Source organism: Achromobacter seleniivolatilans, assembly GCF_030864005.1.
GTDB lineage: Bacteria > Pseudomonadota > Gammaproteobacteria > Burkholderiales > Burkholderiaceae_B > Achromobacter > Achromobacter seleniivolatilans.
Genome location: NZ_CP132976.1, coordinates 2295073 through 2410415, shown reverse-complemented (window position 1 = coordinate 2410415; position 115343 = coordinate 2295073). Strand labels below are relative to the sequence as shown.

Sequence of the window (115343 nt, the reverse complement as noted above, 5' to 3'; positions counted from 1 at the left end):
GTATTCGTCGGCCTGGCCGTGCTGTTCTGCGCGGCATGGTGGTGGGGCCGGATGGGATGGGTGCGCGTGCTGGGCGTGGCCTTGGCCGTGTCGGCCATGTCGATTCTTGTCTATACCGGCGCCGAAGTGATGGTGCTGCGTTCGCGGCCCCTGTGGCACACGGTGTTTCTGCCGGTGAACTTTGCGCTGACCGCCTGGCTCGGCGCGTTGGGCGCAATGTTTCTGGTGGGACGCTGGCTGCCCGGCGGTTTGAAGGCGCTGCCGGTGGATGTGCTGCGCCGCTTGAGCCTGGCTGCGGTAGTGATGATGGCGCTGGGCGCGGGCGCCTGGGCGGCGCTGGGCCTGATGGGCGTGGACCCGTCCTTTAACGCCGCGCTTCGGTTGTTCGCGGAATTTCCGATCTGGCGCATCAGTCTGGCTGGCGCTGTCATCACCGCCTTTTGCATGATCGCGTTGTTGCAGCGTCCCGCCCGCTGGCTGGCCGCGCCGCTGCCTTCTGCCACGTTGGCGCTGACCATGCTGGCGGCCGCATGGATTTTCCGTTGGGTGGTTTTCATGAGCGTGCAAGGCGTGCCCAAGTATGGCGCCGGCCTGTATTTGTATGAGATGCCCTGGGGCAGCGACGGCCTGCTCGGCATGGTCGGGGTGCTGGGTCTGTGCGTGGCGCTGATTGCCGCCGTGACCTATGCGCTTGAACTGTTCCCCGCGCGCACGCGTGGCATGGCGGCCTGAGTCCGGCCGCAAGACGAAAGAACTGGGAAGACAAAGCAATGGATAAGCAACACGACAAGGACCAAAGCGGCACCGGCGACGCGCCAGACACGCTGCGCGACGAGGCCCGGCGCAAGCTGATGGTGCGTGGCGGCGTGGTCGCGGGCGGGATGGCCGCGTTTGCAGCGGGTTATGGGGAAACTGTTGCCCGCGCCGTCAAGGGATTGGCGCAAGGCACCGCTGGCGTGCCTACTGCGCACGCCGTGCGCGGTAATTCGCTGACGCCGGAATTCCGCCTTGATCCGCTGACCGGCATTCTGAGCGCGCAGCCGGGTCAGACCGTCAGCCCCTCAAGCTGCCTGGGATGCTGGACGCAGTGCGGCGTGCGCTTGCGCGTGGACACGAAGGAAAACCGCATTCTGCGGGTGGCGGGTAACCCGTATCACCCCTTGGCCACCACGCGGCCGGCGCCCATGGAAGCCCCGGTGCGCGAGGTCTATGCGCAACTGGGCGGCGACAACGGCCTGGAAGGGCGCGCTACATCCTGTGCGCGTGGGTCTGCCATGCTGGAACAGATGAATAGCCCCTATCGGGTGTTGCAACCGCTCAAGCGGGTGGGCGGACGCGGCGAAGGCAAGTGGCAGACCATTTCGTTCGAACAACTGGTGCAGGAAGTCTGCGAAGGCGGCGACCTGTTCGGCGAGGGCCATGTGGAAGGGCTGCGCGCCGTGTTCGACCGCGACACCCTGCTGGATCCAGACAACCCCGAGTACGGCGCCAAGGTCAACCAGTTTCTGTTTACGGACGCGTCCAACGAGGGCCGCACGCCGCTGATTCAGCGCTTTGCCGCGCAATCCTTTGGCACCGTCAACTTCAGCAATCACGGGTCTTATTGCGGACAGAGTTTCCGCGTGGGCGCGGGCGCCGCTTTGGGCGATCTGAAGGGCATGCCGCATGGCAAACCCGATTGGGACGGCGCGCGTTTCGGCCTCTTCATCGGTGCGGCCCCGGCGCAGGCAGGCAACCCGTTTCAGCGTCAGGCCCGCCAGTTGGCGGAAGCGCGGGTGCGGCCGGAAGAGAACAGCTTTACCTATGTGGTGGTGTCGCCCATGTTGCCCGCGTCTTCCAGCTTGTCGGCGGGATCGGGCAATGAGTGGCTGCCCGTGAATCCGGCCGGTGATCTGGCGCTGGCCATGGGCCTGATCCGCTGGATTCTGGATCACGAACGTTTTGATGCGCACATGCTGTCGCAACCGGGCCCCAATGCGATGAAGGCGGCGGGCGAAGCGGCATGGGCCAATGCCACCCATCTGGTGGTGGCCGAGGCCGGCCATCCGCGTCTGGGCAGTTTTTTGCGCGGGGCCGATATGGGCTGGGCGCGACCGGCGGACGCGGACGACAAGTGGGAAGATGTGTACGTGGTGCGTCTGGCGGACGGGTCGCTTGCGCCGCATACCATCGCATCGCCCGCAACCCTGTTCGTGGATGAGCGAATTGCCGCGCCAGGCATGGCAGGCGCGCCCGACGCGCTGCGCGTGACGTCATCGCTGCATTTGTTGCGTGACGAATCGCATCGCAAGACGCTGGACGAGTACGCGGCGTTGAGCGGGGTGCCTGCGGCCAAGATCTCGTCATTGGCCGAACGCTTCACCAGCTATGGCAAGCGCGCGGTAGCGGATGCGCATGGGGGCACCATGAGCGGCGCGGGGTTCTATACCGCCTACGCGATTGCCATGTTGAATACGCTGGTGGGCAATCTGAACGTGGAAGGCGGTCTGGTGCTGGACGCCGGACCGTTCCCGCCCTACGGACCCGGCCCGCGCTATAACATCGCCGGTTTTGCCAACCGCGCCACGCCCAAAGGCGTGGCCCTGTCCCGCAACCGTTTTCCGTACGAGAAGTCCAGCGAGTTCAAACGCAAGAAGGCGGCGGGCCAACCGGTCTACCCGGCGGACGCGCCCTGGTATCCCGCCACGGGCGGCCTGAGTTCCGAGATGCTGGCGTCCGCATTGGCGGGTTACCCGTATCGCGCCAAGGTCTGGTTCAACCACATGAGCAATCCGATCTACGGCATTGCGGGCCTGAAGTCCGTCATCATCGACAAGATGAAAGACCCGCGCATCCTGCCCTTGTCGGTGTCGATCAACCCCTTCATCAATGAAACCAATGCGCTGGCCGACTACATCGTGCCGGACACGGTGACTTATGAAAGCTGGGGCGTGTCGGCGCCGTGGGCCGACGTGGTGGCGAAAGCGTCCACCGTTCGCTGGCCTGCCGTTGAGCCGCGTGTGGCGCGCACGGCGACGAACGAACCGGTTTGTGTCGAGACCTTTCTGATCGCCTGTGCCAAACGCCTGGGTATGCCCGGTTTTGGCGCGAACGCAATCTCCGACAAGGACGGCGGCAAGTACGCGCTGGATACGCCGGAAGACTTCTTCCTGCGCGGCATGGCGAACATTGCGTTCTCGGCTGGCCGCGCCGTTCCGGAGGCCAGTGACGACGACATGGCGTTGACGGGCGTCGAGCGCTACCGGACGCTGCTCCAGCAAAAGCTCAAGCCAGGCGAGTGGCGGCAGGTGGCCATGCTGATGAGCCGTGGCGGCCGCTTCGACAAGATGGAAGATGCCTGGGTGCAGAACGGCCAGGCGCGCCAGACGCGGCAGGGTTATGCCAAGCCTTTGCAGATCTGGAGCGAAGAGCTGGCGGGCTTTCGCCATGCCTTGACGGGCGAGCGCTATAGCGGCTGCCCCACTTGGTATCCGTCCCGTCTGGCCGATGGCCGTGACGTGCGGGCCGAATACCCGCAGCAGCAGTGGCCATTCCTGCTCAGCTCTTTCAAGTCAAACCTGATGAGCTCGATGTCCATCGGCGTGAACCGGTTGCGTCAGGTGCATCCGCACAATCCGGTGTCGATCAACCGGCAGGATGGCGAGCGGCTGGGCTTGCGCAATGGCGACGCGATCCGCATCGTGACGCCGGGCGGCTCAGTGACGGGGCTGGCCCTGTTGCGCGACGGCATACAGCCGGGCGCGGTTGGCATCGAGCACGGCTACGGGCATACAGAACTGGGCGCGCGAGCGCATCTGGTGGATGGCAAACCGATGCCGCATGATCCGGCGCTGGCCGCAGGCGTCAACCTGAACGACCTGGGGTTTGGCGACGCCACGCGGGGCGGTCACGCCAACGTCTGGATCGACTGGGTGTCGGGCGCAGCGGTGCGCCAGGGACTGCCGGCGCGGATTGAACGCGTCTAGGGAGTGCCGGTCAGCGCACGACAGTGTCGGCCACCAATTCCAACCCCTCGGCGCGGATGCCGACGTCAGGCAGCACGCCGCTCAGGTCTCCGGGCCGGGCGGCGGCGTTGCCTGAGCGGCTGACGCGGATCTCCACCTGAACCTTGGTGGCCCGGGACAGCGTGGCATCCGGTGACATGGCCTTGCTGTCGTCCAGCACAAAGGCGCGTGGCAGGTCGGACACGCGCAGCTGCATGATGGCCAGCGGCATGCGGGAACCCTCGATGGGCCGCGCCAAAATGAACACGGTGTCTGTCGGCTGGACTTGATCGCGCAGCGCCGGGGCAATGCGTGCCTGCCCGGCAATGCGCGCGGGGGACGCGGTTGCGGCGGTGCCGGTGCTCGCGTTGGCGCTGCCCGTCGCCGATTGGGCTGCTGGCGTGGCGGTGACGGCCGCGGCCAGTGGAGCAGCGCCTGAGGCCATGGCGCGGGCTTGCGCGATGTTCGTTTGTATCTGGCGGGCCGCTTCCGAGTCCGGCGGCAGCAGGGTTTGCAAGCGTTCCCAATGGATCAGCGCTTCGGCGGCGTCGCCGCGGCGCAGCGCCATCATGCCAGCCAGCGCCAAGGCTTTGGGTTGATCCGGTTGCGCGGCCAGCGCTTGGGCGACGGCCGCAATGGCGTTGGCATCCGGCGTGCCTTGATTCGCCGAAAGCAACGCATCGGCCATGTCGGCCAGCACGGCAGGCTGGCCGGGAACCAAGCGCAGCACCTGCTGGTAGGCGGCAACCGCATCGGTATAGCGGCCCAGCGTTTCGTACGAACGCGCCAGCGTGTACCAGCCATCCGCATCGTCAGGCGTGGTGCGCAAGCGCTGGGCCAGTGTGTTGATAGCCAGCGCCATATCGTCGCCCGCGTCATTGGCGTGCGGTTCTGCGCCGGGCTTCATGATCACGTCCACGGCGGCGCGCGGATTGCCCAACTGGCCGTACAGCAGGACCGCCGCCACGGGAATGATGACGCTCAACAGGCACGCGGCCGCCACGCCAGCGCGTTGGCCCGTCATCGGTGTGGCGCGGGGCTGCCGCAACTCCAGGTCTTGCAGCAGGTCGCGTTGCAGTTCTTCTTCGGCGCGTGCCTGCGCCTCGGGGCTCAGGCTGCCGTTGTTCAAGTCGCGGCGCAATTGCTCGCGCTGTGCCAGATAGAAGGCGCGCACGCCGGCCTCGGGCGGTTGCGTTGCCGTGGGCGGGGCGCGCCGAAGCAGAGGTGGAATCAAGCACAGCAAAGTCGCCAGCAACAGCGCGACGACGATGAGCCAAAGCGTGGTCATGATCCGGTATCCAGGTATCGCGCGGCGCGGGCGCGCTCGTCCGCAGTCAAAGGCGCGCGCGTGACATTGCGGCGCTTGAGCGTGCGCATCAGCACCCAGAAGCCCAGCGCCAGCAGCGCAAATGGCCCCAGCCACAAGAGCCAGGTGATGGGTTTGAAGGGCGGGTCGTACCGCACGAAGTCGCCGTAGCGGTCTTCAAAAAAGCGCATGATCTGGGCGTCTGTCCGCCCATCGGCCAACTGCGCGTGGATCAGCTTGCGCATATCGTGGGCCAGCGGCGCATTGGAGTCCGCCAAGCTCTGATTCTGGCAGACCAGACAGCGCAGGGCGTGCGCCAGGTGGTCGGCGCGTTGCTGCTCGGCCGGGGTCAATTTGGGCTCCGCTGGTGTTTGCGCCAAGGCTGAAAACGGCGTCAGATTCAGGCTGGCTGCCAACAACAATGCCGTCAGAACGCGAGTCAGCAGGTTCATCGCAGCGCCTCGATCATCGGTTCGATCCGGGTGCGCCAGATGTCCGGCGTGATGAGGCCGAGCTGCTTGTAGCGGATGCGTCCCGCGCCGTCGATCACAAAGGTCTCCGGCACGCCGTAGACGCCGTATTCGATGCCGACGCGGCCGTCCGTATCGCTGGCGGACGCAATATACGGATTGCCGTTACGAGCGAGCCACGCCACGGCATCTTCCGGTTTGTCCTTGTAATTCAGACCATATAGCGGAATGCCGTGACGCTGGGCGGCGTCGCGCAGTACTGGCAATTCGTCGCGGCAGGGGCCGCACCAGGACGCCCATACGTTTAGCAACCACACCTGTCCGCGCAGCGATTGCACGTCCAACGTCTGGCCGGGCGCATGCAGCAACGGCAAGCTGATGGGCGGAGCGGCCTTGTCGAGCATGGCGGACGGCACGGCACGCGGGTCGCGCGACAGGCCCAGCGCCAAAAACACGGCCATGGCCATGAAAGCGCCCAGCGGCAGCAGGTAGCGCAGCATCAATAGTCCTCCCGCGGGGTCCGGTTGGCGCGCGGTGCAGCAACCGTCGGAAGGGGGGCGTGCGCCGGCGTCGAGCGGCGCTGCAAAACGGGGTTAAGGCCGGAGCCGGGCAGATCAGCGAGCTTCTCTTGAGGCTGGCGGTAGCGCTTGTCGCCCGCCGCCAGCAAGCCGCCCAGCGCCATCAACAGGCAGCCGGTCCAGATCCAGGTCATGAAGGGTTTGACCTGAATGCGCACGGTCCAGGCTGTGTCGCTGACCGGTTCGCCCAAGGCCACGAACAGGTCGCGGGTAAAGCTGCTATCGATGTCCGCCTGACTCAGCGCCATGTCTTGTACGGTGTACAAGCGTTTTTCCGGGTACAGGGTCACGACCGGCTTGCCATCGCGTGTTACCGGAAACACCGCTCGTTGTGCGGTGTAATTTGGGCCTTGCGCTGGGCCGATGCTGGCGAACGTGAATTGATAGCCGCCTGCGTTCTGGGTCGCGCCCAGTTCCACGCGCAGTTCCTGTTTGACCTCGTAACCATTGGCCAAGGTGACACCGGCAATGAAAATGCCCACGCCCGCGTGCGCCAGCAGCATGCCGTACCAGGACCTGGGCTGCCGGGTCAGGCGGCGCAGCGGCTGGCCGCCACCATCGGTCAGCCGCTGCCATGCGTGTACGGCCGCGCTGGCAACGGACCACGCCGCCAGCCACAGGCCCAGGATGATCATGGGAGAACCCAGGCGCAGCGGCCCCGGCATGGCCAGCGGCGCCAGTACGGCAGTAGCCACGCTGACCCCAAACGCGACGCGCAGACGCCGGGCCAGCTCGGGCACTTCGGCCTGCTTCCAGCGGGCCATGGGCCCGACTCCCATCAGGAAGATCGCAGGCGTCATCAACGGCACAAAGACGGCTTCAAAGTAGGGCGGGCCGATGGATATCTTGCCCCAGTCCAGCACGTCCAGCACGACCGGATACAGCGTGCCCAGCAGGACGGACCCGGCCGCCACGGTCAGCACCACGTTGTTCGATAGCAGCAGCGATTCGCGCGACAGCAGCGAGAAACCTCCGCCCAGGCCTACGGTGGGCGCGCGCCACGCATACAGCAGCAAGGAGCCGCCAACGATTACCGTCATGAAGGCCAATATGTACAGGCCGCGCCCGGGGTCCACCGCAAAAGCGTGTACCGATGTCAGCACGCCGGACCGGACCAGGAAGGTGCCCAGGATGCTGAGCGAAAACGTGCAGATAGCCAGCAGCACCGTCCAACTGCGGAAGGCTCCGCGCCGCTCAGTCACGATCAGCGAATGGATCAGCGCGGTGCCCGCCAGCCACGGCATGAACGACGCGTTTTCCACCGGGTCCCAGAACCACCAGCCGCCCCAGCCCAGCACGTAATACGCCCAGGCGCTGCCCAGCAAGATGCCGATGGTCAAAAACGTCCAGGCAGCCAGCGTCCAAGGCCGCACCCAGCGCGCCCACAAAGCATCCAGCTCGCCCGATAGCAAGGCGGCAATCGCAAACGCGAAGGCCACGGAAAATCCCACATAGCCCATGTACAACATAGGCGGATGCACGATCATGCCGGGGTCTTGCAGCAGCGGGTTCAGGTCGCGGCCCGCCATCGCTGGCGGCATCAGGCGTTCAAAGGGGTTCGACAGGAACAGCAGAAAAAGCAGAAAGCCGACGCTGATCCAGCCCATTACCGCCAGCACCCGTCCGGCAAACGGCAGGGGCAGCCGGCGGCTGAACACGGCGACGGCCAGGGTCCACGCGGTCAATAGATACAGCCAAAGCACCAGCGAGCCTTCGTGCCCGCCCCAAACCGCCGCGAAACGATAGGCAGCGGGCAGGTCCGCGTGGGAATTGCCGGCCACGTACAGCACCGAAAAATCGTTGTTCACAAAAGACCAGGCCAGGCAGCCAAAGGCCAGCGTGGTCAGGCAAAACTGGCCGACAGCGGCGGGCCGGGCCACGCGCAGCCCCGCTTGCCAGCCGGTGGCCGCTCCGATCAGCGGCAGAATGGCTTGCGCCAGCGCCGTCAGCAGCGCCAGGATCAGGCTGAACAGTCCGATCTCGGGAATCATCGGGCCTCCGGCCGCAGGTTGAGGGCGGACGCGCCCGGGGTGGCGTCGGCGGAGGCATTGCGGCCCGCGCGTTTGATAGCGTCTGCGGCTTCGGGCGGCATGTAGTTTTCGTCGTGCTTGGCCAGCACCTCGGTGGCGCGGAACACGCCGTCCGGCCCCAGCTTGCCCGCAACCACCACGCCTTTGCCTTCGCGGAACAGATCGGGCAGCAAACCCTGGTAGGCGACGGGTACGGTATGCGCGGTGTCCGTCACAATAAATCTCAGCGTGATGCCGTCGGCCTCGCGGCGCAACGAGCCTTGTTCCACCAGCCCGCCTACGCGGAAACTGCCGCTGTGCGGCGCTTCCTTCGCCACGACCTGGCTGGGGCTGAAGAAAAACACCAGATTGGATTGCAGCGCATTGAGCACCAGCGCCGTGGCCAGGACCAGCAGACCCAGCCCGCCCGCGATGGCTAGCGCGCGGCGCTTGCGCGGACTCATGGGCGGTCTCCGTTGCCAGTTGTGCCGTCATGGACCTGTTCAGCCATGCGCCGGGCGCGCGCGCGGCGCCAGAGCGCAAAGACCTCCGCGCCCATCAGCGCCAGCGTCACGCCGTAAGCCCCCAGAATGTATGGACCGTGGCCCTGCAAGGAGAACAGCGTGTCCCAGCTCATCGCGCCTCCGGGGTATGGCGCCTGGCACGCACCGCGCCGGGTTCGCGTTCGGCGATGATGCCTCGCACCCGCGCCAATGCCGTCGCCGCGCTGTAGAGCCAGAAAGCGGCAACCATCAACAGCATCGCGGCAACCATGATGCGCGCCATGCTGGGCGCGGTTGTCAAGTTGATGGATGCGCCCTGGTGCAGCGTGCTCCACCAGCGCACCGAGAAATAAATGATGGGTACGTTGACCACGCCCGCCAACAGCAGGATCGCGCCGCCGCGGTCTGCCCGTTGCGTATCGTCAGCCGCCGCCTGCAAGGCCATGAAACCCAGGTACAGGAACAGCAAAATCAGTTCGGAAGTCAGCCGCGCATCCCACACCCACCAGGTGCCCCAGGTGGGCTTGCCCCACAGCGCGCCGGTCCATAGCGTCAGGAAGGTGAAGAGCGCGCCGGTGGGGGCGAGCGCCCGCATCATCATGAACGACAGCCGCGTGTTGTAGATCAGGCCCAGCGCCGCATAGAGCGCCATCACCAGATACAGGAACATGGACATCCATGCCGCTGCCACATGAATGAACAGAATGCGGTAGACCTCGCCCTGCTGGCTGTCCGTGGGCGCCATCACCAAGCCCACGTAGAGCCCCGCGCAGGCGAACAGCGCGGCCGCCAGCGCCAGTACCGGAATCAGCCGGCCGGCCAGCGGGTAGAACAGGGCGGGCGACGCATACCGCATCCATCCCGCACCAGCTGAACGGGAATAAGAGGCGTCGAAAGCGGGGTGTTTGTGCATGGGGCCTCTCAGTCCAGCGCCACGCGCAGCGCGGCGGACGCGCTCCAAGGGCACAGCAGAATCGCCAGGCACAGGCAGGCGCCCAATAGCGACAGCTGGGGGCCTGCGCCCAAGCCCGAGTGGCTGGCCGACACGGCGCCCGAGCCAAAGATCAGCACAGGCACATAGAGCGGCAGTACCAGCAGCGGCAGCAGCGCGCCGCCTCGCAGGCCCAAGGTCAGCGCCGCGCCCAGTCCGCCGACCAGGGCCAGCGTGGGGGTGCCCAGCAGCAATGACAGGACCAGAATGCCGATGGCTTCGACCGGCAGGCCGAACTGCAACGCCAGCACCGGGCTGGCAATGATCAGTGGCAAGCAACTGCTGAACCAATGCGCCGCCAGCTTCACGCCTACCAGCAGCGGCAGGGGATGCGGCGACACCAGCAATTGCTCCAGCGCGCCGTTGTCATAGTCCTGGGCAAATGGACGGTGCAGGCTCAGCAGAATGCCCAGCAGCGCGCATACCCACAGCACGCCCGGCCCGATAGCTAGCAACAGCGCGGGATCGGGGCCAACCGCCAGCGGGAACAAGCTGCCCGCAACGATAAAAAACAGAGTGGCGCCTAGAGTGTCCGCTGGCCGCCTCCAGGCGAGCCGGATGTCACGCAACACCAACTGAGACAGCGTAGCCAGCATCCGCGTAGTCATCCATATTCAGAGTTTGGGTGCACGCGGCGGCAGTGCCAGGTGTGCGATGCGACGCGACCACGGCTGCGCCGCCGTTGGCCAGATGGGCGTCAAGTGTCATGCGTAATTGGTCCAGGCTGTTGGCGTCCAGGCCAGCATCGGGTTCGTCTAGCAGCCACAATGGCTTGGCGCCCAGCACGACGGAGGCCAGCGCCAGCCGGCGTCCTTGGCCTTGCGACAGGCGGGCGGCGGGCGTATTCAGACATGCGCCCAGACGCCAGGCGCGCAGCGTGGCTGCGATGGCGTCATCGTCCTGTGGTGTGCCCGACACGTGCAGGGCGTAGCGCAAGTTTTCAAGCGCGCTTAATTCAGCGCAAAGGCCGTTGGCGTGTCCCAGGAAGGCCGAGCGCGAAAAATAAGCAGAAGGGTCGCGGCGAATGTCGCGGCCTTGCCATTGCACCATGCCGCCCAGCGGCCGCAGCAGGCCGGCCAACATGCGCAACAGGCTGGTCTTGCCGCTGCCATTGGCGCCCTGAACATGCAGCAGTTGCCCCGCGTGCAAATCGAAATCGACCGGCCCCAGGCCTTCAGGCCCGCCGCGCCGGCTGCGCAGCTCGCGGGCGCAGAGCATGGGGGGCGGCGCGTCAGCGGGCCGCATTCGCGACCTCTTTGGACGCTCCGGCTGGCGGCGCCGCGTTCGAAGTCTGACCAGGCGGAATGTGGGGCAGGGTGTGCGCGATGCCCTTGTGGCAATCGATACAGGTCTTGGTCTTGTCCGCCAGATAGGTGGAATGCATGTTCTGCGCGCGGATGCTTTGGCGCGTGAAGTCCATGTATTCGTAGTTGTGGCAGTTGCGGCATTCCAGCGAATCATTGGCTTTGAAGCGCGCCCATTCGTGCTGGGCCAGCTCCAGCCGCTTGTCCACGAACTTCTCACGGGTGTCGATAGTGCCGAAAATCTTGCCCCAGACTTCCTTGGAAGCCTGCATCTTGCGGGCGATCTTGTCCGTCCAGTTGTGGGGCACGTGGCAGTCCGAGCACAGCGCGCGCACGCCGGACCGGTTGGTGAAGTGGATGGTGCCCTTTAATTCCGCGTAGACGTTGTCGCGCATTTCGTGGCAACCGGTGCAGAATTTTTCCGTGTTGGTCAGTTCCATTGCGGTGTTAAAGGCGCCCCAGAACAGGATGCCGCCGATGAAACCGCCTATCGTCAGAAAGCCCAGGCTGAAATGCACGCTGGGGCGGCGGATGATGTTCCAGTAGCGCTTGAGGAGCTTGAACATGGCGGCCTCTTGTCCCTTACTTCTTGCCGGTGGCCGGCGCCGTCAGGCGCTTGAGGATCACGTCAATGTCCTCATAGGTGTTCGATACCAGCGGCTTGGCTTCGGCCTGCGGCACGTGACATTGCACACAGAAATACCGCCGTGGTGATACCTCGGCCAGCACGTTGCTGTCGCGGTCCATGTAGTGCGTGACGCTCAGGGGGGGCGCCTGAGTCTCTTCCGTTTTCACCCGTGCATGACAGGCCAGGCAGCGGTTGTAGTTTTTGTCGATCTGATAGCCGTCGATCTTGTGGGGAATGGTGGGCGGCTGCATGGAATAGGTGCGCATCCGCTTGATGTCCTTGTTTTCAATCGGGCTGATCAGCGGCGGGTTGGTCTCTTCGGCGATCGGCGTGGGGCCGCGCATGGGGTCTTCGACCTCCAGCGGCGGGGCCGCCCAGGCGGCCGAACTCAGCAGAATGCCCATCGCGATAACGGTGACGCGTAGCTTCATGGCTGTCTCCCAGGCGCCGTTCAGACCTTGACGATCTTGACCGCGCACTTTTTGAAGTCGGTCTGGAACGAGATCGGGTCAGTGGCATCCAGCGTGACTTTGTTGATGAGCTGGCCGGCGTCGAACCAAGGCACAAAAACCAGGCCTCGCGGCGGCTTGTCGCGCCCGCGTGTTTCCAGCCGGGTCCGCATCTTGCCTCGGCGCGAGATGATTTCCACCTCGACGCCACGGCGCAGCCCCATCGACTGCGCATCATCGGGATGCATGAAACAGACGGCATTGGGAAACGCGCGGTACAGCTCGGGCACGCGGCGCGTCATTGACCCCGAATGCCAATGTTCCAGCACGCGGCCCGTCGACAGCCAGAACGGGTATTCCTTGTCGGGCGACTCTGGAGGCGGCTCGTAGGGCAGGGCGTAAATGATGGCGCGGCCGTCTGGGTTGCCGTAGAAATCAAAACCGCTCCCGGGTTTCACGTAGGGATCGCTGCCTTCGCGATAGCGCCACAATGTTTCTTTGCCATTGACGACGGGCCAGCGCAGTCCGCGTGCCTGGTGATAGGTGTCAAACGGCGCCAGGTCATGACCGTGGCCGCGCCCGAAGGTAGCGTATTCCTCGAACAATCCCTTTTGCGCGTAAAAGCCAAATGCCTTGGCTTCCTGGTTTTCGTATTCCGCATCCAGCTCGCTGTTGGGGAATTTGTTCACCTGGCCATTGGCGAACAGGATGTCGAAGAGCGTCTTGCCGCGGTACTCCGGCTTTTTGGCCAGCAGATCGGCGGGCCAGACTTCTTCCACCTTGAAGCGCTTGGAAAATTCCATCAACTGCCACAGATCGGACCGCGCATCGCCCGGCGCATTCACCAATTGATGCCAGAACTGCGTGCGCCGTTCCGCATTGCCATAAGCGCCTTCTTTTTCTACCCACATCGCCGCGGGCAAGATCAGGTCGGCCGAAATGGTGGTGACCGTCGGGTAGGCGTCCGACACGACAATGAAGTTGGCCGGATTGCGGTAGCCGGGCAAACCTTCATTCATCAGGTTGGCGGCGGCCTGCATATTGTTGTTGACCATGACCCAATACGCATTGATCTGGCCATCTTTCAGCATGCGGTTCTGCAACACCGCGTGCGCGCCCACCTTGTCGGGGATGGTGCCGTCAGGCAGTTGCCAGATCTCTTCCGCATGGGCGCGGTGCTTGGGGTTGGTGACGACCAGATCGGCAGGCAAGCGGTGTGAAAACGTGCCCACTTCGCGGGCGGTGCCACAGGCGGACGGCTGGCCGGTCAACGAGAAGGGGCTGTTGCCCGGAGTCGAAATCTTTCCCGTCAGCAAATGGATGTTGTAGACCATGTTGTTGGCCCACACACCGCGAGTGTGCTGGTTGAAACCCATGGTCCAGAACGAGGTCACGCGTATCTTGGGGTCGGCGTAAAGCTCGGCCAGGTCCTTGAGCTGTTTCTGCGGCACGCCAGTCAGCTTGGACGTGTATTCCAAATCATAGGTCGAGACGAATTTGGCAAACTCGTCGTACGTGATGGGTTTGGAGCCGCCCGCCTTGTCGGCGTTCTTGGCAGCCTTTTGCAAGGGATGGTCGGGGCGCAGGCCATAACCGATGTCGGTATTGCCTTCGTGAAAGATCGTGTGCTTATCGACAAAATCGCGATTCACGCGTTTGGTCTGGATGATGTAGTTGGCAATGTAGTTAAGAATCGCCAGGTCCGTCTGCGGGGTGAAGGTGAGCGTCAGATCGGCCAGTTCGTACGAGCGGTGTTCAAACGTGGACAGCACCGCGACCTTGGTCTTGGGCGCAGACAGACGCCGGTCAGTGACGCGGGTCCACAAGATGGGGTGCATTTCGGCCATGTTCGAACCCCACAGCACGAAGGCGTCGGCGTTCTCAATGTCGTCATAACAGCCCATGGGCTCGTCGGCGCCAAAGGTGCGCATGAAGCCCACGGCCGCAGACGCCATGCAGTGCCGCGCGTTCGGGTCCAGATTATTTGACCGGAAACCCGCCTTCATCAGCTTGAGCGCGGCGTAACCTTCCCAGATGGTCCATTGGCCCGATCCGAACATGCCGACGGCGGTGGGGCCCTTGTCTTTCAGAACGCGCTTGAATTGTTCGGCCATGACGTCAAACGCCTGGTCCCAGGACACCGGCTCGAACTCACCGTCTTTGGCGTATTTGCCGTCTTTCATGCGCAAGAGCGGCGTCGTCAGCCGGTCATTGCCATACATGATCTTGGATAAGAAATAGCCTTTGACGCAGTTCAGGCCCTTGTTGACCTCGGCATTGAAATCGCCGTGCGTGGCCACGACCTGGTTGTCTTTTACCGCGACGTTCACGCCGCAGCCGGTCCCGCAGAACCTACAGGGCGCCTTGGACCATTTCAGCTTGGCGGCCTCGGATTCCGTCACGATGTTCTGCGTGTAGCCCACGATGGGTATGCCGGCCACGGTGGCAGCGGCAGCGGCAGCGGATTGCTTGATGAAGTCTCTACGAGCCATGGCCATCGTCAATCTCCTCGTTCATCGCGGCCAGTGTGTCGGCATGCTGGTAGACCAGTGCAGACGCCAGCACGCCATCCAGGCGCTGGATCTCGGAGATCCGGGCCATCATGTCGTCGGTGGAGGGCGCTTCCAGGGTGACCACCAATTTGCCGGTGTCGGAAGCGCCATGGATTTCCGAGCCCGCGATTGCCAGAATGGCGATGCGGACGTCAGGCAGGCGGCGCGGCAGCGCGTGCACGACCATGCTGGCGATGTGCAGCTCGGGCGCCGCAATGGGCGGCGCGGAAGTGGGGAGCGCGGACATAGAAGGGGTTCCGTCGCGTCGCATCAACTGCCCGGGGGGCCGGCGATCAGTTGATAAGCCCAGACGATGAAACCGTAACCCGCCACGATGACCACCGTGAGGACGGGGGCCATGACAGCCGTCAGGAACAAGAAGCTTCGAAGCTCCTGAGGCTTGCTGTAGCCATCAGACTCGTTTTGCACACACCACCTCACTACGACGGTTGGGGTATTGCTTTAACGTGCGGATGTCGAAGTTTTTAGCAGATGGTTTACAACCGCGTCAATGTTGCGGCACAGCGTAAACGGAGCGGGAAAGCGCTATATATAAAGATGCCAGACGCTTTTCCTGACGGTTGCAGGTAAGTCGTCTGGCATCGGTGCTGCCCACGCGCAGCGAGCTCGCTGCGCGCGTCAGTATCAGGCGATGGCCCCGTAAATACGGCGCGCATCCGCCGCGTTAGCCAACGGCCGGCCCAGCGCCCGTGCGCCCTCCGCTGCTTGCAGCACCAGCGCGGCATTGCCCGGCGCGATGCTGCCGTCGCGCAACTTCAGGTTGTTTTCAAAACCCACGCGCATATGGCCCCCAAAAGCCGCTGCGGTAGTGACGCAAGCGTTCTCCTCGGGACCAAAGGCGCAGATGGCCCAGGGCAAGGAATGATCGTAGGCCGCCAGGAAGGGCAGCAGGTCATAGGCCGACGAGGTCTGGCCCGCGCTGTAGCGGCCCAGCACGAACAGCACCGACCACGCGCCCGGCGGCACCAAGCCGCGTGCGCGCAAAGACAGCCAGCGCCGCACGTCGCCCTCGTCATACAGAATGATCTGCGTCATGATCCGGCGTTCAGCCAGCCAGGCCAGAAAGGCGGCCAGCTCTGCTTCGGGAATGTCGGGCACGGCGATTTCACGCAAACCGATAGACACTGCTTCCGGCTGCAATTCGCGCACCAGGGCGATTTGCTCGGCAGCCGTGTAGACGCCAGCGGCTTCACTTGTCACCTGCACCAGCAGTTCGCGTCCCACGGCGCGGTGCACGGCAGCCAGGGCTTCGCGGTAGGCATGCGCGTCCAGCAAGTGGCTGCCGTCGGGCTTGCGCACATGCATATGCATCATGGCGACGCCAGCATCCAGGCAGGCGCGCGCTTCCTGCGCCAAGGCGTCGGCGGTCAGCGGCACGGCCGGATGGTCGGCCGTCTTTTTATAGGCGCCGTTGGGCGCCACGGTAATGATGACGGGGGAGTCGGCCAGCGCGGCGCGCGGCAGGACGGTAGCGTTCAAGGCTGGATCTCCGGCAGTTCAGGGCTGATCAGATCCAGGCCCGCACGCAGCAAGCGGTCGTAGCGGGCACGCTCGGCGGCGATTGTTTCCGGGGTCCAGGCGTAGAAGCCTTCGCCCGCCTTCATGCCGTAGCGGCCGTCAGCAGCGCGTTCGGTCAGACAACGCGCAGGGGTGTCCGAGTTGCAGAACGTGGGATACATGGTGGCGCCTGCGGCGGCATGGACATCGATGCCCGCATGGTCGCGCTGCATGACCGGTCCCGCCGCCAGAAAGCGAAAGCCAAAACCAAAACGCACCGCCGCGTCCACATCTTCCGGCGACGCGATGCCGCGGTCGATCAGATCGAAAGCTTCGCGCGACAGCGCGTGCTGCAAGCGGTTCGCCAAGAATCCCGGCAGGTCCTGCTTGACCTTCACCGGCACGCTGCCGCAACGGCGCATGAAGGTGATGAGCGAATCTGCGCAAGCGTTGTCGCTGGTTTCGCCCAGCACCACTTCAACCAGCGGCACCAGGTGCGCGGGCATGAAGAAGTGCAGGCCCAGCATGCGGCCGCGCGTCTCCAGGCCTTCGCCGATGGCGCTGATGGGAAAGCTGGAACTGTTGCTGGCCAGAATGGCGTCCGGGCGCGAACGCGCCACCAGGTCCGCGAACAACGCTTGCTTGATGTCCAGGCGTTCGGGAATGCACTCGATCACCAGGTCAACGGTGGACCAGTCCACGTCGTCCAGGCTGGCGGCGGTAGCCAGCAACGAGGCGTTTGCTTCGCGGCCGATGGTCTTCAGGTTTTCCGCCACGCGCGCGGGCAGGCCGGCTGCGCGTTCGGTGTTCGATTCGATGATCGTCGTGCGGCAGGCAGCGCGGGTCAACACCACCGCGACATCGGCGCCCATCGTGCCGCCACCCACCACCACTGCATGCGCCGCACCCGGGTTGGGCAGGACTTTTGCGTCTGTTTGCATGATTTGCTCCTACTCTGGATCTACGTTGGGGGCGAGTGTAGAGAAGCTGCTTTGATTGATGAATCAGATTTTTTGGATAGAATGATCGCTAAAACAGATCAATAATGACGGGCAGCGAGACATGCAGATCAATCTTTCCATGCGCGACATCGACACCACACTGGTGCTGGGCCGTACCCTGAATTTCCGGCAGGCCGCCGGACAGCTGCACCTTTCGCAATCGGCGTTGTCCACGCAGATCCAGCGTATTGAGGAAGCTTTGGGCGTGCGTCTGTTTGATCGCACCACGCGCACCGTGCGGTTGACGGCCGCGGGCGAGGTCTTCATGCAGCAGGCTGCCACCCTGCAAGTAGCTTTTCGCGACGCCATTGCTGCCGTCAGCGGCATTACCAGCGCCGAGCAGGGGCAGGTGTCCGTGGCTGCTTTGCCATCTTTGGCTGCCCGGTTGCTGCCGCGTGTGCTGATGGCCTATCGCCAAGACCATCCGCAGGTTGCCCTGAAGGTGCGCGATACGCTCTCGGGCCCCGCTTTCGATCTGGTGCGCGCGGGCGAGGTGGATTTCGCCCTGACTGCCGCCGATCCGCAGCAGGCCGATCTGCACTATGTGCCCCTGATGTCCGACAGCTTTCTGCTGCTGATCCCAGAGGCCCATCCGCTAGCCAAATCCCAGGGGCCGTTGCGCTGGGCTGACACCGCCAGCGCAGCACACGTGTCGATGGTGCAGCCCAGCAGTGTGCGTCAATACACGGAATGGGCGTTTCTGCAAAACCGCATCCGCTTTACTCCGGCGTTCGAGGCCGAACACCTGACCACGATCGTGGCCATGGTCGAGTGCGGCTTCGGCGTGGCGGCATTACCCGAAATCGCCGCTGGCGCGGTGGCGCAAACCGGCATCGTGCAACGTCCGCTGGTCGGGCCGGTGGCGGAACGGTCGATTGGGCTGGTCACGTCCCGCAACCGCAGCCTGTCGCCTGCGGCTTCGGCGCTGGTGCAGACGTTAAGAGAGTACGTGGCGGCCGAGGCGCGATAAGCCCCGTTGGTTGACGCCCGCGGTTGACAGCAGGGCCGCGATCAGGCGCGCAGGCGCGATTGCTCCGACGCCAGATAGGCGTCGCGCGAGGGCAGCAGATGATCCCGGCACACTGTCATCAGCGCATCGCGGTTGCCGTCGCGCAAGGCGTGGATCATGGCCCAGTGTTCCTGGCGCGCACGTTCGCGGTAGCCCGCAGCGACCAGGGTGCCGAAGCGGATCGGGTGGGTGCGCCGGGCGTATTCCTCAATGGCTTGGCCCAGCACCGCGTTGTCCAGCAAACCGAAAAACTCGCGGTGGAAATGCTGATTGCTGCGGAACACGCGGCGCGCGTCGCCGTCGGTCACGGCGGCATCGTGCTCGCGCTGTACTGCCACCAGGGCCGCCAACCGGGCCTCGGGCACGGGTAGCGGAATCTGGCTGGCGGCGTGGACTTCCAGCACTTCGCGCAACGCATACAGTTCCATGACTTCGCGCGCGGAAAACGTACGGACCACGGCGCCGATGTTGCGCTTTTTCTCCACGACACCCAACAATTCCAGCTCGGCCAGCACCTGGCGCACCGCGTGGCGCTTCATGGAAAAGCGCGCCATCAGCTCGTCTTCGGTCAGGCGTTCACGCGGATGCAGGCGGCCGAAGACGATGTCCTCTTCCAGCGCTGCTACTGCGCTTTGCGTGGCGTCAGGGGCCTGTGCTTGCAGGGCGTCGGGCGTGATGGCGTTCATGGATGGCGGCTGTCGAACGGAGGTTTACTTCTTGGGTACGGTGTCGTGAGTGACGCCAGCACGCAGGAAGTCGAAGTCCACACCCTGATCAGCCTGCGTCACCGTTTGCAGGAACAGCTTGCGGTAACCGCGGTCGGCAGTGGGGCGGGTGATGGGCTGGGCTGCGGCGCGGCGGGCCAGTTCGGCGTCGTCCACCAGCAGCGCGATTTCACGCTGGGCAACCGACAGGCGGATGCGATCGCCGTTTTGCACGTATGCCAGCGGCCCGCCAATAGCGGCCTCGGGCGTCACGTGCAGCACGATGGTGCCCGCTGCCGTGCCGCTCATGCGGCCGTCGGAAATGCGGACCATGTCTTTCACGCCTGCGCGCGCCAGCTTCTTCGGGATCGGCATGTAGCCCGCTTCGGGCATGCCGGGCGCGCCGGTCGGGCCGATGCGCTTGAGCACCAGGATATCGTCGGCGGTCACATCCAGCGCATCGTCGTCGATGCGCAGCGCCATGTCTTCGGCGTCTTCGAACACCACCGCGCGGCCCTCATGCTCCATCAGCTTGGGATTGGCGGCGGATTGCTTGATGATGGCGCCGCCCGGGGCCAGATTGCCGCGCAGCACAGCCAGACCGCCCACCGGGTAGATGGGGGACGCCGCGGTGCGGATCACGTCTTGAGTGAAGGGGGCGGGGGCGTTGTCCAGCTCTTCGCCCAGGGTGCGGCCGGACACCGTCATCACATCCAGGTGCAGGAAGGGGCGCAGTTCACGCAGCAGCGCCAGCATGCCGCCCGCATCGTGGAAGTCTTCCATATAGTGCTGGCCCGAAGGCTTCAGGTCGACCAGCACCGGGGTTTCGCGGCTGATGCGGTCCAGACCCGCCAGATCGATATCGATACCCAGGCGGCCAGCGATGGCGGTCAGGTGGACGATGCCGTTGGTGGAGCCGCCAATGGACAGCAGTACGCGCAAGGCGTTTTCGATGGACTTGCCGTTGATGATCTGGTCGGGCGTCAGGCGTGACGCGGCCATGGCGACGGCGGTGGCGCCGGTGCGTTCTGCGACGCGCACGCGGTCAGCGGTGACGGCCGGGGCGGATGCGCCGCCGGCGACCATCATGCCCAGCGCCTCGGTGATGCAGGCCATGGTGCTGGCGGTGCCCATCACGGAACAGGTGCCCACGCTGGCAACTAACTGATTGTTCACATCGGCGATTTCCGGCGCGTCGATTTCGTCGGCGCGGTAACGGCCCCAGTAGCGGCGGCAGTCAGTGCAGGCGCCCACGCGTTCGCCACGATGCGAACCGGTCAACATCGAACCCGTGACAAGCTGAATGGCGGGCACGCCGGCAGACGCCGCGCCCATCAACTGGGCCGGCACGGTCTTGTCGCAACCGCCGATCAGCACCACGGCGTCCATGGGCTGCGCGCGGATCATTTCCTCGGTGTCCATCGACATGAGGTTGCGCAGGTACATGCTGGTGGGCTGCGAGAAGCTCTCGTGCACCGAGATGGTGGGAAAGTCCATCGGCAGGCCGCCGGCCAGCATGACGCCGCGTTTGACCGCTTCAATCAGTTGCGGGGCGTTGCCGTGGCAGGGGTTGTAGCTGCTGCCGGTGTTGACGATACCAATGATGGGACGAGCCAGCGCGTCGTCGGACAGACCGGCGCCCTTGATAAAGGCCTTGCGCAAAAACAGCGAAAAACCCTTGTCGCCGTAGTTGGTCAACCCGCGGGCGACGCCTTGAGCGGTCGCGCTGTCGCTGTCAAAAGGGCCCTTTGCAGGCTTTCCGCCTTTGGTGTCGTCCGTCATTTTCAGTCCCGATAATATTATTGATAATCCTGGGTTGGCATCATATCCAGCCTTTGAAAGTGTCGGCAAGCCCTTTGTGTGATCTGGCTTATTGATCTGTATTGACGATCAGTCGATAGAAAAATTCTGATTCTTCTATCAAGTTCGCACTCCTACACTGGCGCCGTTGACGAGCCGGGCGTCCGTCCATTCCTATACTCATCCCGGCTGGAGAGACCTACATGTCAGACCTGCGTCTGCGGCCGCGCCGTGCCGTTCTGCTTTCCCTGCTGGCCCTGTGTGCCGGCGTTTCCGCCCCGGCCATGTCTGCCGACGCGTATCCCGACAAGCCCATCCGTCTGATCGTCCCCTATCCCCCCGGAGGCGCGACCGACGTGATCGGCCGCGTGCTGGCGCAGGAATTGACCGGCGCGCTGGGTCAATCGGTGATCGTTGAAAACCGCGCTGGCGCTGCCGGTAATATCGGCGCCGACCAAGTCGCCAAGGCGCAACCGGACGGCTACACCTTGCTGATGGGCGCGCTGACCAGCCATTCCATCAACGCCGCGCTGTACCGTGGCCGCGTGACGTATGACGTGGAAAAGAGCTTTGCTCCGGTCTCCATCGTGGGTACGGTGCCGCTGGTATTCGTTGTGAACCCGACGGTGCAAGCCAAGACGCTGGCTGAATTCATCGCGCTGGCCAAGTCCAAGCCTGGTTATATGACCATGGCCTCGGCTGGCAACGGTTCGCCCCAGCATCTGGCGGGTGAAATGTTCAAGCGCATGGCTGGCGTCGATATTCTGCACGTGCCCTATAAGGGCAGCGGCCCCGCCATGACCGACCTGATGGGCGGCCAAGTGTTGAGCATGATCGAAACCGTGCCGGCCTCGCAAGGCAATATCAAGTCGGGCAAGCTGCGCGCGCTGGCGGTGACTTCGCCCCAGCGTGTGGATGCGCTGCCGGATGTGCCCACGGCAGCCGAAGCGGGTCTGAAGGACTTTGAAGTCAGCTCGATGTTCGGCATTGTGGCGCCTGCCAATACGCCGGCCCCGGTGATTGATCGCCTGAATAGCGAACTGAAAAAGATCATGGCCAAGCCGCAAGTGCAGGCTTCCTTGCTGAACCAGGGCGCCATCGCCACCTGGACGACGCCGGCTGACGCCAGCGCCCGCGTGTCTGCCGAATTGGCGCGCTGGACCAAGGTGATTGACGAAGCAGGCGTAAAGGGCGATTAATCGAACGGATTAATCCCTGCCTGCGCTGTTTATGCGACACGCCGGAGTTTCCTTATTGGAATCTCCGGCGATTTCTTTTGTGCGCTGCCGCGCAATCCGTCGCAACAAGGGATGCGCAAGAACCCCGGTGCACGCATTATTAGTATCGGCAAAGCCTAGGTTTTTGCCGCTAGCCTCATAGCCGTTGCAATAATCTGCAATACACGGAATGTGGCGCTGCACATAGTGGTTGACCCGATTCCTACTAGGCCGTAATGTTGTTTTCGGTCCGGCCTAGGACAGTGGGGGGATACCACAATGACTGAGAATCAGGACGAAAAAGCGATCCTGCACACGCATTTCGGTACACATAGTCCTTATTGGCGTCTGTCAGCCGACAGCGACGCCTTCGAGCTTTCCGCAGTCAAGGGCGCTACCAACGTCGCCACGGCGCTGCGCCCGGATCAGGCGGACACCATCCGATCCCTGACGGGCATTACGTCAAGCGTCCGCATCGATATCGCGCTGCATGGGGATATGCTGCGCCTGCATTTGGTTGGCCGCAAGATTAATCCGAACGAATGGGCTGGCACCGCATCGGCGCATTCCGACACCGAGTCCGTTGCCAAAGACCTGGTTGAAGGCCTGTCGTTTGCCGAGACCGTGGTGTCAGAAGCCAATTCCGTCATCGTCATCGTCGACCAGAACGGCCGCGTTCAGCGCTTTAACAAGCTGAGCGAGGAATACACCGGCAAGCGCGAGCAGGACATCGTGGGCCGCAGCGTGTTCGAGATGTTCATGACGCGCGAAGAGGCCATTGCGTCGCGGCGCAATATTGCCGAGTTCTATAAACGCGGCCAGTCCTACGAAGTTGAGCGCACCATCAACACGGTCAAGGGCCGCCGGCTGTTCTTGTTCCGCAATAAGTTTGTGACGAGCGGCAGCGGTGAGAAACGTGTCTACCTAATCTGCTCGGGTACGGACATCACCGAAGAGCGCCAGGCGCAGGAGCGTTTGCGTGTGCTGGCCAACACCGACACCCTGACCAACCTGCCCAACCGCCACGCCATCACGACGCGGCTGAAAGGGGCGCTGGCGGCGGGGCTTGAAGGTAAGGGTGGCGTGTTGTTCCTGGACCTGGACAACTTCAAGCGCATTAATGATCACTACGGCCATGGTTTTGGCGACCGCCTGCTCAAGGCGGTGTCGGTGGCGATTTCCACCTGCCTGTCCGAAGGCCAGACCCTGGCCCGGCTGGGCGGTGATGAGTTCATCGTCTTGCAGGAACAGGCGCAGGCTTGGGAGCTGGAAGCCACAGCCGAACGCATTATCGAGCGTTTGCGCGAACCCTTCCGCCAAGGGCTGATCGAGGTCTACACCAGTTGCTCGATCGGCATTGCCATGTACCCCGATCACGGCGCGGACCTGGACAGCGTGGTGCGCAGCGCTGATATCGCCATGTATGTGGCCAAAGAAGCAGGGCGCCATACCTACCGCGTGTTCCAGCCCGAAATGGACCGCCGCAACGCGGACTATGTGTGGCTGGATACGAACCTGCGCAAGGCTTTGGCCGAGAACCACCTGATGTTGTACTACCAGCCCAAGCTGGCTGGGCGCACGGGTGAAGTCGATAGCGTTGAAGCCTTGTTGCGCTGGCGCTCACCGGAACGCGGTTTGGTCTGCCCCAGCATATTCATCCCCTACGCCGAGGAATCTGGTCTGATCGCGCCGCTGGGCGTGTGGGTCATGCGTGAGGCGGCGCGTCAGGCGGCAGCGTGGAAACGCGATGGCTTGAATATTCGTATCGCCGTCAATATGTCGGCCCGGCAACTGGACGACAAGGGCGTGGTCAGCGATTTCATGCGCGCCATTGGCGATGCGGGCCTGGACCCTTGCATGCTGGATATCGAATTGACGGAAAGTTGCCTGATCGACGACGAAGGCGCGGCGATCGACCTGATCAAGCAATTCCGCCAGTTGGGCGCGCGCGTTCACCTGGATGACTTCGGCACGGGTTACTCGTCGCTCTCGCAGTTGGCGCGTATTCCGCTGGACGCGATCAAGCTGGACGCCAGCTTCGTGCGTGGCGTGAACGAAAACCCGGTGTCTCAAGCGTTGGCGCGCGCGATTGTTGCCGTGGCTCGCACGCTGGAATTGAAGGTCATTGCTGAAGGGGTGGAAACCGCCGAGGAAACCGCCTTCCTGGACACGCTGGGAGTGGACGCCAAGCAAGGCTATCTGTATGCCAAACCTATGCCCGCGTCCGAGTTCACCACTTGGCTTGCAAATCGGCGCCGGCTGCATCTGATTGCCTGATGCAGCCGGCCCGGGGCCAGGCCGGGTTAGTGCATCGTGGCTTCCTGCACGGCGTCAGGGTTGCCGGCAGTGCGCCGGTTCTGCGCGATCACCAGACGTTCCATATAGGCGCGGTCTTTCGGGTCGATCGAAAATGCGGCTTCGACCCAGTCTTCGGTAATGTCCATCAGTTCGGACCGTGACAGGTTCAGCACGCGCTGGCGCGCCCGCAGCATGGCGCGTATGCCATTGAGCTTGGGCCGCAAGACGTCGATGAAAGTGCGCGTGGCTTTGTAGGCGTCGCCCGGTTCGAACAGCGAGTCCACAAGCCCCTTGCCGTGAAACCATTCGGCCGTGTGCGACTCGCCAGTGCTGATCAATTCCTCGGCCAGCTTCATGCCTGAACGGCGCGCCACCAGCGAATACCCGCCCATGCCCGGGAACAGGTTGAACGCCATTTCCGGGAAACCCATGCGGGCGTTGTTCTGCGCCAGCACAAAATGGTGGGCCAGGGCCGCTTCGAAGCCGCCGCCCAGCGCGGTTCCTTCGATCATGGCCAAAGAAACTGCGCCGGTATCGAATCCGCGTGACGCCGCATGCACGCAATCCACGCATGCCCGGGCATAGGCCCGCAAGGCTTCACGTTTACCTGTGCGGATGGCTTCGGCAAAAAAGTTCAGATCGCCGCCTACGTTATAGATCTGGGGCACAAGAGAACCCGTGACCCAGAAATCGATAGGCAGGCCGGAGTCCTTGGCGGCGCGCGCCAAGGTCATGATTTCGTCGATGAGTTGATGGTTAAAGCAAGGCCGTGGTTGCGCCCGGAGCATCATCCACATGACACGACGTCCCTCCTCATAAAAAGCTGAGATCTGGTTCATGTTGCCGGCTGCGGTAAAGGGGTGGCAGTCTGGATGAATGAGTTGATTCATTTGCTTTCGTCCATTCGATCAAGGTGAGTCGGAGTACTGCCGGGTCAGCCTAATACAGACCTTCCGGCTGTCGTCTCATGCAAACCTCATCCGGCTGGCCAGACTTGTCCGTAACCCAAAGGCGCGATGCATCCCTGCAAAAGTGTTGGCAATCCTGGCAGCCCCTCGTCCCGTCGGCCGATGCGGGCATGGGGAGAATGGATGAGAACGTTCGCAAATTCGCGATGATCCGGGCGGTTCGGGAAAACTCCCGGAAACCGGCAAGACTCATGCGTTGGGATGACGGACGGGAATTAAGCGGGGCGCGTCACGTAATCGGTGACGGAACGAGAGCGATGGAGAAGGGGGCGAATGCGGTGTTGACTTCCGCGCGCAAATGCGAAAACGCCAGGCGGGGCTGGCGTGTCAAAAATAGATGGGGGCGGACGATTGAGCCAGACGCTGGCGGTGTACCTGCGTAAGGATGGCAACCGCCGCGATTGCCTGATGGGCCGGACCGGTTTACTGCGGTTCGATCTTGGCGTCGATGGCGCGCTGGGTCCAGATCTGGCGCTGCGTTTGGGCAAACTCCTTGTGTTCAGCTACAGAGTTTGGCGCCACCTGCATGCCCAGCGCTTCGAATTTGGCAGCACTATCGGGTTCACGCAGAATGCGGGCGATCTCGCTGTTCAGGCGGTCGACCACGGGCGCAGGCGTGCCAGCGGGCGCTGCCACGCCGACCCACACGACCAGATCGAAATTCTTGTAGCCCGCTTCGGCCAAGGTCGGCACGTTGGGAAAATCCTTGGCGCGATTCTGACCGGTGAATGCAATGCCAGTCAGTTTGCCGCTATGCATGAAGGCCGTGACAACCGATTGGTCCGCAAACAGATAGTCCACGTGTCCGCCCAGCAAGTCCGTTACCGCGGGCGGCTGGCTTTTGTACGGCACGCCGTTGGCGGCGGCGCCCGCCACAGTATTGAACGTGGCGCCGGCGATCTGGCTGGTGGGCGAACCATAGGCGTAGTTCAACGGACGGACTTGGGTGGCCTGCACCAGTTTCGCTACCGAGGTGTAGGGCGAATCCGCCCGCACGACCAGCATCATGGGAATCGTGGCGATCCGGATGACATGGATGAAGTCTTCCGTCGGATCGTAGGGCAGTTTGCGAAACAGCGCGGGTGTGGCCGAATGCGTCGAACTGCTGGTCAGCACCAACGTGTAGCCGTCGGCTGGCGCTCGCGCCGCCGTGACCGAACCAATGGTGCCGGACGCTCCTGGCTTGTTCTCGATAACGATGGGCACGCCCAGGCGAGGACCCAATTTTTCCGACAGGATGCGGGCGCTGGTGTCGGTGGCGCTGCCAGGCGAAAAAGGCACCACGATCGTGATGGGCTTGTTGGGATAGGTTTCGGCTGCGTGGACGGCGCTGGCACTTCCCGCCAAGGCCCACGCGGCGCCAACGGCGGCGGCAAGCAAACGTCTGCGGGCGTTGTCCGGAATTCGGGTCATGAAAGTCTCCTGGTTTTTTTGTCGCCCATCTGTCGCAGCGTCTCGCTGGCGGGATCAGAGCCATGGCGCATGATGCGTCTGGCCGGCTTATCTCAACAAGGGACTAATTTTCATAGACCTATTCCGTATCTGGATTAATGGGTCGCGGGTCCTGGAACACGGTTGGGTCGGGCGACGCTTCGCGCGCTTGCAGATAGGTTTCCAGCTCATCCAGAAAGGTCTTGGCGGCCAGCGATAAACGGGTGCTTCGGCGTTGGATCAACCACAGTTCGTGGCGGCGTTCCGGGCCCTCCTGGATGGGCGCAGCGTGCAGCCCCAGCAGCCGCGCAAAGGCGCAGACGTAGCCGGGCACGATGGTGATCCCCAAACCCGCCCGCACCAGGTTCAATACCGATGTCAGCATGCCGGCTTCGATGCCGGACGAGAACGCCAGATCCAGTTCACTGCTGATGCGGTCGACGGCGCGGCGCACACTGTAGACGTTGCGCAGCGTGACGTGGTCATGCGCCGCCAGATCGGCCCAGCGCACGCTTGCGCTCTGGCCCAGAGGGTGGGACGGGGCGCAGACCATATACATGGAATCGCGGTAGATCACGCGTGCATCCAGGCCTTCGCCGTGCGTTTGCGTGGACACGATGCCGAAGTCGGCGTGGCCGTGGCGCACGTGTTCCAGCGTGTCGTCGGTATTCAGCTCATACAGCGCCAGTTTCACGCCTGCGTGCTGGCGGTGATAGCGTGCGATCACGTCACCCAGCAGGCCGACCATCATCATGGGGGAACTTGCCACGCCGACCGCGCCGCGGTCCAGCGAGCGCAGCCCCGACATGCTGCGTTCGGCGGCGCGCACCGTGCCCAGGATCTCTTGGGCATAGGCGTAGAAATCGGCCGCGCCCTCGCACGGCGTCACGCTGCGGGTGGAGCGTTCAAACAGGGGCTGGCCTACTTCGGTTTCTAACTCAGCGCACAGTTTGCTGACGGCGGACTGGGTGACGAAGGCGGCACGGGCAGCCGCGGTGAAACTGCGCAGTTCGTAGAGCGCGCAGAAAACACGCAACTGCTTCAAGGTGATGTTCATGGTCCGGGCCGGCAGGGCGCGTGCGCCCGGAATGGGCTTAGCGGCCGGGTTCCAGCATATCGCGATCCGCATCCTGACGCGGCGCCAGGCGGCGCAGCGATCCGGGGGTGCGCGAAAAGCGAACCGGGATCGATGTCGCCGTCAGTGTGCCTTCTGTCGGATGCTCCACCTGCTGGAAGAAGCCGGTGGCAAGCAGGTGCGGGTCGTCGAACAGCGCCTCGGGCGTGTTCACACGCGAATGCGGAATGTCGGCATCGGCCAGCAGGGCCAGCCAATCGTCTGTGCCGCGCAAGGCCACGATATCGGCCAGGTGCTGATAAAGCGTGTCGAAGTTGCGGGCGCGCGTCTCTGGCGTCAGGTAACGCGGGTCGGCCGCCAGGTCGGCTCTTCCTGCCAGACCGAAGAACCGTTGCCATTGCGCGTCGGTGTAGGGCAAGAGCGCGATATAGCCGTCCAGCGTGCGGTAAGGCTTGCGCTCGGGCGACAGCACGCGGCTGTAGCCCATTTCGCCGCGCGGCGGATCAAACGTTCGGCCGCCCATGTGTTCGATCAGGGTGAACGACACCAGCGTTTCAAACATGGGGACTTCAATCGCTTGCCCAAGCCCCGATTTTTCGCGCTCGTACAGCGCCATGGGAATGGTGTAGGCCAGCGTCAGGCCGGCCACCTTGTCGGCCATGATGGTGTTGATATAGGCGGGCGCGCCGGTGTTGCGGCCTTGCAGATCGGCCAAGCCGCTCATGGCCTGAATGATGTCGTCAAAGGCCGGCTTGGCCGCATACGGGCCATCCTGCCCGAAGCCCACCGCCGAACAGTAGATCAGTCTGGGATTGCGGGCGCACAGCGTCGCGGCGTCCAGCCCGGCTCGCGCCAGTGCGCGGGGACGCACATTGGAGATAAACACGTCGGCGCCATCCACCAGTGACAGCAGCCGTTGCAGATCGTCCGGGTCTTTGGCATTCAGGGTGACGCTGTGCTTGTTACGGTTCAGATTCAAATACACCGCACCCATGCCCGGGTTCGCGGCTGGCGCCGACGCGCGGAACACGTCGCCCTCTGGCGCTTCCACCTTGATGATGTCCGCGCCCATATCGCCCAAAATCTGCGTGGCGTACGGCCCCATCCCGACCGAGGTCATGTCGATGATTCGCACGCCCGCCAGCGGCCCGCTTGCGCGAGTGGAGTTCATTGGCCGTCCCGTTTGTGCTTGCGGGTCAGGAAGGGCGCCATGTATTGGCGCGGCTCTTGCGTCGTGAAGGCGTCGCCAAACGCTTCCACGCTACGGTCCAGGCCCGCTTCTACGCTCGAAGTCTCCCAGTACCGCAGCAATGCCTTTTGCGACACGACAGCGCGGGGGCCGCTGGCTGCAATGGGGCCGACGGTACGTTCCACCAGCGCGTCGAGCTCGCCCGCTTCGGACATGAATTGCAGATAACCCCAGCGCAAGGCCTGATCGGCGTCCACGGTTTCGCCGGTCAGCAACAACCAGTTGGTCGCGCCGGGACCTATCAGCCCGGGCAACAAGACGGCATGGATGACCGAGGGGATGCCTACGCGGACTTCGGGCATGCCGAAGACGCCGTCGCGCGAACCCAGGCGGATGTCGCAGGCCGCTGCCAATTCCATGCCCGCGCCCAGGCAAAAACCCGGGATACGCGCGATGGTGGGCACCGGAACGTTGCGCACCGCTTCGCACAGCTGGCGCAGGTTGGTGATGAATTCGCGGCCGCCGTCGGGGTCCAGCTCGGCCATTTCATAGATGTTGGCGCCGCCAACAAACGCACGTTCGCCCGTGCCGCGGATGACCAGCGCACGCGCGTCGGCTTGCCCGGCGATCCATTGCACTGCCCGGGTCAGGCCCAGCGTGACGGGCGTGGCCAGAATGTTCAGGCTTTTGGCATCGTGAATCTGTAGCGTGTAGACGCCGCGCTCGTCGCGCTCGATGCGGCTGTGGGGGAATTCGGGAATCGGGGCGGTCATGTTTGTCTTGTCTCCGTGGCAGCCAGTTTTCTGAAAGCCATCCTAGAGCCTTCGGTTGATCCCGACAAACAAGGTTTTTTCATGGAATAAGTCCGGCTGGGAATAAATCCGAGCGGCGGATGCGCAAGCTGCCGATGGACAGTCCGCGCGCCCTGGATCAAGCCAAACCGGATTGGCTGCTTACGCCAGACCGCCGTTGGCGCGCAGGATCTGCCCGTTGACCCAGCCGCTGTCCGGACCCGCCAGAAAGGACACCACGCCCGAAATGTCGTCCGGCTGGCCCAGGCGTTCAAGCGGGGGCATTTTGGCAAAGTGCTCGATCAGTTCGGGACTCTTGCCCTTTAAGAACAGTTCGGTCGCCACGGGGCCTGGGGCCACGGCGTTGACGGTAATCCGGCGGCCGCGCAATTCCTTGGCAAACACGTGTGTAAAGCTCTCCACCGCCGCTTTGCTCGCGATGTAAATGGCATAACCCGGCAGGTTCAGCGCGATCGTGGTGCTGGACACATTCACGATGCTGCCGCCATCGGCCAGCCGCGTGGCGGCGGCGCGCAGGGTATTGAAGGTGCCGCGGGTGTTGATGTCGAAGGTCTGTTCGAACTGTTCGTCAGTGGTGTCCGCCAGCGGTTGAACCTTCAGTACACCGGCGCTGTTGACCAGCACGTCGATGCGTCCCAGGTCCGCTTCCACCTGATCGAACAGCGCGGTGACGTCGGCGGCCTTGGACACGTCGGCTTGCACGGCAAGCGCCCGTCCGCCAGCTTGGCGAATCTCGTTGGCCAGCGCGTCGGCCTCGGCTGCGCTGGACGCGTAATTGATGCCGACGGCAAAGCCGTCTTGGGCGAGTCGGCGCACGATAGCGGCGCCTATGCCGCGTGATCCGCCAGTAACAAGCGCGACGCGCGGGGTGGGTTGTGTGCTCATCTAACTCTCCGTTTTGGGTAGGGATGACGCATCATGGACTATTCCAAACCAAAGATAATTACCCTATATTCGCTAACATAATTCCATTTACATTAATAATTGGTGGCACAACGTGGACCGTTTCCAGGAAATGCAGGTGTTTGTCCGCATCGCGGAGCGGCGCAGCTTTTCTCACGCAGCCGAAGACCTGCAAATTCCCCGCGCCACCGTCACCAACCTGATCAAGCGCATGGAAAAGCGGCTTGGCGCAAGGTTGCTGGAACGCACCACGCGCCAAGTGCGGATGACACACGATGGCGAAGCCTATTACCGGCGCTGCGTCAGGCTGCTGGCTGACTTGGAAGAGGCGGACGGTGCCTTTCTGAATACGGCGCCCAAGGGCCTGCTGCGCGTCAATGCGCAGGGCACCCTGGCCAAGTATTTTGTGGTGCCCGGCCTGGCGGGATTTCTGGAACGCTATCCCGATATCGTCCTGCACCTGGGCGAGGATGACCGGCTGGTAGACCTGGTGCGCGAAGGAGTGGACTGCGTGCTGCGCGCAGGAACCTTGCAGGATTCATCGCTGGTGGGGCGGCAGATCGCGCTGATGCCGCAGGTGACGGTGGCCAGTCCGGCCTACCTGGAGCGTTTCGGTACGCCCGCCCGCCTGGAAGATCTGGAAGGCCATCGGGCAGTGGACTATCTATCCAGCTCCACGGGCCGCAGCATAGCGCTGGACTTCACGGTGGACGGGCGCAATGTGCAAGTGCGGCCGGCGTCGGTTATCAGCGTGACGGGCGCAGAGCTTTACACCAGTGCGGCGGTAGCCGGCCTGGGTCTGGCCCAGGTGCCGCGCTACCGGATCGAACAGGAGTTGGCGTCGGGTTTGCTCTGTATTGTGTTGCCCGGCTCGCCGCCCGCGCCCATGCCAGTGTCCGTGCTGTATCCGCAAAGCCGTCAGGTGTCGGCGCGGGTGCGCGTATTTACCCAATGGCTGGCGGACGTGTTCGGCGTGGCTTTTGGTCAGACGATGCCGGTCAGGTAGTACATCGCAATCACCACGAATACCGATAAGGTCGATATCAGCGTAATGGCGAAGATGTCCCCATACGACTGACGGTGCGTCAGGCCCGTCACGGCCAGCAAGGTGATCACCGCGCCGTTGTGCGGCAGCGTGTCCATGCCGCCGCTGGCCATGGCGGCGATCCGGTGCAGCACCTCCATGGGGATGCCGGCCGCATGGGCGCCGTCAATAAATGTCTGCGACATGGCCGCCAGGGCGATGCTCATGCCACCCGAGGCCGACCCGGTAATGCCCGCCAGCGACGTGACGGCTACGGCTTCGCCGACCAGCGGGTCGGGGATGGCCTTGAGCGCATCGGCCACCAGCAAGAAACCCGGCAACGCGGCAATTACGCCACCGAAGCCGTATTCGGCAGCGGTGTTCATCGACGCCAGCAGCGCGCCCGACACGGCGCTTTTGCTGCCTTCCGCAAAGTGCGCCTTGATGGCCTTGAACGAGAACAACAGAATCGTGAAGATGCCGGCGATCAGCGCGCCCATCACCGCCCATAGCGCGACCTGATCGACCGCGTTCACAGGCATGGGCTTGGCAAGACCGGGTAGTGTCACTTCGGACCCTGCGGGGTACCAGCCGGGTATCCAGCGGGTCAGCAGGTAGTTGACGACGCCCACAACCAGCAGGGGCAGCAACGCGATCAGAGGATGGTGGTTGCGCTCGCTGGGCGGTGTCGTCGGTTCGTTGCGCAGTTCGGTGCCATAGGTCTCGCCTGCTGCCGCTGCACGTTTGCGCCGCCATTCCAGATAGGCAATCCCCATGCTCAGCGTGAACGCCGCGCCGATCAGGCCCAGCCAAGGCGCGGCCCAGGTGGTCGTTTCAAAGAACGTGGTCGGAATGATGTTCTGGATCTGCGGCGTGCCGGGCAGCGCCGTCATCGTGAAGGTAAATGCGCCCAGCGCGATGGCGCCCGGCATCAGCCGTTTGGGAATGCCGCCTTGGCGAAACATTTCTGCCGCAAACGGATACACCGCGAACACCACGACAAACAGCGACACGCCGCCGTAGGTCAGCACCGCACATACCAGCACGATGGCCACAATGGCGCGTTCGGCCCCGATCATGCGCAGCACCGCCTGCACGATGGCGCGCGAGAATCCCGACAGCTCGATCAGCTTGCCGAACACCGCGCCCAGCAAAAAGACCGGGAAGTAGAGCTTGGCGAAACCCGCCATGCGCTCCATGAAGATGCCTGAAAACACCGGCGCCAGCGCCGATGGATCGGTCAACAGCACCGCGCCCATGGCTGCGATGGGCGCGCAAAGAATCACGCTATAGCCTCGATACGCCGCCAGCATCAGAAACGCCAGCGCCGCCACCACGATAAACAATCCGGTCATTCATTGCTCCTGGAATGAAGAGATAAGGGGCGAAGGGGCTACACCTTACCGCATCCTTTCAGGAGCCTGAATGACACGCATCAGTTGGCGGGCGAGAACGCTGCGGGGGGCGGCGGGGATTGCCGCCTCGTTTTAGCCTTTGAAATCAAGCGCAGCCATCAGTGCCGCGGCTTTGCGCGCCAGTTCCGCCACCCCGAAACTCATCGCAAGCTCATGCGCTTCCAGACGCTCAAGCGGTACCCAGCGCGCATCCCGCGCATCATCGCCTGCCACGGGTTCGCCAGAGATCCAGCGGCACAGCACGGCGATCAAAATGAAGTGGCGGCGCAGCGCGCCGGAGTCGTCGCGGTCGAATACGTCCACCGCGTCAAACACGTGCAGGGGTTCGGCCAGCACGCCGGTTTCTTCCCGCAGTTCCCGGACCGTGGCGGCCTCGATGCGTTCGCCCGCGTCGATCTTGCCGCCCGGAAAGGCCCAGCAGTTTTCGTCTGGCGGATTGGCGCGGCGCACCAGCAACACGTGGCCGTCGCGGATAACGGCGGCAATCGTGGCTGGGATGGGGCGCGGGGTGGGGGTACTCATGCAGGGCTCCGGCAAAAAGGGATTGCCTGCAAGGGTACCCCCATTGCGGACAGGTGTTGGTGAGCCTGTCCGCAAAAACGCAGCGGCCGGATGCGCAACCGGCCGGCTGGCTGACTCGCTTAATTGCTGGCCGTCTTCTTCACCAGCGGGCACGTGGATTTGGACAGCGGCATAAAGGCTTGATCTCCAGGCAAGGTTGCGACCAGCTTGTAGTAATCCCACGGCCGCTTGGATTCGGACGGCTGTTTGACTTCAAACAAGTACATGTCGTGCACCATGCGGCCATCTTCGCGGATACGGCCATTGGTGGCGAAGAAGTCGTTGATGGGCATGGACTTCATCTGTTTCATCACGGCCGTGGGTTCGTCCGTGCCCGCTGCCTGCACCGCCTTCAGATAGTGCATCACCGAAGAGTACGTGCCCGCCTGACTCATGTTGGGCATCTTCTTCAGTTTGTCGTAGTAGCGCTGGGACCAGGCGCGGGTCTGGTCATTCATGTCCCAGTAAAAGCCTTCCGTCAGGGTCAGGCCAGCCGCCGCTTCCAGGCCGATCGCGTGGATGTCGTTGATATACAAGAGCAATCCGGCCATTTTCTGGCCGCCCTTGGTCAGGCCGAACTCGTTGGCCGCCTTGATGGCGTTGACGGTGTCGCCGCCTGCGTTGGCCAACCCGATGATCTGGGCTTTGCTGGCCTGGGCCTGCAACAGATACGAAGCAAAATCGCTCGACCCCAACGGGTGGCGCGCGGCACCCAGTACCGTGCCTCCGTTAGCCTTCACGACCTCGGTGGCGGAGGCTTGCAGGGTGTGGCCAAAGGCGTAATCGGCCGTCAGGAAATACCAGCTCTTGCCGCCTTTTTCGACGGTGGCGCGCGCCGTGGTGTTGGCGAGCGACCATGTGTCGTAGGTGTAGTGAACGGAATAGGGCGAGCACAGATCATTGGTGATGCGCTCGGTGCCGGGGCCGCTGAAGACGACGATTTTCTTCTTGTCCCGGGCGACCTCAAGCACGGCCAGCGCGGGCGCCGACCCTGCCACGTCCATGATCGCGTCGACCTGTTTCGTGTCATACCATTCGCGCGCTTTTGCGGCGGCGATGTCGGCCTTGTTCTGATGGTCTACGACCAGCAGATCTACCTTCTTGCCCAGCACGGTCCCGCCAAAATCAGCGATGGCCATTTCGGCAGCGGTGGCGCTGCCCTTGCCGGTCACGTCGGCGTAAACGCCGCTCATATCCAGGATCAGGCCCAACCGGACCACATCATCCGAGATGGCCGGGGCCTGCGCGAGTGCGGCGGGTGCCATGGCAGCCAGGGCGGCGGCAACGGCTGAGGTTGCGAAAAATTGGGTAAGCGTGCTGCGGCCCTGCGGTGAATTCCGGGGCGTGTTGGCGTAAACCATGGTTTGTCTCCTTAATGCGGGATCTGTTTGGAACCTGCTGGCGCTTCTACAGCTTGCTGCGGCGCTCTATATGGACTTGCGGTCGTGACGGGTCAGGGCGGGTGTGCTCCTTGAATCAATGCATCTAGCGGCTGGACAGCAGATCAAATTCCATCCGTACCTTGCGGAACGGAAATTCCAATCTAGCGAAATAGACGACGCGGCCATCGATACACGCGTAGCGCCGTAATTCGGCAACCGGTGACGACACAGGGATCTGCAAGGATTCAGCGGATTCCTGACCGGCTTCGATCACGTTCAACACCTGGCGCGCCTCGGTGATGCGTGCACCATAAAACTGGTCCAGCACCGGGGCAATCGTGCTTTTCTGAAAACGAACCCGGTGCTTTTTGAACAGGCCGCTTTCCAGGAAGACCTCGCTATAGCAGAAGGGGCCAGCGTCAGTCGTATGCACGCGTCGCAGGTATTGAAAACTGCCTTCGCGGTCGGCATCGCAGGGCATGCCCAGCGTGTCGGGCAAGGGCGAGTCAGCGCTGGATTCCACCAGCGACACCGTGCCCAGCTGATTGCTCAGTTCCACGGTTTCAGCCCAGGTCTTGGGAATCAGCAGAGTGGGCGTTTCGGGCAGCTCGGCGTTGACAAAGGTGCCCGATCCCCGCGAGCGGCGGATCAAGCCATCTTTTTCCAGCAGGCCAAATGCCTGGCGAATGGTTGCCCGCGAAATGCCATAGGTTTCCATCAGCGATTCCAGCGGCGGGATCTGCTGCCCGGGCCGCCAGGTGCGATTCTGGATATGGCTGCGGAACAGCGCAGCCGCTTGCAGATAAAGCGGCTGGGGGCTGTGCGAAAAGAGCTTGCGGGCGGGCATGGTCAGGGAGACGCCTGGGATGAGGAATCCGAGAGCATAGCGTCTGCCATGTCGCGCAGCCGGTGTTTCTGGATCTTCACGGAGTTGGCGCTTTCCACTGAAGGAAATGCGTCAAGCACGGTAAAGCCCACCGGCGCTTTAAAGCCTGCCATCGCGGCCTTGCATGCGGCGGTCCAGCCAGCGGGATCGGCAGCCGCACCGGGGTGGAGCAGCACGAAGGCATAGGGCACGATCTTGCCGTGCTTGGTGGCGCCCACCACCTGGCAGGCGCGCACGCCGGGCAGGGTTTCGACCACTTGTTCGATTTCGACCGGGTTGACCAGAAAGCCTGACAGGCGCAGGGAATCACCCATGCGGGTCTGGAACACGAATTGGCGCGGGGTCAGCGTATAGCCCAGGTCGCCCGTCTTGAAGTAGCCGTCTTCTGTCACGGCAGCGCGGGTGGCTTCGGGGTTGTCCAGATATCCCTGCATCAAGCTGGGCGACAGGATTTCAATTTCGCCGGACTGTCCGTGAGGCAGCACCTGACCGGTGGCTGGATCGCGGGCCCGCACGCGGGCGTCGGGGTAGACCAGCGTGCCGCCAGGCTGATGAAGGGCCGACACATCGCCTTCGGCGGCAATGCGCGGCTGACCCGCCACCAGGGCGATCAGTTCACTGGACCCATACAGCCCGGTCAGTGTGACGCCGGCATCCCGCGCCAGGTCCAGCATGTGATCCAGAGCCGGCGTAAAACTGGCAAAACCGAACAGCCGCGCCGATGAGAAATCGCCGGGTGCGGCAGCTTGCATCATGCCCACCAGCGCTTCATTGTTGGCGTAGGTGTGAGTCACGGCGTAGCGCCGCAGCACATCGGCGGACTGCGCGGCGTTGAAGACAGGGGCGCACACGACCGGCACGCCTTGGGCCAATCCGCCGGCCAGCGTGGCAAAGCCAAATGCGCCGCAGAACGGCGCGCTGGCCAGAATGCAGCTGTTTGGGCCGTATTCAAATGCTTGCGCGACCGCCGCGCCGTGGCGCAGCAAGGTGCGCTGGTCATGCAGCACAAATTTGGGTTTGGACGTGGTGCCGGACGTGGTGAAGCACAACACGCCCGCGTTGCCATGCGCTACGGGGGCCGCGTCCTGCGTGGCCAGCAAATCAGCGTAGCGATGCACGGGTTTGCCTTGGACGGAGGGAGCTACGGCTTCACCGGCCTCGGCCAGCGCGACCACGCCTTGCAGGCGGGCAAGGTGCTCGGGCGCAACGTCGTCCAGAATGCCCTGAAAATCGATGCCCTTGAAACCGGGCCAGAACACCAGCCAATCCGCCTTGCCGCGGCCCACAATGTCGGCTACTTCCAGCGATCTGAAACGTGTGTTGACGGCAAGTACCAGCGCGCCCAGGTGAGCGCAGGCCAGGAAGGATTCCACCCAGGCCGCGCAATTGGGCAGCCAGACGGCAACGCGGTCGCCGGGCTTTACGCCTATGCGCGCCAGGCCGGCAGCCAGTGCGCGGCTGCGCGCACGCAGTTGCGTCACGCTGATCTGCTGGTCCTGATCGATCAGCGCGATGGCGTCAGGCGCGCGCGAGACCAGCGCGTCCAGATGTTCAGAAAATGTTGAGTACGGCAAGGTCATGGCTTACACCGTGGCAATAGGCGTCACGGGTGAACCCACCGCGCCCGGCATGCGCAAGGGCGGGGCCGTGAGCAGGAAGCGGTTGCGGCCCTGCGCATGTAGCCAGTCCGCCAGATCCTTCAAGTACCAAAGCTCTGCCAACGGCAGCCCCAGCTTGAACAAGCAGTGGTGGTGCAGCGGCAGTATCGAGTGGCCTGGGCCGGACGTGCGGGCAGGATAGGATTCGACCGCGTAGTTGTCTGCGCAAATGGCGGCGATGCCGCTGGCGGTGATCCATTCCAGCAGGGCAGGGTCGGCGCCATCCAGCACGGCGCCTGTCTGTTCCAGCGCGTGCGGGTCAGGCTGGCCGTTCATGGCGACCAGACTTTCCGCGAACCCGGTACGCAGTACCAGCATATCGCCCGCTTCCAGCACCACGTTTTGCTCTTGCATGGCGGCCTGCAATTGGGTGTGGCCGACCAGTGTGCGCCCCGGGCCGAAGGCGCGAGCCAGATCCACCAGCACGCCACGGCCCTGCATGCCTTTTTCCGCATAGCGGCTGACGCTGAGTTTGCGCGCATACGAACCGCCGGGCGGGCAGCAGGCCTCAGCAGACGTGTCCGGGTCCGTGCCGCCAAACACATCAACGCCCGCGGCGTAGCCGTTGTAATAGACGCGGCGCGCTTGCCCGTCGCCTTGAATATCGAACATGGCGCCTACATGGCTCAAGCCGTCCCATTGCGTGGAGTACTGCATGGACAGCGTCACCTGGTCGTCGGACAGCACGTCGACAGCTTCAGGCTGCAACTGCGACATGGCAAAGTTCAGGTACGGCGTGCCTTCGCGGAACGTGGGCTTGAGGGTGGGGGCGTGGCGGCGGGGATTCAGCACGTTGCCGCCCGGCAGATCCAGCGGCAGCGACAGGCAGAACACCTTGCCCGTCCGCACTTCTCGCACGGCTTGCAGCACCTTGGCTTCCGTCAGCAGGTTCAGCCTGCCCAGTTCGTCATCCGGTCCGAAGTCGCCCCAGGTTGAGCCTTCGGGCCGTTGCGTCCAGCGTTTCATCTGCTTGTCTCCTGTCGGTTTTCTATGTTCTTATAACTATAGTACGTATTTACGTACTTTGAATAAGCCTCAAGAAGAAATCCGCAATCAGCGGGTTCACCAGGAGACAAATCCATGAAGCAATTCCTGCACCCGCGTGCCGGGTGGCGCCGCTTGGCCGTCGCCAGTCTGGCCGTGCTGGCTCTGCCCTCGGCGTATGCCGCCGGGTATCCCGACCATCCCGTAACCGTTGTTGTTCCCTACCCGCCGGGCGGGGGCGCCGACATATTTGGCCGCGCCATCGCCAACGCGTTGCAGCCGGGCCTGAAACAGACTGTGGTGGTTGAAAACAAGCCCGGCGCGGGCGGCAACATCGGCATGGCCTATGTGGCCCGCGCCAAGGCCGATGGCTACACCTTGGGCCTGGGCACCATCGGCACGCAGACCATCAACCAGTTCCTCTACAGCAATATGACTTTTGATCCCGAACGGGATCTGGTGCCGATTGCGCTGGTGTCCACCACGCCCAATGTCATCGCGGTCAGCGCCAAGTCGCCGTACAAAACGGTGGCTGACGTGATCCGTGCTGCCAAGCAGTCGCCCGAGAAGAAGCTGACCTATGCGTCACCGGGTATCGGTTCATCCGTGCACCTGACCGGCGCGTATTTCGAAGCCATGGCGGGGGTGACGATGCTGCACGTACCGTTTAAGGGCACCTCCGCATCGCTGCCTGCGGTGGCGGGCGGGCAGGTGGATTTGCTGTTTGACAACCTGCCGGGCGCGTTGGCGCAGATCAAAGACGGCAACTTGGTGCGCGGCGTGGCTGTGACCTCCGGCGAACGCGATCCATCGGTGCCCGCGCTGCCTACGGTCGCCGAGTCCGGGCTGCCCGGTTTTGATGTCACGGCATGGTTCGCGCTGTACGCACCGCGCAATACGCCGGAGCCGGTGATCAAGCAGTTGATCGAAGCGGCGCGCAGCGGTCTGCAAAGCCAGGTCATCGCGACCAACTTCGCCACGATGGGCGCCAAACCCGGTACGCTCTTCGGCGCCGACTTGGCCGCCTTCGAAAGCGCAGAGCGCAAGAAGTGGGGCGGACTCATCAAAGACAAAGGAATCACTGCGCAATGAACACTCCCATCGCTCTGGTCACCGGCGGCAGCCGCGGTATCGGCCGCGCCATCGTGGCGCGTCTGCTCAAAGACGGCTATCAAGTGGTCAACTTCAGCCGGCGGGCGCCTGACGCCGTGCTGCCTGGCGAAACCTTTCGTTCGGTCGATCTGGGCGATGCCGAGGCCACTCGCGCCGCCGCGCGGGAACTGGCCGCCGAGCGGCAAGTGCTGCATCTGGTCAATAACGCGGGGATGATTCAAGTCGCCAATATCGAAGACGTGACCGAGGCTGATCTCTTGCGCACCATGGCCTTGAATGTGACGGCGCCGGTTTTGCTCTTGCAGGCGCTGTTGCCGGGCATGCGTCAGGCGGGGTATGGACGCGTGGTCAATATTGGCAGCCGCGCCGCCTTGGGCAAGGGGGGGCGCTCGGTGTATGGCGCGTCCAAGGCGGGTTTGGCGGGCATGACGCGCACCTGGGCGCTGGAATTGGCAGCGGACGGCGTCACGGTAAACACCGTGGCGCCGGGGCCTATCGCAACCGAGTTGTTCAATCAGTCGAACCCGCCGGGGGAGGCGAAAACCCGCGCGCTGGAAGCCTCCATTCCCGTAGGCAGGGTGGGACAGCCAGAAGAGGTGGCGCACAGCGTCGCCATGTTCCTGGACAAGCAGGCGGGCTTCATCACGGGCCAGCTTTTGTATGTATGCGGAGGCATGTCCGTGGGGCTGGCGGGCTGATCCATTTTTACGCGGGCAATGGCCGCGCCAAGGGCTGGAGGTGATTGGCGCGGTCAGCGGTGCGTCTGGGGTGTGGTCTTTTTGTGCACCGGCCCGACAAGTTTTTCGACTGATTTCTTTGATATCTTGCCAGCGCTTTGCAGCACGCTGGCCCGTTCTTCGCGCAAGCGCCGCAGGACTTCCGTAGGTGCCACGCCAAAGTGCGCCGCAAACTTGCGCTGAAACGTGCGGCGGGACATCTGGCAGGCGTCGGCCATGTCGTCCACCGACCAGCGCGCCGACAAGCGCGCTTCAATTTTCTCGACCAGATCGCGAAAGGGCGCGGCGACGCGATCCTGCATGCGCAGTGTCTGGCTGTATTGGCGCTGGTCGCCGTCGCGGCGCATGAAAACGACCAGCCGGCGCGCAACCTGCTGCGACAGTGCCGAGCCGAAATCACGCTCGATCAGCGCAAGCGCCAGATCTATGCCCGCCGTTACGCCCGCAGATGTCCAATATTTGCCGCTTTCAATAAAGATGCGGTCGTCTTGCACTCGCAAGGCGGGGTAGAGCTGGCGCAGCCGGTCGGCAGAGCGCCAGTGCGTGGTCACGGCGCGCCCGTTAAGCAAGCCGGCAGAAGCCAGCACGAAAGCACCGGTGCACACGCTGCTCGTGCGGCGCGTGGCGGCATCGCGGCGGCGCAGCCAGGCGCGCATTTCCAGGTGGGCGCTGGCGAGGTCGACGCCGGGGCCGCCCGGCACCAGCATCATGTCGATGGGCGCATCGCCATCATGTTCGAAGGTGCCATCCACCTGCATGCGTAAACCTTGCTCCCACGTCGTCACAACTGGTGCGGCTGCAATGGTGCTTAAACGATAGAGCTTGCGCCCCGCCTCTTCATTGGCTGAACTGAACGCCTGCCAGGGACCGGCCAGGTCCAACGGCTGAAAGCCGTCGTACAGCACAAACACGATGTGTTGTGGCGCGTTTTGGCCTGAAAATGGCGCAACGGCCGGGGTGTGTCCGCCTATGCTGGGCGCTGGCGTTTCAAAGGGAGCATCGTCATGCATGTGAATTTTCTCTTGTTTCAGGGACTGACCCAGCTGGATATGACCGGTCCCTACGAAGTGCTGGCGAACGCGCCAGGCTTCACCGTGGATTTTGTCGCAAAAACACTCGATCCGGTGCGTTGTGATCGCGGCTTGCAATTCCTGCCCACGCAGACGCTGGCATCCGCACCGCAGTGCGATCTGCTGGTGGTGCCGGGTGGTCCGGGCACCGATGACGCCATTGTCGATCCGGAGTGGGTGGCCTTCACTCGCAAACAAGGGCTGGCTGCGCAGTATTTGTTTGGAATCTGCACGGGTTCCCTGCTTCTGGGCGCGGCGGGTTTGCTGCGTGGCAAGCGGGCATCCAGCCATTGGCGTGCGCGGGAACTGTTGTCGCGATTCGGTGCGACGCCCAGCGACGAACGCATGTGTGTGGACGGCAATGTCTACACCGCAGGCGGCGTGACCTCAGGTATCGACATGGGGCTGAAAGTGGTGGCCGCGCTGTGCGGTGACGATGTGGCCAAAATGATTCAGCTGCAAATCGAATATGACCCCAAGCCGCCGTTCCCGGGAGGCACTCCGAAAACATCGGAACCCGCCGTGGTGGAGCGTTATATCGCGATGTCGCAGGCGCGTTTTGACCGGCGCGCGGCATTGGTCGACCAAGCCGCTGCCGCCATGCCGTAAGCCGGTTGGTTACTTGCCCAGGTGGTCCAGCGGCAGCGGGCTTTGCGGCTTGACCGTCTGGATGGCGAAATTGCTGCGGATGTCTTTCACGCCCGGCAGCTTCAGCAGCGTGCCCAGCAGAAAGCGCTCGTAACCGCGCAGGTCTGGCACCACGACTTGCAGCAGAAAGTCGGATTCGCCGGACACCAGATGAGCGGCGATCACTTCCGGCAGGGCGCTGACTTCTTTGCGGAACTGGTCGGCGTCGCGTTCGTGATGCCGTTCCACCTTGACGCCCACAAACACGGTCAGGCCCAAGCCGACCTCGTCAGGCGCCAGTCTGGCCTCGTAGCCCTGGATAACGCCAGACTCTTCCAACATGCGCACGCGCCTCAGGCAAGGTGAGGGCGACAGCCCGATCTGCTCGGCCAATTCCACATTGGTCAGGCGGCCGTTCTTCTGCAAAGCCTCCAGAATGCGGCGGTCATAAGCGTCAAGTTCGTGTTTTGGCATGAAATTGGAAAACTGGCATGTTTGATGGTCTGGTATGCCAATAATGGTAACGGAGTTGGCATGAATAGCAAGCACATGCCAGCCCGATTTTCCTAGAATGATCGCCATCAAAGGATGCGTGGGAGCGCGGTGATGGCCGATATGGCGATGTTTCTAGGGGCTTTGCTGGTTGTGTATGTAATCCCTGGCCCGGACATGATTCTGCTGCTGGAAACCGGCGTGCTGCGCGGCCGCGGGCAGGCCCTGGCGGTGGCGGTCGGGTTGGCCATTGCTCGCGCCGCGCACGTGACCCTGGCCGCGCTGGGGCTGGCTGCCTTGTTCAAGACTCACCCCTGGGCGTTTGACGCCGCGCGTACGGTGGGCGGCTGTTATCTGGTGTGGCTGGGGGTGCGCCTGCTGCGAGCGGCGCCGGTGGCCTATGACGCAGCGGGGCAGAATGCGCCGCAAGGCGCAGGGCTGGGCGGGGCGCTGTTAAGCGGCGTGTTGACCAACGTGCTCAACCCCAAGGCCTTGTTGTTCTGCTCGGTGCTGTTGCCGCAATTTGTGTCACCGGCGCAAGGCCCGATCGGACAGCAGTTTGCGATATTGGGTGTGATCCTGGTCAGCCTGGGTTTGGCATTTGACATCGTGTGCGCTCTGGCGGGCGGAGCGGTGGGGCGCTGGATGTCCGCCAGCCCGCGCGCGCAGAGAATTCAGAGCGTTGTCTTTGGCACCGCGTTGATCGGCTTTGGTCTGCGTCTGACGCTGGCGGGACGCCCGGCCTGAAGCAGAAAACGGACGGCTTCCCCAATGAAAGGGGCCTGACGCGATGTGACGTCAGGCCCCTTTTTTGCGCTTGCTTCAGCCTTTACTTACCGAAGGCATAGGATTCCGAATCCACATCTTCCTGCTTGGCGGGGGGCGGGGTCGCGCCGTCCTGCAGCATTTCGGCTTGCGTCAGACCCTTCGTCAGCTCCAGCGCCTGGCGCTCGAACAGGCGCCGGTACAGGCCGCCCTTCAGACGGATCAGCGCGTCGTGGCTGCCTTCCTCGATGATGCGGCCATGATCCATGACCAGCAGGCGGTCCAGCGCGCGAACGGTGGACAGGCGGTGGGCCACCACCAGCGTGGTCCGGCCTTCCATCAGCCGGTCCATCGCCTGCTGAATCAGCACTTCGCTTTCGCTGTCCAGACTGGATGTGGCTTCGTCCAGGATCAGGATGGGCGAGTCGGCCAGGAATGCCCGCGCAATGGCAACGCGCTGGCGTTCTCCGCCTGACAGCTTGACGCCGCGCTCACCCACCAGCGTGTCATAACCCTTGGGCAGCGACACGATGAAATCGTGCGCGCTGGCCAGCTTGGCCGCGTGCTCGATCTCGGCCTGGGTGGCGCCGGGGCGAGCGTAGGCGATGTTCTCAGCCAAGGTGCGGTGAAACAGCACCGGGTCCTGTTGCACGATGGCGATCTGGCTGCGCAACGACGCTTGCTTCACCTGGGCAATGTCTTGCCCGTCGATCGTGATGCGGCCTTCGTTGACGTCATACAGCCGCTGGATCAGCTTGATGAACGTGGTTTTACCCGAACCCGAATGGCCAACCAGACCGACGCGTTCTCCTGGCGCAATGCGTGCAGAGAACTTGTCGTAGAGCGCCGTGTTGTGCGAGCCATACCGGAACGTCACATCTTCAAAGCGGATCTCGCCCGCCGTGATCTGGATCTTGCCGGCGCCGGGACGGTCGGCCACACCCAGCGGCTGGCGTTCCATCGCCACCAGTTCTTCCATGTCGTTGACGGAGCGTTGCAGGTTGCGGATGTGCATGCCCACGTCGCGCAGATACCCTTGCAAGACGAAGAACATGGTCAGCGTGAAGGTGATATCGCCCACGGTCGCCTGATTGCGCGACCACAGCAGCAGAGATACACCCAGAATGGCGGCCTGCATGGCCACCAGCATCGCGCCCTGGATGCCGCCGTTCAGCGTACCGCGGACCCAGGTGCGGCGCGTGCGGTGACGCCACTTGTTGACCACGCGGTCCAGCCGTTGCTCTTCACGCGTTTCCGCGCCAAAGGCTTTGACGACTGCGTTGCAGCTGACGGCATCGGCCAGCGCGCCGCCCATGCGCGTATCCCAGGCGTTGCCCAGCCGTGCAGCTGGCGCGACAAAGCCCAGTGACAGCGCAGCCGTGACAGCGATGTACAGCACGGAACCCAGGCCCACCACCAAGCCCATCAACGGCCAGTGCGCGCCCAGCAGCGCCGTGGCGCCAACCAGCATGACGATCGACGGCAACAATGCCACCAGCAGCGTGTCGTTCAGGATGTCTACGGCCCACATGCCGCGCGTGATTTTGCGCACGGTTGATCCGGCAAAGCTGTTGGCATGCCAGTCGGTAGAGAAACGCTGCACCCGGTAGAAGGCGTGGGACACAATGCCGTTCATCATCTTCAACGTGAAGGTGATGATGTTCTGGAACACAGCCTGACGCAGCAACGTGCCGCCCACGCCTAATGCCACCAGCAGCCAGAAGGCAGTGATGGCGGCGGTCCATGCAACTTGGTCGCCCGCCGTGCCTGAGGCCACGGCATCAACCAGACGGCCTGCATACATCGGCGTCAGAACGTCGGCCACTGCCGACAATAGCGCCAGCAGCGCGATGATTACGATGCGCCAGGGTTGCTGACCCCAGTGCCGGAAGGTAAAGCCCAGGACGTCCTTGAAGGCCTGTCCTCGAAAGTCGATTTTTTTTCTAGCCATAAACAATGGCCTGGCGGCACAAGACACGCCAGGATGTCCTTGTGAGGAAAGAGGGGAAACAAACCGGGCGCCAAAGCGGCACCGGTGACTGCGTTTAAGAGTTTGGGGCGGGCGCGGAGGACCAGTCGCCAGATATCGATCTAGCGATGGGTCCGCGCGGGCGGCGACTTAATGACGTCGCGGAGACACGCGCGGGTAGGCGTTGGGCATGGGGTACATCATGCGGCCTCCCTGTCGGTGAGTAGAGTGGAAAAATGAAATGGGCAAACGCCCGTATTGCTGATTCTATAGAAGTGATGTAGGCGAATCAACGGGTGGCGTGAAGAAGCAGCCGATGGTGTGGGTTTTTTTCAACCTGCCGCGCAATCCCGGCGTGCGGTCAGGCGGACGCCTGCGCATGTCAGTTTTCCTGCCTGGGTTTGAACTGCGCGAAATCGGCCCAGCACTGCTGCGTGAAGGCATAGAGCGCGTCTTGGGCTGTCAACGGCGTGCGCCCGGCCAGCCGTGCCAGCACGTAGTGTCCCTGGCGTTGCCGGTCAGCAGGCAAGGGCACTTCCATCAGCAGACCCGCCTCTTGTTCGCGCCGCGTGACGCAGATGACGCCCAGCAGCAGCGTGTCGGTATGCAAGGCTAGATCTACAAGCGGGTCCAGATTTTCGCAGCGGGTCGTGACCATGTGTTCGGGCGCGCCGCCGGGAACCAGCGTTTCGGCCAGACGCAGCGAGACTTCGGGGCTTAACGTGCTGGATGCGACGGGGTACTGGCGAATCTGCTCGATGCCCGCGCGCTTGTGGGCCAGGATCGGGTGGTCTTTGCGGCACACCATACCGGCGCGCAAGGGATCGAGCGGACGGGTTTCGATATCGGCTGCGTCATAAAGCATGCGAGCGTCGCAAACCAGGGCGTCGATGCGTTCGGCGCGCAACAGATTCAGCAGCGTTGCGGTGCTGCCCAGTTCTACCGCGACACGCACCTGCGGGTGTTCGGCAGCCATATGGGTCAGAAACGGCGTGAGCAGCAGCGCGGCGGGCGTGGGGCTCAGACCAATGGCAAGCGTCCCGGATTCCCCGCTGTGGAGCGTCTTCAATTCGCGTTGCAGTTCTGCTTCTTCGAAGCGCATGCGGCGGGCGCGCTCCACCGCGCAGGCGCCATAGGGCGTCAGGCGCACTTGGCGGGCGCCGCGATCCAACAGGGGCAGGCCCAGTTCGGCTTCCAGCGCCTGGATGCTGCGGCTTAACGCGGGCTGTGAAAGGTTCACCGCGTCGGCCGCGCGCGAAAACGTGCCGTGCTCCACCACCGCGAGCAGATGTTTAAGCTTCTGAAAGTCCATGTTCTTATTGCATAGATCGTATGAAATAAATGCATTGGAATTATAGATCCATGCTTCGTATGATGGTTCGCAGACGGTGCCCGGCAGAGGCGCTGCGCCCCGCGTCCGGTTTACTCGCGACCGGATGCGGCCAATAAATACGGAGACAGATCTACATGAAGCAGCAAATCTTGTTGACCGCCATTTTGGCGGCCTGCTCGTTCGCGGGCGCAAATGGCGCATCCGCTCAAGCGGCCCCGGCCCCCACGGCGGCCGTCGCTGAACGCGCACCCCAGCCCGTGAGCGGGCAAGTGACCATCCGGCGTGATGACTACGGCATGCCCCATGTGTATGCCAGTACGGTGTACGGCATCTTCTACGGCTACGGTTACGCCGTTGCGCAGGACCGCCTGTTCCAGATGGAAATGGCGCGGCGCAGCACCCAGGGCCGCGTTGCCGAAGTGCTGGGCGCGCCCATGCTGGCTTTCGATAAGTCGATACGCGGCAATTTTTCACCCGAGCGCATCCAGCGCCAGCTGGCATCCTTGCCCGCTTCAGAGCGTCAGATTCTGGACGGCTATGCGGCTGGCATGAATGCGTGGATCTCGCAGGTGCGCGCCAAACCGGGCAGCTTGATGCCAAAGGAATTCAACGACCTGCAATTCCAGCCCTCTGACTGGACAGCGTATGACGTCGCGATGGTATTTGTGGGCACCATGGCCAACCGCTTTTCGGATGCCAACAGCGAGATCGACAACCTGGCGCTGTTGACCGCGCTGAAAGACAAGCACGGCGACGCGCGCGCCATGCAGATCTTCAACCAATTGCGTTGGATGACCGATAGCCGCGCGCCGACCACCGTGCCCGAGGAAGAGGGCGTGTATCAGCCTGATGGCGCGCGCCAGCCCGCCAAGCTGTCTTACGCGCTGCCGCGATACAACGGCACGCCGCCCATGCTGGAGCGTGTGGCGCGTGACCCGCAAACGCGCGCTGTGCTGGACGAAGCGCCTGCCGCTGCCTCGGCGCGCGTGTTGGCGCAGTTTGCGGAATCGGGCCAGCCTGGCATTGCAGGTTTTCCAACCACCAGCAATATGTGGATCGTGGGCCGTGATCACGCCAAGGATGCCCGTTCCATTCTGCTGAACGGTCCGCAATTCGGCTGGTGGAATCCCGCCTATACCTATGGCATAGGCTTGCACGGCGCGGGTTATGACGTGGTGGGTAACACGCCATTTGCGTATCCCAGCATTCTGTTCGGCCACAACGCGCACGTGACCTGGGGCTCTACGGCGGGTTTTGGGGATGACGTGGATATCTATGCGGAAAAGCTCGACCCCGCTGACCGCACCCGCTACTTCCACGATGGCGCCTGGAAGACAATGGAAAAGCGCACCGAGCTTATCGCCGTCAAGGGCGCGGAGCCCGTCGTCATGGACGTCTATCGCACGGTGCACGGCATTGTCACCAAGTTCGACGATAAGCAGCATGTGGCTTACGCCAAGGCGCGGGCCTGGGAAGGCTATGAGCTGCAATCGCTGATGGCCTGGACGCACAAGGCGCAGTCGCGCAATTGGGATCAGTGGAAACAGCAGGCCGCCCGCCATGCGTTGACCATCAACTGGTACTACGCCGACGACCGCGGCAATATCGGTTACGCGCACACGGGTTTTTATCCCAAGCGCAAACCCGGCCACGATCCGCGCCTGCCCGTGCCGGGTACCGGCGAAATGGATTGGGACGGCATGCTGCCGTTTTCGACCAATCCGCAGGTCTATAACCCGCGCCAAGGCTTTATCGCCAATTGGAACAACCAGCCTATGCGCGGTTATCCGTCCACCGATCTGTTCGCCATCGTTTGGGGGCAGGCCGACCGTTACGCCGAAATCGAGACCCGGCTGAAAACCATGACCGCCAATGGCGGCAAGGTCAGCGCCCAGCAGATGTGGGACCTGATCCGCACCACCAGCTACGCGGACGTCAACCGCCGTCACTTCCTGCCTTTCCTGCAACGCGCGGTGCAAGGCCTGCCGGCAGATGACGCCCGCGCGCGTCTGGTCGCAGGGCTGGCATCCTGGGACGGCATGGGCACGAGTGACAAGCAGGCGGGTTACTACGACAACGCGGGGCCGGCCGTGATGGATGCGTGGTTGCGCGCCATGTTGCGCGCCACACTGGCCGACGAAATGCCCGCTGACTTCTTCAAGTGGTATAGCGCCACCGGATACCCCACGCAGGCCGCGCCGGCCACGGGTTCCGTGAACCTGACGGTGGGGGTCAAGGTGCTGTTCAATGCGCTGGCCGGCCCGGATGCGGGCGTGCCGCAGCAGTACGACTTCTTCAACGGAAAGCGTCCGGAAGCCGTGTCGCTGGCTGCGTTGGACGAAGCGCTTGCCGCCTTGCAAAAAGCCTATGGCCAAGACCCCGCGACGTGGCGCATTCCCGCTCCGCCGATGGTGTTTGCGCCCAAGAACTTCCTGGGCGTGCCGCAGGCGGATGACAAGGCCGTGCTGACCTACGCCGCAACGCAGAACAGGGGCACCGAGAACAATATGACGGTGTTCGATGCCAAGGGCGTGCGCGCCGTGGATGTGGTGGCGCCAGGGCAGAGCGGTTTTGTGGCGCCGGATGGCACCGCATCTGTCCACACCCGTGATCAGTTCGATCTCTATACCGGCTTTGGCAATAAGCGGGTCTGGTTCACGGATGCGGAAGTGCGGGCCAATACTAAGTCGGTAGAGACGTTGCGCTACTGACCGTGTAGCCGCCCTGATGACTGGCCAGGCGCGCATAGGCCCCAAGCTTACCCAGCAACTGGTCATGCGTGCCGGCCTCTACCAGGGTGCCGCGATCCAGCACCAGAATCAGATCGGCGTCGCGGATGGTGGACAGCCGGTGCGCAATCACAAGGGTGGTGCGATGCTGCATCAAGGCATCCAACGCGCCGCGCACCTGCATTTCAGACAAGGTATCCAGATGCGAGGTGGCTTCGTCCAGGATCAACACCGGCGCATTTTTCAAGAATGCCCGCGCAATCGAAATGCGCTGGCGCTGGCCGCCTGATAGCTGCATGCCGCGTTCACCCACGCGTGTTGCCAACCCATCGGGCAAGGTCCGCACAAACTCTGTCAAAGCGGCCTGTTGCAGCGCGCGCGCCAGTTCGTCCGGCGTGGCTTCGGGACGTGCCAGCCGGATGTTGCCTTCCAGCGTGTCGTTGAATAAATAGGTGTCTTGGGTGACCAGCGCCACGCGCTCGCGCAAGCCATCCAATTGCAGCTGGCGCACATCCACGCCGTCGAGCTTGACCACGCCAGCGCGCGGGTCCCAGAAACGCAGCAGCAAGCTGGCAACCGTGCTCTTGCCCGCGCCGGAGGCGCCAACGACTGCCACGGTTGCGCCGGCCGGCACCTTGAAACTCAAGTCCTTCAACGTGTCTTCCTGTTTGCCGGGGTAGGCGAAACTGACGTGTTCAAAGGCCAGCGACAATCCGTGGGTGGCGACTGGCGGCGCCAGCGGGCCGTCGGTGACGGGTTCGGGTTCATTGCTGACCACGTGCAGGCGGCGCGTGGCGGCAATGGTGTCGGCCAGCTGGCGGCTGACCTGCGAGATCTCGGAAACCGGCAGGAAGGTCGCCAACGCAATCAGCACCAGCAATGGCAGCATGCTGGCCGACAGATTGCCCGCCGACACCTGCAAGGCGCCAACCACGGCCACGGCCAGACCGCCCAGGCCCATTGCCACTTCAAACCATGCCGTCTGCCGGGACAAGTCGCGCAGGATGTCCAGCCGCCGTGTGCGGTACTGATCCGCCACCTTCAGGAATTGCTCGCGGCGGCGGCCGGTGGCCTGGAAAGCGGTCAGGTCGGCCAGACCCTGAATCGTGTCGGTGGTGTGCGCGCTCATTTCGCCCAGCGCCTGCCGCGCCTTGTCGCCCAACGCGTCGACATGACGGCGGCCACGCACCGGCGACACCAGCGCATAGGCCAGGAATGGCAACAGCGCCAGCGCCACGGGCCAGCTGTAGACCCCCAGAAAGCCCAGTACCGACAACGGCACCAGTACGGAGACAATGGCGGGAGCGATGGTGTGGGCGTAGAAGTACTCGACCATTTCCACATCCTGCGTGGCCAGCGCCACCAGGTCGCCCGAACGGCGCTGCAACAGGTAGGCGGGTGCCAGACGTTCCAGCTTGTCGTAGAGCTTGACCCGCATATCGGCCAGCAACTGATACGCCATGGCGTGCGCCAGCCAAGATTCCAGCCAGTGGAACAACGCGGCAAGCGGCGCGGCGACAAGCAGGCCCACGATCAGCGCGGATATGTCGCGGCCGTCGCGGATAGCAGCGACGATCAGCGCGCTGAACACGCCGACGCCGATAAAAGCGGCTACGCGCGCCACGCCCAGCAGAATGGTGGCCGTCAGGGTGCCGCGCCACGGGCGCACGACGGACAGCAGCGTGCCCAGCGTGGCGCGCCAGCCGACCTGCTCGGCGTCCGCGTCCAGCGAACGCAGGGCAGGGCCTTGCTTATCGGTTCCCGCTGCGGGGGCGGTGTCGGCCCGTGTGGTGGCGGCTGCGGCAGGCGGCGGCGCCAGCAACGATTCCGACGACGGGTTTTGATGCGCAGCAGCTTGCTCGTGCATTAGCCGGTAGTACAAGCCGTGCTGCTGCATCAGTTCCGCATGCGGGCCGGCTTCCACAACGCGTCCTTGGTCCAGCACCAGGCAGCGGTCCGCGCCGATCACGCTGGCCAGACGGTGCGCCAGGATCAGCGTCGTGCGGCCCGCCATCAAGCGGTCCAATGCCTGTTGGATCAGCGCTTCGTTTTCGGTATCTACCGACGACAGCGCTTCGTCCAGGATCAGGATGGGGGCGTCGCGCAGCAGGGCGCGGGCAATGGCCACGCGCTGGCGCTGGCCGCCAGACAACTGCAGACCGCGTTCACCGATGCGGGTGGCGTAGCCGTCAGGCAGCGCCATGATGAAGTCATCGATATTGGCAGCGCGGGCCGCAGCGCGCACTTGTTCGTGCGTGGCCTGGGGCCGGCCCAGCCGCAGGTTGTCATCGATGGTGCCATGAAACAGCGTGATGTCCTGGCTGACCAACGCAATGTGGGACAGCAGGGTCTGGGTGTCCAGCGTATTGACGTCGTGGCCGCCGACCCGGATGCTGCCCGCCTGCGGTACGCATTCGCGCAACAACAGCCGCACGATGGTGGACTTGCCCGCGCCGCTGGGGCCGACAATACCCACACGCTCGCCCGCCGCAATCTGGAAGGCCAGCCCCTGGTGGGCGCGGCGCTCGGGCGTGTAGGAAAACGCGACGTTATCGAATTGAATGGTGGGCGCCAGACTGGCGGGGGCAATGCTTGCCGCCCGTGTGTCGGGCGCGGGCGTCAATGCTTGCGCGTCCATCAAGGCATGAATGCTGACGGCGGCGGATTGGCCCAGCATGCCGCGATGCAAGACCGAGCGCAGGTCGCGCAACGGGCGGAAGATCTCGGTGCCGGCCATCAGCACGATCAGCAGCGCTTCCACGCTCATGTCGCCCGCCGCCACGCGCCAAGCGCCCAGCGTCAATGCCAGGGCTGCGCCCAGCGCCACGCCCAGGTCGCTGATGCCGCGCGTCAGCAGGCTGACGGACAGCACCCAGAAGGTGTTGTCCGACAGGCTGCGCGCTTTTGCGGCCAGCCTCTGGCCCCACGCCTTGCCCTGGCCATATGACTTCAAGGTGGGCAGGCCTTGGACGGCATCCAGAAAGTCTTCGCCAAACGCATTCAGCGAGCGGGTGCGCGCCTGGCTCGCGCGGCGGTCCAGCATATGCACGGCCATCGGGCCGAACAGTGCGAACAACGCGGCCACAAGAAAGACCAGCGCCGTGGGCACGTCCCAGAATGCAATCACCGCAAATATCGCAAAGGGTGCAGCGGCCGCGATGGCGACCTGCGGCAGGTATTGGCCAAAGAAGGTTTGCAGTTGCTCAACGCCATCCACCACGGTCAGCATGACGCCGCCCGTACGCTGGTTGGCGAACCAGGCCGGTCCCAATGCGACGATGCGGTCGTACAGCCGGCCGCGCAGCGAGTGTTGAATCGTGGCCGACGTGCGATTGGCCTGCACGGTGCGCCAATGATCAAAAAACGCGCGCAGCAGCACCATCGCGCCCACGCACACTGCGGGCGCGATCCAGTCTTGCCAGGGGGCGCCATCAAACACGCGGGCCAGCAATTGGCCCAGAAAGACGTAACGTGCAATGCCTGCCGCCAGCGCCAGCAGGCCCAGGAAAATCCCGCCTGCCATGCTGGCCCGCAGGCCGGCTGTCAGTTGCCACAATCGAGAGTCGAAATACATATCAATGCTCCAATCACAGCCTGCATGGTCACTGATCCGCCCGGCACGCGAAAGCGATAGTTTTTCAATCATGGGTTGAGATAAACTCTACCCATGGCCGATCTACCCAATCACACTCCGCCCTTGGCTGCCTTGCGCGCCTTTGAGGCCGTCGCCCGCCTGGGCAGTTTGAGCCGCGCCGCTGCGGAGTTGAACGTCACGAAGAGCGCCGTCAGCCATCAATTGCGCGCGCTGGAGGCGGATCTGGGCGTGTCATTGCTGCGCCGGGGCGGAACGGTACGCCGCGCCGAGACCACGGACGCGGGCGCCAATCTGCTGATATCCGTACAACAGGCCTTGACCCTATTGGAGACCGCCTGCCGCAACGTCCGAGCTACGGCGCGAGGACGCCGCCGCTACACATTGAACGTGTCGGCCAACCCGTCGCTGGCCGCGTTGTGGCTGGCGCCGCGTATTGGCCGCTTCATTGAATTGCATCCTGATATAGATGTGCAGGTCTACCTGCATGCCAGCCAGGACCCCGCCTGGAAAAGCCAGGACATTGATCTGGCGTTTCTGCATGTGCGGGCCGTCGGACCGCACTTAGCCGCGGCAGGGGACATCCCGCTGATGACCGAAACCGTAGTGCCCGTTTGCAGCCCCGCGCTGATCGGTGCTGCCGACCGGGACGACCCGCGTATTTTTCTGCGCCACCGTTGGCTAGAGGAAAAACACATCGACAGTCCGGAAACCGACTGGCGGACCTGGAGTCCGCGTCTGGGTCTGGCAGAGGCCGACTGGCAGGAGCCGATGCTGTTGAGCGGTTTGAGCACGGTGGTGGCTGCCGCGGCCGCAGGCGTAGGCATTGCGTTGGGCCGTGCTCCGCTAATCGATGAAGACTTGGCCAGCGGCCGATTGGTGGCGTTGATGCCCCAGCTGCGCATGCCGGGGTCTTGGGGGTACGTGATGCGTTTGCAGGCCAACCGGCCAATGGATGCGTCCTTGCCGGCGCTGGTCGAGTTCCTGGCGGAAGAGGGGCGCAGCACGGGGGCATGGCATACTCGGCCGTCCATAACGGATGCGGCTTGAAAATCCGGTGAACGTAGAGGATGCCGTGACACTGAATTTGCGCGTGGCCCGTGTACGCCGCGCTTGGGTAGTACCGCTGTGCTTGCTGATGAGTCTGTCGCTTTCGGCGCTTGCCGCCAGTGCTGCTGAACAGACCATGACTCCCACTGATGCTCTGGCCAATTGGGAGGCCGAGGGCCGCGCCATGGGGCTTGCGCGCCCCGACATCCAGTGCCAGGATTTTCTTCAGACGCTCGGCAAGAAGCCCGATTACGTGGAATACCTGGGCTGCGAGCAGGACGATGATTCCTACATTCAGCCCATGGACGCCCGCTACCAAGTCAGCGGCGCCTCGGCGGTGCAGATGGAGGCATACCTGATGCAGAACTTCGGCATGCCCCGATTGGTGCATATCTGTTGCGGCTGGAGCCCCGGCAAACCCTATTTCTGGAAGGGGCCTGACGGGGTCGCCTACGAGATCAGCATGGGCGCAGAGACGTTCAGCTACCCGCGCGAAGAGTGGCACAAGATTGCCAGCTTCGGCGTGACGATAGGCGTGATCAGAAAAAGCCCCTAGCCGGGCGTTCACCACCGCTTAAAAAAGGCGGCCCGTTTGGGCCGCCGTGCTAGTCGCTCGTCAGCTCCATACTGCGCGTCACCTCTTCTTGCACGCGTTCCCAGATGGACCGCTTCAGTTCCACAAAACGCGGCGACAACTGCACGTCGGCAGTACGCGGATGCGGCAGATCGTTCTGAATATCCTGCACGATACGGCCGGGTTTGGACCCCATGACAGCCATGCGGGTGGACAGCGTCAACGCTTCGTCGATCGAGTGCGTGATGAAAACAATCGTCTTGCCGCTTTGCTCGTAGATGGACAGCAACTGATCCTGCAAGACCTGGCGCGTCATGGCGTCCAGCGCCGCAAACGGCTCGTCGAACAGCATCACGTCGGGGTCGTTGGCCAGCACGCGGGCAATCGACACACGCTGCTTCATGCCGCCCGACAGCGCGTGCGGATACTTGTCCGCAGCTTGTTTCAAACCCACCATCTCGATGTACTTGCGGGCGATGGGCGCGCGTTCCTGCTTGGACATGCCGCGCATCTTCAGGCCGAATTCCACGTTTTCCTGCACCGTGCGCCAGGGAAACAGCGCGTATTGCTGGAACACCATGCCACAGGCGGCGGTGACGTCCGTTACCTTGTTGCCGTTGATGGTGACCGTGCCGGTGTTGGGCGTGATGAAACCCGCCATCAGATTCAGCAAGGTGGACTTGCCGCAGCCAGAGGCGCCCAAGAGCACCAGGAATTCACCGCGCTTGACCTCCAGGTTGACCTTGTCCAGGACAGTCACATCGCCATAGGCCTTGGACACGTCATGCAGCTGGATCATCGTATCGTTCATCGTTGCCATGCCAGCACCCATCGTTCAAGAAGCCGCAAACACAGATCGGTCACCAGCACGGTGAAGCTGATCAAGACCATGCCCAGCACCACGGTGTCAGTCTGGAAGAATTCCTTGCCGTTCATGATCATGAACCCCAGGCCTTCCTTGGACGCGACCAGTTCGGCCGAGATCACGCAGGTCCAGGACAGGCCCAGAATGATCTTCATGCCCGACAGAATCTGCGGCAGGCAACCCGGGAACAGCACTTCACGCATCACCTGCCAGCGGTTGGCGCCCAGGTTGCGGGCCGCCCGCACCAGCACGGGGTCTATGCTGCGCGACGCTTCCATGACGTACAGCAGGGCGGGCACGAACGAGCCCATGAACACGATGCTGTACTTCTGGGTTTCGGTAATGCCAAACCACAGCAGCGACAGCGGAATCCAGCTCATGGAAGGCAGGGGGCGCAAGAATGAAATGATGGGATCGAAGACGGCGCGCGCCACCTTAGATGTGCCCAGCAAAATGCCCAGCGGAATGGCAACGATGACTGCCGCCAGAAACCCCACCATCACCCGGCGCGTGGACGCCAGCACGTTGTAGAACAGCGTGCCCTGGTCGGACATGGACAGGGCGCGAGTCAGCACCTGAGACGGCGCCGGCAAAAAGATGGGATCAACCGCGCCAGCGCGGCACAGGGCTTCCCAAGCCAGCAGAAAGGAAAGGAGTGAAAACACGCTGACCCAGATCAGACGTGTCTCCTTGGAAGACGAGCGCGTGGACATAGAAAAGCGATTCCGTGCTTACAGGTACGAGGCCTGGACCCAGTCCTTGACCGTGGGCGCTTTGTCGATCTGCTTGAGCGACACCAGCATCTCGGCCAGCTTTTGCATGCCGCCGACGAAATTACCCGGGTCCACCATCAGCGCCTTTTGATCCGCCGCCGAATACCACTGCGTTTGCTTGATGACGGCCAGTTGTTCTTCTTTGGACAGGCCGGTCAGTTCCAGCAGCACGCCAGCGGCCTCCTCGGGTTGCTCGGTCAGCAGGGTATTGGCCTGGAATACGGCTTGCAGGAATTTCTTCACCGCCTCCGGATTGTCGCGTCCCAGTTTGGCGTGCGTCAGCAGCACGTCCGGCCCCGGGGTGATGGCGTACTGCTTGTAGAGCGAGAAGGCGGTGTCGTCCAGCAGCACATGGGTGCCGGGCACGGCTTTGATACGGTCGAACGCCGGGGTCCAGGCGACAGCCGCGTCGATCTGCTTGCCCTGGTAGGCCGACAGCAGATTGGTCGCCGGCAGGTTGATGATGGACACGTCCTTATCCGGGTTCAGACCGGCCTGACGCAGCACGTCCAGCAGCAGCACGTGGGCGCTTGACGCGTAAGTGACGCCGATCTTCTTGCCTTTCAGATCGGCAACCGACTTGACGTCTTCGCGCACGAGCACGCCTTCCGCGCGGCCGAAGTTGTTGGGCGTGGCGATCACCTGGAACTGGCGCGCGCCGGCTGCCATCAACGCCAGCGACGACACCACGCCGGTGCCGGCCAGATCGATATTGCCGGCCATCACAGCGCTCATCCGGTCAGACGACGTGGCAAAACTCTGCCACTTGATGTCCAGCCCCTGCTTGGCGAAGAGGCCCGTCTTCATGGCGATGTAGGCCGAATAATGACCCAGCCAAGCGGAACCGCCGTAGGTGTAGGACGCATTGGCGGCGCGGGCGACCATGGGAAATCCAAGGGCGCTGGCGCCCGCCAAGGCTGCGGTGCGCACCAGCATGGCGCGGCGATTCATGTTCATATTTTTCCCCTACTTGACTGTAGATTGACTGATAGATTTCATGTCGCCGGCACTCTGGGGTGCGGCAGACCAGACTGTCACCCGGCGGCCGCGCTCTGGCATGAATATAAGAATCAGCGATGGTCAAAATTTGTTCTGCTTAAGCAATCCGAGTCGCGCAGACTGGCGATAGGCGTCTGGATAGCCGCGTCCGATAGCGCCGCTTCTATTCAGTATTCGCCATGCTTATATTGCGGCGGCCTTGAAAACCCGCGGTCACACTGGCGCCACCTGTTCTTGGAGCCTAGTCGTGAAGAGTTATGACGTGATCGTGATTGGTGCCGGCGTGATCGGCAGTTCTGTGGCCTTTCATCTTGCCGAGCTGGGCGCGAAGAACGTGCTGGTGCTGGATCGGGCTACGATCGGCGCGGGCACGACATCGCAGTCCTCCGGCATTTTGCGCACCCACTATTCGGTGCGGGAAAACGTGGAACTGGCACAGCGTTCGTGGAACGTATTCAACAACTTCGCCAGCTACGTGGGCGATGACGAAGCCTCGTGTGGATTGGTGAAATGCGGCTACCTGATCAGCGCGGCCGACAACGACAAGCTGGAACCGCTGCGCAGCGCACTGGCGCAGCAACGCGATCAAGGTATTGCGCTGGAGCTGCTGAATGCCGCCCAGGCGCGTGAGCTGCTGCCCATTGCCACGTTTGACGACGCCGCCCTGATCGGCTTTGAACCCGAAGCCGGCTTTGCCGATGCCTACCTGGTGGCGACAAGTTTTGCGCGTGGCGCGCGCCGCCGTGGCGTGACCATCCGTGAAAATGTCGACGTGCGAAAACTGCTGATCGAAAACGGCCGTGTTGTCGGCGTATCCACCTCCGAAGGGGACTACGCAAGTCCGCTCGTCATCAGCACCCAAAACATCTGGACCTCGGAGCTCGCCGGATGGACTGGCGTCGCGATGCCGGTTGTGCCGGAGCGCCACGCCGTGCTGGCCCTGGATTGCGAGCAAGCGCCGTACACGTATTCGATGCCGGTCTACAAGGATCTGGCCTCGCCCGGCATGCTGTATTGCCGCAGCTACGGCGGCAACCAGATGCTGGTCAGCGAAGGCATTGTGGGCGAAGCGCTGCAAAAGAGCGACGCTGAACAGGGTGATATTCCGCTGGACTACGTGGCGGAAGTGGGCGCGCAAGTGGCCGAACGCTTTCCCGCGTATGAGACGGCGGGCCTGGCCTCGTCCTGGACCGGCGTGTACGACGTAACGCCTGACTGGAATCCCGTACTGGGCCGCGTGCCCGGCGTGCATGGCCTGATCGTAGGCTTTGGCTTTTCGGGCCACGGATTCAAGCTGTCACCCACCGTGGGCCGGGTGTTGGCGCAAGAAGCGCTGGGCTTGGCCACCGATGTGCCGCTTACGCCTTACGACATCACCCGCTTTGCAAGCGGCGCGCTCCTGACCGGGAAGTACGGCCTTGGCGCAGTTTCCTGATCCTGCTGGCCCGACGCGCGCCAACTGGCTGGCCTTGCCGCCCGAGCCGTGGAAAAACGGTGGCGGCGTTACACGCACGCTGGCGGTGGATGACGCCATCCCAGGTCGCACGCCGCGCTGGCGCGTCAGCGTGGCCGACATCGAGCGCGACGGTCCGTACTCCTGCTTTCCGGGTTATGACCGCGTGTCGGTGGTGATGTCTGGCGACGGGGTTGACCTGTTGGGCGACGGCATTGAAGTCGCGCTGCTGCCGGGCATCGCCACGGCATTTGCGGGCGATGTGGCGTTCCAGTCCCGGCTGCGTGGAGGCGCGGTGCGCGTGTTGAACCTGTTTGTGCTGCGTGGCGCGGTCCAGGCCAGCGTGGTTTGCGCGGGGTCGGTCCAGCAGGCGTTGGCCGCGGGATCAGCGCCGGACGCGGCGACGCAGACTGTGCGCGTGATGCTTGCGTTGGCGCCGGGGCATCTGGCGGGCGGGGCGGGGGATGCGCGCGTCATGCTTGCCCCGGGCGACTTCGTTATCGATCCGGCCTGTCGCGGCACTGCGCGCAATGCCTTCGTATTGACGCAACCGCCTGCGCAGTACGCGCTGGGCGCTGTGTTGCTGGACTTGCGCTTTGCGCCCGATGAAACGTCTGTTCACCCCACGCCCCGCACGCCTGCCCAGGGCAGGGGCGTTCGTTGATTCCTTAATCCAGGAGTATTCGCATGAAGGTAATAGCCGCGGTCAAGCGTGTGGTTGACTACAACGTCAACGTGCGCGTCAAAGCCGACCAAAGCGGCGTCGACATTGGCAACGTGAAGATGTCGATGAACCCGTTTGATGAAATTGCCGTCGAAGCCGCAGTACGGCTGAAAGAGCAGGGCGCCGCCACGGAAGTGGTCGCCGTGTCTTGCGGCACCGCCCAGTCGCAGGAAACGTTGCGCACAGCGCTTGCAATCGGGGCTGATCGCGGCGTGCTGGTGCAGACGGACACCGCACTGCAACCCTTGGCGGTGGCCAAGCTGTTGCGCGCTGTCGTGCAAAAGGAAGCGCCCGCGCTAGTGATTTTGGGTAAGCAGGCGATTGATGATGACGCCTGCCAGACAGGCCAGATGCTGGCCGCGCTGTTGGGCTGGCCGCAAGCCACCAACGCCAGCGCCATCGAGATCAGCGGCGGCAATGTGCGTGTCACCCGTGAGGTCGACGGCGGGCTGGAAGTGCTGGAACTTACCTTGCCCGCGATCGTCACCGCCGACCTGCGCCTGAACGAGCCGCGTTATGTGACCTTGCCCAACATCATGAAGGCCAAGAAAAAGCCGGTGGATATTGAGACGCCGGAGGCGCTGGGCGTGGACCCCGTGTCCCGTCTGGAAACGTTGCGCGTGCAAGAGCCGCCTGCGCGCGCCCCGGGAGTCCGTGTGGCCGATGTGGCTGCGCTGGTCGACAAACTGAAGAACGAAGCCAAGGTGATCTGATGACAGTTCTGGTTATTGCCGAACACGATGCGCGCACACTGAACGGCGCGACATTAAGCGCCATTGCCGCCGCCGGCAAGCTCGCGATGCCCATCCACGTGCTGGTCGCGGGCGCCGATGCGCGGGCAGCGGCAGACGCTGCCGCTGGCGTTGCAGGCGTGGAGAAGGTGCTGCTGGCCGACGCGCCCCAGCTGGCTGCCGGCTTGGCGGAAACCGTGGCCGCGCAGGCGGTGGCGGTGGCTGGCGCCTATTCCCATCTGTTCCTGGCCGCCACGGCGCAAGGCAAGAGCGTGGCCCCGCGCATCGCTGCGTTGCTGGACGTGGCGCAGGTGTCGGATGTGATCGAGGTGCTGGCGCCCGATACCTTCAAACGCCCCATCTATGCAGGTAACGCGATTGCCACGGTGAAAAGCGGCTACCCCGTCATCGTCGCCACGATCCGGCCCACGGCGTTTGATGCGGCCGCAAGCAGTGGCGGCAGCGCGGCGGTGGAAGCGGTGCCTGCCGTGGCGGATTCGGGTCTGTCGCGCTTTGTCAGCCGGGAAATCGCGGCATCAGAACGCCCCGAACTGGGCGGCGCGCGCGTGGTGGTGGCGGGCGGCCGGGGCTTGGGCAGCGCGGATAACTTCAAGCTGCTGGACCCGTTGGCCGAGAAGCTGGGCGCGGCGCTAGGCGCGTCCCGCGCTGCGGTGGACGCGGGTTATGCGCCCAATGACTGGCAGGTCGGGCAGACGGGGAAGATCGTGGCGCCGGAACTGTATGTTGCCGTCGGCATTTCAGGCGCGATCCAGCACCTGGCTGGCATGAAGGATTCCAAGACCATTGTTGCCATCAACAAAGACGGCGACGCGCCGATCTTTGGCGTGGCGGATTATGGATTGGTGGCGGATCTGTTCGAGGCCGTGCCGGTATTGACGGCGTCGGTAGGGTAGTGAGTGATGCGCGCGGTAGCCTCGCTACCGCCGCAAATTCCGCCACAAGGTCGCAGGCGGCAGCCCCAAGGCCGGAGCAATATCCTTTTGAATCAACCGTTCCATTGCCATCAGGATCACGTCCCGCGCCTCGGTGGGCAGCTTGCCCACTTCCTGGTGGCGGGCGGCCAGATACAGGGTCCGTGACAGGCTGGCGTCGTCGCTGCGCGTAATGCCCAGATACGGCGCCAGCGGCAACACGCGCAACTGATCTAGAAAGTGGCGCGACTGCCAGATGCACAGCGGCGTGCTGATCGCAAAACCCAGCCCGGCCGTCACCAGACTCAGCAGCGGATCAGTATTGTCGAATTCAAAGGTGCGCTCAATGATGACGTCGTGCGATTCGACCAGGCGATCGATCTCGGCGCCAATGAAAGACCGCGCGCTGTAGCGGATGAACTGGGCGCGCGTGCCCAGCTCTTTCAGCGTATCGATCTTGTCCATGTTCATCGAAAGCGGCACGATCAACACGTATGGCTCGGAAAACAAGCTGTATTTACGGATGGTGGGTTTGCCCGCCGACGCGCTGGTGGTGACCACGAGATCCAGTTGCCGGTCTTCGAGCTGCTTGTCCAGCACGGGCGTAATGCCTGACCATAACCGGATCTGGCGCGACGCCCCAGACAGCCCGTGAATCAACGTAGGCCCCAAGGTGCCAGCGAAGGAGTCCACGCAACCGAAACGGACAATATTGCGTTTGGCCCGGCTCAGGTTGCGCACGCTTTCCGTCATGTCGCCCGCCTGCGCGAGCAAACGCGCGGCATGGTCAAACAGCAATTCGCCCGCAGGCGTGGGCCGGGCGGGACGCGTGCTGCGGTCAAGCAGTTCGGTCGACATTGCTGCCTCCAGCTGCTTGATCCGTTGCGACACTGCCGCTTGCGACAGACCCAACAGCCGCGCGGCGCCCGACACCGACGCGGCTTCCACCACTGCTACCCAGGTCAGCAGCAAACTCCATTCAGGATAGTTTTCCGTCGTGCTGAAGGAAAAGCGATTCATGGCTTGCGGCGTCCGGGGCAAGGGGTAGACCGGGAATCAGCGCTGGCGCGCCGTGGTCTGTTCCAGGGCGGCCCGCACCATGCCTTCGACGACCGGGATGACCTTGCCGGCCAGATCCTGGCGATACGCATAGGGGTGCGTTTCGTTCATGTAGGTGGATTGGCACATTTCCAGCTGGATCGCGTGGACGTTGTCTGCGGGCGAGCCGTAATGGCGCGTGATGTAGCCGCCCTTGAAACGGCCGTTGATGGCCCAGGTGTAGTCCGCGCAGTTTTCCAGCTGTGCGGAAACCGCTGCCAGAATGTCTGGCGCGCAGGCTGCGCCGTCAGAGGTGCCGATGTTCAGGTCCGGCAGCTTGCCGTCAAACAAGCGGGGCAACACGCTGGCGATCGAATGCGCTTCCCACAGCAGCACCGTGCCATGCTCGGCCTTGATGCGGTCCAGTTCTTCACGCAGCTTGGCGTGATAAGGCTGCCAATAGGTATTCAAGCGGTGCTCGCGTTCCGCATCCGTCAGCACGCCGTCGTGCTGATACAGCGCATCGCCGCGAAATGTCTGAGCAGGGCACAAGCCCGTTTTGGTCTGGCCGGGGTACAGGCTTTCATCGTTGGGCGGGCGGTTCAGGTCCACCACATAACGCGAATAGCGCGCGCCGATGATGGAAGCGCCAAGCGCCTCGGCAAATTGGTACAGCGTGTCCAGATGCCAATCGGTGTCGCCGGATTCCAGGCCCAGCGCCGTCATCTGCGCGCGTTGCGCGTCGGGAATCTGACTGCCCAGATGGGGAATCGAAATCAGCAGGGGGGCGGTGCCGCGGCTGAATTGGTAAATATCGCTCAAGGGAAAACTCCGGGGTCACAAAGAGAGTGCGTTGCGGAACGGGCCGCAGCCAGCGGGCGCTTGTATGCTAGGCAGCGCCGCCCGCCGTCAGGTTTGCATCAGTTTAATGGATATTGATAATTAGAATTGATGATGCAAAAAGTCTGGCTCGGCGTGGTCGGCGGCAGCGCATGGGCTGCCGATAGACTCGCTCCCACTGAGCTAAGTACTTTCCCTAGATCCGCTGATTTTCCGTCCTCAGTACTAACCACTAGCTATCTTGCCGGCCCCCCGGATCAGGGGACGCCAAACCTCGACCCTATAACCCTGGGGAATAGACCAAGCACCTGAAGGACTTTGACGCCATGGCTTCCCGATTCTAGTCTGCTGTCACGTTGTACCTCTGACTACAGATCACGAAGGCCGCAAGTGCGCGGCGCATAAGGGAAGTTATGAAACGTCCTGTACACCTTGTTCTTGCGGCCGCATTGCTGGCAGCCTGTAGCACCGGTCTTTCCGCCACGGCAACGGCGCAAGAACGCCCCATGTTGCGCATCAGTTCAGGCGCGGCCGATAACGCTACGCTGGACCCGCATCGTGCCACTTCCACCGTGGACAAAGGCGTGGCGGCGGAGATGTTCAATGCGCTGGTTCGCTTTCCGGCTGGCAGCGCCGACCCCAAGGCGCTTGAAGCGGATCTGGCAGAACGTTGGGAAGCTTCGGCCGACAGCAAGGTCTGGACGTTTCATCTGCGCCACGGCGTGCAGTTTCATGGCGGCTATGGTGAGTTGAAGGCCGAGGATGTGGTGTATTCCATCCAGCGCGCAGGCGATGCCAACCGGTCCAGCTTTGCTGCCACGTTTGCCATCATCGACAAGGTGGAAGCGGTGGATGACTACACCGTGCGCATCTCCTTGAAGTATCCCGATGCGGCGTTTCTGGGACGGGTGTCCAACTACCACGGCGGCAATATCGTCAGCAAAAAGGCCGCCGAGAAGCTGGGCGACAAGTTCGGTGCAGGCCCCATCGGCACCGGCCCGTTCGCCTTTGGCGAACACGTGACGCAGCAGTACGTAAAGCTGGTGGCCAATGACGCCTACTTCCGCGGCAAACCCAAACTGGGCGGCATCATGTATCGCATGATTCCGTCGGACAGCGCGCGCGAACTGGCATTTACGTCCAACGAGATCGACGTGATGCAGGGCAAGCGCGAGCAGCGTTGGGTTGAGCGTTCGGCCAAGCGCGGCATGAAGATCGATATTTTCGAGCCCGCCGAATTCCGCACACTGCATATCAATCGCAATATCAAGCCGCTGGACAATGTAAAGGTGCGCCAGGCCGTGGCTGCCGCGATCAATGTGGACGAGATTGTGCGCTACGCGGGCAAGGATGTGGCCGACAAGGGATGTTCGGTTGTGCCCAATGGTTATCTGGGCCAGGACTGCGGCACAGGCGCTTATGCCTATGACGTGGAACGCGCCAAGAAGCTGCTGGCCGTAGCGGGTTTCCCCAACGGGGTCGAGATCAAGTCCATTGTGTCGAATATTTCGGCGCAGCAGCCCATCATGGAAATCGTGCAGGCGCAGTTGGCCAAGGCCGGTATCAAGTTGCAGATGGAAGTGGTGGATCACGCGACTTATCAGGCCAAGAGCCGGCAGGATTTGAGCGGACTGGTTTTCTACGGCGCTGCGCGCTTTCCCAATGCGGACACCTATCTGACCGAGTTCTACGATTCGGCAGCGGCCATTGGCGCGCCGGGGGCGATGTCGAATTTTTCGCATTGCTCGGTGGCTGACGACGCCATCCGCCAAGCGCGCGTGGAACCGGACGCCCAGAAGCAACTGGCGCTCTGGAAGCAGGCTCAGGTTCAGATCCATGACGATGTCTGCGCGGTGCCGCTGTTCGGACTCAAGCAGGTGTGGGCGCATGGCGACCGCGTGAATTACGGCTACACGCTGAGCGGCGCGTTGAACCTGCAGCCGCCCATCACTGAACTCACCACAATTACCGCGCCCTGACGCGCCTCTGCATCACTGACCTTTGAGCAATTCGCGGGAGACCTGCGCGGCGACGTTGCGGGCTTCCTCGACAAATGTCTCGACCAGCGCTGCGTTGCGTGATGAATGCACGCGGCACAACTGGAAGTGGAACTGCAACTCTGGATCGAACCGCCTCAGCACCAGGCGGCTTTGCAACCCTTCGGCAAACAGCGGATGAATCAACGAAACCCCCAGCCCCGCCGCGACAAATTCGCAGGCCGTGGGCGCCGTGTTCGTGTCCAGCACCACGTTCAGCTTGGCGTCTGCCTCGTCGAACGCCTGGCGCACCAGCTCATGCGTCTGGCTGTCTGCGCCAAAGGACACGAACGGCAAGCCGCTCAGATCGCGTGGCCGCACGACGCGTTTGCGCGTCAGCTCGTGATTGACGGGCATGGCGCAGAACAGCGGGTAGGGAAAGAGGGGTTCGCGGTCGATATATGGATTGTCGACCCGGCTTCCCACCAGCGCCACGTCGATATGCCGGGTAGCCAGCCAGTCGGCCAGGAACAGCGATCCGCGGCTTTGGATGGACACGCGGACATCGGGATGCGTTTTCAAAAACTGCATGGTGACGCGGCGAATGAAGGAGCCGGACAGCGCAGGCAGCACGCCCACATTCAGGGTGCGCTGCTCATCGCGGCGGATCGACTCCACGGCCTGTTCCACCTGACGCAGCCCGCTGAACACGCGGTCGATTTCTTCGTACAGGCGCATGCCTTGCACGGAAGGCGCCAGTTTGCCGCGCACGCGGTCAAACAGCGACAGCCCGGTATCGGTTTCCAGGTGGGACAGCAGCTTGCTGACGGCGGGCTGCGAAACGCCCAACACGATAGCTGCCTGGCTGACGGTGCCGTGTTCGACAACCGCCTTAAATGCCTCGATCTGCCGCAGGTTCAACGTTTCTTTCATGCCATAACCCAATTTGACGATAGCGAGCTTGCCAGTCGCAAAGGTTATAGCGTCGCATCTTGCCGCACAAGGAGGTTCCGCCATGGCGCAGGACTATGACGTCATCGTGGCCGGCGCCGGCATGGTGGGCGCGGCCATCGCTTACGGCTTGGCTGGACAGGGCCGCCGCGTGCTGATGCTGGACGGCGCAGACACGGATTTTCGCGCGGCCAAGGCCAACTTCGGTCTGGTGTGGCTGCAAGGCAAGGGTCATGGCCACCCGGCCTACCAACGTTTGTCGCATTTGGCAGTGCAGGCCTGGCCCGCGTTCGCGGAACAACTGCAAGCCGATAGCGGCGTGGACTTGGCCTACGAACGCAAGGGCGGCCTGCATTTCTGCATGAGCGACGCGGAACTCTCGGCGCGCGTTGCCCGTCTTGCCGCCTGGCACGCGCAAGCGCCTGAACTGGCGCCCTGTGCCCGCGTACTGGATCGCGGCGAGCTGCTGCGCCGTTATCCGGCAATGCGCTTGGGGCAGGCCGTGGCGGGCGCAAGCGTTGGCGAGCTGGACGGTCACGTCAATCCGTTGCGGCTGCTGGCCGCGCTGCAAACTGCTTTTCTGCGCCAGGGCGGAACATTGCTGAACCGCCATGCCGTTACCGCAATCGACCCGTTGCCCGGTGGCGGGTTCTCGGTCGCAGCGGGCGCATTTTCGGCTCGTGCCGAGCGCGTGGTCATCGCCGCCGGTTTGGGTTCCGCCGCGCTGGGTGCGATGGTGGGGCTGGATGTGCCGCTGCGGCCCCAGCGTGGCCAGATTCTGGTGACCGAAAGACTGGCGCCTGTCTTGCCTGTGCCAGCCAGCGGCATCCGCCAGACCGGCGAAGGCACGGTGATGGTTGGGCTGACGCAAGAAGAAGTCGGCTACGACCTGAGCACCACTTCTCAGGCCGCGGTGCGGATGACGCGCAACGCCCTGCGCATTCTGCCCGACCTGGCGCGAGCCCGGCTGGTGCGGCAGTGGTCTTGCCTGCGGATCATGACGCCCGACGGCTGCCCCGTCTATGCAAGTTCTCCTCTTCAATCCGGCGCGGAAATCGCGCTGTGCCATTCCGGCGTAACGCTGGCCTCTTTCCATGCGGGGCAATACGCCCGCGCATTGGCTGGCGGCGCGCTGCCCGACATCCTGGATGCCTTTCACCATGAGCGCTTCAATGTTCAGAAAGCTGCATGAGTCCGGCGCGCCCGCGCTGACGCTCACCATCGACGGCGAGTCCGTCACCGCCGAACCCGGCGAAACCGTGGCAGCCGTGCTGCTGCGCCAGCAGACGCCCGCCAGCCGGACCACGCCCGTGCACGAAAGCCCGCGCGCGCCGTTTTGCATGATGGGCGTGTGCTTTGACTGCCTGGCCATTGTGGATGGCGTGGCGTCCACCCAGACCTGTCTGGTGACGGTGCGCGAAGGCATGTGTGTGGAACGCCAATTCGGCCGCCGGAGCGTGATGCCATGAAACGCGAATTCGATGTTGTGGTGATTGGCGCTGGCCCCGCTGGCATGAGCGCGGCCATCGGGCTGCGCGGCCAAGGATTGTCGGTGCTGGTGGTGGACGAGCAAGCCGCGCCGGGCGGACAAATCTGGCGGGCGGTCGAGGCCGTGGCAGGTACGCCGACCGGCAAACTATTGGGCGATGAGTATCGCGCCGGACTGGATCTGGCCGCGCGGTTCCGCGCTTCTGGCGCCGTGTATCAGCCCCAAACCCAGGTCTGGCAGATTGAGCCCGGCTGGCATGTCTACATGACACGCGACGGTCAGGCGGAAGCGGTGCGCGCGAATCAAATCGTGCTGGCCTTGGGCGCGCAAGAACGTCCGGCGCCATTTCCCGGCTGGACCTTGCCGGGTGTGCTGACGGTGGGCGCCGCGCAAATCCTGCTGAAAACGTCGCGTCAGGTTCCGTCCGAGCCGGTATGGGTTGCGGGCAGCGGCCCCTTGCCCTTGTTGTACATGGCGCAATTGCTGCGTGCTGGCGGCAAGATTGCCGGTTGGCTGGACACGTCTCCGCCCGGAGGCTGGCGCCGCGCCTTGCCGTGGGCCGGCGCTGCACTGGCGGGTTGGGGCGATGTGTCCAAGGGCATGGCGTGGTTGCGCGAAATCAAGGCGGCGGGCGTCAAGCGCGTGCGCGGCGTGACGGCCCTGCGCGCCCTGGGCGACGGACGTCTGCAAGAAGTGGAATATACGGGCGGGGACGGCAAGACCGTGCGCGCGCCGGCCAGCGTGCTGTTGTCGCATGAAGGCGTGGTGCCTTCGATCCACATGACGCGCGCTTTGGAATGCGATCACAGCTGGAATGTGCAACAGGCTTGCCTGACGCCCAACGTGGACGAATGGGGCCAGACCAGCAAGTCAGGGGTTTACGTAGCGGGCGATGGCGCGGGTATCGGCGGCGCGCAAGCTGCCTGTGTGCGTGGCGAGCTTGCCGCCATCGGCATTGCCCAACAGACCGGCCGTCTGACGCCGCAAGCGGCCTTGGGTCTGGCTGCCCCGTTGCATGAAAAATTGGCCGGGCTGTTGCGCCTGCGGCCCATGCTGGATGCTTTGTATCCGCCGCGCGCCAGCATCTTTTCGCCGCCAGACGACACGATCGTGTGCCGCTGCGAAGAACTGACGGCGGGCGACATCCGCAAGGCAGCCGCCATCGGCCAGCCGGGACCCAACCAGATCAAGTCGTACACGCGTGCCGGCATGGGGCCGTGCCAGGGCCGCCAGTGCGGATACACCATCGCGCACATTCTGGCGGCCGAGCAAAACCGGCCCGTCGCGGAAGTGGGTTTCTATCGCATTCGGCCGCCGCTCAAGCCGCTGACCCTGGGCGAATTGGCATCGCTGGATATCGAGGAAGAAAAAGCATGAACGCGCGCAGTTGCGATGTGATCGTGATCGGCGGCGGACTGCATGGCCTGTCGGCCGCGCTGCAGGTGGCTCGCCACGGCAAGCGTGTCGTGGTGATCGAACGCCATTGGGTCGGCCGCCACGCGTCCGGCGCCACGGCGGCTGGGGTGCGGACCCTGAACCGCGATCTGGGCGAATTGGACTTGTCGCTGGAAGCCATGGATATGTGGCACGACATGCCGTCCTTGGTGGGCGACGACTGCGGATTTCATGCCAATGGGCAGATCTGCGTGGCCGAGACGCCCAAGGCGCTGGCCGCGCTGGAAGCACGGGTGAGCGGCCTGCGCGCCAGCGGCTACACGCATGAAGAATTGATCGGGCCGGATGAACTGCGGCGGCTGCTGCCGGAACTCAGCCATCATTGCCTGGGCGCATCCATTGCGCGGCGCGATGGCGCGGCTGATCCGCATCGCGCGCTGCGCGCATTCCGCCACAGCGCCGAAGCGGCGGGCGTGACGATCGTCGAGCACTGCGCCGTCACCGGCCTGGAACGGGCGGGACAGGATTGGCGCGCGCTGACCGAGGCGGGCGCTTGGACCGCTCCCTACGTCATCAACGCGGCAGGCGCCTGGTCGGCGCGCGTCGCGGCCATGGTGGGCGACGACATTCCGTTGGCAACCAAGTCTTCCATGATGATGGTCAGCGAACGTTTGCGGCCTTTCATCAAACCGGTGGTGGCCATCATGGGCCGTTCACTGTCCTTCAAGCAGTCGGATCAAGGCACGCTCGTGATTGGCGGCGGCCTGCAAGGCATTCCCGACCTGGACCGCGAAACCTCCACGGCGCGGATGCAGGTATTGGCCAAGGGCGCGCATGCCGCTACGGATCTATTCCCAGCCGTACGCGACATTCGTATCGTGCGCGTGTGGGCCGGGCTGGAAGCCAAGACGGAAGACATGCTGCCCATCGTCGGCCCGTCGCCCAATGCGCCCGGCGTGTTCCATGCGTTCGGGTTTTCGGGCCATGGTTTTGAACTGGTGCCTGTTGTGGGCGCGGCGCTGACGGATCTGGTGCTGCGCGGCCATACGGACCGCGCCATCGGCAATCTGCAAGCGCAGCGGCTGATGCGCCCGGCTGGCGCCACACCGGAGCGGTCATCATGATGCGTTACGCCATCAAGCGCCTGCTGTTGGCTATCCCCACATTACTGGCGATGCTGACGGCGGTGTTCATCCTGGTGCGGCTGGTGCCGGGCGACCCCGCTGCCGTCATGCTGGGCGATCAGGCCAGCGCGGAAGCCCTGGCTGCGTTGCGCCTGCGCCTGGGGCTGGATCTGCCCACGCATGTGCAATACCTGCACTTTCTGGGCGACATGCTGACGGGCAATTTTGGCGTGTCCATGGCCAGCGGCCGCACGGTGTTGCAAGAGGTGGCGCTGGTGCTGCCCTGGACCCTGCAACTGACTGCCGCCGCCATCTTGATCGGCGTGGTCTTTGGCTTGCCCATGGGTATCTGGGCGGCGTTGCGCCGCAATGCGTGGCCCGACTATCTGGGCCGTTTGCTGTCCTTGACCGGTTTGTCGTTTCCCGCCTTTGTGTCCGCCATTTTGATGCTGCTGGTGTTTGCCATCCAGCTGCGCTGGTTCCCGGTCATCGGGTCAACGGGTTCAGGCGACTGGACCACACAGCTGCGCGGGCTGGTGCTGCCTGCCTTCAACCTGGGTCTGATCATGATGGCCTATGTGATGCGCGTCACGCGCTCGTCGATGCTGGGCGTGATGGGCGAAGACTACGTTCGCACGGCACGCGCCAAAGGCGTGAGGCCGATGCGGCTGATCGTGCGCCATGGCCTGCGCAATGCCTTGATTCCCATCGTGACGGTCGTGGGCCTGTATTTCGGCACGCTGATCGGCAACTCCGTGCTGACCGAAATCGTCTTCAACCGGCCTGGCCTGGGCAAGCTGATCCTGGGTGCGCTGAACAGCCGGGACTACACACTGCTGCAAGGGCTGATGGTGGTGTTTGCATCGTGCGTGATTGTTGTCAATCTGCTGACTGACCTGGTGTATGGGCTGGTCGATCCTAGGGTGAAATACAAATGAGCGCCGTCGCCGCTGTCCCTGCCAGCCGCCCCAATGCCTTGTGGCAGGCGCTGGCCAAAAATCGACTGTCCTGGGTAGGCATTGGTTTGCTGCTGGTGATTGTGCTGGCTGCCGTCTTTGCGCCTTGGCTGGCTCCGCATGATCCTCTTTCCCAAAATATTGCGTTCCGGCTGGAGCCGCCGTCCGCTGAATTCTGGCTGGGCACCGACAGCTATGGCCGTGATGTGCTGTCGCGCTTGATCTACGGCGCACGCGTGTCCCTGCTGGTGGGTTTTGTCGCCATCCTGATCGCCATGACCATCGGTTCCGCACTGGGCATTCTGGCCGGTTACGTAGGCGGGCTGGTCGACCAACTGATCATGGGATTGGTCGATGTGCTGCTGTCTTTTCCCACATTGTTGCTGGGGCTGATGGTGGCAGCGATGCTGGGCGCCAGTCTGGAAAACCTGATCATCGCAATCGCCATCACCGAGATTGCGCCGTTTGTGCGGGTGGCGCGTGCGCCCACCATCGCGTTGAAACAACGGGATTTCGTGGAAGCGGGCAGGGCGTTGGGCTATGGCCCAGTGCGCCTGATGGGCGTTCATATTCTGCCCAACATGGTGTCGGACGTAGTGGTGCTGGGATCGCTGTGGATGGCGTCCGCCATTCGCACCGAAGCGTCGCTGAGCTTTATCGGCCTGGGCGTGCCGCCGCCCGCCGCCACCTGGGGCAGCATGATCCGTGAAGGCTTCGAGAACATTCTGGACGCCTGGTGGTTGACCGTATTTCCCAGCGTTGCGATCTTGCTGACCGTGCTGGCGCTGAATTTGCTGGGCGACGCTTTGCGCGACGCCATCGATCCCAAGCTGCGTTCGGAGCGTTCATGAATTATCAACCGGACTCATCATCGGTGGCCGCGGCTCCCGTATTGGAATTGCGCGAACTGCGTACGGAATTCCGCGTTGGCGGCGCGTGGCACGCCGCCGTGCGCGACGTGTCTTTGCAAGTGGCGCGCAATGAGACGCTGGCCATTGTGGGCGAATCTGGCAGCGGCAAGAGCGTCACGGCGCTGTCCGTCCTGCGTCTGTTGCCCGAAGCCGGCGCCCGCCATGGCGGCGGGCAGATTCTGCTGGATGGAACCGACCTGGCAACGCTGCCCGAAAAGCAGATGATGAAGCTGCGCGGTGAAGCCATCGCCATGATTTTCCAGGAACCGATGACCTCGCTGAATCCCACCATGACCGTGGGCGACCAAATTGCCGAGGCCATCCGCCAGCATCGCAAGTTGTCGTGGGCCGAGGCCCGCCGTTTGGCGCTGGACGTGCTGGAAGAGGTGAAAATTCCCGCAGCAGCCAAGCGCTTTGCCGACTATCCGCATCAGTTCTCGGGCGGCATGCGCCAACGCGTCATGATTGCGATGGCGCTGGCCTGTAAACCACGGGTGTTGCTGGCGGATGAACCGACCACCGCGCTGGACGTCACCATACAGGCGCAGATTCTGACCTTGTTGTCTGATCTGAAGGCAGCCTATGGAATGGCGGTGGTGTTCATTACCCACAACCTGGGCGTGGTCGCGCAAATTGCCGACCGCGTCGCCGTCATGTATGCGGGCGAAGTCGTCGAGACGGCCGATGTGCAGACGCTGTTTGCCCGGCCCACGCATCCCTATACCGAAGCCCTGTTGCGCGCGATGCCCAGGGTGGACACCGATAGCGCGGTGCTGGAATCCATTCCTGGCGGCGTGCCAGCCATTACGGCCATGCCCAAGGGCTGCGCGTTTGCGCCGCGCTGCCGCTTGAAAGAGGCGCGGTGCGAGGCCGAACGCCCCAAGCTGACCAACATTGGCCACGCGCATCAGGTGCGCTGCGTGGTGCGCGCCGAACCCTATGAGGACAAGGCATGAGCGATCTTCTGCAAGTGCGCAACCTGGTCAAACGCTTTGAAAGCGGTGGCGGGTGGCTGGGTGGCCAAAAACAGATTGTGCGAGCGGTGAACGACGTGTCGTTCAGCGTCGCACGCGGCCAATCGTTGGGCTTGGTGGGGGAGTCGGGTTGCGGCAAGTCCACCGTGGCGCGCACGCTGTTGCGCCTGATCGAACCGGACGAGGGCAGCATTGTCTTTGACGGACAGGATATCCGGCAGGCCAGTGCACAGGCGATGCGAGCGCTGCGCCGCCGTATTCAGATCGTGTTCCAGGACCCTTACGCGTCACTCAACCCGCGCCGCACCGTGCGTCAGGCGCTGGCCGAACCGCTCTACGTACACAAGATGGGCAATGCGCGCCAGATCGCCGAAAAGGTCGATCAGGCCATTTCGGAAGTCGGCCTTCCGCTATCGGCGCTGGACCGCTATCCGCACGAGTTCTCGGGCGGTCAGCGCCAGCGCATCGGTATCGCGCGTGCGCTTGTGCTGGACCCCGAGTTAATCGTGGCCGACGAGCCAGTATCCGCCTTGGACGTGTCGGTGCAAGCGCAGATTCTGCAATTGATGGAGCGCTTAAAGCGTGATCGCGGCCTGTCCTTCGTGTTCGTCTCGCACGATCTGGGCGTGGTTCGCCACTTTTGCGACACCGTGTGCGTCATGTATCTGGGCCGTATCATCGAACACGGCCCGACCGGCCAGGTGCTGGATCATCCGTTGCACCCTTACAGCCGGGTCCTGCGCGATTCGTCGCCGGTGCCTGATCCCGAAGCGCGCATCCGCCTGGCCAGGATCGAGGGCGAGATTCCGGCGCCCACGCACTTGCCGCCGGGTTGCACTTTTCACCCCCGTTGCGCAAGGGCAGAGGCAAATTGCGCGCAGCAAGTGCCGCCGCTGAACGTCCTGGCCGCAGGGCGGTCGGCGGCATGCTTTTATCCGTTGCTTGAGGAAGCGGCTTTGGCGGGATAACGGCGGTGCGGGCGGCTGCGCCGCTCGCTATTCGCTGCCGTTTTCCACCCGGCTGATAGAGGTATCGAACCCGATGGCGCGGCGCTTGCCAAAGACGGTGAATGCGTCTTCCTCGCCATCCACATTGGGCGCGCGCATCCCCATCATGGCATACAGTCCGTTCTTGGCGTCGTAGCCGCCGAACCAGTTGATCAACTGCGCGACATAGCAGCGCGGGCCGACCCGGACGCCTACGTCTCCGACAATTTCGAAGGCATAGTGGCCCGGCCCGTAGCTGTAGTATTGGCCGCGGTCGACTTCTGGCAGCCCGGCGGGAATGGGGCAAAGCGGCTTGGGGTTGTCCGCAGGGGCGATTATTTTTTCGGGATTGATTTGCGTGAGCGCCTGAGTCAGCGCGGCGTGCAGTGTGTCATCCAAGATGCGCGTGGTGCCTTTGTCTTCATTCTTTTGCTGCTTGGGCACCGACAGCTGATACCGGTATTGCACAGTCAGCGCGGGCGCTACACCCACGCCGCGCAGCGGCCGCAGCAAATACACGTGATCCACGCCGTAATGGCTGACGCGGTAGGCGGCGTACACGCGGCCGCGCAACTGAATCCAGTCGCCCGACTGGTTCGAACCCCGTCCATTCAAGGTATAGAGCTCCGAGACGGTGTCGTCACCGTCATGGGGGAATCCTGGGATCGCCGTGGCTGCTGCCGCCGTGAATCGGGCGCCATTGCGGCGCACGGCGCTGATATCCGAGTACAGGCCGGTGCCGCCTACATAGGAATTGATCACCAGATCCCGGAGTCCGTCGCCATCCAGATCGATCAGGGTGTAGGACGCGTTGCCGTTTTCACCGCCAGCATCAATGTTGGACGCTTGCAAAGCGGTCCACTCGTCTTGCGTGACCCCGTCCGGCCGTTTCTTGGGAAAGTGCGCTTCGTCGTCGTCTTCGTGGTCGCGCACATTGGAAAATGTGGTCACGCCGCTCTTGACGGACAAGGCTGCCAGCGTGTTTTCCAGAGGAAACTCAGCGTCGTTCTGGCTGGCGGCCTCGACGGCTTGACGCAGGTCTTCAAGTGCGAGACGGTCGGTGTCATCCGGCACATACGCGGTGGCGATGCGCAGCTGCGTGTGCAATTCGTTGGTGCGCGAGTCGTACTGGGTGCGGATGCAGTTGGCGTCACCGGCGCAAAGATTACGAGTCTTCATCCAATCGCGCTGCGCCTCGCGCAGCGCGTCGCTCTGGTCTGGGCGTGCGGCGCGCAACTTGCCGTAGACCGTGGCCAGATCGCTGTCTTGCTGACGCAGGTCTGGGGCGGCGCAGATCGCTAATTCGGTCGGCGTCTTGGCCTGCGCACAGTCCATGCCCGCAGCCAGTGCGGGGATGGCGGTGACGGCCAGGGCCAGCGGCAGCAGGGCGCCCAGCAAAGACTTCGGTGTCATGGTCAAAACGGTGTCCTGTTCGTGACATGCAAGGATAAGGCTAGCGCATCGTAAGAAAGTTAGATACGAATTGCAAAGCAAGGGGCAAAAAGGCAGGTGCAATGTCTAGTACATTGCACGATTAATCCGCTGATCCGGGTTTGCCGCAGGCTGCTGGCAGTGCCCATTATTCGTTCATCGACCATGATCCAAGACCTGTTTCAACTGGGCAAGCTGGTCAGCCTCGGCCTCGCGCTGATGCTGCCGCTGGCCAATCCGCTGACTTCCATGACCTTGCTGCTGTCCCTTGGGCATCAGATCCCCTATAAAGAGCGCGAACGGCAGGTGACCCAGGCGGCCTTCTACGTCGTCGGCATCATGGTGGTGACCTACTACGCGGGCGCGTGGATTATGCACACCTTTGGTATCTCCATACCGGGGTTGCGTATTGCGGGTGGTTTGATTGTGGTCAGTATTGGCTTCAGCATGCTGTTTCCTCCGGCCGAGCCGCGCATGCTGGAAACGGAGGCGGCGGCGGATGCCACCAAACGGCAGACTCCCAATATTGCGTTTGTGCCCTTGGCGCTGCCCGGCACGGCGGGGCCTGGCACGATTGCCATGATCATCAGCGGGGCCGCGTCCGTGGATGGCGCCATTGCCCCCGACTATGCCGGCTGGGTGGTGGCCGTGACGCCAGTCATCGTGTTTACGTTGCTGGGCCTGTTCTTCTGGATTTGCCTGCGCTCGGCGGGTCGTATCGTGAAGGTAATCGGTGAAAGCGGTGTCGAGGCGATCTCACGGGTCATGGGTTTTCTTTTGGTGTGCATGGGTGTGCAGTTCGTCATCAACGGGGTGCTGGAAATCGTGAGGCAGCATGCCGGTGGCTAGGCCAGGCGGGCAATCCCGCATGCGCTGCGGCCTTGTGATTGCTGGCCGCGTCGTCATCAGCCTGCTGCTGATTCTGTCTGCATTGTTGGGGGGACTGGCGCTGGGTTACCAAGCCCCGGGCGGCACGTGGGGCAAGGGGGGGCTGGCGCTGGTCTGGCTAGTCTTGTGCTTGGGCGCTGGGGCGGCAGTATGGCGGCGGGGGCAAACATTTCGCTCGCGAGCTGCCTGGGCCTATTTGATCGGTCTGGTGCTGCTGGCAGGCTGGTGGCAGACCTTGATGCCATCCAACGATCGAATTTGGGCTGACGATGTGGCAAAGATGCTGCACGGGTCCGCGCAGGGTTCCATTGTCACGCTGGAGAATGTCCGAAATTTTGACTGGCGGTCTGACACCGACTACACCCCGCGCTGGGAAACCCGTCAATACGATCTGGATCAATTGACCTCTGTGGACATGGCGCTGTCGTACTGGGCCGGGCCGGCCATTGCACACACGCTCGTATCCTTCGGTTTTTCCGACGGACGCCATGTGGTGTTTTCAGTAGAGATCCGCAAAGAACGCGGCGAGCAATTCTCCGAAATAGGCGGCTTTTTCAAACAGTTCGAGCTAAGTGTCGTGGCGGCCGAAGAGCGAGATATTCTGTATGTACGAGCAGGGCCTCGCGGTGAAAGCGTTTATCTGTATCCGGTCCGCATGCCGGCGCCTGCCATGCGTGAGCTGTTTTTGTCTTACCTGAACACGGCGAATGCGCTGATCGAAAAACCGCGCTTCTATCACACCGTTACCGCCAACTGCACCACACTCGTCTACCAGATGGTGCGCGCCATCGTGCCTGGTCTGCCACTAGACCGCCGGATTTTGCTGTCGGGGTATTTGCCTGAATACTTGTACGAACAAGGGGGGCTGGACGCGAGTCAGCCATTGGATGTGCTGCGGGAGCGGGCGTATATCGGGAAACTCGATGCGCCGGGCGCAGATGCCATCGATTTTTCCCGACGCATTCGCCAGCATTAGCCTTTAGTGGCTATTACATGGCGTTTATACGCGGTAGGCGTGCAGCAGAGTGTCCACGCCGTAATGGCAGGTGACCAGATGGTCGGCATGCGGGCCCTCGGCGTAACCGCCAACCAAACGTGCGTGAAACGCGATGCCGTTGATCATGTTGCCCAGGATCAGGGCAGCTTGGCGTGGATTGTCGATTTTCAGCTCGCCACGTTCACAGGCCAACTGTAGGCACTGCTCCAATGGCGCGTGGACTTGCCGGTCCACGGCAAGCTGCAACGACGCGGCCAATTGAGGCATGCGGTGGCATTCAGAGATCAGTAAGCGGTGCAACGCAGCGGATTTGGGCTGGACGGCATAGGTCAGCAGGCGCACAGCCAGGTCGTGTAACGCAGGACCAGCCGGTTGCTTGGCGAGGGCATCCGGGAACACCGCCGCCCGCATTCTGTCCAGCTCGAATTGCAACACGGCCGCCAGCATTCCCTCTTTATTGCCAAACAGTTGATAAGCAGTGGCTGCCGAGCCCCCCGCCAACTGCACGACGCGCTGGATGGAGGTTTGCGCATAGCCAAGGTCTAGCAACAACTGCGAGGCAGCTTCAAGCAGGCGCAGCCGCCGCGATTCGCCCTTGCTGGTCAGGGGTCGAGTAATAGCGCCATCATTGGTTTCGGCCATCACTTATTTCTCCCGGTTTCCGAGGGGCAATGTGGGACGAATATCCCGTGATGCGATTCTGTAATGTAGAGTACATTACACTTTTGTGCCGCGAGTGGCTATGCCACCGCCAAGTTGTAGTCCGGCAACTGTTTCGGGCGGTTCTGAAGGAGGGACGCTAAGGTGTCCTGGTTGACTGTAAGTATTATTGCCATCGTTATCGCAGGCGCCGCTGCCGCCGTTATACGCCTTCCGGGCGTCATCCTGTACGACTGGCTCGCCACCCGAAAGCGCAACGCGCTGGCGGCCCAGCAGGCATTGCCAGCCAAGCATCAGGAACCCGCTACCCTGGCGGGGTAGGCCTACCCAATCAACCGTTCGCTGCAAAGCATCTTCGTGCATTTAAAGCAGCGTCCGCTTGCAAGTCTTCTACGCGTAACGCACCAGTTCACGCGCAAAGCGTGACAAACCACTGATGCCACTGACGCTAGCCTGCGCTATCCAGGCGCGTAATTGCAGCAAAAGCTGTTCGCTGCTTTCGGATGAGCTTTCCCATACACGCGCCAGCGCCTGGCGCATGCCCACCAAATGCTGCAACTGATCCATGCCGTGTAACGCGGAGCGCAATTCGCTACGCTGAGCTTCGTTCAGCAGCACATCTTGGCGCAGCAGGAATTTTCTCAGCACCGACCGCCGCCACCGCAGCATCGACCGCTTTTCGACCGGTTTTCGATCACGCAGCTCGCGCAAAGCCGTCTGTTTTAGCAGCGCGCCAAAACGGCGCATGACTTCGTAGCGATGCGTCAGCACGGCTTCCAATGTGCTCAGGTCTGCGGGTTCTGCCGATTGTGACCGGGCTCGCAAGACACGCTTGGGCGCGATGCGCCGCACTTTTGCCAGGCCCAGCAGCTGCAACACCCGGATGTACAGCCAGCCCATGTCGAACTCGTACCATTTGCTGGAGAACTTGGCCGACGTGGCATGCGCGTGATGATTGTTGTGCAGCTCCTCTCCGCCGATCACCAGGCCAAAGGGAAACAGGTTGGTGCTGGCATCGGGACTGGAAAAATTCCGATATCCCACAAAGTGCCCCAGACCATTGACGACACCCGCCGCCCAGAACGGAATCCACGCCATCTGTATGGCCCATACGGTCAGGCCCAGCGCGCCAAACGCCAGAAGGTCCACGGCAAGCATGAGCAGAATGCCCCAGGTGCTGCGAGGCGTGTAGACGTTGCGCTCAAGCCAGTCATCAGGAGTACCCCGGCCATAGCGTTCCAGCGTAGAGGCCAACGATGCTTCAACACGGTAGAGGTCCGCGCCGCGCAGGAACACGCGCATCACGCCGTAGACCGCAGGGGAATGGGGATCGCCTTCGCGTTCGCATTTGGCGTGATGCTTGCGATGCACCGCCACCCATTCGCGCGTTTTCATGCCACTCGTCAGCCACAGCCAGAAGCGGAAAAAATGCGCGATGACAGGGTGAAAATCCACGCCGCGATGCGTCTGGCTGCGGTGCAGATACAGCGTGGTCCCCGCAATCGTGATGTGGGTGGCAACAAGCGTAATCAGCACGATCTGCCAGACACTGAAATGGAAAAGGCTGTGCGCGAGAAAATCCAGAAAGGGTTGCATTCAAAAACCAGGGATATGACCAAGACATCGCGGACGCAACGCATGGACCCGGCCCCGCGTCGCCGCCCGACGATTCTATGGGCGGTGCGCAGATTGAAATACCGGACAGAAAGGGTCGGTCTATTGCTGAATTGGCAACAATTGCACTGACCTGCGTGCATTTTGCGCGCAATGTAAAACAGCGCATCATGCCGGCAGGCAGATGCGCTGTGGATGCTTCGGCGGCTGGCGAGAGCGCGTCAGCGACTTGGACGTTGCAGACCCAGGTGCCCGCGCAAGGTGCTGTGCTCGTAGCCGGTGCGAAACAGACCGCGGCGTTGCAGGATCGGAATCACCTGCTCGACAAAATCGTCGATGCCGCCCGGCAAAGACGGCGGCATCAGGTTGAAGCCGTCAGCCCCTTCGTTTCTGAACCAGTGTTCCATCTGATCCGCGATGTGCTCGGGCGTGCCAACCATCGTGCAATGGCCGCCGCCTGCCGCCAGACGGCCTAGCAGTTGGCGCACTGTGGGTTGTTCTGTTTCGATAATGCGCAAAATGGTGGCGTAGCGGCCTTGCGGGCCTTTGAATTCAGAGAGCGGCGGCAGCGCCGGCACGGGCGCGTCCAGCTCCCACGCCGAGCAGTCCTGTAACACAAACGTCCCCAACTGGCGCAGCGATGCGTCGCTGGGCAGCAGTACGTCAAGCTCGCGCTGCTTGGCCCGGGCTTCGGCTTCGGTCGATCCCACAAAGGTGACCAGCCCTGGCATGATCGGCACGAAGGCATCGCGGCCCGCTGCGCGTACGCGCTGCTTGATGTCGCGGTAATAGACTTGGGCGGCCGGCAGGTCGTAGGCCACGGCATAAATGGCTTCCGCGCGCCGCGCCGCCAGATCTCGGCCTTGGTCGGACGCGCCAGCCTGGAACAGCACCGGATGACCTTGCGGCGGGCGGGGCACGGTCAAGGGGCCATCGACCAGAAAGTGTTCGCCATGGTGGTCGATCTTGTGCACGCGGGACGGCTCGCCATAGAGACCGTTGCGGTCGATGACAAGCGCGTCATCTTCCCAGGAGTCGAACAGCTTTAACGCAACATCCACAAACTCTTCCGCGCGCGAGTAGCGCCAGTCGTGTCCGGGCATGGCGTCAAAACCATGATTGCGCGCTTCGGCATCGAACATGGATGTCACCACATTCCAGCCCATGCGTCCGCCCGAAATATGGTCCAGCGACGCGACCATGCGAGCCGCGTGAAAGGGCGTGAAGAAGGTGCTGGACACGGTGCTGATCAGGCCGATGTGGCTCGTGGCGCGAGCAATCGCCGCCATGGTGGTCAGCGGTTCCAGATACCAGCGCGGTCCGTCGCCGATGCTGTCGATGGATGCGCCATCGGCAAAGAAGATGGCGTCCAGCTTGCCGCGTTCGGCGGTGCGGGCCAGCTCTTCGTAATAGCGGATGTCGCCCAGGCGTTCAGCCGACGAGTCAGGATGGCGCCAGGCTGCGCGGTGATGGCCGCAGCCGAAGATAAACAGGTTCAGGTGCAGCATGGTCATCAGTTCTTGACGAGGCCGCCGTCCACGACCAGATTCTGACCCGTCACGCTGCGCGACCACGGGCTGGCAAAGAACAGCACCGCATCGGCGAATTGTTCGGGGGTCGTGACGCTGCGCAGCGGAGTGCTGGCCGCAATGAAATCAAACACCGCTTCGGGCGTGGCCGCGGACGCATCGGTCGTACGCAGCAAACCGCCCGACACCATGTTGACGGTGATGCCGTCGGGGCCCAGATCCTGCGACAGGGTACGCGTAAAGGACAGCAGGGCGGCCTTGGCGGCGGTGTAATCGTGGTACGGCACAACCGGGTTCTGGACCAGGTTGGTGCCGATATTGATGATGCGGCCGGCCCCCGTTTTACGCATGCCGGGAAGCGCTGCCTGCGTGGTGTTCAGCGCGCCGCGCACGCTGCCTTCGATTTGCTGATTCAGGTTTTCCCACGTCAGCGTGTCGGCATGCGGACGGGCGTCGCCGTTGAACTGGAAGGCGGGCAGCGCGTTGTTCACGATGGTTGTAACGGCCATGCCGAAATGGCTTTCAGCCTGCGCCACCATGGCGTGCACCGCCTGCGCATCGCGCACGTCGGCCTGGATGGCGAGCGCGCGGCCGGGCGCGGATTCGGCCAGCGTCTGGGCGGCTGCCGCGCTGTTCAGGTAGTTGATGACGACGCGCGCGCCTTCGCGCAGGAAGGCGCGCGCGATATGCGCGCCCAAGCCCCGGGCGCCGCCCGTGACAATAACCAGTTGTTCGTTCAAGGCGGGGGCGGGCTTTGCAATAGGCATGATCGGACTCGTCGAATTCATCAGCGGACAGAAGGAACGGGCGCCGCAAGCGGGCGAACTTAGCATAAATCCATGCGTTGACATCAGCGCGCTGCTCTCATAACCTTGCGGCAATTCCTGGGGGAGCCCTGTTTGGGCTGAGATTCCGCGTTGGTCGCGGTAACCCTTTGAACCTGATCCGGGTAATGCCGGCGAAGGGAAGGACATCGCACGACTCGCGCGCCCTCCCTGGATTTCCATCCATCTTGCGGCCACCCATTTCTGGATGGTCCGCTGCGTTGCGCGTCCGGCAAGCCGCCGGCAGCGGGAGGACCGATCTGCATGTTGACTCAATCTACCGCCTTGATGTGGCTGCTGCTGTTTTCAGGCGGCTTTGCCGTGGCCAGCGTGCTGTACACGCGCCGCAAGCGCGGTTCGCTGGAAGACTACATCGTGGCCCGCAACAGCCAGGGGTCTTTTGGCACGATCCTGACGCTGATGGCGTCCACGCTGGGCGCCTGGATTTTGTTTTCGCCGGCGCAAGCCGCAACCTGGGGCGGCCTTGCGGCGGTGATCGGTTATGCGCTGGGTTCGATGTCACCGCGGCTGGTGATGATTCCGCTGGGACGCCGCATGCGCGAACTGATCCCGCACGGACACACGCTGACGGAATTTCTGATGGCGCGCTACGGCCGGCCCATGTACGGGCTGGCGCTTTTCATCATGTTGTTTTATCTGTTCATCGCCTTGTCGGCCGAAGTCACGGCCATCGCCAAACTGGTCACCATGCTGGCACCCGTGCCGCTGTGGGCCACTGCTGCCATTGTGATGGGCACGACCTTGCTCTACACCACCTACGGGGGGCTGCGTTCGTCGATCTTTACCGACCAGGTGCAGATGATGGTGATCGTGCCCTTGTTGCTGGTGCTTTGCTTTGTGGGCTGGCAGGCTGCGGGCGGCGTCATGCCCACGATCGAAGCGCTGCAAGCCAAAGCGCCGCAACTGCTGGACCTGACTGATCCGGTAGGCGTGAAGGCGGGGCTGACCTTCTTTGTGGCGATCTTGCTGACCGGCATTTTTCACCAGGGCAACTGGCAGCGCATCTATGCGGCGAAGGACGCGCGCTCCATGCGCAACGGCTTTCTGCTGGGCGGCATTCTGGCCGCGCCCTTCATCTTTTTGATGGGACTGTTCGGCCTGGCTTTTGTCGGGCTGGCGCCAGAAGGCGACAGCTCCATTGCGTTGTTCAGCATCATCATGCCGCACGCGCCCGCCTGGTTCGTGATCGCCCTGATTCCGCTGGGACTGTCATTGGTCATGAGTACCGCCGACACGGCGATCAGCGCCGTGTCCAGCATCGTTGCGGTCGATATGCGCCGCCTGATGCCCAATGCCACCGGCCTGGACATGAAGCGCGTGGCCCGGTGGGCGGTGTTGCTGATGGCCATCCCGGTCATGATCGTGGCATCGCAAGGCTACAGCGTGCTGTACCTGTTCCTGCTGGCCGACCTGCTGTGCTCCGCTGCCGCATTTCCGGTGTTCTACGGACTGTTCAGCCGCAAACATGATGGCGTGACGGCCACGACCGCGACGATCACGGGCCTGATTGCAGGCCTGTATTTCTTCCCGGCGCCGGGCGACAAGCCGACCTTCTTGTTGGAGTCGTTCCTCTTGGCGGCGTTTGTGCCGGTCGTGACGACGGTGCTGATGCGTACGCTGCGGCGCGGGCGCAAAGACTTTGACTTCGCCACGCTGGGCGCTGCGGTGCGCCGTCTGGATAAGGAAGCGGTTTAAGGGCGGGGTCGGTTCGGGTTCGTTTGATCCGACCTGCGATAGGTTGACAGGTAGGACGGATCATTGGCCGTAGGTATTACCTGTATTTGGACGGACATCTTGAACCTCAGCCTTGTCTTGGTTGATATTGGCAGGACGTTGCGGCAGCAGCGCGCCCTTCAGGACGCGGTTGACGCGCTCGGCCAAGGCAGCTCAGAACCGTCGCTCTCGGAGCAGCGTACGCCATAGCCCGCTGTAACTGTCGATTGGGGTTTAAGCAAGATTGGAGGTCTCGGCCAGAGTGATGCACCAGCGGCTGCATGTCTTTCATCCTCGCAGCCCCATTTCCAGTTTGAACGTGCATTGCCAAGATTGAATGGTTCGAGCGGGGCCGACTATCCTCCATATTGCCTCACAACAGGTCGTCTCAGTTTGTGGCGCTGCTACATCACTTGACGGTGCCCACACCTCTTCGTTCCGCTGAGGCTGCGGAAGGATAATCTCCTTTGAGTAGCCCGCCAGATGCTGAGAATTGGTCGAGGACGCGTTTTGCAGTAACAGTGCCGTTACAATGGAAAACTTAAACAACAACGGAGGGCGAAAATGACCACATTGGAAACATACCTGACTGAAGAGTACCCAGTTGATTCGCGAGATCTTGCGGATATCGAGACCATGCTTGTGTCTGTAGCGAAAATATACAAAGTAACTTTTAGCGACGACCATGCATGGCCGTATCAGTTAAGTGATGGTGAGGGCAGCGCGCCGAAGAGCTTGTCCCAAAGCACTACCGCCATGATTATTAATGCCTTATTGCGTTTCGGTGGATTTTTCAGTGATTCCGGCGATAAAAATCTGGCAATTTCTTCAAAAGCTAATATATTTAAAATAGATAGTTCGTCTGATATTCTCTTGGCGAAAAAAAAAGGTGAGACAGATAACTCATTGATGGACCGTATTTTTAAGGCCTGCGGCGCCTTGCTCCATAATATTGAGAAGAAAAATCATAAAGGTGTAACGCATTCAGCCACATATGGCAATGATGATGTATTTACTCTGGCATGGTTGGCTGAAATAAGCCAGGCAAATTGGACAGAATTCGGGGCATGTAGGGGGGGGGGCGCTACCTCATCGAATGACTTTAGTAATAGATGGGCAGACATTGCAGTAAAGGTTAAGGAATGCGCGCTGAATAAAGCAAAAGCATGGGTAAAAGCCAGAACTCCCAAGGTTTTATTTAAGCCCGCGGGTGGTATTTCGGTTAATCACGCATTTCCTGTGCTCCGTCTAGTGCAGATTATTAGGCGCCTGAGTGGACCAATTGGCAGCACGCAAAATAGTGAGGAGCTGGTTGCTTTTTTTGAGGAATCTCACAAATTTTTCGAAACAACGCTTCATGAGCAACTTTCGTTTAGCTCAATACCGGATAGCCGCTTCGACCCAGCTGAATTGATGTTTTGTCTTGAGGGGATGCTGATTTCTCGTCGCAGTTCGGTCGATCGGACAGTTTTCGATCGCGTACTTTCAGTATTGAAAGACACTCAGCATGAAAGTGCATACTGGCGGCCTGTCAAGCCGTTCATGTCGACCATGCAAGGCTTGGTTTTGTTTCCTGTAAGTGTCGAGATTGCAAATTCTCTTATGCGTGCATGCGAGATATTTGACGCTGAAGAAATTTATGATACTTACGGTTCAAAATGCATGGGTCTCTTACGGCGCTATTGGCAATGGTTAAGAGCACGTGCTGTGCGGGTGGCGGCGCCTGACGGCGGTGATGGGGAAATGGTCGGGTGGCATTCCGAACACGTCAACACACCGAATGTCGTTCACCTATGGGAAACAAGCCAAGTTATGGATTTTATGCTGGCATTCCGCAATTCGTTGCATCGCCACGTGGCTCGAAAGACGCTTGTTCTCTCAAGATTTACTCACGAGGTTTTGAAAACGGCCAATTGGTCTGAAATTAAAAATAACGAGCCCGTCAGTGGACTCGGTGAGCCGCTTAAAATTTACGAAAGGATTGGGGAGTCTTTTGTCGAATCGCAATCATCGAGGAACAGTATAAACAAGTTTTCAATGCTTTTATACGGTCCTCCCGGGACGGGGAAAACGACCGTTGCTGAAAGTGTGGCAAAGGCGCTAGGTCGTCGTTTAATTACAATTACGGTTAGTGATTTTCTAGCATCCGGCGGAATCCAAGTTGAAGCTAGGGCTAAACACATTTTTACGGCACTCATGGCACAGCCGGAGTGCGTTATTTTGTTTGATGAAATCGATCATTTTTTATTGGATCGGGATTCGAATATTTACGCAACTCAGGACACGGTATTTCAATTTATGACTCCGGGGATGTTAACCAAATTGAACGATCTTCGTCGAAAAGAGCGGGCATTTTTTATCGTCGCGACAAATTACGAGGATCGCATCGATTCTGCGATTAAGCGGACTGGACGCATTGACGAAAAATATCTAGTTCTGCCTCCGGATGGTGAGAAGCGCATCGCGCTAATACACAGTTTCCTATCAAAGGTGGATAATTTCAGCACGAATTTAGAAAAAATTAAATCCGATATTGAGGCGCGGAGATCCGACCTAATCAGGGCATCCCTTTTCCTTGGTTATACGGACCTAAAGGCGACGATTGCAGGAATTCGAGTTGAGCAGGTTGAGCAGTTGGTCGACATGTTGGATAAGACCCTTAGGGAAAGGGCGCGGACGACATCGATTGAAGCGTATTCCAGTCGGTTTGTCGGGAAGACGGACCCTCGTAAAACGCCGATGCAAGAGTTTTTCTGTCTACTAGCACTGCATTGCGAAGCGTACGCAGGCGGCGGGCAGCTGTGCGCGCCCGAAGATTCGACGGCGCACGGCCGCGACACGACTACAGGCCTAACGTCTACTGAAATGCGGGCGGTGAAAAGTGCGATCGCAACGCTGGGCGCGGACGAGGTCACTGAGGTGATCGCTGAAGGATGGGTGAGGACATACGCGTCGGAACTGGACGACGGCTATCGAAAGAAAGTTGCGGTCCTCCTGAGGAAAGTGGCTGAGGTTCGTTAGAGCCAAAAAGTTACAGCTTCTTGAGAGTAAACTGTCGCTTTGTAAGGGTCGGGTGTAGGGTGTCCTACGCTCGCGCAATTTTATGTGAATGAGAATGATTACTGTTGATGAGGATCGGCGTGTCACACGCGAGCAGGGCCTGATGCTTCAGGCTGTCGGATGCGTTGTCACGAATTCACAGGCAACCTACGTCAGTGGACCAATTACCACCGGTAATCGGTTTTCCGCATGGTATGCATCGACAGGACGGAATTTTGTGATGGGGTCGCAAGAGTATCTGCTCCGTTTGACGAGCGATGTGATCCAACCTAATGAGAAAGCTATCCATCGTGTCGCTTCCGCCATTCGTGAGCGCTCTAGTGTGCCAGTGATAGAACCCGCGAGTCTTGCGGTTCCGGATTGGTCGCAACAAGAGTATTTATCTTTCTGGCTTCGAATCATTCAAAAGTTCGTTTCGACGATAGTGCTTGTTTCGGGCTGGGAGTTCAGTGTTGGCTGTGCTACGGAATTCCGATGTGCGAGTCGCTTGGGGTTACCGATCTTGGATGAGCTGGGAAATTGCGTGGGGTCGCAGCAAGGAGAAGCTTTGATTACAGCCGCAGCGACGCGAATTGAGCAAATCGCAGAGGGGGCGGCACCACTGATTCAACTTGCTCAAGTTCTCCGGAATCATCGTATTTAATTGGATCGCACTATGCAGCAAACTTCGTATTCTTTTCGTAAAGATGAGTCCTTGGATCAGCTCGCAAACTTCGTCAACGTGGCGCAGTTTGTCAGTTTTTCTCCCGATTTGGGCACAGGAGTGCGACAGGCATATGCGCGCGTGTTGGGATATGAGCCAAATCACAAATTCAAAGATCTAGGCGACGCTGTTATATCGTTGCTAGCTCGTAGTTCTGAAGCGTCCCTCAACGTGCGAAGCTTTAAGCCAAATGACCTGCGAAGTCACGAATTTGTCTATGGATTAGAAAATGCGCAAGAAGTGATCGCGGTGGCGGAGCGCATTTTGACTGCTGGTTTTCACGTAATTATTAACGAGACCATCGACATACACGATGGTGGCGTTTCAGGGGTTATGCAGGGAGGTACGGTGGAATTCGCGCCAGACGACACTCCTCGTTGCGTGGAGAAACCAGGGGTGGCGTCATTGCCTCGAGCTTGGGCGACAAACATTATTGAAACTGTTTATGGGGTTGCGTTGGATGGTGAAATTAATGACGACTATCGACTGGAATTTAGTGTTCATCCCAAGCCGCGCGGTTGGCGAAATACCCACATCCTCGGATGGGAGTTGGAACGCGTCGGTGTCTTGCAAATTTCCCCGTCCAATGTGTGGCCCAACCACTTTAGTCGTTTGATTGGCGATAAGGCCTATGGCCTTATGATTGCAAATGAAGCACAGTTGCCGATCCCTAGAACGATGGTTATTGGTAGGCGAATTGCACCATTTGTCTTCGGAAAGGATACAGGCAGTGCGGAGTTTTGGATACGTACGTGTCCTCGCGAGCAAGTCCCGGGGAAATACACGACTCATCATGGCTGGATTGATCCGTTCCTCCTTATGGCCAAAGAAGATCCATCAGGAGAATATTTGTCGTCAGTATTGGCGCAGCAGGCCGTCCCTTCCAAATACTCAGGTGCCCTGATTATTGATGCAAATGGGACACCTGTAATCGAAGGCAAAGAGGGTGAGGGTGAAGATCTGATGCGGGGGATTGCGCCTCGTACTACTCTGCCGGCTCGAATTGTCGACGATGTTGTCGCATTATTTGATTGTGCAGTGAGCCGACTCGGACCAATTCGATTTGAATGGGTACACGACGGAATGCAGGCGTGGATTGTCCAGTTACATCGGGGTGCCACCCAGAGTCTCAGCAAAGTTCTTGTTCCAGGCGAGCCGCACGTGTGGCGTAGATTCTCAATTGCGGATGGTCTCGAATCACTGCGGCGCATGTTAAATTCTCTAGATCCAACGGAGGGTATTTTGTTGATCGGAGATGTTGGGCTGACGAGTCACGTCGCAGATGTGGTCAGAAAAGCAGCACGCCCAGCGCGAATTGAGTAATACCTTTAGAATACGGATAATTTGATATCGAATCTGCGGTTTGCAGTACGAGCGTACTAGCGAGGTTTTCCTGTATCCCAAAGGTCGAGAGTACGGCGATCAATGAATGATTGCCTTTCAGCGCGGCCGCACGCTATTAGGCTGACGCTCCGTCTTGTCTCTACTGAATTAGCGGTCTTTCATTTTCCGCGCTTTGCGACCTACTCTGAGAGTGTGGAGTAGATCTGTCAGCCGAGGCATGACAGTGGTCGTTTTACATTTTTTTTTGCCACTGCCGTAAATGCTCCCGATCAGCGCTACAGTTGTTTGCAACTAGTCGTACCTCGATCTCGGCCTTGCGGGTTCGTACTACTGATCTTATGTGAAGCTCTTTTCTTGATAGGGACTAGCTTCATTTTGTGCCGACTAAGCTCGCCTAGCCTTCACTGTGACTGACTATACCCCGCAGGGCAGATCCGACGCACCCATGTTCGCCGATGTCTCGGCTTTAACTTTGTCTCAAAAGTTTTGCCCGCGCCCGCTATCAACGGTGGTGCATCGTTTTTCGCACTGATAGAGACCATGTGCGCGAAAAACTGTCGTCCTGGCTGCTTATATTTCTAAAAGTGTGCAGGGATTGTGCACATAGGGATGGTTAGGTGGGGACTCTTGGATGCGGCCTTCACACACACTTTTTTTGTCGAGTCAGGTGCTACGGTATGCCCTCAGGATAGTAAGAGCCGTGGAAGGTAGAATTTTCTAAAAAAGGGCCTTAGGAACGTCTGCATGAAGCCCTCACGATTTAAGGACAACCAAATCATCGCTTTTGAAGCAGGCCGGGGCAGGCAAGCCCGTGCTTGAGCTTGTCGCGGTCTGTTCCGCTACCAGGAAATACATATTCGTGATGCCCGGTCAGCGGTTGCAGTTCGCGCAGAATTTCGACCGCTTGGGATGACAGAGAGGCGATGTGCTGTCTGCCAGTTTTGGAAACCGAATAGCACCATTGTCCGGCATCGAGGTTGATGTCAGCCCAACGCATATGCCGCAATTCGCCAGTGCGCGCGAACAGCATCCGCACCAAGCGCAATGCGCATATCACGGGGAATGTGCCGTTGCAGTCGTGGATTTTACGAAGCTGCATGGCGATTTTCTCAGGTTCTACGACGTGGGCGTATTGCACAGGACGCCACGGCGCGAGCGCACCACGCAAGTCGTGGGAAACGTCGCGTTCGGCGCGACCCGTTTGCACGGCGTAGCGCGCTACCTGGCCGAAGTTCTGTAGCGCGCGGTGAGCGGTTTCGATTGCCGCGCGTTGTTCTATTCGCGTCAGACACTTGAGCAATTCTGGCGCCGTGATCTCCACAATGGGGCGGGGTCCAAGCCAGGGAAACAGGTCGCGCTCAAGTCGAGCAATGACCTTGTCGGAATGGCTTGCAGCCCATTGTGTCGCTTACTTGGCAAACCACTCGCGCGCGATGGCCTCAAAGGAGTGCGCCGTAGCAAGGGCCGTTGCCTGCTTGTCGGCTTTCCTTTGGGCGGATGGGTCAAATCCCCTCGGCCAGCAGTTTGCCGGCGTCCTGGTGGCGCTCCCGGGCCTTGGCGAGCCCTGTGTCGGGGTAGACCCCGACGGCCAACGTCTTTCGCTTGCCAGTGTGGCGATAGTCCCAGTGCCAGTACTTTCCAATCTTGTTGATTAGCAGGTACAGGCCTCCACCATCGGAAAGCTTGTAAGGCTTGTCAGCGGGCTTCGCCTGGCGGCAGGGCGGTATCGGATAAGGGCATGACGGTATCTGACGGGGTTTAAGCCCGGGTCTGGTGAGATACCGTCGAAGATACCGTCGAGCGACGGTATATGTCCACATACTTTCTGGAACTCTGTCAGACAGTCAATGCCCTTAGAGGCTTGATTTCCAAGGAGTTCATATACTTTCGTGGACTGTGCTGGACGTTGTCTTGGTGGAGCGGAGGAGGATCGAACTCCCGACCTTCGCATTGCGAACGCGACGCTCTCCCAGCTGAGCTACCGCCCCGATGAAGCAAGTGCAAAACTATACCTGAACTTTAAATCGCCGCGCAACACGGCGCCACACAAAAATTTTCAGGCAAATTCCAGGGTGGCAACTACCGGCGCGTGGTCCGAGGGCTGCTCGTTGCGGCGGGGTTCTTTGTCGATCACGCAGGCCACGCAGCGCTTGACGAGCGGGGCGGACAGCAGGACGTGGTCGATGCGCAAACCGGCATTGCGGCGGAAGGCGAACTGCCGGTAGTCCCACCAGGAAAACGACTTTTCCGGCTGCTCGAACAGGCGGAAAGAATCGGTCAGGCCCAGATCGAGCAGGGCGCGGAGGGCTGCGCGTTCAGGTTCGGACACCAGGACCTGGCCTTCCCATTTCTCGGGGTTGTGCACGTCTTCGTCGGCGGGGGCAATGTTGTAGTCGCCCAGAACGGCCAGCCGGGGATACTGCTTGATTTCCTCGGCCAGCCATTTGTGCATGGCCTCGTACCAAGCCAATTTGTAGACGTACTTGTCCGAATCCAGCGACTGCCCGTTGGGGCAATAGGCGCAAACCACGCGCACGTCGCCTTCGGGGCTGGGGAAGGTCAGGGCAAGGACGCGTTGCTGCGGGTCTTCATAGCCGGGAATGTTGCGGACCATGGACGTGCCGGGCATACGCGAAACGATGGCGACGCCGTTATAGGTCTTTTGGCCAGCCCAGACGGCGTGATAACCGGCTTCTTTGAAGGCCGCCTCGGGGAACTTGTCGTCCGTGAGTTTCAGTTCTTGAATGCACAGCACGTCAACCGGATTGGCCGCCAGCCAGTCCAGCACCTGTTGCAGGCGCACGTTCAGGGAGTTCACGTTCCAAGTGGCTAATTTCATCGTTCTCAAAAATCGTTTGGTGTTGCGGTTTTCCAGTAAGTCGAGCCTGGAAAACGGCTTGCGGCAGCGCATGGCATGGCTCGTACCGAGCGTTTGATGCAGGCCGGGCGACTAGGCCAGATGATACCGTGCATCGTGGGTGCCGTCGGTGCGGCTGCGGGTGCCGGCCCGTCTTCGTTTGCGTCATGTAACCGCTACGTAACCTTCCGCTGCCACCATGCGCGTCTACATCATGGTGCGCATGCCTTGTCGACCTCTCCGGCCCTTCTCTCCCTGTCTTTGCCGCAACGCCGCAAAGACGGGGATGCGCGCGGCCGTGAAGGACGCCCAGGACATCCCGCCCGGTGCGTCCGCACGCGCCGCGCTTGATCCCATGGCGCGGGGCGCTGTGGCTCGCGTGCGCGTTGGCCGCGCCGGCTTGGGGCGCCAAGGACGCGCCGACGGCCGCTGCTGCCGTGGCGCATCCGCCGGGCGCGCTGCTGGATTTCGATATCCCCGCTCAAGCCTTGGCCGCTGCCTTGGACCGCTACGCGGCGATTTCCGGCTGGCCGATTCTGTTTCAAGCGGGGCTGGTGACCGGGCGGCGATCATCCGCAGTGCAGGGGCGGTATGCGCCGGAAGCCGCTTTGCGCCGCTTGCTCGACGGCACCGGGCTGAAACCCGAGCGTACCGCTGGGGGGCCTGCCGATGCGTACACGTTGGCCGAGGTGCGTCCGCAGAATCATGGGGCCGTCGACTTCCAGTACGGCGCCTGGGTGCAGGAAAGGCTTTGGCAGACTTTGTGCGCCGACCCCCGGACAGCCCCTGGCGGCTATCGCGTACTGCTGCGTTTCCGGGTGGACGGGCGCGCTCGGGTTCACGACGTGCGCTTGCTGACCTCGTCCGGCGACCGCGCGCGCGATGCGGCGCTGCGCGAGCGCTTGGAACGGACCCGGGTGGGGCGGGCGCCGCCCGCTGCCATGGCCCAGCCGTTGACGATGCTGATATTGCCCGCCGCTACCGCTGGCGGGCCGCGCTGCGATCCGCCGCGATTTGGCTCGGAGGCGCAGCGCGATGAATGACGACGCCCGTTTGTCGTTGACGGATTACCTGACCAAGCACTACGCCAATCTCAGGCGGCGGCTGACGCGCGTGCTGGGCAATGGCGATCTGGCGGGCGACGCGCTTCAAGACACCTGGCTGCGCCTGCATGGCCGCGAAGAAGAGGGGCCCGTCAAAAGCCCGGGCGGATATCTGGTGCGGGTGGCGGTCAATATCGCCGTGGACATGCAGCGCCGTCAAAGCCGCGTGGTGTCGTTTGATGAGGTCAGCGCGTTGCTGGAGCAGGCGGACCCCGCGCCCAATCCCGCGCAAACGGCTGAAATCCGGTCCGATCTGGATCAGATGGTGGCCTTGATGGACCGCCTGCCGCCGCGCCGGCGTCAGATCCTGATCATGGTGCGGCTCGAGCAGCTACAGCAGAAGGAAGTGGCAAAACGATTGGGCGTGACGGTCAGCGTGGTGGAGCATGAATTAAGACGCGCTCATGACTTTATGGACCAGCAAATGGGCCGTTACAAAAAATAGTGGCGGTTTTGCACGCCGCCAACCGTCTTGAATAATGAACACTACAACTATCCCTCTCCTGATCCGGCCCGCCTCTGCGCAGTTGCCGGAACTTGCCGCCTGACGCCATGAATACGCCCGTAGACGACCGCGACAACGCGCCCGATGACCTGCAAAGCCAGGCGCGGGTCTGGTTGCGCCTGCTGACGTCGACCCGGGTCACGGCGTATGACACCGACGGTTTTCAGCGTTGGTTGCAGATCAGTCCGGCGCATCAGGCGGCGTTCGGTCAGGTCAAGCAGCGCTGGGACGCGCTTGGGCCCGTGGCGCGTGAGTATCTGCGCACCCATCCCGATGCAGCGGAAATCCGTCGGCCAGCGCGTCCGGCTCGCCGCGCCTTTCTTGGCGCCGCGGTCAGCGCAGCGGCAGTAGCGGGTGTGGCGGTGATGTTCCCGCCAGCGCGGTTGTGGCCGTCGCCCGGCGAGTGGGGCGCCGACGACCGGACCGGCACTGGAGAACAGCGCACTTTGGCGTTGGCGGATCACGTGCAGGTCACGATGAACACCGAAACCAGCCTGCGCCGTCAACGGGTGACCGATGACGCCCAGGGAATTGACTTGTTGGCCGGCGAGGCCGCGATTGACCTGACATCGGGCAGCCGCAAGTTCACGGTGGTGGCAGGTGCGGGAAGCAGCATCGCCCAGGCCGGCCGGTTTGAAGTCCGCTATCTGGATGGCAAGGTCTGCGTCACGTGCATTGAAGGCGCCGTGCGTGTCGAACACCCGGCCGGCGCCCGGGCGCTGCAAGCCCGCCAGCAAATGATTTATGACGCCGCAGCGGTGAGCAGTGTGGCGCGCATTGAACCCGCGGCGGTATCGGCCTGGCGGCGCGGCGAACTGGTGTTCAACGAAACCCGTCTGTCCGACGTGATTGCCGAGATCAACCGCTATCGGTCTGGCCGCGTCGTGTTGATGAACGACAGCGCAAAGAACGGTGTTGTCAGCGGCCGCTTTTTGATTGCATCCCTGGATTCCGCGCTGGCGCAGTTGGAGCAGATGTTTGATCTGCGCGCGCGCCGCTTGCCGGGCGGGCTGCTCATGCTTACCTGAGTTCGGCCCACATTGATGATGAACCCGAAGAGGACACGCCTGGCGTGTCTTTTTTTTCGCAAAGCTATTCGAGCGTTGCGCACCGTGCTGCGGCACGACGCTACTAGCGCCGCCAAAAAAAGTTGGAGGATTCCCGCCATCCCGCTCGTCCTAGCGTATTGGCACCTTTTTCAGACTCACTTCAACGATTGAGCGGGAATCTCATGAGCACACGCGGGCGCAGCGGCAACCATCGTCAACCGGCCTATACGGCGGAGAGCAGCTTTCGGATGGCGCCTATCGCCCGGGCCGTTGCGTTGGTCTTGGCAGCAGGTGGCGTGATGAACGGCGCGCAGGCGCAGACGGCCTTCAGTTCGGGGTGGTTTGCCGCCAAGGGCGCCGTGCAGAATGCGGCGGGGTCTACCGGCAAACTGCCCAATGGAATGCCATTGGTGCCGACCGCCAGCCAGCGCGATCAGCAGCAACAGGCCAACGCTCAGTTGCAACGCTCGATCAACAATCTGAACGTGGCGGCACGCGGCATCGCCGCACAGCAGGCGGCGCAAGCTGCCGCCCGGCAGGCTGCGCTGTTGGCTGGCGGCGTGCCGGACGGGCTGGCGGACGGCGGCCTGAAGGTCGATGGCAATGCGTTGACAGCAGACTGGCAGAGAGCTGGCGCGCCCGTGCAGTCGCAAGTGGATGGCCGCATCAATGTGGCCATTGAGCAAACCGCCGACCGCGCGATCCTGAACTGGGAGACGTTCAACGTGGGGCGCAACACCACGGTGGATTTCAAGCAGCAAAGCAATTGGGCGGTGTTGAACCGTGTAAATGATCCCCGCGCCCGTCCCAGCCAGATCCAAGGCCAGATCAAAGGCGATGGCACTGTCATGGTGGTCAATCGCAACGGCATTGTGTTTAGCGGCAGCAGTCAGGTCAGCACCCGCAACCTGATCGCGGCTGCAACGGACATCACTGACGATCAGTTCAGGAGCAACGGCATCTTCAGTCCGGCCTCGTTGGCTGCGTTCACGAATGCGCAGGGCAAGATCGAGGTCCAGGCAGGCGCACGCATTGCTACGGCGGACCCCAGCACGTCGACCCAGGGCGGCGGTTATGTGCTGCTGCTGGGCAACGCTGTCAGCAATGCCGGCGATATCGCCACGCCGAAGGGGCAGACCGTGCTGGCTGCGGGCGACAGCTTCGTCATCAAGAAAGGCTTGGGCACCGATGGCAATCTGACATCGACGACACGCGGAACCGAAGTCACGCCGCAATTCAATGCGGCTGGAGACGCTGGACAGGTGCTGAATACTGGCCTGATCCAAGCACGCGAAGGCGATGTGACATTGACTGGCCGCGATCTTCGGCAGCAGGGCGTGGCGCTCGCGACCACCACCGTCAATACTCGCGGCACGATGCACTTGAACGCCTTGGGCTCGGCGGGCAGCATTGTGCTGGCGCCCGGTGCGGTCACGGCGGTTGTCATTGAAGCCGGTGACAAAACCACGGCACTGGACGGGCAGCGGGACGCTTTGCGCACGCCCGTGTCGCTCAGTAGCGACAACATCGTGAGCGTCGTGGATTTCCGCGACCAATCACGCCTGGAACTGAACAGCAGCGGCACGGTGGACTTCCACGGCGATACGCTGACGCTGGCTACCGGCGGCCAGATCGTCGTTGCCGCCGCGCAGCGCACGCTGGTGCGCGAAGGCGCGTTGATCGACGTGTCTGGCGCGGTGGGCGTGACGCTGGCGATGGAAAGCAATAACGTCCAGATCAATGTGCAGGGTAACGAACAGCGGGATGCGCCTGTCAACCGCGACGGCAAGGCCTTGAACAGCAAGGATGTGTGGATTGATCGCCGTACGCTGGTGCTGGTACCGAAGGGCACCAATGGCTACGACAGCGACCGGTGGTACACGGCTGGGGGCTTGCTGGAAGTCAGCGGTTATTTGGGCACGCAGGGCCACACAGTGGGCGAGTGGATGGCGCAGGGCGGCACCGTCAGCTTCACCGGCAAAGAGCTTGTGACGCAGAAGGGGTCCAACATCAATCTGTCCGGCGGCACGCTGGATGTGCAGTCTGGCTATCTAAACCAGACCTGGCTGCGCGGGGCCGACGGACGCTTATATGAAGCATCCAAGGCCCCTGGTGATTTGCGCTATAGCGGAATCTATCAAGGTTACGAAGACAAGCACGAACGCTGGGGCGATAGCGCCACCACGTATTACTACTCTCCGTTGCTAGCTCCCAAGCGCCGCTACGAAGAGGGCTACACCGTGGGCCGCGACGCCGGGCAGCTGGTGATTGCAACGGCTTCGGCAGTGCTGGAAGGCGACATCGCCAGCGTAGCGTTCCAGGGCGCGCGGCAGACCCGGGCCGAGCCGGCGGTTGACGGCTACAAGCTGCCACATGACGCCGTGGCCAGGCGCGGTCAACTGATCGTGGGCAGCTACACCCCCGTGTTCAACAAGGCCACGGGGGCATTGGACTACCGTTTGACCGCTCTCCAAAAGAAAGTGGAACTGACCGATACGCCCGAACGCATCGCATCGGACCTGGATTTGGCGACGGTATTGCCGGCTGGCCGTGATGGCAAGCTGGTGCTGGACACGGGCTTGTTGAATGGCTTGTCGTTGGGGGCCATCCGTGTCGCGGCATTGGACGAGATCAATGTCCAAAGCGCCTTGAAAGTGGCCACGGGCGGCAGCATCACGCTATACGGCAGCGATGTGCGGGTGGATGCAGGGCTGACTGCCCGCGGCGGCAACATTGTTCTGGGGAATGTGTTGAACCAGACCTTGCCCAATGGTCCGGCGGATACCCCCGCGAATCCGGATGCAGCGAAAGGCGTGGTCACGCTGACACGCAATGCAGTGCTGGATGCAGGCGGTTTGTGGAGCAATCTGCTGCAGGGTCCCGCCAATACCCAGGATCTGCCATATCTGAATGGCGGGCGCGTCACGATACGCGCAAGTCATGATGTGACACTGGACCCGGGTAGCGTAATCGATGTCTCGTCGGGCGCTGCCATGCAGGCCAACGGCAAACTTCGCGGAGGCAAAGGCGGCGACGTGACCTTGCGCGCAGTGTCACTGGTGCGGGAAGGGGCCTTGCCGGACGACGGCGGCTTGACGCTGGCGGGCGAACTGCACGGCGAGGGCGTGTCGGGCGGCGGCAAGCTGACTCTGCAGACAACGCGCATACAGGTGGGCGGCGGCTTGCCCGCGGACGCGGGCTCCAGCACATTGTTGCTGGACGCCGGGTTCTTCAACAAAGGGTTTTCTTCATACGACCTGACCGCCAACCAGCAACTTTTGATGGCGGATGGCGCCGTGGTTGATGTCACCATGCCGGTACTGCAAGCCATTGATGGCGCGCGCAGTATCGCCGGAGGCGCCAACACGTCGCAAGTACTGGAACGGGTGTTGCCGGAGCTGTATCAGCCGTCGACCAAAACGCGCGCCATGGGCCAGCGGCGGGGCGCCAGTCTGAGCATGCAGGCGGGAACCCTTGGGCTGCTCGCGGACAAGCTGGACCATACCTTGTTGAACGTAGGCCAAGGCGCCGTGGTGTCCGTGGACCCGGGCCAGACCATCTCGTTGGGCAGCGCCGGTCAACTAAGCGTGGACGGCCAGTTAAATGCCTGGGGCGGCAACATTGTGTTGACCCAGGTCCGCCTGGACGGCACGACGGACGAGCTTGCGCGCACGCCCGGTCACAACCGGTCCATCCGCGTCGGCCAGCAGGCCGTGCTGGACGCATCGGCTCGCGCCGTCACCGCGGTGGATGCGCGCGGCTGGCGCTATGGCTTGGCCGGGAACGGCGGCCGTATCGTGGTGGGGGGCGAAATTGATGCTGCTACCGGGCTGACCAACGGCGCCGACCAATTTGTATTGATCGAGCGCGGCGCACGCGTGCAAGCTTCGGGCGCGCAAGCCGTGTTGGATTTGAGCGGCGCGCCCGCGCTTGCCGTCGCAGGCGATGGCGGGCATATCAGCGTGGCCACGCGCAGCGGCCTCTACCTGGAAGGCGATCTGATTGCGCATGCAGGAGGCGCGGGCGCGGCGGGCGGCACCTTGAGCATCGGCCTGGACAGCGACAGATACCCCACAAGAATGACCGTGCCGGATCGTGTTCGCGCCCAACGCGAAATGATCATCTCAAGCGAGCGTCTGCCTGAAGGCGCGCCCGGCACGATTGCGGCGCTGGCGGGCGGCGACCTGGCCTATGGCAATGCGCGCGTGTCGGCAGACATGATCCAGAACGGCGGCTTTGATGCCGTGAGTCTGCTGGCGTCCACGCTGACGTTTGGAGACAACGTCACGCTGGCCGCCGGCCGCAGTGTGTCGCTGTATGCGGGCACCATCGGATTGGCCAATGGCGCGGACCCTGCAACGCGGGTAACAGTGACGGCACCCTATGTGCGCCTGGCCGAGCACAAGCGTCCGCTTGCGGACTTCTATGTTGGCGCCTTCGCGCCCGTGATCGCCGGGTCAGCCAGGCAATCGCAAGGGCTGTTTACCGTTCAGGCCAATCTGATCGATCTGCGCGACGCCGTGAGTGTTGGCGGGTCCAAGGCCGTCACTGCGCCCACGGACGCCCAGGGTGTGGATCGCCGCGGATTTGAACGCGTCGCCTTGCACAGCACGGGCGACATCCGGTTCCTGGCGGCGAACGTGATTGAAGGCGTTTCCGTTCTGGCAACCAAAAACCAGCTGGATGTAAAGGCCGCGCAAATCTATCCCGCCGTTAACGCCAAAGGCATGTTGCGCGCGGGCCGGATAGACGTGGCTCGCGTTGGTCTGGCCGACCCTGCCATGCCGCACTCGGCGTTTGGCAGCTTGACGCTTGAGGCCGATGTCATCAACCAGGGGGGCGTGCTGCGCGCGCCTTTGGGTACGCTGTTGCTGGGTAATAGCAACACCTCGGGCGGGCAATTAAATCTGCTCCCGGGCAGCCTGACCTCGGTCAGCGGCGCGGGGTTGGTCATGCCTTACGGCGGCACGGTCGATGGCGTCGCGTATACCTACGGCGGCAAGTCGATCGAACCCTTGTTTATCAACGGGGCGCTGGGCACCCTGACCTTGCAGAGCGAATCGTTGCAGGTGTCGGCGGGCGCGGTCGTGGACATTTCTGGCGGCGGCCAGTTGACGGGCGCAGGGTTTGTGTCGGGCCGGGGCGGTTCGACCGATGCACGCTACCATCCCCTGGTGCAGATGGGGCCGGACGGCGGCTTCACATTGCCCGGCCTGGCCAGCAATCCCGTGTACGCCATCGTGCCGGGGGCGCAGGCGCCCCAAGCGCCTGTGGGCGACGCGGCTGTGGACCCGGCAGTGGGCAGGCAGATTACTCTGCAGGCCGGCGTGGCTGGCCTGCCGGCAGGCACGTACACGCTGATGCCATCCTCCTATGCCTTGCTGCCCGGCGCCTACCGCGTCGAAATCAACGGCGATGTGACAGGCGATTCCAGATTTGGCGCATTGGCTATGCGCAACGGCTCTTTCAGCGCCAGTGCTCGTCTGTCCACCGCAGGCACCGGGGTGCGCGATGTGCTCGCCCGCCAAGTCATCCTGACGCCAGCGGACGTGCTGCGGACGTATTCGCAATACAACGAGATGGGCTTGGGGGCATTTGCCCTGGCGGATGCGGCGCGGCTGGGAGTGCCCGCCGTCCTTTTGCCCGGGGATGGCAAACGATTGCACATCAATCTGAACACGCCGGTCTTTGGCAAAACGCCTCTGGAGCGGCCGTTCAGCTTTGACGGCGTCGTAAAGAGCGATGGCGCGCAGGGCGGTGAGCGCGGCACGTCCAGGGTCTACAAGGGCGACAGTATCGAGATCGTCGCGGATGGCGCAATGCGCACCCCAGGTTTTGCAGGAGCCACGCTGCGCGATGCGGACCTGAACGCGATTGCCGCGGGCGGCTTGAGCATCGGCGGCGAGGCATCGGTGCTGTACGGGCAAGGCGGCAATATCTTGGCGTTCAGGGATAGCGCGACCAGAGACATCTACATGCGCAGCGGCGCAACCCTGGTGGCGCCTGCAGTGTTCCTGGTTGCTGCCGGGAGTGTCAGCGGCATTACGGTGGAGCAAGGCGCCAGCATCATCACGTTGGGCCAGGGCGCGGCCACGCAGGACTCGGCGCGCGGTTATGTCTTCTCGCCCGGATCACGCGGCGTGCTGGCGGTGTCTAACGGGCGGGTGGACATGTTGGCCAATGACCCGTTCAACCCAAGCCTGATCAATGAAGCGCCGGCGAGCATACGCATCGGCGTGTGCGAGGCGGTCTGCGCGGGCAGCACCCGGCTTTACTCCGAAGGCGCCATTGCCATGGCGACCTATCGTGGTTTTGAACTGACCGACGCGGTGCGCTATGGCACACGCCATCTGGCGCTGGCCGTGGGCGGCATCAATGCCGGCAGCGCCGAGAACCTGGCGTCCCTGGACGCGCAAGGCAAGCTGCCGGCAGGGCTGACGCTGAATCAGAACCTGTTGGACCGCTTGCTGCGTGGCGACACCGATCTGGGCGCGCCAGCGTTGGAAACACTGAGCCTGGCTGCGCGGGATGGCATGCGCTTCTACGGCGATGTGGTGCTGGACACGTATGACGCCAACGGCCAGTCGCGCTTGCAGGATCTGGTGTTGACCACACCAGCACTCTATGGCGCCGGTTCGGCGGCCAATACGGTGACGCTGCGCACCGCCAGCTTGATCTGGAACGGTTCGGAAGAGGCTCCAGGTGCGGTCATCACCGGAGGGGCGGGCGATGGCGATGGAGTCTTGAACATCGACGCGGAACGCATCACGCTCGGGTATGCCAAGCGCGCGCAGGTCAAGCCGCTGGTTTCGCACGAGCGCGTGGCGCTGGGTTTCAGCACGGTCAACCTGAACGCCAGCGAACGCATCACGGCGAACCATGAAGGCGGCCTGGCGGTGCACCACAAGCAAGGCGCCTATGTCGCGGGCAAGGGCTACGACTATACGGGCGGTGATCTGAACCTGGTGTCGCCGCTACTGACCGGCCAGGCAGCTTCTGTCACTCGTATGTCTGCCGGGGGCACGTTGCGCGCCACCTCGGGTACAGGCGCTGCCGCACAGACCCCGGCAGGTCTTGATGCCAGCGCCATGGGAGGCGAACTGAGCCTGGCCGGGCGGGACGTGATCGTAGACACCACAGTGGTACTGCCCAGCGGCAAACTCACGCTTAAGGCAGATCGGGATTTGACGTTGACCGGCGCGTCCCGCCTGGACTTGGCTGGTCGCGCGATTGTGTTCAACGACGTCACCCGATACAGCTGGGGCGGCGACGTCAAGCTGGCCAGCTTGCACGGCAGCATCGTGCAGGCGGCGGGAGGCGTCATCGACGTGTCTGCGCAGCACAACCAGGCCGGCTCGATCGAGGCCGTGGCGCTAGACGCGGCAGCGGGCGTGGTAGCGCTGCAAGGCGCCATTCTTGGTGGCGCCAGCGGCCATTACGATGCGGGCGGCACGTGGGTGCCGTACCGTGCAGGCAGCGTGAATATCCGCGCCCAGAACCTGGGCGGCGCGCTGAGTACGGAATTCGCGGCCCTGAACCAGCGCTTGAATGATGGGCAGGTGTTCGGGGGGCGCAGCTTCCAGCTTAAGCAGGGAAGCCTGGTCATCGGCAGTGAGGTCAAAGCGAGCGAGGTCAATGTGTCGGTAGACAACGGCAGCCTGACGGTGGCTGGCGTGATCGACGCCAGCGGCGAACGCGTAGGCGCGATCCGCCTGGCGGCCAAACAGGGGCTGACGCTGACCGGCAATGCGTTGCTGGACGCACATGCTTCGGCGCTGCGCGTGGACAGCTACGGCAAGATCATCGAAAGCCCCAACCGCGCGATCGTGGAATTGCGCTCGGGCGATGGTGTGCTGACGCTGGCAAGCGGCGCGCGCATCGACTTGCGTCATGGGACGGCTGCGGTAGCCGGCAATGCCGCCGGGCAGCACGATGGACGCCGTTTGGGCACATTGGCGCTGTATGCGCCGCGCATCGACGCGCAAGGGCGGCCCACCGACCTGGCAGCCGACAACGATCCCAGTTTGACGCCGAGCGCCGCCACCCATGGCGATATTGCCGTGGACGCGCGCGGCGGGCTGGACATTCAAGGCGCGCGCTCAATCGCCGTGTATGCGGTGCAGCGGGACGACAAAGCGCCGGACAGTGCGGACGTTGCGGTCAACGGCCGCCCGTACCAAGTCATCGATCAGGCATATCTGGACCGCCGCCACGCTGAAAGTTCGGCCTTCATGAATGCCGCGCTGGGTAACGGCACGCTCATGAATGGCAAGCTGGCGGGGTTGAACAATGCGGCATATCGCGATGCCTTCCATCTGCGTCCCGGCCTGGAACTCATCGGCAAGACCGCAGACGGCGATCTCGTCGTGCAGGGCGATATTGACCTGTCCGGATACCGGTATGCCAGCGTCAACCCCAACGTGCGTTCCTATGTAGCAGGCGCCTTGCCCGGTACGCCCGGCTATGGCGCGGGCGAACCGGGCGGCTTGTCGATCCGCGCCGGTGGCGACTTGAACGTCTACGGCAGCATTACAGATGGCTTTGCGCCACCGCCTGCCACGCAGGACGATGGCGGCTGGCTGCTGGTTGAAGGCGTGCAGCCGTTTGGCGGTGACGTGCTGGTGCCGGGGGGCAACGTCACGCTGCACGAGGGTACGGCATTCGAGCGCGGCAAGGTGCTGAACTTTGATTTGCCCATCCAGGCCATGACGATGCAGGTGGGAACGGTGCTGCCCGCCGTCGCCACGCTGAATGGGGCGACAACGTTCGCCGCAGGCACCGCGCTATCGGGCGATATTCTCAATGCCGATGGCAGCGTTGCGCATGCCGCGGGCTCGATTCTGGCGCAGGACACGGCGCTGACAGCGGGCATGAAACTGGGCGCGGGTTCTCGATTGGTAAGCGACACTGCGATAGCGGCGATGACGTGGCCGGCGGGTGTGCCGTTGCCGTCTGCGCCCAGGCCGCCTCAACTGGCGGTGACCACGGTCAAACTGGCGGGAACGCTCGCGCTGAAAGCGGGTTCGATCATTCCATCGATGACGGATGTAAAGCTGGGCGGCGCTGAAAGTATTGCATTGCGTCCGGCGGATGCGGACGGCAATCACGGACGCAATTGGGCGTTGGCGCAGATGCTGCCAGCGGGCAGCCAGTCGTGGTCACTGCAACTGGTGGCCGGCGCCGACCTGGGCGCGGCGGACCCGCGTTTGACCAATCCGAACGCGGCCCATGGCAGCTTGCGGCTGGCCGACACCCATTACGGGATGAACGCGACCCCCGCCGGCAAGCTCGTCTGGACGGTAGCGGGTGCTGCGGAAATGGGGGCGCCCGAGCTGGCGGGTCAGCCTATCGATTTCGAGTCGGGGCCTGCGGCCGGGTGGCCAAGCATGTGCTCCGAGTATCCCGAGTTCTGCGAAGTGCAATCCAGCTATGTCTGGACGGAAAAAGGGGCAATCGATATGGGCGCCCCGGAACTGGTGGGTTTGCCGATTGATTTCAATACAGGTCCGGCAGGCGGGTGGCCAAGCATGTGCTCCGAATATCCCGAGTTCTGCCAGGTGGCCAGCGCAGACTACGATCTTGCCCGGGGCGGTTCGCGCACTAGCGTGCTGCGCACAGGCACGGGCGATCTGGAGTTGGCCGCGGCGGGCGACCTGCGCATGGATTCGCTCTACGGCGTGTACACCGCGGGCACGGCCACGACTGTGGATAGCTCGTACAACCAGCCGCGTGGCAGGGGTGTTGATGGCAAGGTGCTGCTCGACAGGGCCGGCATGTATGAGTCCATGACGGATGGTGGCGCGGACAGCATCTACCAGGCGTGGTATCCGGATCATGGCGGCAATGTGATTCTGTCTGCCGGCGGCAAACTGATCGGCGACGTGCTGGCTCAATACAACAGCGCGCTGTCTACCAACGATCTGACGCAGGCGTCCAGCAGCGCTCTGGGCAACTGGTTATGGCGTCAGGGTTCGGGCCAGACCCTGTCCGGCCAGCACGCCCTGCCTACTGCATGGTGGATCAACTTCGGCACCTATGCCACAGTGGGATCGGGATCAAACGCGTCCACGAACCAAGTGGGCTTCACGGGGTTCGGCGCCTTGGGGGGCGGGAATGTGGATGTGCGTGTCGGCCAGGACGCCGGGGCCATCGAGCAACGGGGGGATACCTCGACGACGTCCGCGCAGCAGCGCTATCCGCGTAGCCAATCGCTGGTGCTGGCGATTGGCAGTACCGGGCGGGTGGGCGCGGACGGCGCCCTGCACCTGACCGGGGGCGGAGACTTGTCGCTACGGGTTGGCGGCGGCATAAATCCCACGCTGGCGGCGCGCAACGTGCTGGATTTTGACGGTCGGGTCAGCCTGCCCGTGCATGATCTGCAAGGCGCCATCGTCAATCTGCGCGGCGCTACACAGTTGCAAGCAGGCGCCTTGGGCGGTATTGACCTTCAGTTCAGCCGCGAACGCGCGCTGAATGACTCGCGCGAAACCCGCTCCTTCGATGTCTACACGGCAACGATGGGCAGCGCGACGGGCGGACCTATTCTGGTGCCGGGCGACAGTGCCATGGTGTTGAACACGCGAGGCGACCTGGTGGTAGGCGCCGCGGCCGATGCCGGGCGCACGCCTCAGCGCAATTCGCAGCCGTTCACGCTGGATAACGGCACGCCGTATCTGGGCGGGGGCAGCAGCTGGTTTTCATTGTGGACGCCGCATACCGCGATTGATCTTTTCTCCGCGGGCGGCAATGTCACGCCCAGCACGCAGTCTGCCGAAACGAACAACGCCCAGCCGAATGCCATTCTGGAAGGACGCGATGCGTCGCCGACCGACGGCCGTTTCGTGTACCCGTCTATCTTGCGTGTGGTCGCGGCGCAAGGCAGCATCTATTACGGTGGCTCTGCCTTGTCGCGCAGTAGTGGCAGCCTGATGAGCTTGAGCCAGTACGGCATTGTGCTGGCGCCTTCTGCGCGCAGCGAACTCGCGTTTTTGGCGGGGCAATCGCTGTATGGCAGCGGATATCCCGTGAGCATGTCCAGCGCGTCCGCCGGTGCGCTGGCTACGCCGATGCAGCCGGGGTTTGTCGGACGCCCGGACGGCGACACTGTCGTCATCAACAATCAGGGCGCCGCGCGCCTTACGGTCACGGGCGAGCGCTATCCCCTGTTTGCTTACGCGGACGATACCGCGGCGGGCAACAGCAGCGGGCAAGGCGCGCGTTTTTACGCAGCGGCGGGTGACATTGTTGGTCTGCGCGTGGGTGAGCAAATGACCTTTAGGGATGGCCAAAATGCCTACATCGGTGCGGGTCCGGTGCGCATCATGGCCGGACGCGATATTGTCGGCAGCGGCACGCTGTTGGGTCAGCCATCGAGCCTTGCGTCGGAACTAAGCGGCAGTTCGATCGGCAATCTATTCGTGCACAACTTGTTGACCGATGTATCGCTGGTGTCCGCTGGCCGGGACATTCTTTACAGCAGTTTCAACGTGGCGGGGCCGGGTGTGCTGGAAATCAACGCCGGCCGCGACATCCGCATGGACGACCGCGCCAGCGTCGCGAGCCTGGGCGCTGTTGCCGTCAATGACACACGTCCCGGCGCAGACATCGTCATGGTGGCGGGCGCGGGCGCAGCCGGTCCGGATTACCAGGGCCTGTTGCAGCGCTATCTGGATTCGGCCAAGCTGTTGCCAGCCGGTTCGGCGCTGGCCGACCGGCCCGGCAGCGCCGTCAAACTCTATAGCGGAAAACTGACCTTGGCGCAGTGGCTGCGTGAGCAGCACGGCTATGCAGGAGACGAAGGCGGGGCGCAGGCATTTCTGGACCAATTACAGGCTAGTCGCGATGCGGATCGTTCCAAACCGCGACGCGTGTTAGCCGCCGACTATGAGCAGGCCAGCCAGCTGAATCTTGTGAACTGGATGCAGACACGTCATGGCTACACCGGCGCCGACGAAGACGCGCTGGCCGCATTCCAGGCGCTGGCGCCCGAGCAGCGCGGTATTTTCGCCCGTCAGGTCTACTACGCCGAATTGCGCGCAGGCGGCCGGGAATACAACGAGGCTGGCGGGGTTCGGTTTGGCAGCTATCTGCGCGGCCGTGAAGCCATTTCGGCGCTGTTCCCGCAGACCACGGCTGATGGCCAGCCGCGCGTCTATCTGGGCGGCATCACGCTATATGGGTCGGCGGGCGTCAATACCTTGTTCGGCGGCAATATCCAGATGTTGACGCCGGGCGGCGCGCAGGTCTTCGGTACGGAAGGAGAAGCGCCGGTGGTGCAAGGCAACGTCACCCCGGGCATCGTCACGCAGGGCGCGGGCGACATTCAACTGTACTCACGGGGCAGCATCCTGCTGGGCCAGAGCCGCATCATGACGACCTTTGGCGGCAGCGTGCTGGGGTGGTCCGCAGAAGGCGACATCAACGCCGGGCGGGGCTCCAAATCCACCATCGTCTACACACCGCCCAAACGCGTGTATGACCAATGGGGCAATGTGACGGTGTCGTCGAATGCGCCCAGCACTGGTGCGGGTATTGCAACGCTTGCACCCATTCCGGAAGTGCCGGCGGGCGATATTGACCTGATCGCGCCGCTGGGTACCATTGATGCAGGCGAGGCCGGTATCCGTTTTTCTGGCGACGCCAACATTGCGGCATTGCGGGTGGTCAACGCCGAGAACATCAAGGGGCAGGGCGAGTCGACGGGCATTCCGGCGATGGCTACGGTAAATGTGTCGGCCTTGAGCAATGCCAGCGCCACCGCCAGTTCGGCGGCCGCGGCGGCGCAAGACACTGCCCAGCGCTCACGCGCGGAAGCGCGTCAGAACCAGGCGTCGATATTCACGGTGCAGGTGTTGGGCTTTGGCGCCGAGCCGCTGCAAGGCGGCGGCCCGTCTCCCGCCACTCCTGCGCCCGGCGCTCAGGCGCCGGATAAGACCGTGCGCTACGACGCCGCCAATCTGGTGCAACTGGTGGGCAACGGCCAGAACTTCGATGCCCAAGGGTTGGCCAGCTTGACGGAGGCGGAGCGCCGCGCGTTGAAACAGGATTGACCTGATCAATGCTCCGAGCCGCTGTTCAGCATGCGGCTCTTCGCTTTCTCGATGTGCGCCCGCATGACGTTGCGGGCGCCTTCGGCATCTTGCTCCTGAATCAACCGGTAGATGTACCGGTGTTCGTCAATGGCGGCGCGGGTGCGCTTCCAGGGTTCGCTGTGAACCAGATGGCGCATGACGTTGACCGCGTGGCTCACGTCATACTCCAGCGATTTCAGCACTTGCACGAAGCGCTGATTGCTGGTGGCGGCGGCAATCGCACGATGAAATCCGTAGTCATGGTGGTGGGCAATGGCGCCCGACGCGTCGGCCTCTTCATAGCCGGTCAGCATGCGGTCCATTTCACGCAAGTCATCGCTGGTGCGGCGCAGAGCGGCCAGGTAGGCGCACTCGGGTTCGATCACCATGCGCAGTTCCAAACCTTCCAGAATGTGGCCGACCCGGCGGGCGGGGTCCACGGCGGGCATGCCGCCCATCAGGTCAGGCTTGGCGCGCACATAGCTGCCGGAGCCTCTGATGGACTCCACCAATTGGTCTTCGCGCAGCCGGTCCAACGCTTGCCGGACCACGGGGCGCGACACTTCGAACAGCGCGGCCAGTTCCAGTTCCGCAGGCAGTTTGTTGCCCGGCGCGATCTTGCCAGTGGCAATCGCATAGAACAGGCTTTCATAAACGCGCTCGGCAAAACGCTCTGCCCGCACATAGCCCAAACCCGAGGCCACCTCTGCCAGTACGTCCAGTTCGGGACGGGGGCGGCTGGCGGCGTTTAGCAGCGATTCCAGCTGCGGGTCACGCACATCGGTCATTGGCGCGGTCCTAGAAAAAAACCAGGCTTGTCAATTTGCGTGACAAGCATGGCCAGGGGAGTAGTGCACTCTAAGCCCCTGAATTATTAGGGATTACCCCAGGCATCAAGAAAATATCCTGAAGCTTGGGATAAAGGCTGTCAATTCAATTGACAAGTTACATCGGCCTCCCGTAACTTGCCATAAAACCACATCGCCTGCCGCATGACGCGCAGGCGGCGCAACCGGCCTGCCGGATGCGCCAGGAGACCACGCCACTATGGGCCCCCGCACACTCACCGTTTTTCCGCACATTCGCATGTGCGTGGAACGCTGCGCGCGTGCCGGCGGCTTTTCTGCAACCGGCCGTCCGGCCGCTACTTTACTGCGCACATCGTGACTCAGAAGAACTTTATCGCCAACCAATGGGTGGCCGCCGCCACCGGTGAAACCATTCCCGTCCTGAACCCGTCCGATGGCCAGCCGTTCGAGGCTATCGCTCGTTCCCGCGAAGCGGACGTAGACCAGGCCGTTCAGGCCGCCCGGCAAGCATTTGAAGGCGAGTGGGGCCAGATGGCGCCTGCTGCGCGCAGCCGTTTGCTGATGAAAATCGCCTTCACGCTGTTGGACCGCCAGGAAGAATTGGCGCAGCTGGAATCCGCCGACACCGGCAAGCCGATCAAGCAGGCTCGCGCGGATGCCGCAGCGGTTGCTCGCTATTTTGAGTTTTACGCTGGCGCCGTCGATAAGCTGCACGGCGAGACCATTCCCTACACCCCGGGCTTTACGGTGCTGACCGTGCGCGAACCGCATGGCGTGACGGGCCACATCGTGCCTTGGAACTATCCGTTGCAGATTTTCGGGCGCAGCGTCGGCGCGGCGTTGGCTGCGGGCAATGCCTGCGTGGTCAAGCCCGCCGAAGACGCTTGCCTGTCGCTGTTGAAGCTGGCCGAAATTGCGGCTGAAGTGGGCTTGCCCGCAGGCGCGCTCAATATCTGCACGGGCTACGGGCATGAAGCGGGCGCGGCGTTGACTGCGCATCCCGGCATCGATCACATTTCGTTCACCGGTTCGCCGCAAACGGGCAAGATGGTGGCCCACGCAGCCGCCGAAAACCACGTGCCGGTCACGCTGGAATTGGGCGGCAAGTCGCCCCAGATCGTATTTGACGACGCGGATCTGGACGCGGCCCTGCCGGTGTTGCTGGCCGCCATTATTCAAAATGCCGGTCAGACCTGCTCTGCGGGCAGCCGGGTGCTGATCCAGCGCGGCGTGTACGAAACCGTGTTGAAGCGCCTGTCCGACGCATTTTCGGCCACTGTCACTGGCGCGGCCGCGCAAGACCTGGACGTGGGCCCGCTGATCAACGCCCGTCAGCACGATCGTGTGCGCGGTTTCCTGGCGGAAGCCGAGGCCGAAGGGCTGAAGGTTGCCGCGCGCGGCAAGCTGAAGGAAGGCACCCCCGAGGCTGGCTTCTATCAACCGCCCGTGCTGTTCCGCGACGTACCGCCCAACAGCCGTCTGGCGCAGGATGAAGTGTTCGGCCCCGTGCTGGCCGCCATGGTGTTCGACACCGAGGAAGAAGCGCTGGCAATCGCCAATGGCACCTTGTACGGCTTGGTCGCTGGCGTCTGGACCCGCGACGGCGGCCGTCAGATGCGCTTGGCCCGCAAGCTGCGCGCCGGTCAGGTGTTCATCAACAACTACGGCGCGGGCGGCGGCGTGGAACTGCCCTTCGGCGGTTCGCGCCAGTCTGGCTATGGCCGTGAAAAGGGCTTTGAAGCGCTGTATGGCTTCACCAGCTTGAAGACCATCGCGATTCGTCATTGATCGCGCGCCGGGTGGCGCTTGCCACCCGGCGTATGCGGGGCGGTTCCTGGCAAAATATCGGTTAACGTTGATGTTTTAGTCCAGGGGCCTGCCGCCCCGTATTCAGGATCTGTATGTTCACCGGTATTGTTCAAGGCACCGCGAAGATCGCGAAAATCGCGGATCGCGAAGGCCTGCGCACCTTCACGCTGGATTTCCCCCCTGGTTTCTGCGTTGACCTGGCCATAGGCGCCAGCGTATCAACAGACGGCGTCTGCCTGACCGTCACCGAAATCCTGTCTGAAAACCAGGCCACCTTTGACGTGATGCTGCAAAGCCTGGCCATCACCACGCTGGGCAGCTATTCAGAAGGCGACCGCGCCAATGTGGAGCGCGCAGCCAAGGATGGCGCAGAAATCGGCGGCCACCCTTTGTCCGGCCACGTCGATTTCACGTCCGAAGTGATCATGGTGAAGTCGTCCGACACCAACCGGCTGATGCGCTTTAGCATCCCGGAAGCTTTCCGCCGGTACGTCTTCGCCAAGGGGTACATCGCCATCAATGGCGCCAGCCTGACCGTGTCGGAAGTCAACCGTACAGAAGGCTGGTTTGAAGTCTGGCTGATCCCCGAAACCCGCCGCATGACGGTGTTTGAAGACAAGCAAGTGGGTGACTTCGTCAATATCGAAATCGAACGCAGCACGCAGGTGGTGGTCGACACCGTGCGCGAGACCGTCCAGGAAAGCTTGGGCAAGCTGCAACCCTTGCTGGAAGCCATTTTGAAAGAAAAAGGGCTGACGCTGGAAGACTTTGTCAGCCCGCAAGGCAAGCTGAATTAACGCGGCGAAAACCCGGGGGCAGGTAACACCTGGAGCACGTGCAAATGCCGGGGCACCGGTATCAGGCAAGGCGCTGACATAAGCCGAAGCATCGGCAAAACCCGAAGCACGGGTCACAGACGGGCAGGGCGCTTTGACGCGCTCCTGCCCGTTACCGTTTTGACCGCTTGTTTAACGCTCCGCGAACGGCTGCCCCAGCGGCCGCACGCGAATGCCGGGTTGCAGGCGGGTCCAGGGCAGGTCCGCCGGATCGGCTTGCATCGGCCCTGGCGCTTTGGCCACCAGCACTTCTTGCGCAATGGGTTGGAAGTCGGCGCGGAAATGCACCGAACTCTTCACCACCAGAATCGCCATGTCTTCGGGCTGCACGCCGCCGACGCGAAACAGGTTGCGATCCAGCATCTGCGCTTTGCTGGCGCTGACCACCACGCGCACGCCGCCGATCCGCAGACCAGCGACTGCACCCAGATCCACATCCATGCCATGCATCATCGGGCCGTCAAAACGCAGCTTGCCGGGCGAAAGCGTTTCCACGATGAATTCACCTTCAAAGGCGGAGTCGCCCACCACGCCAGACTGGCCGCCCAGACGTAACTTCACCCGCTTGCCTATGCCGGCAGCCGTTGCAGCCTGCACGGCCGCAGGGTCAAAGAACAGACCCAGCGCCGCGTTCTGCGCGTCTGCTTCAACCAGCGCGCGCAGCATGCCTGTTGTGTTGGCATCACCGCCCGCGCCGGGGTTATCTTGCGTGTCTGCAATCACGATAGGGCGCGACGCGCCGGCAGCCAGCGCCTGGGCTTGCCGCACGGCTTCAGCGGGTTTCAGAAAATCGGGCGACCATTGCGGTTCCAGTTCCAGCACGCGCTGATACAGCGTTTCGGTGACCCTTTCGACTGCCGTGGCATCGGTTCCGTAAGCCCACACCACCGGCCCGCATTCCGGAAAATCCGCTGCGGGAAACCCTGGCGCAAACGAGATGGATGTGACGCCTGGCGTCTGTTCCAGTTGCGCCAGCAGCTCATAGACGCCTTGCGACGGTTGCAGCATGGTGCACATGCCGTTGATCGGAATCAGGAAAGGAAGCCGGCGTTCACGGCGGTGCCATTGGCCGCCCGCAGCAATGCGGGCCAACAGCAGCCGCGCCGCATGTTCGCCAGTATCGGCCATGTCTACGTGCGGATAGGTGCGAAAAGCAGCCAGGCCGTCGGCCTCTTGCAGCATCTGCGCCGTCACGTTGGCGTGCAGGTCCAGACTGGCGATAACGGGTACGTCCGGTCCGACGATCTGACGCACACGCGCCAGCAGCTCGCCTTCGCCGTCGTCCAGGTGTTCGGTGACCATGGCGCCGTGCAGATCCAGATAGACGGCGTCGTAGCGTTCTGCACGGGCTGCGTCCAGGATTTCACCTGCGATGCGTTCATACGCGTCACAGGTGACGTGGGCAGAAGGGCTTGCGCCTGCCCAAATTACCGTGCGCACCGTATGGCCTTGAGCCTGGATGGCGTTGAGGAAACCGCCGGCAGGAATATTGACCGAGCGCAGCGCCAGCATGGCTTCGCCGCGAACCATGGCCGGAAAGCCCTCGCCGCGAACGAAGTTGTCGTACCCCGCCTTGGAAGGCGCAAAGGTATTGGTCTCGTGCTGGAAGCCAGCCACCAGAATGTGCATGTTTGTTTCCCCTTTATCGGATGTGAGACGAATAGTGGAAGAGGGCGGCGTTTGAAGCAATATGCAGGATGACAAATAAGTGTCAGTGGGGGCCGTTCGGGCATGTGTCGGGCAAGGTCGCAACCTGCGTGGGCGGTACACCTGAAATGCTCAAGATTACGTCGTACTACGTTACGTTTTTACTGAAAATAAAAATACAAGAATGAGGTGTATCAATGCTTGTGAGCCATTTATGGCCTAAGGGCAGCATAAATACTCAATAAAATATCAAGACTCCCATGAATTGGGCATTACGGGGCGCGCTCGAATATAATCACCGCACTTTCGGAGGTTTCTATGTCGGTAATATCCGATATCAAAATACGCCCCCTGGAGCGTGGCGACCTGCACTTTGTGCACAAGATCAACAATAACGACGTCATCATGCGTTATTGGTTCGAAGAGCCCTACGAGGCCTACGACGAACTGGTCGCCCTGTATGACCGCCACTTGCACGATCAGAACGAGCGGCGCTTTATCATCGAGCACGACACCGGGCAACCCGCAGGCCTGGTCGAGCTGGTGGAAATCGACTACATCCACCGTCGCGCCGAATTCCAGATCATCATTGCGCCCAGTTATCAGGGCAGGGGTTACGCCAAAGCGGCTACCCGAATCGCGGTGGGTTATGCCTTCCGTGTGTTGAACCTGCACAAGGTCTATCTGGTGGTCGATAAAGACAACACAGCGGCGGTTCACGTGTATGAACGCTGCGGTTTCCAGATTGAAGGGCTGTTGCGCGAAGAGTTCTTTTCCAACGGCGACTATCGCGATGCTTACCGCATGGCGCTGCTGCAACACGATCATCTGCGCGATGTCGGTCCCGGTGCGCCTGATGCCCCGGTGCTGCGCGATTGGCCGCAGGAAGAACAGACGGGCTGACGCCCATCCATGCGGCGCAAAATCGGGCAGGCCCGGCCATCAGTTGGCCGGGCCTGCCCGATTTCCTACAGATCCTACTTAGCCGCCCGCAGCAAACGCAGGCCGTTGGCAACCACCAGCAGGCTCGCGCCCACGTCGGCGAATACCGCCATCCATAAGGTTGCGTGGCCTGTCATCGCCAAGACCAGGAACACCACCTTGATGCCGAGCGCCATCACGATGTTCTGGATCAGCACGCGGTGCGTAGCGATCGACAGGCGCAGGAAGGTGCCAATCTTGCGCAAGTCGTCGTCCATCAGAGCCACGTCGGCCGTTTCAATCGCTGTGCCGGTGCCCGCTGCGCCCATCGCAAAACCGATGTCGGCGCGAGCCAGGGCGGGTGCATCATTGATGCCGTCGCCGACCATGCCTACTTTGCCTTGCTGCGACAGCTTGCTTTCGATAGCGGCCAGCTTGTCTTCGGGCAGTTGATCGCCGCGGGCTTCATCAATACCAACTTGCTTGGCAATGGCTTGGGCCGTGGGCGTGTTGTCGCCCGTCAGCATCAGGGTGCGCACGCCCAGCGAGTGCAGGTCGGCAATGGCGGCCGCGCTGGTCGGCTTGACCGTATCGGCCACGGCGGCCAGTGCCAGGACGCGGCTGCCATCAGTCAGCGCGATGGCGCTTTTGCCTTGGCGTTCCAGTTCATCCAGACGCGCTTCCAGCTTGGGGCTGGACACGCCCAGTTCGCGCATCAGGCGGCGGTTGCCCAGTTGGAACGTTACGCCGTCGATCTGTGCGCTGACGCCACGGCCGGGCAGGGCGGTAAAGGCGTCAACGTCCAGCAGCGCGGTGCCTGCATCGCGGGCGGCATTAGCCACGGCCAGCGAGACGGGGTGGTCCGAGCGGGCAGCCAGGCTGGCGGCGATCAATGCGGCCGGGTGGCGGGTCTGATCGGACACATCCCAATCTTGCAGATCGGTCTGCACCGGCTTGCCGTGGGTCAACGTGCCGGTCTTGTCCAGCGCCAGCCACTTCAAGTTGCGGCCTTCTTCCAGATACACGCCGCCCTTGACCAGAATGCCGCGCCGCGATGCCGCCGTCAGGCCGCTGACAATACTGACCGGAGTCGAGATCACCAGAGCGCAGGGGCAGGCGATGATCAGCAGCGCCAGCGCGCGATAGATCGCGTCAAACCAGGGTTGGCTCCACAGCAAGGGCGGTAGCACCGCGACCAGTACGGCTACGCCGACCACGGCTGGCGTGTAGATGCGCGAGAACTTGTCGATGAAACGCTGGGTGGGCGCGCGAGCGCCTTGCGCCTGTTCCACGGCGTGGATGATGCGGGCCAGCGTCGTGTTGCCGGCCGCAGCCGTCACGCGGTATTCGAACGAACCCGCCGCGTTCACGGTGGCCGCAAAGACGGGGTCGTCCTGGGCCTTTTCCACGGGCAGGCTTTCACCGGTAATGGGCGATTGATCAATCGCTGAGCTGCCGCTGACAATGATGCCGTCGGCGGCAATGCGTTCGCCCGGGCGCACACGGACGATAGCGCCCACCTGGAGTTGTGCCGCCGGCACTTCGGCCCAGCTGCCGTCAGCCTGCCGCACCGTGGCGGTTTCGGGCGCCAGGTCCAGTAAGCCCCGGATAGCGTTGCGGGCGCGGTCCAGGGACCGGGCCTCGATCAGCTCGGCGATGGTGAAGAGGAACATCACCATGGCGGCCTCGGGCCACTGTCCGATCATTACGGCGCCCGTGACGGCGATGCTCATCAACGCGTTGATATTGAGGTTGCCGTTGCGCACGGCAATCCAGCCCTTGCGATACGTCGTGAGGCCGCAGGCCAGGATGGAGGCGACAGCCAGCGCCGCAGTGATCGCCAGCGGCCAATCTGCAAAGTGCGAGAACTCCGACATGGCCGCGAGCAGGCCCGAGCCGCCGATCAGCCACCAGTTCACGCGCTTGGCCTCGGGGGCGGGCGCGTTCGCCGCGCCGTCGGCCAAGGGTTCGGGGGTCATGTCGAGCGACTTGATGGCCGCAATGATGCGGTCCAGCGCGCCTTCGGCGTGGACCACGGTCAAGATGCGCTGCATCAGGTTGAAATCCAGTGCATGCACGCCATCGAGCGCGTTGAGCTTTTTACGGATCAATGTTTCTTCGGTCGGGCAGTCCATCTGACCGATGCGCAGGCGCGCCAGCAACTGGCCCGGGCCGGC

At 62.5% G+C, this 115343-nt stretch carries 93 protein-coding genes, 1 tRNA gene, 2 pseudogenes and 1 riboswitch (1 of these 97 running past the window's edge); of the genes and pseudogenes, 40 read left to right on the top strand and 56 right to left on the bottom strand.

The features are described 5' to 3' along the window. A protein-coding gene (nrfD, locus tag RAS12_RS10605) for an NrfD/PsrC family molybdoenzyme membrane anchor subunit (protein WP_306948056.1) crosses the window boundary here: on the top strand, nucleotides 1–732 show its 3' portion. Its footprint begins 303 nt before the window's first position; 732 of the gene's 1035 nt are visible here — the last part of the coding sequence; its start codon lies beyond the left edge, outside the window; its stop codon occupies nucleotides 730–732. A 38-nt stretch (nucleotides 733–770) separates the two neighbouring features. Next, nucleotides 771–3965 (top strand): tetrathionate reductase subunit A, encoded by a 3195-nt coding sequence (locus RAS12_RS10600; RefSeq protein ID WP_371321270.1) that lies wholly within the window; start codon nucleotides 771–773, stop codon nucleotides 3963–3965. A 10-nt stretch (nucleotides 3966–3975) separates the two neighbouring features. Here RAS12_RS10600 and ccmI read toward each other — a convergent pair whose 3' ends face one another. From ccmI to RAS12_RS10520, 16 genes are all read right to left on the bottom strand, one after another. Beyond that, entirely contained in the window at nucleotides 3976–5271 is a 1296-nt protein-coding gene (ccmI, locus tag RAS12_RS10595) for a c-type cytochrome biogenesis protein CcmI (protein WP_306948054.1), read from the bottom strand. Next, nucleotides 5268–5741 carry a cytochrome c-type biogenesis protein gene (locus RAS12_RS10590; RefSeq protein WP_306948052.1) on the bottom strand — a complete coding sequence of 158 codons (474 nt, stop codon included), beginning with the start codon at nucleotides 5739–5741 and terminating at the stop codon, nucleotides 5268–5270. Before RAS12_RS10590 ends, ccmI begins: the two co-directional genes overlap by 4 nt. Then, nucleotides 5738–6259, bottom strand: coding sequence for a DsbE family thiol:disulfide interchange protein (locus tag RAS12_RS10585; RefSeq protein ID WP_306948050.1), 522 nt, complete (start codon nucleotides 6257–6259; stop codon nucleotides 5738–5740). Before RAS12_RS10585 ends, RAS12_RS10590 begins: the two co-directional genes overlap by 4 nt. Continuing rightward, nucleotides 6259–8328 (bottom strand): heme lyase CcmF/NrfE family subunit, encoded by a 2070-nt coding sequence (locus RAS12_RS10580; RefSeq protein WP_306948048.1) that lies wholly within the window; start codon nucleotides 8326–8328, stop codon nucleotides 6259–6261. Before RAS12_RS10580 ends, RAS12_RS10585 begins: the two co-directional genes overlap by 1 nt. Next, the gene (gene ccmE / locus RAS12_RS10575) at nucleotides 8325–8810 is read right to left on the bottom strand and encodes a cytochrome c maturation protein CcmE (RefSeq protein WP_306948046.1); all 486 of its coding nucleotides are present in this window, start codon (nucleotides 8808–8810) and stop codon (nucleotides 8325–8327) included. Before ccmE ends, RAS12_RS10580 begins: the two co-directional genes overlap by 4 nt. Next, the gene (gene ccmD / locus RAS12_RS10570) at nucleotides 8807–8983 is read right to left on the bottom strand and encodes a heme exporter protein CcmD (RefSeq protein WP_306948044.1); all 177 of its coding nucleotides are present in this window, start codon (nucleotides 8981–8983) and stop codon (nucleotides 8807–8809) included. Before ccmD ends, ccmE begins: the two co-directional genes overlap by 4 nt. Beyond that, nucleotides 8980–9762 (bottom strand): heme ABC transporter permease CcmC, encoded by a 783-nt coding sequence (gene ccmC, locus RAS12_RS10565; RefSeq protein WP_306948041.1) that lies wholly within the window; start codon nucleotides 9760–9762, stop codon nucleotides 8980–8982. The genes ccmD and ccmC overlap by 4 nt, the downstream gene beginning before the upstream one ends. Nucleotides 9763–9770: 8 nt before the next feature. Next, nucleotides 9771–10436: a heme exporter protein CcmB gene (ccmB, locus tag RAS12_RS10560; RefSeq protein ID WP_306951404.1), complete on the bottom strand. Its 666-nt coding sequence runs from the start codon at nucleotides 10434–10436 to the stop codon at nucleotides 9771–9773. Continuing rightward, nucleotides 10402–11085: a heme ABC exporter ATP-binding protein CcmA gene (gene ccmA, locus RAS12_RS10555; protein ID WP_306948039.1), complete on the bottom strand. Its 684-nt coding sequence runs from the start codon at nucleotides 11083–11085 to the stop codon at nucleotides 10402–10404. Before ccmA ends, ccmB begins: the two co-directional genes overlap by 35 nt. Further along, nucleotides 11072–11710 carry a cytochrome c3 family protein gene (locus RAS12_RS10550; protein WP_306948037.1) on the bottom strand — a complete coding sequence of 213 codons (639 nt, stop codon included), beginning with the start codon at nucleotides 11708–11710 and terminating at the stop codon, nucleotides 11072–11074. Before RAS12_RS10550 ends, ccmA begins: the two co-directional genes overlap by 14 nt. 16 nt (nucleotides 11711–11726) lie before the next feature. Further along, complete coding sequence (locus tag RAS12_RS10545) at nucleotides 11727–12203, bottom strand: nitrate reductase cytochrome c-type subunit (protein WP_371321269.1); 477 nt, start codon at nucleotides 12201–12203, stop codon at nucleotides 11727–11729. A gap of 20 nt (nucleotides 12204–12223) precedes the next feature. After that, entirely contained in the window at nucleotides 12224–14719 is a 2496-nt protein-coding gene (napA, locus tag RAS12_RS10540; protein WP_306948035.1) for a periplasmic nitrate reductase subunit alpha, read from the bottom strand. After that, nucleotides 14703–15020 (bottom strand): chaperone NapD, encoded by a 318-nt coding sequence (locus tag RAS12_RS10535; RefSeq protein ID WP_306948033.1) that lies wholly within the window; start codon nucleotides 15018–15020, stop codon nucleotides 14703–14705. The genes napA and RAS12_RS10535 overlap by 17 nt, the downstream gene beginning before the upstream one ends. Before the next feature lie 23 nt (nucleotides 15021–15043). Beyond that, nucleotides 15044–15202 (bottom strand): periplasmic nitrate reductase, NapE protein, encoded by a 159-nt coding sequence (gene napE / locus RAS12_RS10530; protein WP_306948031.1) that lies wholly within the window; start codon nucleotides 15200–15202, stop codon nucleotides 15044–15046. Nucleotides 15203–15418: 216 nt separating this feature from the next. Then, nucleotides 15419–16273 (bottom strand): beta-keto acid cleavage family enzyme, encoded by an 855-nt coding sequence (locus RAS12_RS10525; protein ID WP_306948030.1) that lies wholly within the window; start codon nucleotides 16271–16273, stop codon nucleotides 15419–15421. Next, nucleotides 16270–17232, bottom strand: a complete 963-nt coding sequence (locus tag RAS12_RS10520) for a 3-hydroxyacyl-CoA dehydrogenase family protein (protein ID WP_306948027.1) — start codon at nucleotides 17230–17232, stop codon at nucleotides 16270–16272. Before RAS12_RS10520 ends, RAS12_RS10525 begins: the two co-directional genes overlap by 4 nt. A 121-nt stretch (nucleotides 17233–17353) precedes the next feature. On the opposite strand from RAS12_RS10520, the gene RAS12_RS10515 reads away from it, so the two are divergent. Beyond that, nucleotides 17354–18262, top strand: a complete 909-nt coding sequence (locus RAS12_RS10515) for a LysR family transcriptional regulator (protein ID WP_306948025.1) — start codon at nucleotides 17354–17356, stop codon at nucleotides 18260–18262. A 41-nt stretch (nucleotides 18263–18303) separates the two neighbouring features. Here the strand turns inward: RAS12_RS10515 and RAS12_RS10510 are convergent, their stop codons facing one another. Both RAS12_RS10510 and RAS12_RS10505 read right to left on the bottom strand, forming a co-directional pair. After that, nucleotides 18304–18987: a GntR family transcriptional regulator gene (locus tag RAS12_RS10510; protein ID WP_306948023.1), complete on the bottom strand. Its 684-nt coding sequence runs from the start codon at nucleotides 18985–18987 to the stop codon at nucleotides 18304–18306. A 24-nt stretch (nucleotides 18988–19011) separates the two neighbouring features. Continuing rightward, the gene (locus tag RAS12_RS10505; RefSeq protein WP_306948021.1) at nucleotides 19012–20787 is read right to left on the bottom strand and encodes an IlvD/Edd family dehydratase; all 1776 of its coding nucleotides are present in this window, start codon (nucleotides 20785–20787) and stop codon (nucleotides 19012–19014) included. Nucleotides 20788–21008: 221 nt separating this feature from the next. Here RAS12_RS10505 and RAS12_RS10500 point away from each other — a divergent pair, with 221 nt between their 5' ends. Beyond that, nucleotides 21009–22004 (top strand): Bug family tripartite tricarboxylate transporter substrate binding protein, encoded by a 996-nt coding sequence (locus tag RAS12_RS10500; RefSeq protein ID WP_306948019.1) that lies wholly within the window; start codon nucleotides 21009–21011, stop codon nucleotides 22002–22004. Nucleotides 22005–22301: 297 nt separating this feature from the next. Then, complete coding sequence (gene pdeR / locus RAS12_RS10495; RefSeq protein ID WP_306948016.1) at nucleotides 22302–24299, top strand: cyclic di-GMP phosphodiesterase; 1998 nt, start codon at nucleotides 22302–22304, stop codon at nucleotides 24297–24299. Between the two features lie 26 nt (nucleotides 24300–24325). Here pdeR and RAS12_RS10490 read toward each other — a convergent pair whose 3' ends face one another. The 6 genes from RAS12_RS10490 to RAS12_RS10465 form a co-directional block, all read right to left on the bottom strand. After that, entirely contained in the window at nucleotides 24326–25210 is an 885-nt protein-coding gene (locus tag RAS12_RS10490) for a crotonase/enoyl-CoA hydratase family protein (protein WP_306948015.1), read from the bottom strand. A gap of 501 nt (nucleotides 25211–25711) precedes the next feature. Then, nucleotides 25712–26701 (bottom strand): Bug family tripartite tricarboxylate transporter substrate binding protein, encoded by a 990-nt coding sequence (locus RAS12_RS10485; RefSeq protein ID WP_306948013.1) that lies wholly within the window; start codon nucleotides 26699–26701, stop codon nucleotides 25712–25714. Nucleotides 26702–26819: 118 nt separating this feature from the next. Then, nucleotides 26820–27776 carry a LysR family transcriptional regulator gene (locus RAS12_RS10480; RefSeq protein ID WP_306948010.1) on the bottom strand — a complete coding sequence of 319 codons (957 nt, stop codon included), beginning with the start codon at nucleotides 27774–27776 and terminating at the stop codon, nucleotides 26820–26822. A gap of 37 nt (nucleotides 27777–27813) precedes the next feature. After that, nucleotides 27814–28965, bottom strand: a complete 1152-nt coding sequence (locus RAS12_RS10475) for a CaiB/BaiF CoA transferase family protein (protein ID WP_306948008.1) — start codon at nucleotides 28963–28965, stop codon at nucleotides 27814–27816. Continuing rightward, entirely contained in the window at nucleotides 28962–29756 is a 795-nt protein-coding gene (locus RAS12_RS10470; RefSeq protein WP_306948006.1) for an enoyl-CoA hydratase, read from the bottom strand. Before RAS12_RS10470 ends, RAS12_RS10475 begins: the two co-directional genes overlap by 4 nt. A 180-nt stretch (nucleotides 29757–29936) precedes the next feature. Beyond that, nucleotides 29937–30680 (bottom strand): SDR family oxidoreductase, encoded by a 744-nt coding sequence (locus tag RAS12_RS10465; protein WP_306948003.1) that lies wholly within the window; start codon nucleotides 30678–30680, stop codon nucleotides 29937–29939. Nucleotides 30681–30792: 112 nt separating this feature from the next. Here RAS12_RS10465 and RAS12_RS10460 point away from each other — a divergent pair, with 112 nt between their 5' ends. Then, complete coding sequence (locus RAS12_RS10460; protein ID WP_306948002.1) at nucleotides 30793–31704, top strand: LysR family transcriptional regulator; 912 nt, start codon at nucleotides 30793–30795, stop codon at nucleotides 31702–31704. Here RAS12_RS10460 and RAS12_RS10455 read toward each other — a convergent pair. The 6 genes from RAS12_RS10455 to RAS12_RS10430 all read right to left on the bottom strand — a co-directional run bounded on the left by RAS12_RS10455 (nucleotide 31683) and on the right by RAS12_RS10430 (nucleotide 38590). Further along, nucleotides 31683–33077, bottom strand: a complete 1395-nt coding sequence (locus RAS12_RS10455; protein WP_306948000.1) for a GntP family permease — start codon at nucleotides 33075–33077, stop codon at nucleotides 31683–31685. The genes RAS12_RS10460 and RAS12_RS10455 overlap by 22 nt on opposite strands. 132 nt (nucleotides 33078–33209) lie before the next feature. Then, entirely contained in the window at nucleotides 33210–33659 is a 450-nt protein-coding gene (locus RAS12_RS10450) for an NUDIX hydrolase (RefSeq protein ID WP_306947998.1), read from the bottom strand. A 119-nt stretch (nucleotides 33660–33778) separates the two neighbouring features. Further along, entirely contained in the window at nucleotides 33779–35059 is a 1281-nt protein-coding gene (locus RAS12_RS10445; RefSeq protein ID WP_371321268.1) for an ABC transporter substrate-binding protein, read from the bottom strand. A 124-nt stretch (nucleotides 35060–35183) separates the two neighbouring features. Then, a complete protein-coding gene (locus RAS12_RS10440; protein ID WP_306947996.1) occupies nucleotides 35184–35927 on the bottom strand; it encodes a GntR family transcriptional regulator in 744 nt (247 codons plus the stop codon). A gap of 2 nt (nucleotides 35928–35929) precedes the next feature. Continuing rightward, nucleotides 35930–37546, bottom strand: coding sequence for an AMP-binding protein (locus tag RAS12_RS10435; protein ID WP_306947994.1), 1617 nt, complete (start codon nucleotides 37544–37546; stop codon nucleotides 35930–35932). A gap of 3 nt (nucleotides 37547–37549) precedes the next feature. Beyond that, nucleotides 37550–38590, bottom strand: coding sequence for a cyclase family protein (locus tag RAS12_RS10430; RefSeq protein WP_306947993.1), 1041 nt, complete (start codon nucleotides 38588–38590; stop codon nucleotides 37550–37552). A gap of 114 nt (nucleotides 38591–38704) precedes the next feature. Between RAS12_RS10430 and RAS12_RS10425 the strand changes: the two genes are divergently transcribed. Both RAS12_RS10425 and RAS12_RS10420 read left to right on the top strand, forming a co-directional pair. After that, on the top strand, nucleotides 38705–39700 hold the full coding sequence (locus tag RAS12_RS10425; protein ID WP_306947991.1) for a Bug family tripartite tricarboxylate transporter substrate binding protein: 996 nt from the start codon (nucleotides 38705–38707) through the stop codon (nucleotides 39698–39700). Further along, nucleotides 39697–40419 (top strand): SDR family oxidoreductase, encoded by a 723-nt coding sequence (locus tag RAS12_RS10420; RefSeq protein WP_306947989.1) that lies wholly within the window; start codon nucleotides 39697–39699, stop codon nucleotides 40417–40419. The genes RAS12_RS10425 and RAS12_RS10420 overlap by 4 nt, the downstream gene beginning before the upstream one ends. A 53-nt stretch (nucleotides 40420–40472) precedes the next feature. Here the strand turns inward: RAS12_RS10420 and RAS12_RS10415 are convergent, their stop codons facing one another. Beyond that, entirely contained in the window at nucleotides 40473–41372 is a 900-nt protein-coding gene (locus tag RAS12_RS10415; protein WP_306951399.1) for a GlxA family transcriptional regulator, read from the bottom strand. A gap of 90 nt (nucleotides 41373–41462) precedes the next feature. Here RAS12_RS10415 and RAS12_RS10410 point away from each other — a divergent pair, with 90 nt between their 5' ends. Beyond that, nucleotides 41463–42137, top strand: a complete 675-nt coding sequence (locus RAS12_RS10410) for a DJ-1/PfpI family protein (protein ID WP_306947987.1) — start codon at nucleotides 41463–41465, stop codon at nucleotides 42135–42137. Between the two features lie 9 nt (nucleotides 42138–42146). Here the strand turns inward: RAS12_RS10410 and RAS12_RS10405 are convergent, their stop codons facing one another. Continuing rightward, entirely contained in the window at nucleotides 42147–42629 is a 483-nt protein-coding gene (locus RAS12_RS10405; RefSeq protein ID WP_306947985.1) for an Lrp/AsnC family transcriptional regulator, read from the bottom strand. Between the two features lie 132 nt (nucleotides 42630–42761). On the opposite strand from RAS12_RS10405, the gene RAS12_RS10400 reads away from it, so the two are divergent. After that, complete coding sequence (locus RAS12_RS10400; protein ID WP_306947984.1) at nucleotides 42762–43394, top strand: LysE family translocator; 633 nt, start codon at nucleotides 42762–42764, stop codon at nucleotides 43392–43394. A gap of 82 nt (nucleotides 43395–43476) precedes the next feature. Here RAS12_RS10400 and RAS12_RS10395 read toward each other — a convergent pair whose 3' ends face one another. After that, on the bottom strand, nucleotides 43477–45363 hold the full coding sequence (locus RAS12_RS10395) for an ABC transporter ATP-binding protein (RefSeq protein ID WP_306947983.1): 1887 nt from the start codon (nucleotides 45361–45363) through the stop codon (nucleotides 43477–43479). Nucleotides 45364–45763: 400 nt separating this feature from the next. Further along, nucleotides 45764–46693, bottom strand: a complete 930-nt coding sequence (locus tag RAS12_RS10390) for a LysR family transcriptional regulator (protein ID WP_306947981.1) — start codon at nucleotides 46691–46693, stop codon at nucleotides 45764–45766. 155 nt (nucleotides 46694–46848) lie between these two features. Here RAS12_RS10390 and RAS12_RS10385 point away from each other — a divergent pair, with 155 nt between their 5' ends. Continuing rightward, entirely contained in the window at nucleotides 46849–49425 is a 2577-nt protein-coding gene (locus tag RAS12_RS10385; RefSeq protein WP_306947979.1) for a penicillin G acylase, read from the top strand. Here RAS12_RS10385 and cydC read toward each other — a convergent pair. Next, nucleotides 49397–53017 carry a thiol reductant ABC exporter subunit CydC gene (cydC, locus tag RAS12_RS10380; protein ID WP_306947977.1) on the bottom strand — a complete coding sequence of 1207 codons (3621 nt, stop codon included), beginning with the start codon at nucleotides 53015–53017 and terminating at the stop codon, nucleotides 49397–49399. The genes RAS12_RS10385 and cydC overlap by 29 nt on opposite strands. 93 nt (nucleotides 53018–53110) lie before the next feature. Here cydC and RAS12_RS10375 point away from each other — a divergent pair, with 93 nt between their 5' ends. Together RAS12_RS10375 and RAS12_RS10370 are read left to right on the top strand one after the other, a co-directional pair. Next, entirely contained in the window at nucleotides 53111–54085 is a 975-nt protein-coding gene (locus RAS12_RS10375) for a LysR substrate-binding domain-containing protein (protein WP_306947975.1), read from the top strand. A 25-nt stretch (nucleotides 54086–54110) separates the two neighbouring features. Then, on the top strand, nucleotides 54111–54641 hold the full coding sequence (locus RAS12_RS10370) for a DUF4952 domain-containing protein (RefSeq protein ID WP_306947974.1): 531 nt from the start codon (nucleotides 54111–54113) through the stop codon (nucleotides 54639–54641). A gap of 49 nt (nucleotides 54642–54690) precedes the next feature. On the opposite strand, the gene RAS12_RS10365 is transcribed toward RAS12_RS10370, so the two are convergent. From RAS12_RS10365 to RAS12_RS10355, 3 genes are read right to left on the bottom strand one after another with little or no spacing between them, the layout of a single operon-like run. After that, nucleotides 54691–55479 (bottom strand): ABC transporter ATP-binding protein, encoded by a 789-nt coding sequence (locus RAS12_RS10365; protein WP_306947972.1) that lies wholly within the window; start codon nucleotides 55477–55479, stop codon nucleotides 54691–54693. Then, nucleotides 55467–56237 (bottom strand): ABC transporter permease, encoded by a 771-nt coding sequence (locus RAS12_RS10360; protein WP_306947970.1) that lies wholly within the window; start codon nucleotides 56235–56237, stop codon nucleotides 55467–55469. The genes RAS12_RS10365 and RAS12_RS10360 overlap by 13 nt, the downstream gene beginning before the upstream one ends. Nucleotides 56238–56255: 18 nt before the next feature. Continuing rightward, complete coding sequence (locus RAS12_RS10355; protein WP_306947967.1) at nucleotides 56256–57254, bottom strand: aliphatic sulfonate ABC transporter substrate-binding protein; 999 nt, start codon at nucleotides 57252–57254, stop codon at nucleotides 56256–56258. A gap of 289 nt (nucleotides 57255–57543) precedes the next feature. Between RAS12_RS10355 and RAS12_RS10350 the strand changes: the two genes are divergently transcribed. Genes RAS12_RS10350 through RAS12_RS10335 form a run of 4 tightly spaced genes read left to right on the top strand, consistent with a single transcriptional unit; the run spans nucleotide 57544 to nucleotide 61118 of the window. Continuing rightward, nucleotides 57544–58731, top strand: coding sequence for an NAD(P)/FAD-dependent oxidoreductase (locus RAS12_RS10350; protein WP_306947966.1), 1188 nt, complete (start codon nucleotides 57544–57546; stop codon nucleotides 58729–58731). Then, a complete protein-coding gene (locus RAS12_RS10345) occupies nucleotides 58715–59413 on the top strand; it encodes a HutD/Ves family protein (protein WP_306947963.1) in 699 nt (232 codons plus the stop codon). Before RAS12_RS10350 ends, RAS12_RS10345 begins: the two co-directional genes overlap by 17 nt. Nucleotides 59414–59436: 23 nt before the next feature. After that, the gene (locus RAS12_RS10340) at nucleotides 59437–60186 is read left to right on the top strand and encodes an electron transfer flavoprotein subunit beta/FixA family protein (RefSeq protein ID WP_306947962.1); all 750 of its coding nucleotides are present in this window, start codon (nucleotides 59437–59439) and stop codon (nucleotides 60184–60186) included. Then, complete coding sequence (locus RAS12_RS10335; RefSeq protein WP_306947960.1) at nucleotides 60186–61118, top strand: FAD-binding protein; 933 nt, start codon at nucleotides 60186–60188, stop codon at nucleotides 61116–61118. Before RAS12_RS10340 ends, RAS12_RS10335 begins: the two co-directional genes overlap by 1 nt. A gap of 24 nt (nucleotides 61119–61142) precedes the next feature. On the opposite strand, the gene RAS12_RS10330 is transcribed toward RAS12_RS10335, so the two are convergent. Further along, nucleotides 61143–62156 carry a LysR family transcriptional regulator gene (locus tag RAS12_RS10330; protein ID WP_306947958.1) on the bottom strand — a complete coding sequence of 338 codons (1014 nt, stop codon included), beginning with the start codon at nucleotides 62154–62156 and terminating at the stop codon, nucleotides 61143–61145. Nucleotides 62157–62192: 36 nt separating this feature from the next. After that, a complete protein-coding gene (gene hutG, locus RAS12_RS10325; RefSeq protein WP_306947956.1) occupies nucleotides 62193–62996 on the bottom strand; it encodes an N-formylglutamate deformylase in 804 nt (267 codons plus the stop codon). Nucleotides 62997–63427: 431 nt separating this feature from the next. On the opposite strand from hutG, the gene RAS12_RS10320 reads away from it, so the two are divergent. Beyond that, nucleotides 63428–64993 carry an ABC transporter substrate-binding protein gene (locus tag RAS12_RS10320; protein WP_306947954.1) on the top strand — a complete coding sequence of 522 codons (1566 nt, stop codon included), beginning with the start codon at nucleotides 63428–63430 and terminating at the stop codon, nucleotides 64991–64993. 12 nt (nucleotides 64994–65005) lie between these two features. Here RAS12_RS10320 and RAS12_RS10315 read toward each other — a convergent pair whose 3' ends face one another. Then, the gene (locus RAS12_RS10315; protein WP_306947952.1) at nucleotides 65006–65923 is read right to left on the bottom strand and encodes a LysR substrate-binding domain-containing protein; all 918 of its coding nucleotides are present in this window, start codon (nucleotides 65921–65923) and stop codon (nucleotides 65006–65008) included. A gap of 82 nt (nucleotides 65924–66005) precedes the next feature. On the opposite strand from RAS12_RS10315, the gene RAS12_RS10310 reads away from it, so the two are divergent. From RAS12_RS10310 to RAS12_RS10275, 8 genes are read left to right on the top strand one after another with little or no spacing between them, the layout of a single operon-like run. Further along, entirely contained in the window at nucleotides 66006–67133 is a 1128-nt protein-coding gene (locus RAS12_RS10310; RefSeq protein ID WP_306947951.1) for an NAD(P)/FAD-dependent oxidoreductase, read from the top strand. Further along, entirely contained in the window at nucleotides 67114–67410 is a 297-nt protein-coding gene (locus RAS12_RS10305) for a (2Fe-2S)-binding protein (RefSeq protein WP_306947949.1), read from the top strand. Before RAS12_RS10310 ends, RAS12_RS10305 begins: the two co-directional genes overlap by 20 nt. After that, nucleotides 67407–68807 (top strand): FAD-dependent oxidoreductase, encoded by a 1401-nt coding sequence (locus tag RAS12_RS10300; RefSeq protein ID WP_306947947.1) that lies wholly within the window; start codon nucleotides 67407–67409, stop codon nucleotides 68805–68807. The genes RAS12_RS10305 and RAS12_RS10300 overlap by 4 nt, the downstream gene beginning before the upstream one ends. After that, on the top strand, nucleotides 68804–69949 hold the full coding sequence (locus RAS12_RS10295) for an NAD(P)/FAD-dependent oxidoreductase (RefSeq protein WP_306947945.1): 1146 nt from the start codon (nucleotides 68804–68806) through the stop codon (nucleotides 69947–69949). The genes RAS12_RS10300 and RAS12_RS10295 overlap by 4 nt, the downstream gene beginning before the upstream one ends. After that, nucleotides 69946–70887, top strand: a complete 942-nt coding sequence (locus tag RAS12_RS10290) for an ABC transporter permease (RefSeq protein WP_306947943.1) — start codon at nucleotides 69946–69948, stop codon at nucleotides 70885–70887. Before RAS12_RS10295 ends, RAS12_RS10290 begins: the two co-directional genes overlap by 4 nt. After that, a complete protein-coding gene (locus RAS12_RS10285; protein ID WP_306947942.1) occupies nucleotides 70884–71756 on the top strand; it encodes an ABC transporter permease in 873 nt (290 codons plus the stop codon). Before RAS12_RS10290 ends, RAS12_RS10285 begins: the two co-directional genes overlap by 4 nt. Then, nucleotides 71753–72772 carry an ABC transporter ATP-binding protein gene (locus RAS12_RS10280; protein WP_306947940.1) on the top strand — a complete coding sequence of 340 codons (1020 nt, stop codon included), beginning with the start codon at nucleotides 71753–71755 and terminating at the stop codon, nucleotides 72770–72772. The genes RAS12_RS10285 and RAS12_RS10280 overlap by 4 nt, the downstream gene beginning before the upstream one ends. Further along, nucleotides 72769–73758 (top strand): ABC transporter ATP-binding protein, encoded by a 990-nt coding sequence (locus RAS12_RS10275; protein WP_306947938.1) that lies wholly within the window; start codon nucleotides 72769–72771, stop codon nucleotides 73756–73758. Before RAS12_RS10280 ends, RAS12_RS10275 begins: the two co-directional genes overlap by 4 nt. 27 nt (nucleotides 73759–73785) lie before the next feature. On the opposite strand, the gene RAS12_RS10270 is transcribed toward RAS12_RS10275, so the two are convergent. Continuing rightward, on the bottom strand, nucleotides 73786–75189 hold the full coding sequence (locus tag RAS12_RS10270) for a lysozyme inhibitor LprI family protein (RefSeq protein ID WP_306947937.1): 1404 nt from the start codon (nucleotides 75187–75189) through the stop codon (nucleotides 73786–73788). Nucleotides 75190–75372: 183 nt separating this feature from the next. Between RAS12_RS10270 and RAS12_RS10265 the strand changes: the two genes are divergently transcribed. Further along, complete coding sequence (locus tag RAS12_RS10265; protein WP_306947935.1) at nucleotides 75373–76056, top strand: MarC family NAAT transporter; 684 nt, start codon at nucleotides 75373–75375, stop codon at nucleotides 76054–76056. Between the two features lie 19 nt (nucleotides 76057–76075). Further along, the gene (locus tag RAS12_RS10260; protein WP_306947933.1) at nucleotides 76076–77071 is read left to right on the top strand and encodes an Lnb N-terminal periplasmic domain-containing protein; all 996 of its coding nucleotides are present in this window, start codon (nucleotides 76076–76078) and stop codon (nucleotides 77069–77071) included. Nucleotides 77072–77095: 24 nt separating this feature from the next. On the opposite strand, the gene RAS12_RS10255 is transcribed toward RAS12_RS10260, so the two are convergent. Beyond that, entirely contained in the window at nucleotides 77096–77734 is a 639-nt protein-coding gene (locus RAS12_RS10255) for a TetR/AcrR family transcriptional regulator (protein ID WP_306947930.1), read from the bottom strand. A 162-nt stretch (nucleotides 77735–77896) separates the two neighbouring features. Here RAS12_RS10255 and RAS12_RS10250 point away from each other — a divergent pair, with 162 nt between their 5' ends. Further along, the gene (locus tag RAS12_RS10250) at nucleotides 77897–78073 is read left to right on the top strand and encodes a hypothetical protein (protein WP_306947928.1); all 177 of its coding nucleotides are present in this window, start codon (nucleotides 77897–77899) and stop codon (nucleotides 78071–78073) included. A gap of 69 nt (nucleotides 78074–78142) precedes the next feature. Here the strand turns inward: RAS12_RS10250 and RAS12_RS10245 are convergent, their stop codons facing one another. The 3 genes from RAS12_RS10245 to RAS12_RS10235 form a co-directional block, all read right to left on the bottom strand. Further along, a complete protein-coding gene (locus RAS12_RS10245; protein ID WP_306947926.1) occupies nucleotides 78143–79348 on the bottom strand; it encodes a DesA family fatty acid desaturase in 1206 nt (401 codons plus the stop codon). 239 nt (nucleotides 79349–79587) lie between these two features. Continuing rightward, nucleotides 79588–80874 (bottom strand): LLM class flavin-dependent oxidoreductase, encoded by a 1287-nt coding sequence (locus tag RAS12_RS10240; protein ID WP_306951398.1) that lies wholly within the window; start codon nucleotides 80872–80874, stop codon nucleotides 79588–79590. 5 nt (nucleotides 80875–80879) lie between these two features. Next, a complete protein-coding gene (locus tag RAS12_RS10235; protein ID WP_306947924.1) occupies nucleotides 80880–81662 on the bottom strand; it encodes a 3-oxoacyl-ACP reductase in 783 nt (260 codons plus the stop codon). Between the two features lie 109 nt (nucleotides 81663–81771). Further along, a riboswitch (TPP riboswitch) is annotated at nucleotides 81772–81879 on the top strand. A 104-nt stretch (nucleotides 81880–81983) separates the two neighbouring features. Between RAS12_RS10235 and RAS12_RS10230 the strand changes: the two genes are divergently transcribed. Continuing rightward, nucleotides 81984–83435 carry a sodium:solute symporter family protein gene (locus RAS12_RS10230; protein ID WP_306947922.1) on the top strand — a complete coding sequence of 484 codons (1452 nt, stop codon included), beginning with the start codon at nucleotides 81984–81986 and terminating at the stop codon, nucleotides 83433–83435. A 60-nt stretch (nucleotides 83436–83495) separates the two neighbouring features. Here RAS12_RS10230 and RAS12_RS10225 read toward each other — a convergent pair whose 3' ends face one another. Then, on the bottom strand, nucleotides 83496–83621 hold the full coding sequence (locus RAS12_RS10225) for a hypothetical protein (protein ID WP_306947920.1): 126 nt from the start codon (nucleotides 83619–83621) through the stop codon (nucleotides 83496–83498). 396 nt (nucleotides 83622–84017) lie between these two features. Between RAS12_RS10225 and RAS12_RS10220 the strand changes: the two genes are divergently transcribed. From RAS12_RS10220 to RAS12_RS10210, 3 genes are all read left to right on the top strand, one after another. Then, a complete protein-coding gene (locus RAS12_RS10220; protein WP_306947919.1) occupies nucleotides 84018–86474 on the top strand; it encodes an ATP-binding protein in 2457 nt (818 codons plus the stop codon). 88 nt (nucleotides 86475–86562) lie between these two features. After that, nucleotides 86563–87156, top strand: a complete 594-nt coding sequence (locus RAS12_RS10215; protein ID WP_306947917.1) for a DUF4406 domain-containing protein — start codon at nucleotides 86563–86565, stop codon at nucleotides 87154–87156. A 12-nt stretch (nucleotides 87157–87168) separates the two neighbouring features. After that, on the top strand, nucleotides 87169–88539 hold the full coding sequence (locus tag RAS12_RS10210; protein ID WP_306947914.1) for a hypothetical protein: 1371 nt from the start codon (nucleotides 87169–87171) through the stop codon (nucleotides 88537–88539). A gap of 796 nt (nucleotides 88540–89335) precedes the next feature. Here RAS12_RS10210 and RAS12_RS10205 read toward each other — a convergent pair. The 5 genes and pseudogenes from RAS12_RS10205 to xth all read right to left on the bottom strand — a co-directional run bounded on the left by RAS12_RS10205 (nucleotide 89336) and on the right by xth (nucleotide 91399). Then, entirely contained in the window at nucleotides 89336–89659 is a 324-nt protein-coding gene (locus RAS12_RS10205) for a tyrosine-type recombinase/integrase (protein ID WP_503366823.1), read from the bottom strand. A 69-nt stretch (nucleotides 89660–89728) separates the two neighbouring features. Then, nucleotides 89729–89953 (bottom strand): annotated as a pseudogene (locus tag RAS12_RS31045) (phage integrase central domain-containing protein); the annotation flags it as partial. Nucleotides 89954–90062: 109 nt separating this feature from the next. Beyond that, the gene (locus RAS12_RS31040) at nucleotides 90063–90380 is read right to left on the bottom strand and encodes an Arm DNA-binding domain-containing protein (RefSeq protein ID WP_371321267.1); all 318 of its coding nucleotides are present in this window, start codon (nucleotides 90378–90380) and stop codon (nucleotides 90063–90065) included. 92 nt (nucleotides 90381–90472) lie between these two features. Then, nucleotides 90473–90548: transfer RNA gene (locus RAS12_RS10200), tRNA-Ala, on the bottom strand. A gap of 68 nt (nucleotides 90549–90616) precedes the next feature. Continuing rightward, the gene (gene xth, locus RAS12_RS10195; protein WP_306947911.1) at nucleotides 90617–91399 is read right to left on the bottom strand and encodes an exodeoxyribonuclease III; all 783 of its coding nucleotides are present in this window, start codon (nucleotides 91397–91399) and stop codon (nucleotides 90617–90619) included. Nucleotides 91400–91743: 344 nt separating this feature from the next. On the opposite strand from xth, the gene RAS12_RS10190 reads away from it, so the two are divergent. From RAS12_RS10190 to RAS12_RS10175, 4 genes are all read left to right on the top strand, one after another. After that, entirely contained in the window at nucleotides 91744–92460 is a 717-nt protein-coding gene (locus RAS12_RS10190; RefSeq protein ID WP_306947909.1) for a secretin and TonB N-terminal domain-containing protein, read from the top strand. Continuing rightward, nucleotides 92453–92965, top strand: a complete 513-nt coding sequence (locus RAS12_RS10185; protein WP_306947907.1) for an RNA polymerase sigma factor — start codon at nucleotides 92453–92455, stop codon at nucleotides 92963–92965. Before RAS12_RS10190 ends, RAS12_RS10185 begins: the two co-directional genes overlap by 8 nt. A gap of 107 nt (nucleotides 92966–93072) precedes the next feature. Beyond that, the gene (locus RAS12_RS10180; RefSeq protein ID WP_306947906.1) at nucleotides 93073–94053 is read left to right on the top strand and encodes a FecR family protein; all 981 of its coding nucleotides are present in this window, start codon (nucleotides 93073–93075) and stop codon (nucleotides 94051–94053) included. A gap of 203 nt (nucleotides 94054–94256) precedes the next feature. Further along, a complete protein-coding gene (locus RAS12_RS10175; protein ID WP_306947904.1) occupies nucleotides 94257–107123 on the top strand; it encodes a filamentous hemagglutinin family protein in 12867 nt (4288 codons plus the stop codon). Between the two features lie 5 nt (nucleotides 107124–107128). On the opposite strand, the gene RAS12_RS10170 is transcribed toward RAS12_RS10175, so the two are convergent. Next, nucleotides 107129–107932, bottom strand: coding sequence for a FadR/GntR family transcriptional regulator (locus RAS12_RS10170; RefSeq protein WP_306947902.1), 804 nt, complete (start codon nucleotides 107930–107932; stop codon nucleotides 107129–107131). Nucleotides 107933–108307: 375 nt separating this feature from the next. On the opposite strand from RAS12_RS10170, the gene RAS12_RS10165 reads away from it, so the two are divergent. Both RAS12_RS10165 and RAS12_RS10160 read left to right on the top strand, forming a co-directional pair. Further along, complete coding sequence (locus RAS12_RS10165; RefSeq protein WP_306947900.1) at nucleotides 108308–109741, top strand: aldehyde dehydrogenase family protein; 1434 nt, start codon at nucleotides 108308–108310, stop codon at nucleotides 109739–109741. Between the two features lie 113 nt (nucleotides 109742–109854). Further along, nucleotides 109855–110559, top strand: coding sequence for a riboflavin synthase subunit alpha (locus RAS12_RS10160; RefSeq protein WP_306947898.1), 705 nt, complete (start codon nucleotides 109855–109857; stop codon nucleotides 110557–110559). A 171-nt stretch (nucleotides 110560–110730) separates the two neighbouring features. Here the strand turns inward: RAS12_RS10160 and RAS12_RS10155 are convergent, their stop codons facing one another. Beyond that, nucleotides 110731–112227 carry a M81 family metallopeptidase gene (locus RAS12_RS10155; RefSeq protein WP_306947896.1) on the bottom strand — a complete coding sequence of 499 codons (1497 nt, stop codon included), beginning with the start codon at nucleotides 112225–112227 and terminating at the stop codon, nucleotides 110731–110733. A 336-nt stretch (nucleotides 112228–112563) separates the two neighbouring features. Between RAS12_RS10155 and speG the strand changes: the two genes are divergently transcribed. Then, nucleotides 112564–113148, top strand: coding sequence for a spermidine N1-acetyltransferase (speG, locus tag RAS12_RS10150; RefSeq protein WP_306947895.1), 585 nt, complete (start codon nucleotides 112564–112566; stop codon nucleotides 113146–113148). A gap of 74 nt (nucleotides 113149–113222) precedes the next feature. Here the strand turns inward: speG and RAS12_RS10145 are convergent, their stop codons facing one another. Next, nucleotides 113223–115043, bottom strand: coding sequence for a heavy metal translocating P-type ATPase (locus tag RAS12_RS10145; RefSeq protein ID WP_503366822.1), 1821 nt, complete (start codon nucleotides 115041–115043; stop codon nucleotides 113223–113225). 120 nt (nucleotides 115044–115163) lie between these two features. Further along, nucleotides 115164–115328: pseudogene (locus RAS12_RS31160) on the bottom strand (cation transporter); the annotation flags it as partial. Between the last annotated feature and the right edge of the window lie 15 nt (nucleotides 115329–115343).

What these genes read in the sequence shown, in the direction of transcription:
- RAS12_RS10600 (WP_371321270.1), top strand. Translation starts at nt 771, where the DNA reads ATGGATAAGCAACACGACAAGGACCAAAGCGGCACCGGCGACGCGCCA.
- ccmI (WP_306948054.1), bottom strand. Translation starts at nt 5,271, where the DNA reads ATGACCACGCTTTGGCTCATCGTCGTCGCGCTGTTGCTGGCGACTTTG.
- RAS12_RS10590 (WP_306948052.1), bottom strand. Translation starts at nt 5,741, where the DNA reads ATGAACCTGCTGACTCGCGTTCTGACGGCATTGTTGTTGGCAGCCAGC.
- RAS12_RS10585 (WP_306948050.1), bottom strand. Translation starts at nt 6,259, where the DNA reads ATGCTGCGCTACCTGCTGCCGCTGGGCGCTTTCATGGCCATGGCCGTG.
- RAS12_RS10580 (WP_306948048.1), bottom strand. Translation starts at nt 8,328, where the DNA reads ATGATTCCCGAGATCGGACTGTTCAGCCTGATCCTGGCGCTGCTGACG.
- ccmE (WP_306948046.1), bottom strand. Translation starts at nt 8,810, where the DNA reads ATGAGTCCGCGCAAGCGCCGCGCGCTAGCCATCGCGGGCGGGCTGGGT.
- ccmD (WP_306948044.1), bottom strand. Translation starts at nt 8,983, where the DNA reads ATGAGCTGGGACACGCTGTTCTCCTTGCAGGGCCACGGTCCATACATT.
- ccmC (WP_306948041.1), bottom strand. Translation starts at nt 9,762, where the DNA reads ATGCACAAACACCCCGCTTTCGACGCCTCTTATTCCCGTTCAGCTGGT.
- ccmB (WP_306951404.1), bottom strand. Translation starts at nt 10,436, where the DNA reads ATGCTGGCTACGCTGTCTCAGTTGGTGTTGCGTGACATCCGGCTCGCC.
- ccmA (WP_306948039.1), bottom strand. Translation starts at nt 11,085, where the DNA reads ATGCGGCCCGCTGACGCGCCGCCCCCCATGCTCTGCGCCCGCGAGCTG.
- RAS12_RS10550 (WP_306948037.1), bottom strand. Translation starts at nt 11,710, where the DNA reads ATGTTCAAGCTCCTCAAGCGCTACTGGAACATCATCCGCCGCCCCAGC.
- RAS12_RS10545 (WP_371321269.1), bottom strand. Translation starts at nt 12,203, where the DNA reads ATGAAGCTACGCGTCACCGTTATCGCGATGGGCATTCTGCTGAGTTCG.
- napA (WP_306948035.1), bottom strand. Translation starts at nt 14,719, where the DNA reads ATGGCCATGGCTCGTAGAGACTTCATCAAGCAATCCGCTGCCGCTGCC.
- RAS12_RS10535 (WP_306948033.1), bottom strand. Translation starts at nt 15,020, where the DNA reads ATGTCCGCGCTCCCCACTTCCGCGCCGCCCATTGCGGCGCCCGAGCTG.
- RAS12_RS10520 (WP_306948027.1), bottom strand. Translation starts at nt 17,232, where the DNA reads ATGCAAACAGACGCAAAAGTCCTGCCCAACCCGGGTGCGGCGCATGCA.
- RAS12_RS10515 (WP_306948025.1), top strand. Translation starts at nt 17,354, where the DNA reads ATGCAGATCAATCTTTCCATGCGCGACATCGACACCACACTGGTGCTG.
- RAS12_RS10510 (WP_306948023.1), bottom strand. Translation starts at nt 18,987, where the DNA reads ATGAACGCCATCACGCCCGACGCCCTGCAAGCACAGGCCCCTGACGCC.
- RAS12_RS10505 (WP_306948021.1), bottom strand. Translation starts at nt 20,787, where the DNA reads ATGACGGACGACACCAAAGGCGGAAAGCCTGCAAAGGGCCCTTTTGAC.
- RAS12_RS10500 (WP_306948019.1), top strand. Translation starts at nt 21,009, where the DNA reads ATGTCAGACCTGCGTCTGCGGCCGCGCCGTGCCGTTCTGCTTTCCCTG.
- pdeR (WP_306948016.1), top strand. Translation starts at nt 22,302, where the DNA reads ATGACTGAGAATCAGGACGAAAAAGCGATCCTGCACACGCATTTCGGT.
- RAS12_RS10490 (WP_306948015.1), bottom strand. Translation starts at nt 25,210, where the DNA reads ATGAATCAACTCATTCATCCAGACTGCCACCCCTTTACCGCAGCCGGC.
- RAS12_RS10485 (WP_306948013.1), bottom strand. Translation starts at nt 26,701, where the DNA reads ATGACCCGAATTCCGGACAACGCCCGCAGACGTTTGCTTGCCGCCGCC.
- RAS12_RS10480 (WP_306948010.1), bottom strand. Translation starts at nt 27,776, where the DNA reads ATGAACATCACCTTGAAGCAGTTGCGTGTTTTCTGCGCGCTCTACGAA.
- RAS12_RS10475 (WP_306948008.1), bottom strand. Translation starts at nt 28,965, where the DNA reads ATGAACTCCACTCGCGCAAGCGGGCCGCTGGCGGGCGTGCGAATCATC.
- RAS12_RS10470 (WP_306948006.1), bottom strand. Translation starts at nt 29,756, where the DNA reads ATGACCGCCCCGATTCCCGAATTCCCCCACAGCCGCATCGAGCGCGAC.
- RAS12_RS10465 (WP_306948003.1), bottom strand. Translation starts at nt 30,680, where the DNA reads ATGAGCACACAACCCACCCCGCGCGTCGCGCTTGTTACTGGCGGATCA.
- RAS12_RS10455 (WP_306948000.1), bottom strand. Translation starts at nt 33,077, where the DNA reads ATGACCGGATTGTTTATCGTGGTGGCGGCGCTGGCGTTTCTGATGCTG.
- RAS12_RS10450 (WP_306947998.1), bottom strand. Translation starts at nt 33,659, where the DNA reads ATGAGTACCCCCACCCCGCGCCCCATCCCAGCCACGATTGCCGCCGTT.
- RAS12_RS10445 (WP_371321268.1), bottom strand. Translation starts at nt 35,059, where the DNA reads ATGGTTTACGCCAACACGCCCCGGAATTCACCGCAGGGCCGCAGCACG.
- RAS12_RS10440 (WP_306947996.1), bottom strand. Translation starts at nt 35,927, where the DNA reads ATGCCCGCCCGCAAGCTCTTTTCGCACAGCCCCCAGCCGCTTTATCTG.
- RAS12_RS10435 (WP_306947994.1), bottom strand. Translation starts at nt 37,546, where the DNA reads ATGACCTTGCCGTACTCAACATTTTCTGAACATCTGGACGCGCTGGTC.
- RAS12_RS10430 (WP_306947993.1), bottom strand. Translation starts at nt 38,590, where the DNA reads ATGAAACGCTGGACGCAACGGCCCGAAGGCTCAACCTGGGGCGACTTC.
- RAS12_RS10425 (WP_306947991.1), top strand. Translation starts at nt 38,705, where the DNA reads ATGAAGCAATTCCTGCACCCGCGTGCCGGGTGGCGCCGCTTGGCCGTC.
- RAS12_RS10420 (WP_306947989.1), top strand. Translation starts at nt 39,697, where the DNA reads ATGAACACTCCCATCGCTCTGGTCACCGGCGGCAGCCGCGGTATCGGC.
- RAS12_RS10410 (WP_306947987.1), top strand. Translation starts at nt 41,463, where the DNA reads ATGCATGTGAATTTTCTCTTGTTTCAGGGACTGACCCAGCTGGATATG.
- RAS12_RS10405 (WP_306947985.1), bottom strand. Translation starts at nt 42,629, where the DNA reads ATGCCAAAACACGAACTTGACGCTTATGACCGCCGCATTCTGGAGGCT.
- RAS12_RS10400 (WP_306947984.1), top strand. Translation starts at nt 42,762, where the DNA reads ATGGCCGATATGGCGATGTTTCTAGGGGCTTTGCTGGTTGTGTATGTA.
- RAS12_RS10395 (WP_306947983.1), bottom strand. Translation starts at nt 45,363, where the DNA reads ATGGCTAGAAAAAAAATCGACTTTCGAGGACAGGCCTTCAAGGACGTC.
- RAS12_RS10390 (WP_306947981.1), bottom strand. Translation starts at nt 46,693, where the DNA reads ATGGACTTTCAGAAGCTTAAACATCTGCTCGCGGTGGTGGAGCACGGC.
- RAS12_RS10385 (WP_306947979.1), top strand. Translation starts at nt 46,849, where the DNA reads ATGAAGCAGCAAATCTTGTTGACCGCCATTTTGGCGGCCTGCTCGTTC.
- cydC (WP_306947977.1), bottom strand. Translation starts at nt 53,017, where the DNA reads ATGTATTTCGACTCTCGATTGTGGCAACTGACAGCCGGCCTGCGGGCC.
- RAS12_RS10375 (WP_306947975.1), top strand. Translation starts at nt 53,111, where the DNA reads ATGGCCGATCTACCCAATCACACTCCGCCCTTGGCTGCCTTGCGCGCC.
- RAS12_RS10365 (WP_306947972.1), bottom strand. Translation starts at nt 55,479, where the DNA reads ATGGCAACGATGAACGATACGATGATCCAGCTGCATGACGTGTCCAAG.
- RAS12_RS10360 (WP_306947970.1), bottom strand. Translation starts at nt 56,237, where the DNA reads ATGTCCACGCGCTCGTCTTCCAAGGAGACACGTCTGATCTGGGTCAGC.
- RAS12_RS10355 (WP_306947967.1), bottom strand. Translation starts at nt 57,254, where the DNA reads ATGAACATGAATCGCCGCGCCATGCTGGTGCGCACCGCAGCCTTGGCG.
- RAS12_RS10340 (WP_306947962.1), top strand. Translation starts at nt 59,437, where the DNA reads ATGAAGGTAATAGCCGCGGTCAAGCGTGTGGTTGACTACAACGTCAAC.
- RAS12_RS10335 (WP_306947960.1), top strand. Translation starts at nt 60,186, where the DNA reads ATGACAGTTCTGGTTATTGCCGAACACGATGCGCGCACACTGAACGGC.
- RAS12_RS10330 (WP_306947958.1), bottom strand. Translation starts at nt 62,156, where the DNA reads ATGAATCGCTTTTCCTTCAGCACGACGGAAAACTATCCTGAATGGAGT.
- RAS12_RS10320 (WP_306947954.1), top strand. Translation starts at nt 63,428, where the DNA reads ATGAAACGTCCTGTACACCTTGTTCTTGCGGCCGCATTGCTGGCAGCC.
- RAS12_RS10315 (WP_306947952.1), bottom strand. Translation starts at nt 65,923, where the DNA reads ATGAAAGAAACGTTGAACCTGCGGCAGATCGAGGCATTTAAGGCGGTT.
- RAS12_RS10310 (WP_306947951.1), top strand. Translation starts at nt 66,006, where the DNA reads ATGGCGCAGGACTATGACGTCATCGTGGCCGGCGCCGGCATGGTGGGC.
- RAS12_RS10305 (WP_306947949.1), top strand. Translation starts at nt 67,114, where the DNA reads ATGTTCAGAAAGCTGCATGAGTCCGGCGCGCCCGCGCTGACGCTCACC.
- RAS12_RS10300 (WP_306947947.1), top strand. Translation starts at nt 67,407, where the DNA reads ATGAAACGCGAATTCGATGTTGTGGTGATTGGCGCTGGCCCCGCTGGC.
- RAS12_RS10295 (WP_306947945.1), top strand. Translation starts at nt 68,804, where the DNA reads ATGAACGCGCGCAGTTGCGATGTGATCGTGATCGGCGGCGGACTGCAT.
- RAS12_RS10290 (WP_306947943.1), top strand. Translation starts at nt 69,946, where the DNA reads ATGATGCGTTACGCCATCAAGCGCCTGCTGTTGGCTATCCCCACATTA.
- RAS12_RS10285 (WP_306947942.1), top strand. Translation starts at nt 70,884, where the DNA reads ATGAGCGCCGTCGCCGCTGTCCCTGCCAGCCGCCCCAATGCCTTGTGG.
- RAS12_RS10280 (WP_306947940.1), top strand. Translation starts at nt 71,753, where the DNA reads ATGAATTATCAACCGGACTCATCATCGGTGGCCGCGGCTCCCGTATTG.
- RAS12_RS10275 (WP_306947938.1), top strand. Translation starts at nt 72,769, where the DNA reads ATGAGCGATCTTCTGCAAGTGCGCAACCTGGTCAAACGCTTTGAAAGC.
- RAS12_RS10270 (WP_306947937.1), bottom strand. Translation starts at nt 75,189, where the DNA reads ATGACACCGAAGTCTTTGCTGGGCGCCCTGCTGCCGCTGGCCCTGGCC.
- RAS12_RS10265 (WP_306947935.1), top strand. Translation starts at nt 75,373, where the DNA reads ATGATCCAAGACCTGTTTCAACTGGGCAAGCTGGTCAGCCTCGGCCTC.
- RAS12_RS10260 (WP_306947933.1), top strand. Translation starts at nt 76,076, where the DNA reads ATGCGCTGCGGCCTTGTGATTGCTGGCCGCGTCGTCATCAGCCTGCTG.
- RAS12_RS10255 (WP_306947930.1), bottom strand. Translation starts at nt 77,734, where the DNA reads ATGGCCGAAACCAATGATGGCGCTATTACTCGACCCCTGACCAGCAAG.
- RAS12_RS10245 (WP_306947926.1), bottom strand. Translation starts at nt 79,348, where the DNA reads ATGCAACCCTTTCTGGATTTTCTCGCGCACAGCCTTTTCCATTTCAGT.
- RAS12_RS10240 (WP_306951398.1), bottom strand. Translation starts at nt 80,874, where the DNA reads ATGCTGCACCTGAACCTGTTTATCTTCGGCTGCGGCCATCACCGCGCA.
- RAS12_RS10235 (WP_306947924.1), bottom strand. Translation starts at nt 81,662, where the DNA reads ATGCCTATTGCAAAGCCCGCCCCCGCCTTGAACGAACAACTGGTTATT.
- RAS12_RS10230 (WP_306947922.1), top strand. Translation starts at nt 81,984, where the DNA reads ATGTTGACTCAATCTACCGCCTTGATGTGGCTGCTGCTGTTTTCAGGC.
- RAS12_RS10220 (WP_306947919.1), top strand. Translation starts at nt 84,018, where the DNA reads ATGACCACATTGGAAACATACCTGACTGAAGAGTACCCAGTTGATTCG.
- RAS12_RS10215 (WP_306947917.1), top strand. Translation starts at nt 86,563, where the DNA reads ATGAGAATGATTACTGTTGATGAGGATCGGCGTGTCACACGCGAGCAG.
- RAS12_RS10210 (WP_306947914.1), top strand. Translation starts at nt 87,169, where the DNA reads ATGCAGCAAACTTCGTATTCTTTTCGTAAAGATGAGTCCTTGGATCAG.
- RAS12_RS10205 (WP_503366823.1), bottom strand. Translation starts at nt 89,659, where the DNA reads ATGCAGCTTCGTAAAATCCACGACTGCAACGGCACATTCCCCGTGATA.
- RAS12_RS31040 (WP_371321267.1), bottom strand. Translation starts at nt 90,380, where the DNA reads ATGTGGACATATACCGTCGCTCGACGGTATCTTCGACGGTATCTCACC.
- xth (WP_306947911.1), bottom strand. Translation starts at nt 91,399, where the DNA reads ATGAAATTAGCCACTTGGAACGTGAACTCCCTGAACGTGCGCCTGCAA.
- RAS12_RS10185 (WP_306947907.1), top strand. Translation starts at nt 92,453, where the DNA reads ATGAATGACGACGCCCGTTTGTCGTTGACGGATTACCTGACCAAGCAC.
- RAS12_RS10180 (WP_306947906.1), top strand. Translation starts at nt 93,073, where the DNA reads ATGAATACGCCCGTAGACGACCGCGACAACGCGCCCGATGACCTGCAA.
- RAS12_RS10175 (WP_306947904.1), top strand. Translation starts at nt 94,257, where the DNA reads ATGAGCACACGCGGGCGCAGCGGCAACCATCGTCAACCGGCCTATACG.
- RAS12_RS10170 (WP_306947902.1), bottom strand. Translation starts at nt 107,932, where the DNA reads ATGACCGATGTGCGTGACCCGCAGCTGGAATCGCTGCTAAACGCCGCC.
- RAS12_RS10160 (WP_306947898.1), top strand. Translation starts at nt 109,855, where the DNA reads ATGTTCACCGGTATTGTTCAAGGCACCGCGAAGATCGCGAAAATCGCG.
- RAS12_RS10155 (WP_306947896.1), bottom strand. Translation starts at nt 112,227, where the DNA reads ATGCACATTCTGGTGGCTGGCTTCCAGCACGAGACCAATACCTTTGCG.
- speG (WP_306947895.1), top strand. Translation starts at nt 112,564, where the DNA reads ATGTCGGTAATATCCGATATCAAAATACGCCCCCTGGAGCGTGGCGAC.
- RAS12_RS10145 (WP_503366822.1), bottom strand. Translation starts at nt 115,043, where the DNA reads ATGTCGGAGTTCTCGCACTTTGCAGATTGGCCGCTGGCGATCACTGCG.